General features: G+C 56.7%; 117 protein-coding genes and 4 tRNA genes (2 of these 121 cut by a window edge). 52 read left to right on the top strand and 69 right to left on the bottom strand.

All coding sequences use genetic code 11. From position 1 onward, the window contains the following. Positions 1–849, bottom strand: partial view of a M20/M25/M40 family metallo-hydrolase gene (locus tag A3L12_RS07170; RefSeq protein ID WP_088882984.1) — the 5' portion only. The gene continues 204 nt to the left of window position 1, outside the view; 849 of the gene's 1,053 nt are visible here — the first part of the coding sequence; the start codon lies at positions 847–849; the stop codon falls past the left edge of the window. Positions 850–982: 133 nt separating this feature from the next. On the opposite strand from A3L12_RS07170, the gene A3L12_RS07165 reads away from it, so the two are divergent. Further along, a complete protein-coding gene (locus tag A3L12_RS07165; RefSeq protein ID WP_335755174.1) occupies positions 983–1,627 on the top strand; it encodes an MBL fold metallo-hydrolase in 645 nt (214 codons plus the stop codon). Beyond that, the gene (locus A3L12_RS07160; protein ID WP_088882982.1) at positions 1,624–1,875 is read left to right on the top strand and encodes a DUF504 domain-containing protein; all 252 of its coding nucleotides are present in this window, start codon (positions 1,624–1,626) and stop codon (positions 1,873–1,875) included. The genes A3L12_RS07165 and A3L12_RS07160 overlap by 4 nt, the downstream gene beginning before the upstream one ends. Here the strand turns inward: A3L12_RS07160 and A3L12_RS07155 are convergent. Continuing rightward, a complete protein-coding gene (locus A3L12_RS07155) occupies positions 1,870–2,829 on the bottom strand; it encodes a DUF835 domain-containing protein (RefSeq protein WP_088882981.1) in 960 nt (319 codons plus the stop codon). The genes A3L12_RS07160 and A3L12_RS07155 overlap by 6 nt on opposite strands. 63 nt (positions 2,830–2,892) lie before the next feature. Here A3L12_RS07155 and A3L12_RS07150 point away from each other — a divergent pair, with 63 nt between their 5' ends. Continuing rightward, positions 2,893–3,657 carry a YchF/TatD family DNA exonuclease gene (locus A3L12_RS07150; protein WP_088882980.1) on the top strand — a complete coding sequence of 255 codons (765 nt, stop codon included), beginning with the start codon at positions 2,893–2,895 and terminating at the stop codon, positions 3,655–3,657. A 4-nt stretch (positions 3,658–3,661) separates the two neighbouring features. Then, complete coding sequence (locus A3L12_RS07145) at positions 3,662–3,961, top strand: DUF3216 domain-containing protein (protein WP_088882979.1); 300 nt, start codon at positions 3,662–3,664, stop codon at positions 3,959–3,961. Here the strand turns inward: A3L12_RS07145 and dapA are convergent, their stop codons facing one another. From dapA to A3L12_RS07090, 11 genes are all read right to left on the bottom strand, one after another. Further along, positions 3,962–4,843 carry a 4-hydroxy-tetrahydrodipicolinate synthase gene (dapA, locus tag A3L12_RS07140; protein ID WP_232462884.1) on the bottom strand — a complete coding sequence of 294 codons (882 nt, stop codon included), beginning with the start codon at positions 4,841–4,843 and terminating at the stop codon, positions 3,962–3,964. Between the two features lie 24 nt (positions 4,844–4,867). Further along, complete coding sequence (locus tag A3L12_RS07135; protein WP_088882977.1) at positions 4,868–6,415, bottom strand: dihydropteroate synthase-like protein; 1,548 nt, start codon at positions 6,413–6,415, stop codon at positions 4,868–4,870. 163 nt (positions 6,416–6,578) lie between these two features. After that, positions 6,579–8,372 carry a translation initiation factor IF-2 gene (infB, locus tag A3L12_RS07130; protein WP_088882976.1) on the bottom strand — a complete coding sequence of 598 codons (1,794 nt, stop codon included), beginning with the start codon at positions 8,370–8,372 and terminating at the stop codon, positions 6,579–6,581. A gap of 88 nt (positions 8,373–8,460) precedes the next feature. Beyond that, on the bottom strand, positions 8,461–8,973 hold the full coding sequence (gene ndk, locus A3L12_RS07125) for a nucleoside-diphosphate kinase (RefSeq protein ID WP_198300077.1): 513 nt from the start codon (positions 8,971–8,973) through the stop codon (positions 8,461–8,463). A gap of 106 nt (positions 8,974–9,079) precedes the next feature. Next, entirely contained in the window at positions 9,080–10,216 is a 1,137-nt protein-coding gene (locus A3L12_RS07120) for a hypothetical protein (protein ID WP_088882975.1), read from the bottom strand. A gap of 127 nt (positions 10,217–10,343) precedes the next feature. After that, the gene (locus tag A3L12_RS07115) at positions 10,344–10,547 is read right to left on the bottom strand and encodes a 50S ribosomal protein L24e (protein WP_088882974.1); all 204 of its coding nucleotides are present in this window, start codon (positions 10,545–10,547) and stop codon (positions 10,344–10,346) included. Positions 10,548–10,552: 5 nt separating this feature from the next. Further along, on the bottom strand, positions 10,553–10,765 hold the full coding sequence (locus A3L12_RS07110) for a 30S ribosomal protein S28e (protein WP_088882973.1): 213 nt from the start codon (positions 10,763–10,765) through the stop codon (positions 10,553–10,555). A gap of 77 nt (positions 10,766–10,842) precedes the next feature. Beyond that, positions 10,843–11,214 (bottom strand): 50S ribosomal protein L7Ae, encoded by a 372-nt coding sequence (rpl7ae, locus tag A3L12_RS07105; RefSeq protein WP_088882972.1) that lies wholly within the window; start codon positions 11,212–11,214, stop codon positions 10,843–10,845. A 108-nt stretch (positions 11,215–11,322) separates the two neighbouring features. Then, positions 11,323–11,937, bottom strand: a complete 615-nt coding sequence (locus A3L12_RS07100; protein ID WP_088882971.1) for an HVO_0476 family zinc finger protein — start codon at positions 11,935–11,937, stop codon at positions 11,323–11,325. A 51-nt stretch (positions 11,938–11,988) separates the two neighbouring features. Next, positions 11,989–12,948 carry a MarR family transcriptional regulator gene (locus A3L12_RS07095; protein WP_088882970.1) on the bottom strand — a complete coding sequence of 320 codons (960 nt, stop codon included), beginning with the start codon at positions 12,946–12,948 and terminating at the stop codon, positions 11,989–11,991. Beyond that, on the bottom strand, positions 12,900–14,786 hold the full coding sequence (locus A3L12_RS07090) for a phosphoadenosine phosphosulfate reductase family protein (protein ID WP_088882969.1): 1,887 nt from the start codon (positions 14,784–14,786) through the stop codon (positions 12,900–12,902). The genes A3L12_RS07095 and A3L12_RS07090 overlap by 49 nt, the downstream gene beginning before the upstream one ends. A gap of 554 nt (positions 14,787–15,340) precedes the next feature. On the opposite strand from A3L12_RS07090, the gene asnS reads away from it, so the two are divergent. Further along, complete coding sequence (gene asnS / locus A3L12_RS07085) at positions 15,341–16,633, top strand: asparagine--tRNA ligase (RefSeq protein ID WP_088882968.1); 1,293 nt, start codon at positions 15,341–15,343, stop codon at positions 16,631–16,633. Between the two features lie 43 nt (positions 16,634–16,676). On the opposite strand, the gene A3L12_RS07080 is transcribed toward asnS, so the two are convergent. The 6 genes from A3L12_RS07080 to A3L12_RS07055 form a co-directional block, all read right to left on the bottom strand. Continuing rightward, positions 16,677–16,753: transfer RNA gene (locus A3L12_RS07080), tRNA-Arg, on the bottom strand. A 64-nt stretch (positions 16,754–16,817) separates the two neighbouring features. Continuing rightward, positions 16,818–17,954 carry a thiamine ABC transporter substrate binding subunit gene (locus tag A3L12_RS07075; protein WP_088882967.1) on the bottom strand — a complete coding sequence of 379 codons (1,137 nt, stop codon included), beginning with the start codon at positions 17,952–17,954 and terminating at the stop codon, positions 16,818–16,820. Between the two features lie 112 nt (positions 17,955–18,066). Continuing rightward, positions 18,067–18,996 carry a calcium/sodium antiporter gene (locus A3L12_RS07070; RefSeq protein WP_088882966.1) on the bottom strand — a complete coding sequence of 310 codons (930 nt, stop codon included), beginning with the start codon at positions 18,994–18,996 and terminating at the stop codon, positions 18,067–18,069. A 41-nt stretch (positions 18,997–19,037) separates the two neighbouring features. Further along, complete coding sequence (locus A3L12_RS07065; protein ID WP_088882965.1) at positions 19,038–19,559, bottom strand: TIGR00288 family NYN domain-containing protein; 522 nt, start codon at positions 19,557–19,559, stop codon at positions 19,038–19,040. Next, positions 19,556–20,062 carry a TIGR00288 family NYN domain-containing protein gene (locus A3L12_RS07060; RefSeq protein ID WP_088882964.1) on the bottom strand — a complete coding sequence of 169 codons (507 nt, stop codon included), beginning with the start codon at positions 20,060–20,062 and terminating at the stop codon, positions 19,556–19,558. The genes A3L12_RS07065 and A3L12_RS07060 overlap by 4 nt, the downstream gene beginning before the upstream one ends. A gap of 58 nt (positions 20,063–20,120) precedes the next feature. Continuing rightward, entirely contained in the window at positions 20,121–22,562 is a 2,442-nt protein-coding gene (locus A3L12_RS07055; protein WP_088882963.1) for a tRNA(Met) cytidine acetyltransferase TmcA, read from the bottom strand. A 118-nt stretch (positions 22,563–22,680) separates the two neighbouring features. Here A3L12_RS07055 and A3L12_RS07050 point away from each other — a divergent pair, with 118 nt between their 5' ends. Together A3L12_RS07050 and A3L12_RS07045 are read left to right on the top strand one after the other, a co-directional pair. After that, the gene (locus tag A3L12_RS07050) at positions 22,681–24,576 is read left to right on the top strand and encodes a S9 family peptidase (RefSeq protein ID WP_088882962.1); all 1,896 of its coding nucleotides are present in this window, start codon (positions 22,681–22,683) and stop codon (positions 24,574–24,576) included. A gap of 55 nt (positions 24,577–24,631) precedes the next feature. Continuing rightward, positions 24,632–25,222, top strand: coding sequence for a molybdenum cofactor guanylyltransferase (locus A3L12_RS07045; RefSeq protein ID WP_088882961.1), 591 nt, complete (start codon positions 24,632–24,634; stop codon positions 25,220–25,222). 4 nt (positions 25,223–25,226) lie between these two features. Here A3L12_RS07045 and A3L12_RS07040 read toward each other — a convergent pair whose 3' ends face one another. Further along, the gene (locus A3L12_RS07040) at positions 25,227–25,739 is read right to left on the bottom strand and encodes a biotin transporter BioY (protein WP_088882960.1); all 513 of its coding nucleotides are present in this window, start codon (positions 25,737–25,739) and stop codon (positions 25,227–25,229) included. Positions 25,740–25,838: 99 nt separating this feature from the next. On the opposite strand from A3L12_RS07040, the gene A3L12_RS07035 reads away from it, so the two are divergent. Both A3L12_RS07035 and A3L12_RS07030 read left to right on the top strand, forming a co-directional pair. Next, the gene (locus A3L12_RS07035) at positions 25,839–26,630 is read left to right on the top strand and encodes an energy-coupling factor ABC transporter ATP-binding protein (RefSeq protein WP_088882959.1); all 792 of its coding nucleotides are present in this window, start codon (positions 25,839–25,841) and stop codon (positions 26,628–26,630) included. Next, positions 26,627–27,382 (top strand): energy-coupling factor transporter transmembrane protein EcfT, encoded by a 756-nt coding sequence (locus tag A3L12_RS07030; RefSeq protein ID WP_088882958.1) that lies wholly within the window; start codon positions 26,627–26,629, stop codon positions 27,380–27,382. The genes A3L12_RS07035 and A3L12_RS07030 overlap by 4 nt, the downstream gene beginning before the upstream one ends. Here A3L12_RS07030 and A3L12_RS07025 read toward each other — a convergent pair. Next, positions 27,379–28,014, bottom strand: coding sequence for a hypothetical protein (locus A3L12_RS07025; RefSeq protein WP_232462883.1), 636 nt, complete (start codon positions 28,012–28,014; stop codon positions 27,379–27,381). The genes A3L12_RS07030 and A3L12_RS07025 overlap by 4 nt on opposite strands. Positions 28,015–28,053: 39 nt before the next feature. Further along, entirely contained in the window at positions 28,054–28,434 is a 381-nt protein-coding gene (locus tag A3L12_RS07020; RefSeq protein WP_232462882.1) for a hypothetical protein, read from the bottom strand. A 91-nt stretch (positions 28,435–28,525) separates the two neighbouring features. On the opposite strand from A3L12_RS07020, the gene A3L12_RS07015 reads away from it, so the two are divergent. Further along, on the top strand, positions 28,526–29,323 hold the full coding sequence (locus A3L12_RS07015) for a DUF63 family protein (protein ID WP_088882956.1): 798 nt from the start codon (positions 28,526–28,528) through the stop codon (positions 29,321–29,323). A gap of 1 nt (position 29,324) precedes the next feature. Here the strand turns inward: A3L12_RS07015 and A3L12_RS07010 are convergent, their stop codons facing one another. The 3 genes from A3L12_RS07010 to A3L12_RS07000 are packed head-to-tail and all read right to left on the bottom strand — an operon-like array spanning position 29,325 to position 33,446. After that, positions 29,325–31,820, bottom strand: a complete 2,496-nt coding sequence (locus A3L12_RS07010) for a DEAD/DEAH box helicase (protein ID WP_088883246.1) — start codon at positions 31,818–31,820, stop codon at positions 29,325–29,327. A 2-nt stretch (positions 31,821–31,822) separates the two neighbouring features. Beyond that, on the bottom strand, positions 31,823–32,293 hold the full coding sequence (locus A3L12_RS07005) for an Lrp/AsnC family transcriptional regulator (protein ID WP_088882955.1): 471 nt from the start codon (positions 32,291–32,293) through the stop codon (positions 31,823–31,825). A 25-nt stretch (positions 32,294–32,318) separates the two neighbouring features. Further along, on the bottom strand, positions 32,319–33,446 hold the full coding sequence (locus A3L12_RS07000; protein ID WP_088882954.1) for a tyrosine--tRNA ligase: 1,128 nt from the start codon (positions 33,444–33,446) through the stop codon (positions 32,319–32,321). A 121-nt stretch (positions 33,447–33,567) separates the two neighbouring features. Between A3L12_RS07000 and A3L12_RS06995 the strand changes: the two genes are divergently transcribed. From A3L12_RS06995 to A3L12_RS06965, 7 genes are all read left to right on the top strand, one after another. Next, entirely contained in the window at positions 33,568–34,614 is a 1,047-nt protein-coding gene (locus A3L12_RS06995; protein WP_088882953.1) for a CGP-CTERM sorting domain-containing protein, read from the top strand. Positions 34,615–34,687: 73 nt separating this feature from the next. After that, on the top strand, positions 34,688–36,139 hold the full coding sequence (locus tag A3L12_RS06990; protein ID WP_088882952.1) for an ABC transporter substrate-binding protein: 1,452 nt from the start codon (positions 34,688–34,690) through the stop codon (positions 36,137–36,139). 143 nt (positions 36,140–36,282) lie between these two features. Further along, positions 36,283–38,121 (top strand): iron ABC transporter permease, encoded by a 1,839-nt coding sequence (locus A3L12_RS06985; RefSeq protein WP_088882951.1) that lies wholly within the window; start codon positions 36,283–36,285, stop codon positions 38,119–38,121. Between the two features lie 10 nt (positions 38,122–38,131). Next, positions 38,132–39,196 carry an ABC transporter ATP-binding protein gene (locus A3L12_RS06980; RefSeq protein ID WP_088882950.1) on the top strand — a complete coding sequence of 355 codons (1,065 nt, stop codon included), beginning with the start codon at positions 38,132–38,134 and terminating at the stop codon, positions 39,194–39,196. A 28-nt stretch (positions 39,197–39,224) separates the two neighbouring features. Further along, the gene (locus tag A3L12_RS06975; RefSeq protein WP_088882949.1) at positions 39,225–39,854 is read left to right on the top strand and encodes a DUF447 domain-containing protein; all 630 of its coding nucleotides are present in this window, start codon (positions 39,225–39,227) and stop codon (positions 39,852–39,854) included. 69 nt (positions 39,855–39,923) lie between these two features. Continuing rightward, entirely contained in the window at positions 39,924–40,547 is a 624-nt protein-coding gene (locus tag A3L12_RS06970; protein WP_088882948.1) for a hypothetical protein, read from the top strand. A 249-nt stretch (positions 40,548–40,796) separates the two neighbouring features. Next, on the top strand, positions 40,797–42,032 hold the full coding sequence (locus A3L12_RS06965; RefSeq protein WP_088882947.1) for a phosphoglycerate kinase: 1,236 nt from the start codon (positions 40,797–40,799) through the stop codon (positions 42,030–42,032). A gap of 43 nt (positions 42,033–42,075) precedes the next feature. Here the strand turns inward: A3L12_RS06965 and A3L12_RS06960 are convergent, their stop codons facing one another. Genes A3L12_RS06960 through A3L12_RS06950 form a run of 3 tightly spaced genes read right to left on the bottom strand, consistent with a single transcriptional unit; the run spans position 42,076 to position 44,264 of the window. Beyond that, positions 42,076–42,840, bottom strand: coding sequence for an ABC transporter permease (locus tag A3L12_RS06960; RefSeq protein WP_088882946.1), 765 nt, complete (start codon positions 42,838–42,840; stop codon positions 42,076–42,078). 4 nt (positions 42,841–42,844) lie between these two features. Beyond that, on the bottom strand, positions 42,845–43,813 hold the full coding sequence (locus tag A3L12_RS06955; RefSeq protein WP_088882945.1) for an ATP-binding cassette domain-containing protein: 969 nt from the start codon (positions 43,811–43,813) through the stop codon (positions 42,845–42,847). Between the two features lies 1 nt (position 43,814). Further along, positions 43,815–44,264 (bottom strand): PadR family transcriptional regulator, encoded by a 450-nt coding sequence (locus A3L12_RS06950; RefSeq protein WP_088882944.1) that lies wholly within the window; start codon positions 44,262–44,264, stop codon positions 43,815–43,817. Positions 44,265–44,335: 71 nt separating this feature from the next. Here A3L12_RS06950 and A3L12_RS06945 point away from each other — a divergent pair, with 71 nt between their 5' ends. The 4 genes from A3L12_RS06945 (at position 44,336) to A3L12_RS06930 (ending at position 47,730) form a co-directional block, all read left to right on the top strand. Then, on the top strand, positions 44,336–44,767 hold the full coding sequence (locus tag A3L12_RS06945) for an ATPase (protein ID WP_088882943.1): 432 nt from the start codon (positions 44,336–44,338) through the stop codon (positions 44,765–44,767). Then, the gene (gene nth, locus A3L12_RS06940; RefSeq protein ID WP_088882942.1) at positions 44,733–45,449 is read left to right on the top strand and encodes an endonuclease III; all 717 of its coding nucleotides are present in this window, start codon (positions 44,733–44,735) and stop codon (positions 45,447–45,449) included. The genes A3L12_RS06945 and nth overlap by 35 nt, the downstream gene beginning before the upstream one ends. A gap of 126 nt (positions 45,450–45,575) precedes the next feature. Beyond that, positions 45,576–46,991 carry an acetate--CoA ligase family protein gene (locus tag A3L12_RS06935; protein WP_088882941.1) on the top strand — a complete coding sequence of 472 codons (1,416 nt, stop codon included), beginning with the start codon at positions 45,576–45,578 and terminating at the stop codon, positions 46,989–46,991. Between the two features lie 22 nt (positions 46,992–47,013). Further along, the gene (locus A3L12_RS06930) at positions 47,014–47,730 is read left to right on the top strand and encodes an acetate--CoA ligase family protein (protein ID WP_088882940.1); all 717 of its coding nucleotides are present in this window, start codon (positions 47,014–47,016) and stop codon (positions 47,728–47,730) included. A 23-nt stretch (positions 47,731–47,753) separates the two neighbouring features. Here A3L12_RS06930 and A3L12_RS08320 read toward each other — a convergent pair whose 3' ends face one another. The 5 genes from A3L12_RS08320 to A3L12_RS06910 are packed head-to-tail and all read right to left on the bottom strand — an operon-like array spanning position 47,754 to position 50,137. Further along, positions 47,754–47,930 (bottom strand): hypothetical protein, encoded by a 177-nt coding sequence (locus A3L12_RS08320; RefSeq protein WP_157726713.1) that lies wholly within the window; start codon positions 47,928–47,930, stop codon positions 47,754–47,756. Then, the gene (locus A3L12_RS08315) at positions 47,906–48,061 is read right to left on the bottom strand and encodes a hypothetical protein (protein ID WP_157726712.1); all 156 of its coding nucleotides are present in this window, start codon (positions 48,059–48,061) and stop codon (positions 47,906–47,908) included. The genes A3L12_RS08320 and A3L12_RS08315 overlap by 25 nt, the downstream gene beginning before the upstream one ends. 53 nt (positions 48,062–48,114) lie before the next feature. Next, a complete protein-coding gene (locus tag A3L12_RS06920) occupies positions 48,115–48,666 on the bottom strand; it encodes a DUF998 domain-containing protein (RefSeq protein WP_088882939.1) in 552 nt (183 codons plus the stop codon). A gap of 9 nt (positions 48,667–48,675) precedes the next feature. Next, the gene (thiI, locus tag A3L12_RS06915) at positions 48,676–49,806 is read right to left on the bottom strand and encodes a tRNA uracil 4-sulfurtransferase ThiI (protein WP_088882938.1); all 1,131 of its coding nucleotides are present in this window, start codon (positions 49,804–49,806) and stop codon (positions 48,676–48,678) included. A gap of 4 nt (positions 49,807–49,810) precedes the next feature. Next, complete coding sequence (locus A3L12_RS06910) at positions 49,811–50,137, bottom strand: hypothetical protein (protein ID WP_088882937.1); 327 nt, start codon at positions 50,135–50,137, stop codon at positions 49,811–49,813. Between the two features lie 178 nt (positions 50,138–50,315). On the opposite strand from A3L12_RS06910, the gene A3L12_RS06905 reads away from it, so the two are divergent. Together A3L12_RS06905 and pfkC are read left to right on the top strand one after the other, a co-directional pair. Next, positions 50,316–51,029 carry an aspartate/glutamate racemase family protein gene (locus tag A3L12_RS06905; RefSeq protein WP_088882936.1) on the top strand — a complete coding sequence of 238 codons (714 nt, stop codon included), beginning with the start codon at positions 50,316–50,318 and terminating at the stop codon, positions 51,027–51,029. 65 nt (positions 51,030–51,094) lie between these two features. Further along, on the top strand, positions 51,095–52,474 hold the full coding sequence (gene pfkC, locus A3L12_RS06900) for an ADP-specific phosphofructokinase (protein ID WP_088882935.1): 1,380 nt from the start codon (positions 51,095–51,097) through the stop codon (positions 52,472–52,474). A gap of 2 nt (positions 52,475–52,476) precedes the next feature. On the opposite strand, the gene xerA is transcribed toward pfkC, so the two are convergent. The 4 genes from xerA to A3L12_RS06880 all read right to left on the bottom strand — a co-directional run bounded on the left by xerA (position 52,477) and on the right by A3L12_RS06880 (position 55,359). After that, the gene (gene xerA / locus A3L12_RS06895; RefSeq protein WP_088882934.1) at positions 52,477–53,319 is read right to left on the bottom strand and encodes a site-specific tyrosine recombinase/integron integrase; all 843 of its coding nucleotides are present in this window, start codon (positions 53,317–53,319) and stop codon (positions 52,477–52,479) included. A gap of 1 nt (position 53,320) precedes the next feature. Then, positions 53,321–54,199 carry a toprim domain-containing protein gene (locus A3L12_RS06890; protein WP_088882933.1) on the bottom strand — a complete coding sequence of 293 codons (879 nt, stop codon included), beginning with the start codon at positions 54,197–54,199 and terminating at the stop codon, positions 53,321–53,323. A gap of 41 nt (positions 54,200–54,240) precedes the next feature. Next, entirely contained in the window at positions 54,241–54,954 is a 714-nt protein-coding gene (gene sfsA / locus A3L12_RS06885; protein ID WP_088882932.1) for a DNA/RNA nuclease SfsA, read from the bottom strand. A gap of 135 nt (positions 54,955–55,089) precedes the next feature. Beyond that, positions 55,090–55,359: a hypothetical protein gene (locus A3L12_RS06880; protein WP_157726711.1), complete on the bottom strand. Its 270-nt coding sequence runs from the start codon at positions 55,357–55,359 to the stop codon at positions 55,090–55,092. A 97-nt stretch (positions 55,360–55,456) separates the two neighbouring features. Here A3L12_RS06880 and A3L12_RS06875 point away from each other — a divergent pair, with 97 nt between their 5' ends. After that, positions 55,457–56,503: a M42 family metallopeptidase gene (locus A3L12_RS06875; protein ID WP_088882930.1), complete on the top strand. Its 1,047-nt coding sequence runs from the start codon at positions 55,457–55,459 to the stop codon at positions 56,501–56,503. A gap of 41 nt (positions 56,504–56,544) precedes the next feature. Here A3L12_RS06875 and A3L12_RS06870 read toward each other — a convergent pair whose 3' ends face one another. Then, a complete protein-coding gene (locus A3L12_RS06870; protein WP_232462881.1) occupies positions 56,545–56,811 on the bottom strand; it encodes a hypothetical protein in 267 nt (88 codons plus the stop codon). Positions 56,812–56,851: 40 nt separating this feature from the next. Here A3L12_RS06870 and A3L12_RS06865 point away from each other — a divergent pair, with 40 nt between their 5' ends. Beyond that, positions 56,852–58,795 carry a helicase C-terminal domain-containing protein gene (locus A3L12_RS06865; RefSeq protein ID WP_088883244.1) on the top strand — a complete coding sequence of 648 codons (1,944 nt, stop codon included), beginning with the start codon at positions 56,852–56,854 and terminating at the stop codon, positions 58,793–58,795. Here the strand turns inward: A3L12_RS06865 and A3L12_RS06860 are convergent. Then, positions 58,774–58,879, bottom strand: a tRNA-Met gene (locus tag A3L12_RS06860). The two genes, A3L12_RS06865 and A3L12_RS06860, sit on opposite strands and share 22 nt — an antisense overlap. 91 nt (positions 58,880–58,970) lie before the next feature. On the opposite strand from A3L12_RS06860, the gene A3L12_RS06855 reads away from it, so the two are divergent. After that, a complete protein-coding gene (locus A3L12_RS06855; protein ID WP_157726710.1) occupies positions 58,971–60,056 on the top strand; it encodes a transglutaminase-like domain-containing protein in 1,086 nt (361 codons plus the stop codon). Here the strand turns inward: A3L12_RS06855 and A3L12_RS06850 are convergent. Together A3L12_RS06850 and A3L12_RS06845 are read right to left on the bottom strand one after the other, a co-directional pair. Further along, positions 60,031–61,197 carry a DEAD/DEAH box helicase gene (locus tag A3L12_RS06850; protein ID WP_088882928.1) on the bottom strand — a complete coding sequence of 389 codons (1,167 nt, stop codon included), beginning with the start codon at positions 61,195–61,197 and terminating at the stop codon, positions 60,031–60,033. The genes A3L12_RS06855 and A3L12_RS06850 overlap by 26 nt on opposite strands. Positions 61,198–61,266: 69 nt before the next feature. Then, positions 61,267–61,344 (bottom strand) — tRNA-Lys (locus A3L12_RS06845). 104 nt (positions 61,345–61,448) lie between these two features. On the opposite strand from A3L12_RS06845, the gene A3L12_RS06840 reads away from it, so the two are divergent. Further along, positions 61,449–62,195, top strand: a complete 747-nt coding sequence (locus tag A3L12_RS06840) for a DUF835 domain-containing protein (protein WP_157726709.1) — start codon at positions 61,449–61,451, stop codon at positions 62,193–62,195. Positions 62,196–62,262: 67 nt separating this feature from the next. Beyond that, positions 62,263–62,350, top strand: a tRNA-Leu gene (locus A3L12_RS06835). A gap of 5 nt (positions 62,351–62,355) precedes the next feature. On the opposite strand, the gene A3L12_RS06830 is transcribed toward A3L12_RS06835, so the two are convergent. From A3L12_RS06830 to A3L12_RS06820, 3 genes are read right to left on the bottom strand one after another with little or no spacing between them, the layout of a single operon-like run. Next, positions 62,356–62,964 (bottom strand): rhomboid family intramembrane serine protease, encoded by a 609-nt coding sequence (locus tag A3L12_RS06830; RefSeq protein ID WP_088882926.1) that lies wholly within the window; start codon positions 62,962–62,964, stop codon positions 62,356–62,358. Continuing rightward, a complete protein-coding gene (locus tag A3L12_RS06825; protein WP_088882925.1) occupies positions 62,961–63,719 on the bottom strand; it encodes a bifunctional fructose-bisphosphatase/inositol-phosphate phosphatase in 759 nt (252 codons plus the stop codon). The genes A3L12_RS06830 and A3L12_RS06825 overlap by 4 nt, the downstream gene beginning before the upstream one ends. 1 nt (position 63,720) lies before the next feature. After that, on the bottom strand, positions 63,721–64,533 hold the full coding sequence (locus tag A3L12_RS06820) for a DUF63 family protein (protein ID WP_088882924.1): 813 nt from the start codon (positions 64,531–64,533) through the stop codon (positions 63,721–63,723). Positions 64,534–64,614: 81 nt separating this feature from the next. Between A3L12_RS06820 and A3L12_RS06815 the strand changes: the two genes are divergently transcribed. The 3 genes from A3L12_RS06815 (at position 64,615) to A3L12_RS06805 (ending at position 66,668) form a co-directional block, all read left to right on the top strand. Continuing rightward, positions 64,615–65,646: an NAD(P)-dependent glycerol-1-phosphate dehydrogenase gene (locus A3L12_RS06815; RefSeq protein WP_198300076.1), complete on the top strand. Its 1,032-nt coding sequence runs from the start codon at positions 64,615–64,617 to the stop codon at positions 65,644–65,646. Positions 65,647–65,675: 29 nt separating this feature from the next. After that, on the top strand, positions 65,676–66,110 hold the full coding sequence (locus tag A3L12_RS06810) for a UPF0179 family protein (protein WP_088882922.1): 435 nt from the start codon (positions 65,676–65,678) through the stop codon (positions 66,108–66,110). A 69-nt stretch (positions 66,111–66,179) separates the two neighbouring features. Further along, the gene (locus A3L12_RS06805) at positions 66,180–66,668 is read left to right on the top strand and encodes a type II toxin-antitoxin system VapC family toxin (RefSeq protein WP_088882921.1); all 489 of its coding nucleotides are present in this window, start codon (positions 66,180–66,182) and stop codon (positions 66,666–66,668) included. Between the two features lie 205 nt (positions 66,669–66,873). Here A3L12_RS06805 and A3L12_RS06800 read toward each other — a convergent pair whose 3' ends face one another. From A3L12_RS06800 to A3L12_RS06785, 4 genes are read right to left on the bottom strand one after another with little or no spacing between them, the layout of a single operon-like run. Beyond that, complete coding sequence (locus A3L12_RS06800; RefSeq protein WP_088882920.1) at positions 66,874–67,272, bottom strand: hypothetical protein; 399 nt, start codon at positions 67,270–67,272, stop codon at positions 66,874–66,876. Further along, a complete protein-coding gene (locus A3L12_RS06795) occupies positions 67,269–67,607 on the bottom strand; it encodes a hypothetical protein (RefSeq protein ID WP_088882919.1) in 339 nt (112 codons plus the stop codon). Before A3L12_RS06795 ends, A3L12_RS06800 begins: the two co-directional genes overlap by 4 nt. Further along, on the bottom strand, positions 67,604–68,434 hold the full coding sequence (locus tag A3L12_RS06790) for a DNA-3-methyladenine glycosylase (RefSeq protein ID WP_088882918.1): 831 nt from the start codon (positions 68,432–68,434) through the stop codon (positions 67,604–67,606). Before A3L12_RS06790 ends, A3L12_RS06795 begins: the two co-directional genes overlap by 4 nt. Further along, complete coding sequence (locus A3L12_RS06785; RefSeq protein WP_088882917.1) at positions 68,416–68,715, bottom strand: hypothetical protein; 300 nt, start codon at positions 68,713–68,715, stop codon at positions 68,416–68,418. The genes A3L12_RS06790 and A3L12_RS06785 overlap by 19 nt, the downstream gene beginning before the upstream one ends. A gap of 78 nt (positions 68,716–68,793) precedes the next feature. Here A3L12_RS06785 and A3L12_RS06780 point away from each other — a divergent pair, with 78 nt between their 5' ends. The 5 genes from A3L12_RS06780 (at position 68,794) to A3L12_RS06760 (ending at position 73,959) form a co-directional block, all read left to right on the top strand. After that, a complete protein-coding gene (locus tag A3L12_RS06780; RefSeq protein WP_394335074.1) occupies positions 68,794–70,143 on the top strand; it encodes a nodulation protein NfeD in 1,350 nt (449 codons plus the stop codon). Then, positions 70,144–70,956 (top strand): slipin family protein, encoded by an 813-nt coding sequence (locus A3L12_RS06775; RefSeq protein ID WP_088882915.1) that lies wholly within the window; start codon positions 70,144–70,146, stop codon positions 70,954–70,956. Between the two features lie 173 nt (positions 70,957–71,129). Further along, complete coding sequence (minD, locus tag A3L12_RS06770; RefSeq protein WP_088882914.1) at positions 71,130–71,909, top strand: cell division ATPase MinD; 780 nt, start codon at positions 71,130–71,132, stop codon at positions 71,907–71,909. Beyond that, a complete protein-coding gene (locus A3L12_RS06765) occupies positions 71,909–72,157 on the top strand; it encodes a hypothetical protein (RefSeq protein WP_088882913.1) in 249 nt (82 codons plus the stop codon). Before minD (A3L12_RS06770) ends, A3L12_RS06765 begins: the two co-directional genes overlap by 1 nt. Before the next feature lie 290 nt (positions 72,158–72,447). Continuing rightward, positions 72,448–73,959, top strand: a complete 1,512-nt coding sequence (locus tag A3L12_RS06760; RefSeq protein ID WP_088882912.1) for an AMP phosphorylase — start codon at positions 72,448–72,450, stop codon at positions 73,957–73,959. Here the strand turns inward: A3L12_RS06760 and A3L12_RS06755 are convergent, their stop codons facing one another. Then, positions 73,960–74,346, bottom strand: a complete 387-nt coding sequence (locus A3L12_RS06755) for a DUF2095 family protein (RefSeq protein ID WP_088882911.1) — start codon at positions 74,344–74,346, stop codon at positions 73,960–73,962. Between the two features lie 59 nt (positions 74,347–74,405). Between A3L12_RS06755 and A3L12_RS06750 the strand changes: the two genes are divergently transcribed. Then, positions 74,406–74,855, top strand: coding sequence for a DUF123 domain-containing protein (locus A3L12_RS06750; RefSeq protein WP_088882910.1), 450 nt, complete (start codon positions 74,406–74,408; stop codon positions 74,853–74,855). Continuing rightward, the gene (locus tag A3L12_RS06745; protein ID WP_088882909.1) at positions 74,845–75,606 is read left to right on the top strand and encodes a geranylgeranylglyceryl/heptaprenylglyceryl phosphate synthase; all 762 of its coding nucleotides are present in this window, start codon (positions 74,845–74,847) and stop codon (positions 75,604–75,606) included. The genes A3L12_RS06750 and A3L12_RS06745 overlap by 11 nt, the downstream gene beginning before the upstream one ends. On the opposite strand, the gene A3L12_RS06740 is transcribed toward A3L12_RS06745, so the two are convergent. The 8 genes from A3L12_RS06740 to A3L12_RS06705 form a co-directional block, all read right to left on the bottom strand. Continuing rightward, positions 75,603–75,842: a hypothetical protein gene (locus tag A3L12_RS06740; RefSeq protein WP_088882908.1), complete on the bottom strand. Its 240-nt coding sequence runs from the start codon at positions 75,840–75,842 to the stop codon at positions 75,603–75,605. The genes A3L12_RS06745 and A3L12_RS06740 overlap by 4 nt on opposite strands. A gap of 86 nt (positions 75,843–75,928) precedes the next feature. Beyond that, complete coding sequence (locus A3L12_RS06735) at positions 75,929–78,274, bottom strand: DEAD/DEAH box helicase (protein WP_088882907.1); 2,346 nt, start codon at positions 78,272–78,274, stop codon at positions 75,929–75,931. A gap of 21 nt (positions 78,275–78,295) precedes the next feature. Continuing rightward, entirely contained in the window at positions 78,296–78,970 is a 675-nt protein-coding gene (locus A3L12_RS06730; protein WP_088882906.1) for a ScpA family protein, read from the bottom strand. Between the two features lie 13 nt (positions 78,971–78,983). Further along, complete coding sequence (gene smc / locus A3L12_RS06725) at positions 78,984–82,547, bottom strand: chromosome segregation protein SMC (protein ID WP_088882905.1); 3,564 nt, start codon at positions 82,545–82,547, stop codon at positions 78,984–78,986. Between the two features lie 50 nt (positions 82,548–82,597). Then, positions 82,598–83,020 (bottom strand): DUF835 domain-containing protein, encoded by a 423-nt coding sequence (locus A3L12_RS06720; protein ID WP_232462880.1) that lies wholly within the window; start codon positions 83,018–83,020, stop codon positions 82,598–82,600. Between the two features lie 144 nt (positions 83,021–83,164). Then, positions 83,165–83,566, bottom strand: a complete 402-nt coding sequence (gene mce, locus A3L12_RS06715; protein ID WP_088882904.1) for a methylmalonyl-CoA epimerase — start codon at positions 83,564–83,566, stop codon at positions 83,165–83,167. Then, on the bottom strand, positions 83,563–84,522 hold the full coding sequence (meaB, locus tag A3L12_RS06710) for a methylmalonyl Co-A mutase-associated GTPase MeaB (protein WP_088882903.1): 960 nt from the start codon (positions 84,520–84,522) through the stop codon (positions 83,563–83,565). The genes mce and meaB overlap by 4 nt, the downstream gene beginning before the upstream one ends. A gap of 38 nt (positions 84,523–84,560) precedes the next feature. Next, positions 84,561–84,989, bottom strand: coding sequence for a cobalamin B12-binding domain-containing protein (locus A3L12_RS06705; protein ID WP_088882902.1), 429 nt, complete (start codon positions 84,987–84,989; stop codon positions 84,561–84,563). Between the two features lie 118 nt (positions 84,990–85,107). On the opposite strand from A3L12_RS06705, the gene A3L12_RS06700 reads away from it, so the two are divergent. After that, complete coding sequence (locus A3L12_RS06700; protein WP_088882901.1) at positions 85,108–85,764, top strand: PHP domain-containing protein; 657 nt, start codon at positions 85,108–85,110, stop codon at positions 85,762–85,764. A 228-nt stretch (positions 85,765–85,992) separates the two neighbouring features. After that, complete coding sequence (locus A3L12_RS06695; RefSeq protein WP_088882900.1) at positions 85,993–86,415, top strand: hypothetical protein; 423 nt, start codon at positions 85,993–85,995, stop codon at positions 86,413–86,415. 201 nt (positions 86,416–86,616) lie between these two features. Here A3L12_RS06695 and A3L12_RS06690 read toward each other — a convergent pair whose 3' ends face one another. Both A3L12_RS06690 and A3L12_RS06685 read right to left on the bottom strand, forming a co-directional pair. Continuing rightward, complete coding sequence (locus A3L12_RS06690) at positions 86,617–87,174, bottom strand: Maf family nucleotide pyrophosphatase (protein WP_088882899.1); 558 nt, start codon at positions 87,172–87,174, stop codon at positions 86,617–86,619. Between the two features lie 64 nt (positions 87,175–87,238). Beyond that, a complete protein-coding gene (locus A3L12_RS06685; protein WP_088882898.1) occupies positions 87,239–89,047 on the bottom strand; it encodes a PINc/VapC family ATPase in 1,809 nt (602 codons plus the stop codon). A gap of 86 nt (positions 89,048–89,133) precedes the next feature. Between A3L12_RS06685 and minD (A3L12_RS06680) the strand changes: the two genes are divergently transcribed. From minD (A3L12_RS06680) to A3L12_RS06655, 6 genes are all read left to right on the top strand, one after another. After that, positions 89,134–89,871, top strand: coding sequence for a cell division ATPase MinD (minD, locus tag A3L12_RS06680; RefSeq protein WP_088882897.1), 738 nt, complete (start codon positions 89,134–89,136; stop codon positions 89,869–89,871). A gap of 125 nt (positions 89,872–89,996) precedes the next feature. Continuing rightward, on the top strand, positions 89,997–91,436 hold the full coding sequence (locus tag A3L12_RS06675) for an asparagine synthase-related protein (protein ID WP_088882896.1): 1,440 nt from the start codon (positions 89,997–89,999) through the stop codon (positions 91,434–91,436). A gap of 117 nt (positions 91,437–91,553) precedes the next feature. Beyond that, positions 91,554–92,735, top strand: coding sequence for a cell wall-binding repeat-containing protein (locus A3L12_RS06670; RefSeq protein WP_394335073.1), 1,182 nt, complete (start codon positions 91,554–91,556; stop codon positions 92,733–92,735). Positions 92,736–92,772: 37 nt separating this feature from the next. Then, a complete protein-coding gene (locus A3L12_RS06665) occupies positions 92,773–93,801 on the top strand; it encodes a glycosyltransferase family 4 protein (protein ID WP_088882894.1) in 1,029 nt (342 codons plus the stop codon). A 40-nt stretch (positions 93,802–93,841) separates the two neighbouring features. Beyond that, complete coding sequence (locus A3L12_RS06660; protein WP_088882893.1) at positions 93,842–94,849, top strand: L-threonylcarbamoyladenylate synthase; 1,008 nt, start codon at positions 93,842–93,844, stop codon at positions 94,847–94,849. A gap of 61 nt (positions 94,850–94,910) precedes the next feature. Continuing rightward, positions 94,911–96,098, top strand: a complete 1,188-nt coding sequence (locus A3L12_RS06655; protein ID WP_232462879.1) for a hypothetical protein — start codon at positions 94,911–94,913, stop codon at positions 96,096–96,098. Between the two features lie 13 nt (positions 96,099–96,111). Here the strand turns inward: A3L12_RS06655 and A3L12_RS06650 are convergent, their stop codons facing one another. Next, entirely contained in the window at positions 96,112–96,534 is a 423-nt protein-coding gene (locus tag A3L12_RS06650; RefSeq protein WP_088882892.1) for a hypothetical protein, read from the bottom strand. Positions 96,535–96,615: 81 nt separating this feature from the next. Here A3L12_RS06650 and A3L12_RS06645 point away from each other — a divergent pair, with 81 nt between their 5' ends. Beyond that, the gene (locus A3L12_RS06645; protein ID WP_088882891.1) at positions 96,616–97,317 is read left to right on the top strand and encodes a nucleotidyltransferase domain-containing protein; all 702 of its coding nucleotides are present in this window, start codon (positions 96,616–96,618) and stop codon (positions 97,315–97,317) included. Position 97,318: 1 nt separating this feature from the next. Here A3L12_RS06645 and serS read toward each other — a convergent pair whose 3' ends face one another. Together serS and glp are read right to left on the bottom strand one after the other, a co-directional pair. Further along, entirely contained in the window at positions 97,319–98,686 is a 1,368-nt protein-coding gene (gene serS, locus A3L12_RS06640; RefSeq protein WP_088882890.1) for a serine--tRNA ligase, read from the bottom strand. A 51-nt stretch (positions 98,687–98,737) separates the two neighbouring features. Further along, a complete protein-coding gene (gene glp, locus A3L12_RS06635; RefSeq protein WP_088882889.1) occupies positions 98,738–99,940 on the bottom strand; it encodes a gephyrin-like molybdotransferase Glp in 1,203 nt (400 codons plus the stop codon). A gap of 134 nt (positions 99,941–100,074) precedes the next feature. Between glp and A3L12_RS06630 the strand changes: the two genes are divergently transcribed. The 3 genes from A3L12_RS06630 to A3L12_RS06620 all read left to right on the top strand — a co-directional run bounded on the left by A3L12_RS06630 (position 100,075) and on the right by A3L12_RS06620 (position 103,736). Further along, a complete protein-coding gene (locus tag A3L12_RS06630) occupies positions 100,075–100,830 on the top strand; it encodes a hypothetical protein (protein WP_088882888.1) in 756 nt (251 codons plus the stop codon). 1 nt (position 100,831) lies between these two features. After that, the gene (locus A3L12_RS06625; RefSeq protein ID WP_088882887.1) at positions 100,832–103,336 is read left to right on the top strand and encodes a CDC48 family AAA ATPase; all 2,505 of its coding nucleotides are present in this window, start codon (positions 100,832–100,834) and stop codon (positions 103,334–103,336) included. Positions 103,337–103,409: 73 nt separating this feature from the next. Continuing rightward, on the top strand, positions 103,410–103,736 hold the full coding sequence (locus A3L12_RS06620) for a PRC-barrel domain-containing protein (protein ID WP_088882886.1): 327 nt from the start codon (positions 103,410–103,412) through the stop codon (positions 103,734–103,736). Between the two features lie 7 nt (positions 103,737–103,743). Here A3L12_RS06620 and A3L12_RS06615 read toward each other — a convergent pair whose 3' ends face one another. Together A3L12_RS06615 and acs are read right to left on the bottom strand one after the other, a co-directional pair. Continuing rightward, positions 103,744–104,451 carry a metallophosphoesterase gene (locus A3L12_RS06615; RefSeq protein WP_088882885.1) on the bottom strand — a complete coding sequence of 236 codons (708 nt, stop codon included), beginning with the start codon at positions 104,449–104,451 and terminating at the stop codon, positions 103,744–103,746. A 42-nt stretch (positions 104,452–104,493) separates the two neighbouring features. After that, the gene (gene acs, locus A3L12_RS06610; RefSeq protein ID WP_088882884.1) at positions 104,494–105,888 is read right to left on the bottom strand and encodes an acetate--CoA ligase alpha subunit; all 1,395 of its coding nucleotides are present in this window, start codon (positions 105,886–105,888) and stop codon (positions 104,494–104,496) included. Positions 105,889–106,073: 185 nt separating this feature from the next. On the opposite strand from acs, the gene fen reads away from it, so the two are divergent. Continuing rightward, on the top strand, positions 106,074–107,096 hold the full coding sequence (gene fen / locus A3L12_RS06605; protein ID WP_088882883.1) for a flap endonuclease-1: 1,023 nt from the start codon (positions 106,074–106,076) through the stop codon (positions 107,094–107,096). A gap of 4 nt (positions 107,097–107,100) precedes the next feature. Here fen and A3L12_RS06600 read toward each other — a convergent pair whose 3' ends face one another. The 5 genes from A3L12_RS06600 to A3L12_RS06580 form a co-directional block, all read right to left on the bottom strand. Continuing rightward, complete coding sequence (locus tag A3L12_RS06600; protein ID WP_088882882.1) at positions 107,101–108,000, bottom strand: transcription initiation factor IIB; 900 nt, start codon at positions 107,998–108,000, stop codon at positions 107,101–107,103. 47 nt (positions 108,001–108,047) lie between these two features. Then, complete coding sequence (locus A3L12_RS06595; protein WP_088882881.1) at positions 108,048–108,317, bottom strand: hypothetical protein; 270 nt, start codon at positions 108,315–108,317, stop codon at positions 108,048–108,050. Positions 108,318–108,327: 10 nt separating this feature from the next. Continuing rightward, on the bottom strand, positions 108,328–108,666 hold the full coding sequence (locus A3L12_RS06590) for a DNA-binding protein (RefSeq protein ID WP_088882880.1): 339 nt from the start codon (positions 108,664–108,666) through the stop codon (positions 108,328–108,330). 81 nt (positions 108,667–108,747) lie between these two features. Next, positions 108,748–109,200 carry a 30S ribosomal protein S19e gene (locus A3L12_RS06585; protein WP_088883241.1) on the bottom strand — a complete coding sequence of 151 codons (453 nt, stop codon included), beginning with the start codon at positions 109,198–109,200 and terminating at the stop codon, positions 108,748–108,750. Between the two features lie 2 nt (positions 109,201–109,202). Beyond that, positions 109,203–109,619 (bottom strand): YhbY family RNA-binding protein, encoded by a 417-nt coding sequence (locus tag A3L12_RS06580; RefSeq protein ID WP_088882879.1) that lies wholly within the window; start codon positions 109,617–109,619, stop codon positions 109,203–109,205. Between the two features lie 74 nt (positions 109,620–109,693). Between A3L12_RS06580 and A3L12_RS06575 the strand changes: the two genes are divergently transcribed. Beyond that, positions 109,694–110,186, top strand: partial view of an asparagine synthase-related protein gene (locus A3L12_RS06575; RefSeq protein ID WP_088882878.1) — the 5' portion only. It continues 125 nt past the right edge of the window; the window shows 493 of its 618 coding nt (coding positions 1–493); its start codon is at positions 109,694–109,696; its stop codon lies off the right edge, out of view.

Here is a 110,186-nt window from a genome sequence, read left to right as displayed (position 1 = left end):
CATCGCCTTCTTTGAGAGCTGAACGATCTCCTCCTCCGGATCGAGCTCGTAGCCGTCCCACACCTCCGTGTATTCGTACTTCAGGGTGTACTCATCCAGTATCGGATCGAGGAGATCGAGTACGTCCTCCACCTCCTGCTCGGGCAGAAGCCTTACCTCGAGACGGCCTTTGCAGAGGGCGGGAATCAGGTAAACGGGGTTCTCGCAGACGAGCTCCTGAATCCCCACGTGGGGATCGAAGTACTTGCCCTTGGCCCTGAAGGGTTCGAGGTTTTTAATCTTCTCCAGCATTCTGTAGGTTTCGTCTATTGCGTTAACACCGCTTTCGGGACAGGCCCCGTGGGCCTCCTTGCCATCCACCTCAAAGTTGGCCTCGATGTTGCCGGCGTGGGCGATGTGCACCTCAAGGTCCGTGGGTTCCAGAACCACCGCCATGCGGGGTTTGTAGCGCTCCATGAACAGCGCCGAACCCCGTCCGCCCAGCTCCTCGTCGCTAACGAAGACTATCCCGACGTTAAGGTCTTTACCCTCCATGCGGAGGCTCTCGAGCATGAGGAGTATCGCGGCCACCCCTCCCTTGATATCGCTCGCACCGGTGCCGTAGACGATGTTGCCCCTCACGAAGGGCTCCACCCTGACGGGGATGGTGTCGACGTGAACCTCGTAAAAGAGCTCCGCGTCGGGATTCACTACGAGGTCTATTATACTGCCGTCGCTCTCGATGTGAACGTCGTAGTCAAACCTGTTGAGGAACTCCATGATGTGGAGCATTATCCTGTCCTCTCTTCCCGAGGGGGAGGGAATCCTCAAAAGCTGAAGGAGTATGTCCTTCGCGTGTTCCGTCTTCAACCTACTCACCCACCGGAGTTCGGCAAACTCCTTATAAAGCCGCCGGACAATAACACACCGAAGGATTTCATACGGTGATCCTATGGAAGCCCCCGGGAAAGCGTTCCCCGTTGAGATTCCCCCGCATACGGTGATGATAAGGGGTTTAAGGCCGGACTCCAACGTTTACCTCGTGAGAGACGAGGGGGAGGCGCTGATAATCGACACCGGAACCGGCGTCAACTGGCACAGGTACGCAGGTATACTGGAGGGCTACCTGAGGAACGTGGAAAGGCTAACAGTCTTCAACACCCACGAGCACTTCGACCACACCGGCGGAAACCCCACCCTGAAGCGCTGGCTCGAGGGTAAAGGCATCGGGGTAACCTTCGCGGCCCACGAAAGCACTGCAAGGACCCTCGAGAGGGGGGACGATTACGTGATCCTCTCCTACGCCTACGGGAGGAGGTTCGAACCTCAGAAGGTTGACCTCCACCTGAAGGACGGAGAGAGCCTCCGGGTTGGCTCGCTGAAGCTTGAGGTGATCCACACGCCGGGCCACACGGCCGGAAGCGCCTGCCTCTACCTGAAAGGGGAAGTCAGGCTCATGTTCACGGGGGACACCATCTTCAGAGGAACCGCCGGCAGAACGGACCTCCCCACCGGGGATGAGGGGGAACTCAGGGAGAGCCTTGAACGGCTTAATGACTATGAAGTCGACTTCGGCCTGCCGGGCCACGGGTGGGTTATAGACGACTGGAGGGGGAACCTCGAGAGAATACTGGGGTGGCTCAGATGAGGAAGGGGTCGGTTAAGGAGGTGCTGGCCCGGATAAAGTACGATCCGCGGGAGAAGGAAAGTGATTACTACGTGGTAATCGAGCACCGTGGAGCCTACGGGAACGTCAAGAGGATCCCCGTGGAGACGATCGAGCTCGGTCACGGCTACTTCTTCGTTGGGGAAACCCAGATACCCTACCACCGCATCCTGATGGTCGTTAGGTCCGACGGGGAAGTGGTGTGGAGGACGAGGAAGCTGGGCTCATGAAATCCGCCGGAGCTCCGAGGTGATGAGCGCCCACTCCCTCCGCTCAAAGGCCTCCTCCAGGGCCGTGGCGATCAGGTAGCCCCTGTGGAGGATCGCGCAGTCCTTGAGATATATAACGAGGTCCATCGTATCCCTGAAGCCGAGCTCAGAAGCAACGTACCCGAGGTTCTGGATGAAAACCGCCCCTCCGCTTTCAGCAATGAACCTGCAGAGATCTTTTTTGAGCACCGGTAGCCCCTCGGGAGGCACGGCTCCGGGAGCTTTTATATTCGTCAACCAGAGAACGCGGACCTCGCTTCCCTTAAAGGGTTTCAGGAACCTTTCCGGATCCTCCCTTATCAGGGCGTAAAGCTTCACTCCAGCGCTTGCGAGATCGATGAGGAAGTACCTTGCCTTGGTTTCGTCCGTGAAGAGGTACCCACCCGGCTCGAGGCTGGAGGGCTGGATATTTTCCTCGCGGAGGGACAGCATGAGCTCGTACATCCTCCGTATCTCGCGGTAATGTTCCTCTTCCATGATCGCAAGGCTCAGCGCAAAGGCACGGGTTTCTTCATCCATGGATACCTCCGCGAGAAGCTCGTAGGTTTTCTTCGCAAACAGCTCACTCTCCATGCAGTACTCGAGGGCCGAGATGTAGTCCTCAACGGTCTCAAACTCCGGATAGAAGGGTTCAACCTCCACGGGGGGAGCGTCCACTTTCACGGGCTCTTCCGAGGGGTACAGCTTTTTGAACAGGTCGTAGAGCCAGTCGTGGTGGTTCTTACTCTCCTCGCTCATTTTTATGAACAGGGCCTTGATGCTGGCCTTTCTGGCTTTTTCGGCCAGTTTCCTGTAGTAATTAACCTCATCCCGCTCGTTGAAGATTGCGTAGCTCAGGAGCTCCTTTGGGGACCTGTCCCTGAGCTTCTCCACGATCTCCTCCATTATCTTCCTGAGATGGGCATCGGATTCCATTCGTATCAATTGAACTTCCCGCAAACCATAAAAAGCTTTTCTATCCGGGGAAAAGGGGGGAACATGATAGACGCCCACGCCCACTTCGAGCTTTACAGGAAGGATGCACCGCGCGTCATAGAGGAGTGCAGGGGAAAGGTTAAGGCGGTTGTTGATTCCATAACGGAGTACCGCAAGGCCCATGTCCACAGGAGCTGGGAACTCCTGAGGCCCTACTTCGGCTTCGTTATTCCGACCCTCGGCTACCATCCCAACGAGGCCCGGAGGGGTAACCTTGAAAAGGTGAAAAGGGTCGAGGAGTTCATACTCGAGCACAGGCATGAGATCGTCGCCATCGGGGAGGTGGGTCTCGATTACCACTACGCCCGGAGCGAAGGGGAGAGGGAGAAACAGAGGACGATCTTCCGGCGTTTTTTAGAGCTCGCGGTTGAACTCGGGATGCCCGTTGTCATACACGCGAGAGATGCTGAAAGGGAGGCCTTCGAACTCGTCCAGAGGGCCGGCGTCAGGGCCTACTTCCACTCCTTCACCGGAAGTCCCGAGCTGGCGAGGGAGATAGCCGGGAACGGACACCTCATCGGGATAAGCACGGGGATAGCCTTCATACCGGGGGTAAGGGAGGTTGTTGAAGCCCTCGAGGTCGAGAACATCACAACCGAGACGGATTCACCCTACATGAGCCCCGTGAGGGGAGAGCGGAACACCCCCTGCAACGTCCGGATGGTCGTCGATGCGGTGGCAAAGCTTAAAGGTCTCGACTTCGAGGAAGTTGCCGGAATAACGGAAAAGAACGCGATGGAGTTCTTTGGAGTGGATCTTAAGGGGTGATAGAATGGAACTCCCGGAGGTCGTGGAGGCCAGAAAGCTCCTCGAGGACCTGAAGGAAGGGAAGCTCATGGAGAGGCTCGACCACTTTGTGAGGCTCAACGAAGGCCTCGAAAGCAAAAAGGGGAAGGAGTTCGTAGAGGTTTCCCTGCTCGGGTTCCTCGAGGGCATGCTCCTCATCCTGAGATCGAGGTACCCCTCGGACGAAAGGGTGGGCCGGCTCTACGAGAAGATAAGCGAAAGAAGAAGGGAACTGGACGCGCTTTTCAGAAGGCCGAGGGTGCCCGTTCTGGACGATGAACCTTAATCAGAGAAGGTTGAGTTCGGCGAGGGTTCTCCTCACATCCTCGAGGGCATCCCCCTCCAGCGGAAGGGAGGGAAGCCTCGGCCTTCCCGCCCTCCAGCCCCTCAGTCCCATGGCTGCTTTTATGGCGCTTATCTGGTTGTACCTCTTCACGACGACCTCGTTAACGAGGTTCACCCTGAGCTGGAGTTCCCTCGCCCTTTCGTGGTTTCCCTTCCGGAAGGCCCCGTAGAGTTCCGCACAGAGTTCTGGCACGACGTTTGCAACGGCAACAACCGCCCCCTGAGCCCCAAGGAGCCACGACGGGTACATAACGTCGGCCGTTCCCGCCAGCACCCTGAATTCACCCCCTGAACGTCTCAGGAGCTCGGCTATCCTCCCCATGTTCGCACCGGAGTCCTTAATGCCCACCACGTTCGAATGCTCCTCCCTGAGCCTATCGATGACCTCCAGCGGAAGGTTGATCCCGGTGAACTTCGGGACGTTGTAGAGTATCAGGTCAACGTCAAGGGCTCCCGCCAGCGTTGAGTAATGGACGTAGAGCTCCTCCGGAGAAGGCCTGAAGTAGTAGGGCGGGCCGACGAGAATCGCATCCACGCCCATATCCGAGAGGGCCCTTCCGAGGCGTATCGTCTCCCTCGTGGAGTTTTCCGTTGCTCCGGCTATGACCGGAAGGTGCGTCCCGGAGAGAACGAGTTCCACGACCCTGAGCTTCTCCTCGAAGTTCAGGTAGGGAAACTCCCCGTTGCTACCCAGTGTCACGAGGCCGTTTAGGCCCGCCTCCTCGAAGATTTGGACGAGCTGAAGAAGTGCTTCCTCATCCAGATCCCCCTTTTCATCGAAAGGCGTAACGTGCGGAACGAAGATCCCCTCAAGCATAGGCATCGTGGGAGGTTACACCCGGAGGAGTTAAAGGTTACGGTGGGAGTAGAAATCCGGAAAGAGAGGACTTTCCTGAACGTAGCTCCTCCCGAGCTTCAGCGCCGTGTGGGCCCTCTCGAGCTCCCTACCGAGGTAGAAGGCATGCCTCGGGGAAAGAGGGAAGCGTTCGAGGATCGTGTCGATTATCCCGTTCGGATCGTCCCCGACTACGGTGAGAACTGCCCGGGTTCCCCTGTAGGCGTTGACCCATATCCTTCCCCCCTCGAGCCAGATCCGGAAGTAAAGGTTCTCGAGCTCCACGGGTTTCTCCCGGGCTTCTACCACTTCCCCGGCTTTCTCGAAGCGCCAGTGGGCGGTTCTCTTCTCCTTCAGGATAAGGAGATCGAAGCCCAGATCCTTGGGCATCTCGAAGAGGTTCATATCGATCGCCCGCCGGAGCTCCCTCACCGAACCCCGGGCCTTGGCGCTCACCTCCGTGGTAAGGAGAAGGTTTATCGAGAGCTCCCGGCCAATTCCCGCAAGGAGGGCGTTCATTCCGACGCTGTCGGCATCGTATAGCTCCACCACGTTCCCGACTCCAGCTAAGAGGACGTCCCCGGGATTCCTCTCGCGGTAGGTATGGAACGCAACTACGGAACGGGCCAGATGGGGAACGTGCTCGAGGATCAGGTCGGGGATGATCCTCCTATAGCCGAGGTCGAGGGCCATCTCCTTCAATCGCTCGAGGAATTCCACCCTCTCGGTGGGCTTTGAGGGGAAGTATCCCTCCTTCTGGTTCGTGGGGATGAGAACAACCGGTCTGTCCGTCACGAGCTCCTCAACGTTGCCCCCGTCGACGCTGAGGAAAAGATCGGCGTGATCGAGCGCAGCGGCTATCTCGGAGGTGTTGAGGGAGTCGAAGCTCAGGGGGACTTCAAAGCCCCTCTCCCGGAGGCTTTCCCTTATTTCAGGGATCAGCTCCACGAAATCGAGGTTCGTCTCCCCTGCGACCATCCCGATGTCGATCACGTCCGCTCCCTCGCGGAGGTAGTAAATGGCCCGCTCAACCGTCCTTTCGGGCCCGAGTTTCGGGGCGTCGACGACCTCGGCGAGTATCCTCACGGGAAAATCCCTTCCAGCTGGTAGATTGCCGATTAGAAGGTTCCACGGTTTTTTAAGGGCCTCCTCGATGTACCTCCTGTTCCGGGTCCTGTTCCTTATGTCTTCAACGCGCTTCAGGGAATCCATGGAGAAAAGATCGTCCGCCGGAACCTCCCTGCTGAGCTTGAACCCCTTCTTAAGGGCCCTCAGCGTCGCGGGAATGTCCATCGCGTTCCTCGGCCCCTTAAAAGTTGGTATCCCAAGTCCCTCCTCAATGACCCTGCTCGAGCCCCTCACAAGGCCCGGGATGAGGATGAGGTCGTAGTCCTCGCCTCTGACCCCGGCCCGTTTGAGGTGGCGAAGTATCAGCTCGGGGGTCAGGAACGCGGCAACGCTCACGGGTGCAACGAAGACGTCACAGCCCTCACCGTACTTTCTCACGAGGGGTTCCGCAAGCCTTCCCGTGACGAGGAGGATTCTTCGGGGTCGCTCCATGGGTGGAGATAACCGCGGGGGTATTTAGGCTTTTGGAAGGGGAGGAAGCTGCACTCCCCCAGCTGGCGACCCGTCCTCGAAGCCCGCCGGAGAAAGTTCCCTCGAGTACGTTCCCTGCAACTGATCAGAACGCGGTTAATCAATGGAAAGAAGGATAAAAACTTCAGATCGACTTCCAGAAGGGATCTCTCTGCGCCTTCACCTTTGCGGTCATCTTCAGGGCCTTCAAGTCCGTCTCGTCAAGCTCGTTCTTCAGCTCTCTGGCGAGGATAACAACGTCGTTCCTGTCCAGATCAACGTAGAGCGTCTCACCGGGGTGGATGTGCCTGCCGACCATCGCCCCCTCGATGGCCACGGCAACGGCGTCTCCCTTCTTCGCCTCCTGAACGAAATCGTTGCGGTTCTTTATGGACTTTATGACCCCAACCTTCTGGCCGTTCTGCTTAATGAGGCTAACCCCGGGTTTTATCCTGCCCTCGATCACCTCGACGCCGACTATCGCCGGGTGGCTCCGCCTGAAGACGTAGCGCTCGTCCGGGTAGAGCCGTATAACCCCGGGGAAGGTCACCCTGCTGAGGAGCTCGCGCTTTTTCCTCTCCTCCTCCGCCTTTATCCATTCCTCGTAGTCCTCTATCAGCCTGTAGATGATGTTGCCCGTGAAGAGGGGCACCCCCTTGGCCTTGGCAACCTCCATGGCGTCCTCGTTTACCTTCACGTTGAAGCCCATCACAACGCCGTACTTCGGTTCATCCTCGCGGACGCTCAGGGCCTCCATGACGTCCGTCTTGCTGATGTTGCCCACGTCGGCCTTTCTTATCGGAATCCTCTTCTCCTGAAGCTCCTTGCTCAGGGCCTCGAGACTTCCGAGGGTATCGGCCTTAACGATGACGCCGACCTTCCCCGTGTTCAGGACAACGCTCTCTATCTGCTCGAGGATCTCCTCCTTGGCCCTCTCAACTTCCTCCTCGTTTCTGGCCGCTATGACCGGCGAACCTGCGAGGGCTTCCTCAAGGCCCGGGGCGGCTATTTTGATACCCGCGGCCGCGACGACCTCCTCGACCTGCTCGAAGCGGAACCTTGGATCGCGTATCTCATCGAGGGGTCTGGGTTTTAAAAGGGCCCTGATCTTCGTGACTATGGCCCTATCCTTGCCCCCGACCACTATCGTGTCGTCCCTGCGGAGGGTTCCATCGTAGATTATAACGTCGATGGTCGTTCCGAGGCCCGTTTCCTCCCTGACTTCCAAAATGGTGCCCCTTGCCGGTCCCTCGACCTCTATCTTAAGCTTCTCCTCGAGGTACTTCTGGCTGAGTCCCGCTATCAGAACGAGGAGCTCCGGGATGCCTATGCCGTACTTGGCCGAGACCGGAACGATGGCGAGCTCCCTCGTGAAGTCCGCCACCCGGTCGAAGCGATTCGCCTGAAAACCCATCTCATAGAACTTCCCGATCAGCTCCCAGAGCTTGCTCTCGAGCTCCCCCTGAGCCCTCGGGTCCTGCCTCTTAACGTTCATCAGGAAGGGTTCGTCCTCGGCAACCTTCCAGCCCTTAATCCTGTCTATCTTGTTGGCCGCGACTATGAAGGGGGTCCTGTTCTTCCTGAGTATCTCTATGCTCTCTATCGTCTGGGGCTGGAAGCCCTCGTTTACGTCCACCACCAGAACAGCGAGGTCCGCCAGGCTACCTCCCCTCGCGCGAAGGCTTGTGAAGGCCTCGTGTCCGGGGGTGTCTATGAAAAGCAGGCCGGGGAGCCTTATCTCGCCCTTCCAGAGCCTGATAAGAGGACCCGCAAGTCCTTTGATAACCTCTATCGGGACTTCCGTGGCTCCAATGTGCTGGGTTATCCCTCCCGCCTCCTTGCCAGCGACGTTTGTTTTACGGATCCTGTCAAGCATCGTCGTCTTTCCGTGATCAACGTGCCCGAGAACCGCTATGATAGGCTGTCTTATCCTCTTCATCTACCTCACCATCTCTGAATCCGGCATGGCCTTTTAAAGGTTGGCGGGCAGGCCGGGAAAATTTCAGGAAGTAGAAGAAGGAAGACGCTTAAAGATCATCCATACCGTCCATGTACTCCTTTCCCTTCCGTGCGTGGGTGTGGTAAAACCAGTCCGCCGCCTTCCAGTACTCGAAGATCTCCTCCGGTTTGAAGTAGAGGGTTATCTCCCTCTCAGCACTCTCGGGGCTGTCCGAGGCGTGGATCACATTATAAATTGCATCCCCCACGTCAAGGCCGTAATCGCCCCTTATGCTTCCGGGTTCGGCGTCCTTCGGGTCGGTGGCACCGCACATCTTCCTGACAACGCTTACCGCATACCTGCCCTCGACGACCATTACAACGCTCGGGGCCTTGGTGATGTAATCCACAAGGCCCTCGAAGAAGGGCTTCCCCCTGTGCTCCTCGTAGTGCTTCTCGGCAAGCTCCCTGTCTATCCATATCATCTTCATCCCGACTATCTTAAGGCCGCGCTTTTCGAAGCGGCTTATGATTTCGCCCATCAGTCCCCTGACGACGGCATCGGGTTTGAGTATAACCAGCGTCCGTTCGATCTCTCTCATCGGCAACACCAAAAATAATTAGGAAAATTGGGTAAAAATGTTTTGCTCCAAGGCCCGGAGTGGGGAAGCTGATCACCGGATGGCCCAAAAACAGGAAATTAGGAATTCATCCAACCTTCACCCTCCAGATCAGCGCAGCCTCGCTTGTATGGCTCTTTATAAACCCCAATATCATGTCATATTCGAACTTCGCCTGTAGTTTGACTTTGATAACGCTGTGCCAGTTTCCATCATGGAGAACGGATTCTTTCACCACTCCCTCCGATGATGGCATGAATTCGATTGAATGACGAGAAGACTCCCCGTTGTGTACTATGTCAAAGTCCCACACCGCCAGGGGATCTATGGCATCGCCGTGGACTTCGTATCCTTCAGTTGCGAGAGGATACGAGACAGGCCCGATGGTAACCGTCACATATTCATAATTGTTTATCACTCCCACCGGCTTGACAACACCCAGTCTGCCGTTGAGCCCCGGTTCCACGCCCCAGTCGTGGATTATTTTGATATCGTCGGTGAGGTAGTACCCGTAGTTGCCTCCTATTGCTATACCGGGTGTAACGCGATAGGTTCCATGGCCGTTTTCATCCGTCGTGCACAGGAATCTTTCCTCAGCGGGAGGGTTGTCGTTCCACAAACCCCACATGTAGAACTGAGCGTAGAGTTTACCGTAGGGTGGATCGTCAAGTCTAAGCTCCAGTCTCCCAAAGTTATGCCAGTAGGGAGAGCTCTCGCCCGTATAGGTTCTAACGTTTCCGGAGCTATCCACGGTTTCAACTTTCCATCCCTCTGGAACCCCAACCTTCTCTTTGGGGACCTTATCCGGCATAAACTCTGGAGCCTTTTTGCCCCATTCGGCAAGTTCCTCCCGGACTTTCACCGGTTTAAGGACAACTCCCCTTCTGGAAGCAAGAACAAGAACATCGATCCTTCCATCTTTCGTCACCTTTATTCCGTAGCCATTCAGGAGAACGTCTTTTGGTAGTTCGGGAACCGCGTAGGCATGCCACTTAGCGTTCGGGGAGCTCTTCAAAAGGAACTCCTGAACGGTTTTCATGGTCTCTTCGATGTTCAGCGGGAGTCCGTTCGGGGTGGACAGGAGAAGGGCCGCGTAGTTCTCTCCCCGAAGCTTATGAACTTCAGGGGAAGTATATTGGATGTTACCTTCACTTGGATGGGCCGAAACAAAGAACACACTCCCGGCCAGAAGGGCAATCAGAAACCACACTACCTTCTGCCGCATTAGGAGCACCCCTCATTAAGGTAGTCAAAAGTATTAACGAACCAATACTATTTAAATTTTTCGTCTTTATGGATTGCGAAATACAAAATGGCCCAGTGAATCAAAAATTACTAAGAAAAGAAAGAAATCACTTTCTCTTGGCCCTCTGGAGCCTTGCCTCCTGGAAGGCCTTCGTCCACTTGAGCTTCCTCGGGTTCCTGCCCATGAAGTAGTACTTCTCGCACTTGCTGGAGCAGAAGAACAGGACTCTCCCGTCGGCTCTGACGTACATCTTGCCCGTTCCCGGTTCGAACTCCTTACCGCAGTAGGAGCAGACGTTCCATCTGGCCATCGCCCTTACCTCCTTGCCCTGATCTCCCTTGCCTCGCGCTCGGTCTCCCTGAGGATGACTATGTCACCGAGGCGAACCGGCCCCTTGACGTTCCTCCTTATAACGCGCCCCTTGTCGCGCCCTTCCAGAATCCTGACCTTAACCTGAGTAACGCCACCGGTGACGCCGGTTCTGGCGACTATTTCAATAACCTCTGCCGGGTATCCTTCGTCGCTCATTTCTCACACCTCTCAATCCAAAAATCTCCCGCACAGGATGAACTTAAACCTTTCCCCGAAAGGTTGGGAGAAGGAGCTCACTTCATGAGCTCCCTTACCTTCATGGCTATCTCCTCAACGAGCTCGCGACCCTTACCGGGCTCGAGGATGGCAACGCTCGCGGCTGGAACCTCGAGACCGGCAGCAGCGCCGAGCTCCTTCTTACTCGGGACGTAGATGTAGGGGATCTCCTTCTCCTCGCACAGCGGCGGGAGGTGGGCAACTATCTCCTCCGGGTCAACGTCCTCGGCTATTACCACGAGCCTGGCACGTCCCCTCTCAACGGCCTTGGTCGTCTCGTTGGTGCCCTTCCTTATCCTTCCGGTGTCGCGGGCGAGCTCCACAGCCTCCAGTGCCTTCTCAGCCAGTTCTCCCGGAACCTCAAACTTAACGTAACTTGGCTTGGCCATCTTCATCCCTCCGAAACGTCATCGTTCATCGAATTTTGCGTGCTGAGTTGGGGATAGTATTTAAAAGGATTTCGATGGGTGGCTCATCTCCGAAGGAATCAAGAGCCCTCAGGAGGATTCCTCCGAGTAACCCCTGTAGATCTCGAGAACCCTTCTGGCCCTCGCCCGGGGTATATGGTGGCCCATTATCGCAACCACCTCATCGGCCTTCGCCTTTCCGTGGTGGAGCATCTTTTTCTCCGTCTTTATCCTCTCGACCCTGAAAGTGTAGCCTCCCACCTCGAGGACTTCCCCGACGGCGAACTCCTCATCCCTTGGAACCTTGACCCTGAAGGCCTGCGTTAGCCCCCCGGGAAGGTAGATGGAGACCTTCACCACCTTGGGATAGGTGATGCTCTCGCCCCACAGGGTCATCACCTCTCCGGTTTTGGCCCTCTCCACCCATCTGTTGCCATCGAGTTCTATCCCCGTTATCCTGACTTCCTCCTCTTCGGTCTCCACCACGTCTCCAACCTTTATCTCCTCCCCCTCTGGCAGCTCCACGAAGGTTTTGAAGCTCCTCTCGTGCCTGCTCACGATAAGGGGCACCTTCAGGATCTTGGGAAGGGTTATAATCCAGACGTTGCCGCATTCGGTGCACCTGAGCGTTAGTTCTCTTCCCCTCTCCCTGATGATCTCAGCGTTGTCGCTACCACACTCCGGACACACGAAGTATTCCTCCATCCATCTCACCGGTGGAGGAAGGGGAAAGGACCTTATAAAGGTGCCCCCGGATCACTCCCTCAGGAAGACCCTGTAGGTTCTCCCCTCCTTGACCCGGTCTATGAGGCCCTTCTTCTCCATTTCGCGGAGAGTTATGCTGACTTTGGCCTTTGAAACCCCCAGCTTCTGGGCGAGCTCGCTCTGGAGAACCGGTCCTTCCCTCAAAATGGCGAGTATCCTCTCCTCGTCGCTTCTCAGGTGCTCGAGCTCATCCTCACGTTTCCGCGAAGCGTAAAGGGTGTAGGCGTAAAAGCCTCCCGCCCCTATCAGAAGACCCGAAAGGAAGAAAACCGCGTAGAGCCACGGTGAAGGCGGCTCCGGAACGGTTATCTTCCCGGAGAAACCCACCACGAAGTACAGCTCGTCCCCCGGATCGAGGTTGTTGCGTTTCCATTCGAGGAGGAGGCGATTGGCCGAGCTCTCAACCCTGTCGGGGGAGGGTATTATGGGCGAGAGCACGGCGTAACCCTCCGGGACGATCAGTTGCATGTGGAAAACCCCGATGGGCTGGCTGAACTTTATGTAGTAGGTGAACTGGCTTTTTTCACCCTCCCGGGTCAGCATGCCCATCGTAGTGAAGCTCAGGCGTATCCTCGCGTTCTGATCCGGTTTGAGGGCCGGAAAGGTAAGGTAAATCGCGCTGGTATCCCCGAGGACCTTTCTCACCGTAACGTTGATGCCCTCCACGGCCGTCCCGAGTTCAAGGACCGCGCTCGCGTTCTCCACGGGATAATCGGTGTAGATGACGTAGCGGGTGAGGTTCGTGTAGGGGGTCAGGTCTATCTCGATGGTTTCCCTGATGTTGTCCCCATCGAGAACCTCGAAGTAAACGGCGTAGGCGTTTATCCCGTAATCCTCCTGAGCCCCGGCCTGCGGAAGGAAGAGGAACGACAGGGCAAGGGAAAAAATCAGGGCTAACCCGATCAGAGCTGACTCCCTTCCTCGGGGTTTTTGATCTTGAGGAGAGGGCATACCTCCATACACTCCCGGCAGTGGGTGCACGAGTACCCATCCACGACGATCTTCCTGCTGTTCGGGTCGATGCTGAGCGCGTCCTCGGGACACCTGCCGACGCAGACGCCACAGCCAACGCATTCGTAGGCCCTCTTTACGAGGTGGTAGGCCGCGATGGCCTCCCGGTAATCGTCGGTGTAGGCCCCGTCCGGTCTAAACGTAACTCCACCGGTTCTTATGTAGCTTTCGCTTTCCTCGACCTCGCCGAGTATGGGGGCAACTTCCCTGATCCTCTTCAGGTTCACGACGGTGTTGAAACGAACCACAAACGTGTTATCCCTCTTTTCGATGGAATATCTCACAGGTTCCCATGAGCGCTTCTCAGGAATCTCAAGGCCGAGGTCTTTCGCTATGGCCTTTTCCCCCTTGCTCAGCTCCTTCCAGCGCCAGAAACCGTAGGTTATCCACTCCTCCGGCATTCCAAAGCGCTTCTGCCAGATTCTGAGGACCTTCTCCCATTTTTCCCACAGTTCAGGCTTCTCCTTCTTCAGGGTCTGAATTTCGGCCAGAGAAGAGCTCGGGCACAGGAAACAGCCGATTCTGTCGAGACGGTCCTCGTAAAGGGGGTTGTAAGGCAGGCCACGGCTGAAGATGTAGAGCCAGACCTCGAGGGCGCGCCAGTGGAATATCGGCGAAGCTCCCGTCTCGTTGGGCACCCACGGGTTCTTCCACACCCTCGGTTGCTTAAAGCGTTTTATGCTCTCGTACTTCCTCTGGCCGACGAACATGAGCACTCCCTCGGGGTAGTTCTCCTTTATGGCCAGCGTTATCGGTCCGAGCTTCGTTACCTTACAGCACCAGCGGTAGTCCCTGCCGGGAGGGGAGAAGACGTGGACGGCCCTCCAGAAGGCGTCGCCCGCGTCGGCGATCAAAAACCTAACGCCCTTCGGCTCGAGCTCTTCTCTAAGTTTCTCCACGTATTCAACCGTCTCGGGGAACTCTATGCCCGTGTTGTTGAAGAAGACGGTAAAGCCGTTGCCGAACTCCTCCAGCGCCAGACCGAGAACGGCCAGACTGTCCTTTCCCCCCGAGAAGGCGACCGCCACGGGCAGGCCCTTTCTCCGGGCCACCCTCCTCATGAACTCCCTTGCTTCCTTAACCTTTTTCTCAAGCTCGGTGGAGTTGGCCCGGAGAACGTCCTCCATCGTGGCCTTCCTTCCCTCGCGGTAGTTCACCTTCCTCTGCCGCCTCACCTTGACCCCCGTCCCGCGCTCCCCGCTCAAAAGTCCCGCGGAGTCCTTTTTGGCTATCCCCGTTGCAAGAACCTCGTTCTTCTCAGATAGGAGGATTACATCGTCGTTTCTCCGTATGCTCCGCTCGGCATCCACTACCCCGACCGGCAGAAGGTTGGAACCGTTGAGTATCGGCTCCACGGCGCCTTCATCAACCACAACCCACTTCTTCATGGATCTTCCGAAGCGTTTCCAGAGGGCGATGGCCCCTTCAACCTTAAGCCCGGGCTTCCACCTCAGCTCCCTCGGGTCAAAGCGGATCCAGCCGAATACGTAACCATCAAGGATTATCTCGTAGACATCGTCCTCCCCGGGTGTTTTGTTGAGGAGGACGACCTTTCCCTCGAACAGCTCGCCGGGATCAACTCCGTAGTGTTCCCTGAAGACGGAGCGTATGAACTCGATATCTTTCTTAAAGGCGAACCTCAGATCGCCCGGCGGGGTTACGTCGAGGCGGAACACGCTATCCTTACCGTGAAGGGCGCAGCTATCGCCGATGAGCGGAACGTTGCACTTCCCGCACCAGTTCAGGTAAGCCTTACCGAGGTAAACGGGTCTTCCCATACTTCTCCCACCGGGCCTAAAGGGGATGGGAGGTTTATAAAGGCGATTGCCGCCGACCCCCAGAAAATCCCGTGGGATGCGCCGGTGAACGTTCCGGCAGAAAAGGGGGTGTTACGAAGTATAGTGTTAACTACCTACATAGGTAGATACACCAATCGGTACATACGTTAATACATCCGCTCGTACACAGCGAGCCCATGCAACAGCATGATCAAGGGCAGATTCCAGACCCTTATTGCTCATAGGGGTATATAAACGTTACTATTTGTTAATTGTAGTAGCGTTTAACCTATCAGAATATGACTATAATGTAAATAATTGTTCCATTATTTAATATTTCTTCAGAGTCAAGGAAGATCATCCACGAGTTGGATTACCTCCAAGAGGCTCGAGGAGGGGCAAAGGATTTAAACCCCCACTTCAAAGGAAAACCATGCCCCTGATGATGGTCATAAAAGAGAGGAGCATGGCCTTCTCCCTGTGGGTGAATCGAGGCTTTTCTCGTTAATCGCTACCATTATAAAGGTCCCATTAGAGCCTCTGGAGGTGGTATGATGATCGATAAGGTTTACTGTGCCGATGTACGGCCGGATATGGAAGGAAAAAGGGTTAAACTCGCGGGATGGGTTTACAGAAAGAGGGAAGTTGGAAAGAAGGTGTTCATAGTCCTCCGTGACTCAAGCGGAGTGATTCAGACGGTCTTCAAGAAGGAAGCGAGTGAGGAAGCCTACGCCAAGGCAAAGAAAGTTGGTATAGAGTCGAGCGTTATCATCGAAGGGACCGTAAGGGCCGATCCTCGAGCTCCGGGAGGAGCGGAGGTTCATGCGGATCGCATGGAGATCATCCAGAACGTTGAGTTCTTCCCCATAACCAAGGACGCAAGCGAGGAGTTCCTGCTGGATGTGAGGCACCTTCACCTCCACTCCCCCAAGGTTGCCGACATCCTGAAGGTAAAGGGAACCATAATGCAGGCGGCGAGGGAGTGGCTCCTTCAGGATGGCTGGTACGAGGTCTTCCCGCCGATACTCGTGACGGGGGCCGTTGAAGGAGGAGCGACCCTCTTCAAGCTCAAATACTTCGACAGGACGGCCTATCTGAGCCAGTCCGCACAGCTCTATCTTGAGGCGGCCATCTTCGGCCTCGAAAAGGTGTGGAGCCTGACGCCGAGCTTCAGGGCCGAGAAGAGCAGGACGAGGAGGCACCTCACGGAGTTCTGGCACCTCGAGCTCGAGGCGGCGTGGATGGATCTGTGGGACATCATGAAGGTCGAGGAGGAGCTCGTAAGCCACATGGTCCAGCGCACGCTGGAGATCAGGAGGAAGGAGGTCGAGAGGTTTAGAAAGGATCTCACGACGCTTAAGAACACGGTCCCGCCCTTCCCAAGGATAAGCTACGACGAAGCGATAGATATCCTCCAGAGCAAGGGGGTTGAAATAGAGTGGGGCGAAGATATGGGGGCGGATGAGGAGAGGATTTTAACCGAGGAGTTCGAGAGCCCCTTCTTCGTTTACGGCTATCCAAAGCACATAAAGGCCTTCTACATGAAGGAGGATCCAGAGGATCCGAGGAAGGTCCTCGCAAGCGACATGCTGGCCCCCGAAGGATACGGCGAGGTCATAGGGGGTTCCCAGCGTGAGGACGACTACGACAAACTCGTGCAGCGCATCCTCGAGGAGGGCATGGATCCGGAGAACTACGGGTGGTACCTCGACCTGAGGAAGTACGGCTCGGTTCCCCACAGCGGCTTCGGTCTCGGTCTGGAACGTTTAGTGGCATGGTTCCTGAAGCTTGAGCACGTCCGCTGGGCGACGCTCTTCCCGAGAACACCGAGCAGGCTCTATCCCTGAACCCTTTTCATTTTCCCGGGAGTTCGGGAGAAAAGTTCGTTTCTGGCGGGCCCGGCGGGATTCGAACCCGCGACCTCCGGCTTAGAAGGCCGGCGCCCTGTCCTGCTAGGCTACGGGCCCTCGCTCCTTAGCTTCCGTGGGCGTCTTATAAAAGTTACGGTAAAGGAAAAACCAGAGGGGAAAATCACCGCCTCCTGAGGAGGGGCAGCAGGGCAAGACCGAGAATCAGGGCAGGACCGCAGATACCTTCCTTCTCACCGCTCGAGCCGGCTTCCCGTGTTCCGCTCCCGAGTATCTCCTCGGGGGATTTACCCTCCACCATTAGCTGGGTCCACTGTTCGAGCCACGTTCCGTAGTTCTTCTCGATCTCGTCGGAATCGAGGGTGACGGGTTTGCTAACCTTAACGGCGTACCCGAAGACCTCCGGGAGCTGGACGTTTTTGTTTACGGGGTACATCCACTGGTTGAGTGGGAGCTTCTCCTGAGCTTCCTCGCTTATCAGGAACTCGATGAACTTCCTCGCCAGTTCCGGATGTCTGGCCCCCTTAACCACGCCCGCCCCTTCGATCTGGAGGTAGTTGCCCTCCTCGAAGGCAACGGCCCCGACGTTGGTGTTGTTGTCGTAGTAAACCGTCGCTGCCGGGGAGGTAGCGTAGCTGAGGACGAGCGGGTATTCGCCCTTCGTGAAGGCCTCCCAGGCCTCGCTCCAGCCCTTGACTATCTGGACGTCGTTCTCCTTGAGCTTCTCCCAGTAGTTGAGCCAGTCGTCACCGTAGATGGCTATCGTCCAGAGGAGGAAGGCCATTCCCGGCGAGCTGGTCCTCGGGTCTTCGATGATGAGCTTGCCCTTCCACTCCGGTCTGGTGAGATCCTCGAGGCTCTTCGGCGGGTTCTGGACCATGTCCCTGCGGTAGTTCACGGCTATGTAACCGTAGTCGTAGGGGGTCAGGTGAAAGGTGGGGTCGAACTCCTCGATTATCCACCCGGGGATCACATCAACGTTGGCCGGTTTGTAGGGCTCGAGTACCCCCGCGTCTATCGCCTTGGCGAGGTAACTGTTGTCTATGCCAACTACCACGTCCGCCTGCGGGTTGTCCTTCTCGAGGATGAGCCTGTTGAGAACCTGTCCCGCGTCGCCAATCAGGACGAGGTTCACCTTAACGCCGTACTTCTCCTCGAAGAGCGGAACGATTTCCTTCATCCACCACTCTATGCTGTCGTAGGAGTAAACCGTCAGCGTTTCCTCGGCCTTAACCGGCCTCGTGCTGGCGATCGCCCCGAGGAGAAGGAAAGCTACCAACAGCGTGGCGATCTTTCGCATCCTCCCACCTCCATAAACCGATTTTCAACTTTCACAATTGGGTGATTGAAAGGATTAAAAAGGCTTGTGCCACAAAAATGGCCAACCCGGAGGTAAAATTCCCAGGGGGAGCTCACCCGGCGGGGTGCAGGTAGAGGTGGTAGACGAAGTAGGAATACAGCGCCAGAAAGATCCCGCCCGTGAGCCTGTCCACCCTGTGGGTGACGTAAAGGGCCGCCGTCAGGATGCCCATCACGAGGAGCGTGAGGGGGAGCGTGAAGGTGTAGATCATGAGATCAACCCGTATCGGGTTTATGAGGGAGGCTATGCCGAGAACCATGAGGATGTCGAGGATGTCCGCCCCTATTATGTTGCCAACGCTTATGTTCGGGAGGTTCTTAAGCGTTGCCGTGAGCGAGTTCGAAAGCTCCGGAAGGGACGTTCCGATGGAGACCATCGTGAGGGCTATGACCACCTCCGGAATCCCGAGGGCCCTTGCCACGGCGACGGCGCTATCAACCACGAGCTTCGCACCCACAACCACGAGAAGGCCGCTTCCGAAGAGTATGAGGACGTCCCTGCGCGGGTTTCCGCGTCCTTCGGCGGGAAGCTCCTCGAGGGTCATGTGCTTCCTGTAGAGGTAGTACAGGAAGAGGAAGTACAGCAGGATCAGGCTCGCTCCGTCGAGACGGCTTATGACACCGTCGTGCATAAGGGCCCCGGCGTAGGCGGTTACGGATATCATGAAGAGGGAATTTTCCCATGCGGTTTTCTCGACCCTGAGCGGGCGGATCAGGGAGGAGACGCCGAGGATGAGGGCTATGTTCGCCAGAGCACTTCCGATCCCGTTTCCAAGGGCCGTATCGGGCCTCCCCTGATAGGAGGATATCGCGGAAACCGTAACTTCGGGCAGGGTGGTGGCTATGCTCGCCAGAACAAGCGCTATGAGGAACTCGCTCACGCCGAAACCCTTCGCCACCCGCGAAGCGGCCTCCACAAAATAGTCACTCCCCTTTATGAGCAGGATCAGACCTACGATAAAGACCACTGTCTCAAGGATCATCATCCCTCACCGGGCGGGAATGGGGGGCGACCTTAAAAAGGTTATTCAGGCCTCTCTTCGCTCTTTCCCTCCATCCTGATGACGTAGTCTGCCGCGTTCTGGAGGGCCACGGAAAAGCCGGGGTTGATGCCAACAACCACGGTCTCCTTACCCCTGCGCTTGGCCTCGTTTATTATCGGGAGGAAATCGGCGTCCCGGGTTGCGATGGCTATGACATCGACGTCGGAGTTGTAGATGAGCTCCATGGCCTCTATGGCGATCCTCACGTCCGTATCTCCCGCCACTATTATAGGCTCAAGCCCCTGATTAACCACGGCCTCTATGAGGCCCTGAGAGGCGTACTGGTTGAGGACCACCTTTGCAACGCGGATCTTCCCTATCCTCCCGAGGGCCTGAAGGATGTCTTCGAGCTTTATCCCGAACTCCTTCCTCAGAATGTTGGGACCGTCTATGATCAGCCCGATGCTTTTCTCCTCAACCTTCTCCCCGGGTTTTTCCGGCACTCTGGCTTCCCGGGTTTCCTCCTCTCCACGCTTGAGGACCCTGAGAAGGCGTTCCTTCATTCCCCCTCACCCCTCAGGGTTATGACGTAGTCTGCCGCATGCTTTAGCGCCACGGAAAAGCCGGGTTCGATGCCAATAACCACGGTCTCCTTACCCTTCTCCTTCGCCTTGAGGATAACCGGAAGGAACTCGGCGTTTCTCGTTGCGATGGCTATGACGTCGATGTTGGGGTTGTATATCTCCCTCATGGCCTCGACGGCGAGTTTGACGCCTGTTTCCCCGGAAACGACGATAACATCGAAGCCCTGATTCGAAACCGCCTCTATGAGGCCCTGAGGGGCGTACTGGTTGAGGACCACCTTCGTAACGCGCAGGTCACCGAGGTCCTCGAGGGAGCGAACGATGTCTTCAAGCTTTATCCCGAACTCCTTCCTGAGAATGTTGGGACCGTCTATGAGCAGTGCTATCCTCTTCCCCCGGCTTATCTTCCGTCTCATTGTGCCTATGCTCCTTATACCATCCTTCGTTATCGATACTATCCTCTCCCACTTACTGCCCGCCATAGGCGTCACCGTTGAAAGTAAATCCAGCAGAAGTTGGTTGTTATCCTATAAAAAGGTATCATGACCGGGGAAGGATCCTCCGGTAGTAGTACCAGAGTCCCCTGATGATGTCCCTGACCTCGATCATCGTAAAGGTCTCCGTCCTGCCTATGAGTTCCGCGGTTTCCTTCCAGCCGTGGGCCTGAAGAACCCTGTAGATGAGGAGTTTTACCTGCCTGTCGTCGAGGTAGGGCTTCATCCAGCCGTCGAGGAAGTAGAGCTTAACTATCGGTTTTACCGCGTCAACGACCGTATCGTACGTCAGAACCCTGCCCGTGAAGGCGTCGAGACGCTTCCTCTGGACTTCCGTGAGGTACACCGGGTAATCCACGGCCTCGCCGAAGGGCGTTTCGAAGAGCCAGCGCGCTATCTCCGGCTCGAGCTCCCTGTGGGTGTCCCCCAGCCACTCCGTCAGCCTTATGCGGAACTCGTCGCTGGCCCTCTTTACAATCTCCTTGGCCCTCTCGCTTATGGGTTTCAGGACGATGGCCGTGAACTCACCGCTCACGGGGTTTCTGGCGGGGCTGAGATGAACCACTGCAAATCCATTTCTCACCCAGAAGCGGACCAGCTCCTCGCTCGCCCCGAAGCCCGAGCCTATCCAGTCGAGCCCCTTCTCCCTCGCCTCCTTCTCGAGAAGCTCGAGGGCCCTGCTCCCGAGTCCCATGTCCATAGCATCCGGGTGGGTGGCTATCCTGACCACCCGGTAGCCCTTCAGCCTCGCGAACTCTTTCGCAAGGTGATGCTTGACCATCATGTCCGGGATTATGTTCCCCCTTGGCTTGTAACCCTTCGCCATCTTCCCTATGACCTTCTTTGGAATGCCGCCCTCCATGGCTATCTGGATGGCCGTGACTATCTTGCCGTTCTTCAGACGGAGAACCCTCGCATCGTGGTGTGGAGCGTCCGCGAGCAGGGCAACGTCGCTCGGTCTGTTCCTGTAGTGGGCGAGGATGTAGACGCCAACGAAGTTCCTCAGATCCTCCCTCTCGTTCTCGAACCAGTCGTCCAGATCCGGCTTCTCAAGGTAAACCTCCATGTTCTTTATCAGCTCGTAATCCTCCTCCGTGAGTTCAACGGGCTCCGCGTCCAGCAGGAGGACGTCAAAGAGCCACCTCTCGATTGGATCGTTCCCGGCGTACCTGATGGGCTCTTCAAGGTGGAGCTCCCTGAACTCCCTGCGCTCGCGGGCCCTCTTCAGGAACTTGACCGAGAAACCCCTACCGGCACCCTCGTAGCCGTGCACTGTTGAGGAGTAAACCACCCTTGGCATGTTGAGGTACCTGTAGAGCAGTGGCACGTGAATCCCCGCGGCCTCGTCGATCACGTAGAGGTCGGCCTTTTCCCTATACCCCCCCGCGGGCGGGTGATAGCTGATGATCAGTCCTTCCGTCTGAAGCCCAACGATGAGGTCGTTTTCCTCAACGACGCGCGGCTCGAAACCGAGTCTTTCCAGTGCCTTCCTCGCGAAGCGGAACAGCGTTTGAACGTTCTCGGGTTCGGGGGCGGTGACGACTATCCTCGCGCGCTTTTTGATGCTCAGGCCAAAGCCCACCGCGGCCATGCCGAGGGAAGCGCTCTTGCCCCTTCCCCTGTCTGCCGTGAGAACTATCATGCCCTCCTCACGAACGAGTCCTTCGAAGGAGCCGATAGCATTAACCTGTCCCTCCGTGAGGGCCATCCCGTAGAGTTCCCGGGGAAAGAGCCTGCCCCTTGGAATCTTAACGCCCTTCCGGGCCCTTATCCTCGCCACCTTTTTCCCCCGCTTCGGCTTCTTCTTGAGCTTTCCGCCCTCGGTGATTATGTATATCCCCTCGTGCTCCACAAACTTCCGTATAAGGCGCCTGTTGAACCTCTTCTTAACGTCGTCTATGGTGTAGGGTGGGGTTACGAGGCTCTTGTGGAAACCCGTCCACATCTTCTTCCACTTCTTGAACGGATGGCCGAGGACGAATATCAGACCGCCACCGCGGACGGTTTCAATGATCCTGCCGAGGTCGTTGGGGGAGTGATCGTAGCTCATATCCAGAACGAGGATGTCGTAGGTTCTACCGAGGATGTCCCGGGTGTGCTTGAAGGTAACAGCCTTAACCTCGACCTTCGGGCCGGTTAGAACGTCGAAGTGCTTCCTGAAGGCATCGTAACGCTTCCGCCCGAAGGTCTCCTCGCCGAGGGCATCGGTCGCGTACAGAACGCTTATCCCTCCCTCATCCTCGCTCCTGAGCCTTTTCCTTACGAGTTCCTCGACGATCCCGCTCAAGAACCGGGAAGATGCCCCGGCAAGGATTCCCGCCAGCTCGGCCTTCCTCAGCGTGTCACCCTGAATCAGTATCATCCTTCTGTGGAACTTCTCAAGGGCCTGAGCGAGTGCCGTCTCGGTTAGCTTGAGAACGCCATCGTCAACCCCCTCGCCTCTGGCGTATTCCCTCACCCTCTCATCAAAGCGGACTTTAACGGCCATGGTCATCCCTCCCGGGTATGGAAGGGAGAGAAACTTAAAAAGGTTGGCCGGAATTTCTCGATAATCATCGAAACGCTAAGCTTTTATACGAAATGCACCAGATTCCTCCGGTGGTCGTATGGTAAAGGTTCTCACGGAGAAGGACCTCGGAAAGTTCAGACTCGTCGGAAACGTCGACGCCTCCGGAAGGAAGCTCGTCTTTCAGGTAACGGAGATAAGCGTTAAGGAAGACGACTACTTTTCAAGGCTCTACCTCTACAACGGGAGGAAAGTTAGACAGTTCACCTCCGGCAAAAAGGACTCCAACCCAAGGTTCTCGCCGGACGGGAAGCTCATAGCCTTTGCATCAAAGCGCGGGGAGAAGGAAGGGGCGGAACTTTACGTCATCCCGACCGGCGGGGGAGAGGCGAGGCTCCTCACCCGGTTCAGGTACGAGATCAGGAAGGTTCGTTTCACGGAAGATGGGAACGTGGCAGTGGTCACGCCCGTTGACGTTGAGAAAAAGCCGAGGGATGATGTCCACCGCATAAGGGAGATACCCTTCTGGTCCAACGGCGTCGGCTGGGTCTACGGCAGGAGGAATGCTGTTTATGTAGTTGACGTCGAAACCGGGAGGAAGAGGCGCCTGACTCCCAAGAACCTTGACGTGGGTCAGGTGAGGTTCCACGGGGGCAGGCTCTACTTCACGGCTCAGGAAGACCGCGAGAGGAAGCCGATGGTGAGCGATCTCTACGTCCTCAGGGGCAGGAAGGCGGAGAGGCTAACCCCGGGAAGGTGGGGGATCAGCGACTTCATACCTCTGGATGATGGGACCTTCATCCTGAAGGCCAACACGAGGGAGAGAGGGATTCCAACGAACACCCACATCTACCACTACAACCCCGAGACGGGTGAGATGAGGAAGCTAACCTCCCGGCTCGATCGTTCCGCCTACAACTCCCTCAACTGTGACGTTCGCGGAAGCCAGAGGGCCGAACTGGTCTTCAGGGACGGCTGGATCTACTACATAGCCACCGACGGGCCGAGGGCCAGCCTCTTCAGGGTCAACCTCGAGGGGAAGGTGGAGAGGGTTGTAGCTGGAGACAGGAGCATTGAGAGCTTTGCCATTGGTGACTACGTGGCCTTCACGGCTCAGGATGAGCTAAACCCGACGGAACTCTACGTTCTGCGGGACGGAAGGGAGAGGAGGATCACCCGCTTCAACGACTGGATCAAGGACTACAAACTCTCCAGACCCGAACACTTCAGGGTTAAGGCGAGCGATGGCGTTGAAATCGACGCGTGGGTGATGAAGCCGGTTAACTTCGAACCCGGGAAGAAGTACCCGGCGGTGCTCGAGATCCACGGCGGTCCGAAGACGGCCTACGGTCACTCCTTCATGCACGAGTTCCACGTCCTCACGGCCAAGGGGTTCGTGGTGGTGTTCTCCAATCCGCGCGGGAGCGACGGCTACGGCGAGGACTTCGCCGACATAAGGGGGCACTACGGCGAGAGGGATTATATGGACCTGATGGAAGTGATCGACGAAGCCCTGAGGAGGTTCGACTTCATCGACGGGGAAAGGATAGGCGTCACCGGGGGTTCCTACGGCGGGTTCATGACGAACTGGATAGTCGGACACACTGACCGCTTCAGGGCTGCGGTAACCCAGCGCTCCATATCCAGCTGGGTGAGTTTCTTCGGTACAACCGACATCGGCTACTACTTCGCTCCCGACCAGATCGGTGGCGACCCGTGGAGCAATCCCGACGGTTACTGGGAGAAGTCGCCCCTGAAGTACGCGCCCAACGTTAAGACACCTCTCCTCATAATCCACTCTATGGAGGACTACCGCTGCTGGCTGCCGGAGGCGCTGCAGTTCTACACGGCACTCAAATACCTCGGAAAGACCGTTGAACTGGCCCTCTTCCCGGGCGAGAACCACGACCTGAGCAGGGGAGGAAAGCCGAAACACAGGATCAGGAGGCTCGAGCTGATCACCGGGTGGATGGAGAGGTGGCTGGGAAATGAGTAAGCCCTTTTTCATTTTTTAAGGGGAAGGTATTTAAGCCCGGTCAGTATCATCTGCCATGCTCGGAGCGATAATGGCGTTCCCGGAGAGAAGGGTGGAAAACCACACCCTTCCCCTTGCGGGTCAGCCCTTGGTAAAGTTAACCGAGAGGAGGCTTTTCCTTAGCAAAAGGATCGACGATATCATCACGATCGTGAGGAAGGACCTTCTCAGGGCTTATTCCCTTCACGTCTCGAAGCCGGTACCCGTTTCGGCAGGGAGCGGGATGGAGGCCCTCCTCAAAGCCCTCCCGGACGAACCTTTCTTTCTGGCCGGCGGCAACATGCCGTTGATAATGCCCTTCCTCGTCAACTACATGGTGGGGGTCTTCTACGAGAACGAACCCGAGGCGTTGATACCCGTGTGGAAGGACGGAACGGAGGAGGTTACCCACGCGATCTACGAGCCCCTGAGTCTGAGGAACGCTATAGAGGCCGCCCTGTCGGAGGGGTACAGGAGCCTTTCAAGGATAGGAGAATTCCTCGATTACGAACCGCTCCCCATAGAAGAACTGGCCGGAAGGAACCCAAAGGTCACGCTGAGCTTTTTCAGGGTCAGGAGTCCCTTCGACGTTAAGTTCGCCGAGGAAACCCTCAGAAGGGAGAAATAGAGAATCAACCGGGGATTGACTTCACCCTCTCCGCCACAAGGACCGCCAGAGCGGCCTTTCCGAGGTCTATGGCCACGAAGGGCAGAACCCCGAGGAGAAAGGCCCCCTGAAAGTCGCCCCCAAGGAAGTAACCCAGCCTCAGCCAGCCGAGGAGGTAGATGATCCCGATGCCCGTGAGGGAGCCGGCTATCATCCCAGCCCTCCTTTCGAGTTTCTCCGTCATGTAGCCTGCAACGAACGCCGCCAGAGGGAACGCCACTATGTAACCCCCCGTTGGCCCGTAAAGGACCGCAAAGCCACCCTGAAAGCCGGCAAAGACGGGAATTCCAACGGCTCCCATGAAGACGTAAACCAGCTGACTGAGGAAGCCAAGCCTCGCGCCGAGGACGAGACCGCTCAGAAGGACGAAGAACACCTGAAACGTTACCGGAACGGTTCCTATTGGAACGCTGATCTGAGCCCCAACGGCAGTCAGGGCCGCAAAGAGGGCCGCAAACGCCACATCAGCCGCCTTCATTTGATCCCCCACGGGGGCACTCCACCGATTCTTAAAACGTTTTGGTTCCCCCGGCATCACCGGGAACTTTTTTAAACTGCCCCTCAGAAGTGAGTGGCGATGCTGAAGGCCGAGAACGTCTGGTACAGATACGAGAACGGAAGGGAAGCCCTCAGAGGCGTGGACTTTGAGATGGGCGAGGAGATAGTGGCTCTCGTGGGTAAAAACGGGAGCGGAAAGACCACGCTGGCGAAACACTTCAACGGCCTTCTGAAGCCCACGGAGGGAAGGGTGACGGTTGATGGAATGGACACGAGGGAGCACACCGTGGCCGAACTCTCGAGGGTGGTTGGCTACGTCTTCCAGAACCCGGAACACATGTTCTTCGAGGAGAACGTCTTCAGGGAAGTCGCCTTCGGACCGAGGAACCTCGGCCTGAGCGAGGAGGAGGTGGAGGATAGGGTGAGGTGGGCCCTGAAGGCCGTTAACCTCGAGGGCTACGAGGACAGGTCACCTTACTCCCTCAGCGGCGGGGAGAAACAGAGGCTCGCCATAGCGGCGGTGCTGGCCATGAAACCGAGGTATCTGATCCTCGACGAGCCCACGACGGGACTGGACGAGAGAAACGCCCGAAGTGTCAGGGAAACGATAGGGGAACTGAGGAAAGCCGGCCACGGGATACTCCTGATAACCCACGATATGGAACTCGTCCTCGAGCTTGCCGAGAGGGTGGTTCTTCTGCACGGCGGTAGGAAGCGCTTTGACGGATCTCCAGCCGGGTTCTTCTCCCTCGAGCTCCACGATTACGGACTTGAAAAGCCCGAACTCCTCAGGATAGCCGAAAAGCTCGGCCTCGGGTTCGTGAGGAGCACCTCCGACGTTATAAACGCCCTCGTGGGTGATGGGGGATGATGTACCTCTTCTACTCGGAGAGGGACTCGATACTGCACTCCCTCGACCCGAGGACGAAGATATTGATTAGCCTCGTCGGGATGGCCACGATAATGCTCTACAACGACCCGACCTTTCTTATCCCGGCCTTCTTCACCGTCCTGATCCTCGGAAAGGTCCTCGGGAAGGTGAGCGTGACGGAGATGCTCCGCCTCCTCAAGCCCCTCCTCCCGATAGTTATCATAACGATACTCCTGTGGCCGCTGGTTTACACCCCGAGGCTCCGCGGCCTTCTCCTTGGAATCTCCTTCTCCATGCGTCTCCTGACGTTTGCCCTCCTAACGTTCCTTCTCCTCGTGACCACGAGCCAGCGCGATCTTATTCTGGGCTTCGTAAAGCTCGGCATGCCCTACGAGTTCGGCCTGACCGTTTCGATATCCCTGCGCTACATCCCAACGCTCTACGCCCTCGCCGGCAACGTGATGGACGCCCAGAAGAGCCGCGGCTGGGAGGTGGAGAAGGGAAACCTGCTGACGAGGATCAGGAGGATGAGCGCCGTTTTGATACCCCTCCTCGTTGCATCCCTCAAAACCGCCCACGAGCTGAGCATAGCCCTCGAAAGCAGGGCCTTTGGAGCGAGCGGAAAGAGGACGTTCCTCCACGACATCGAGATGACAAAAAGGGACTACGCGGCCATAGGTATCGTTCTGGCGCTCTTTGCGGTGGCCCTCTACCTCCGCTACGGCCTTGGAATGGGGCACGTAAGCGTTTAGAGGAGGGGCTTTACCAGAGAATCCACCGGCAGGGAGTGGTCGCCGATAGCCGAGACCTCCTCCGGAGGCGCCCTGAGGAGCGTTGTGTTGAGACGGTAATGACCGCGGTAGGAACTAACCCTCAGAACCGCCAGAATCTCAAAGATCTCTGGAACGAGGAAGAAACGCCCGAACTCGCCCGGAAGGTCGAGCTCGTTGAGGGCCATGACCTCGTGTCCCAGAACGAGCATCAGTCCCTTCCCGTCGACGAGCCGCCTTATTTCAACGAGGGCCTCGGCGGAACGGTTCAGGAGCGTCGGGAAGAGCGAGACCACAACAAGGGAGCCGTCCTGAACGAGGTTAAGCGCCCCCACCAGCTCTTCTGAGGAGTAAACCTTTCCCATGTAGAGGTTTGATAGATCCGCGGTTAAGCGCTTCAGGAGGGGGATTGAAAGGGACACCCCGGGGCCGAGGTGATAAACCGGACCCCCTTCAAGGGCCTTCGCGACGAGGTGATAAAGGAAAACAACTCCCGCGAGCTTGTCCGTTGCCACGACTCCGGCCATGCTCCCCTCCCTCAAGGTAACCGGAAAACCTTCGAAGGGTTTAAGCTCCCTTACCTGAGCCTCGGCCGGTTTGAAGAACATGGCCATCAGGTCGACTGGAACATGGGGCTATTTATACCTTGCGTATCATCCCAGCGATCCGAGGGTAACGAAGCCGAGGATGACGGTGATGAGGACCACCAACCCCTCTATCACACCCGCCACCAGCCATGCCATAAAGGCCCGGAACCAGTCGGTGTTGAAAACGACCTTTATGACCCAGATGTAGGTTATCAGGGAAGCTATGACCCCGAGCGGCCGGAGGATAAACCCGACTATGATGAGGACGAGGAACGCGAGAAGACCACCGCCGAGTATCCCCACCATGGCCTTTCCGATTGAGGCATCACGGATCCCGATGAGCTTCGCCGCAGCCCAGAGGAAGAGAGCCGCCACGAAGAGGCCCAGAAATAGGACCATCAGGACCGCTCCACCAAAGACGTAGGGAATTCCGTACACTTCTATCACCCGGGGCACTTAGGGTTAAGGGCTTTATCACCCTTTCCCTCCCGTCCGAAAGGCCTTTAAACCGAGGATGAGAGGCACGGGGGGGAGGCTCATGACGGGTATCTGGCAATCTCTGTGGGAGTTCTTTAACGCGTACTTCTGGGAGCCGATGTTCACGAGGAGCGGCTACAACGCGATCAACACCCTTGTTTACGCGCTCCTTCTGGGACTCGGTGTGATATACTCATACAGGTATATAATAAAGCCCCTCGGGATAAAGGTGGACGGGAGGCTCTATCTGGCGGTTACCCCGATGGTCGTCTTCGGTGCCACGGTGAGGGCGCTGGTGGATGGAGGCGTTCTTCCGAAACACCCGCTCCTACTGACGCCGGGCGTGTTTTTCACGGCCTTCTTCCTCATCCTGCCGGCCATCGTGGCCGATGCGAGGCTTGGAACGTATCCGAAGATAACAACCGCCTGGGGCTCCCTTCTGGCCCTCTGGGCCCTTTACCTGCTGGTTACCAGCGCGAAGAACTGGGAACCTTACGGTCTCACCCTTTTGCACACGGCGGTTAGCTTCGTTGCAGTGCTCGCCTTCTACAGGTGGAGGCCCTTCGACAGACTCTACCTCTACCCCGTTCTGGCCCACTACTTCGACATAGCCTCGACCGTCGTGGCCATCCACTTCTACGGCTACCGTGAAGTCCACTGGCTGGAGAGCATGCTCGTGAACCGCTTCGGTGCCTACTTCTACTATCCGTGGATAACCATAATACTCGTGGTCGTCTACTACGGTCTAAAATACCTCGTGCCGGACGAGGAGGAGAGGAGGTACTGGTACCTCGCGGTTTACATCCTCGGCCTTGGACCGGCCATAAGGGATCCCGCCCAGATGATCCTCCAGCTCTGATTCACCTCCTTCTTCCCTCCTCGATCTCCCTCCTGAGGATTCTGGCTTCCTCCTCCGTTTTCCTAACGCGGAAGACCCTCGCTATCCTCCCGATGGCCTCGAGCTTCCTGACAATCCCGTCGAGCCACGTAAACACGTCCCCGGGGTAGACCGTCAGACCGTAAACCTTCCTGAAGTGCTCCGCTATCTGCGTCGGATGCCTGCCGTCCCTCCTGAGTTCGATTATCAGATCGCTCACCCTCTCCATGGCATACTCCGTGCAATCCTCCTCCGGGCACATGAAGAACTCCTGATAGATGGTGAAGAGCCTCTCGGCGGCGTTGGGGCTCAGCTCGGGGATGACCCTGTCCAGCTCCTCGAGGATTGAGGCGAAACCCGGGGAGAAGATTCTGGCGCTCAGCCTTCCCCTGATTGCCCCCTCGAGCTCCCTCTGGAGCCTTCCGCCCATGTAAAGGTTCTCAAAGGGAAATAACTTAACCGCCATCCAGCGGGCGGGCCTCTTCCCGAGGTTGTCCCTTATGAAGGCAGCTTCCTTCGGGAGCAGAAAACTCATACTAACGGCCCTTCCGTAGGGCGTAACTTCAACGAAGGGCCTTTTAAGACGAACGAAACCGAATTCCTGGAGCTTTTCAAGGACCTTTTCGGCGCTCTGGTTGGCGCCGAGGCACCTCCCCTGTACCTCCTCGATCACGTCCAGCCGGTTGAAGACGCAGGAATGTGCCAGAACGTTGTCCTGCTCGAGCTCGTCGCTCCACTCAACCTTCACGGGTTCCACCGGCTCGTTTAAGAGCCTGAAGGCGACCTCATCCTCGGAACCCTCCATCCCGGCGGAGTACTTCCTTCCGGGCTCGATGATGAGGTAGACCTTCCCCTTCTCGTGGTAAAGGGGTCTTCCGGCCCTGCCGAGCATCTGGTGGAACTCCCGGACGGTGAGCCACTTCCTCCCCATCGCGAGGCTCTCGAAGATAACCTGACTTGCCGGGAAGTCGACCCCGGCTCCAAGTGCGGCCGTGGTGACCACAACGTCCAGACGCTGGCTCAGGAACTCCATCTCGGTTAGCTTCCTCTGCCTGTAGGGAAGACCCGAGTGGTAGGGTTTGGCCTTCAGGCCCTTTGAAGTAAGGTAGGCGGAAAGCTCGTGGGTCCTCTTTCGGGAGAAGGTGAAGACTATCGTCTGCCCCTTGTAGCCCTGCGGGGATTTTCTCATCGCTTCCGCCCGGCAGAGGGCCGCTATGTGGCGCCATTTTTCTGACTCGTTCCTCGCCACGATGACGTGCCTCTCCAGATCGACCGGTCTCTCGTCGTAGAGCACCGGCTTCAGTTCAAGTTCCCTGGCCAGCTCCCCGGGGTTCCCGATGGTTGCGCTCAGACCTATGAACTGGGCCTTCGGGTAGAGCATCCTAAGGCGGGCTATGAGGCCGTCGAGCCTCGGACCGCGCTCCTCATCGTCTATCATGTGTATCTCGTCTATAACCACCGTCCCGACGTTTCCTATCTTCCTGCCGGCGCGGAGGAGGTAGTCTATCCCCTCGTAGGTTCCGACCACCACGTCGGCGTCTATACCCGTATCAACGACCACCGGCTCGTCCTTCGTTTTAATCCTGCTCATGCCCACCCGGATGGCCACCTTCAGCCCGAGCCGGGAATACCTCCGTCTGAAGTCCTCGTACTTCTGGTTGGCCAGGGCCACGAGGGGAACCAGGAACAGCAGTTTCTTCCCCTCCATTGCCCTCGGGATGCCCGCCAGCTCTCCGATAAGGGTTTTGCCGCTTGCAGTTGCTGAAACCACGAGGAGGCTCTCCCCATCGAGGAGGCCGTTTCTTACGGCCAGACTCTGAACCGGGAGGAGTTCGTCGATGCCCTCCTCCTTAAGAACCGATTTAAACTCCTCCGGAACCGGAAGTTCATCGAGTCGGATTCCCTCGACCTTAACGTGCCTGGCCTTCAGCTCGTCCCACCGCGTCACCTCCGGATGCTTCACGGGATCGAAGCGCGGGTCAAAGGCGTAGAGGACCTTGTCGAGATCGCGGAAACGTTTGAGGAGGTTCTTCGCCTGATCGAACATGGCCGTGCTCCTGAACCTGAAGCGGAGCTCCCTCTTCAGCTCGTCCTCGGCACAGCGCTCGCATATGTATTCATCCCGGTATTTGATCCTCTTACCCGGCGTCAGGACGGTTATTCTGCCTTCGAGGAGACAGAGGCGGCAGAGCTCGGCCCTCTCAACTTTCCCGTTCTGGAGTCTCTTCCTGAAGTAGTCTTCCCACTCTTCAGCCCCCACCAGAACGATCCTCGCCTCCCTGAGGAGTTTCTCAATCTCCTTGGGGTTCCTGTAGTTGCTCCCTTCGAGGACCTTGAAAAGCCTTCCATCGCGCATCAGGAGGCGGTACACCCTGTCGGCCTTAATGTTCTCCATCCCTGAGAGTTTGTGGGGCTCCTTCTCGATGAAAAAGGCTTCAAGCTCGTTCTTTTTTCTTCCCGGTCGAATCACGAAGAGCATCCTCACTCCCTTCCCCTGAAGGACACCCAGTTCTCCTTGAAGGTCTCCATGATGAGGCTTACCTCAACCCGCTCAAGGTTTTTACCGAAGAACCTCCTGAGCCTCCCGGCGAAGGCCTTTACCTCGTCGGTGTTATGAAAGCTCGCCCTTATCAGTATCTGCTCCCCGCCACTGCGTCTGTGGAGGCTCTGAACTTCCTCCAGCGCCGCAATCCGTCTGAGGATTGGATCGACGGTGTGATCGTCTATCGCCAGCTCGAGCTCGATGAAGACCTGAACGTACTCCTCAAGAAAGGCGGGATCGACGATGGCCGAGTAGCCCCTGATGGCCCTCAGTTTTTCCAGCTTTTCCATCCTGTTCTTAACGCTTGCCGGGGAGAGGCCTACCCGCCTTCCGAGCTCGGTCAGGGTTATACGACCCTCCCTCCGGAGTATCCTGAGTATCTCCCTGTCCTTCTCGTCCACCCCTGGCATGGGTTCCACCGGCCGGAGGAAAAAATCAGCGGGTTATCCTTACCTCCCGCATCAGTTCGAGCGGTTCGGGGTTCCTCTCAAAGTAGTCCCTCACGGGCCTGAGGAGGTCGATGAGGTACTCGGCCACGGCGTTCTTGAGGTCGAGGGGGTGGAGCCTGCCCTCCGCAAAGTCCCTTCTGAGCTCATCGAAAGTCGTGTAGGTAACGTCCCCACCGAACTTCGCGGGACGGTGGATCGTGAACTCGATCGGCTCCTCCCGGAAGATTATGTGCTCCGCCCAGTCGAGGACGGGGTTGTAGTTAACCTCTTTTGCCGGGCAAAAGGCCTTTCTGAGCTTTTCCCTGATCTCTTCGGGCGTATCGTGGATGAAAACGGCCGAATAGGGCTTGCTCTTGCTCATCTTCATCTGGGTCTTAAGCTCCTTGAACTTCTCCTCGCTCTCTATGGGCCAGACCGGAGGTTCCTGCAGGCCGAGCAGGAGGTGATGGTGAAGGGCAACGGGTTTGAGCTTCTCGCCCTTCCACTCGAGGGGGTGGTACCTGAGCTTCTGGGCCACCTCCAGAGCTATCACGTGGGCCTTCCTCTGGTCCATGCCGGCGTGGGCGATGGTGACGCCCTGATAGAATATGTCCGCCACCTGCATCGCGGGGTATATCAGCTTGGCGAAGTCTATGGCCTCGCCCATCTGACGGCCCATTATCGTTATGGAACGCATCATTCTGGCGAGGGTGACGTTCTTGGATATGTCTATGACGGTCTGCCAGTAGTCGCCCTTCTCGAGAATCTCGCTTGCGAGCACGAACTCCACCTTGTCCGGATCACCGCCCATTATCCTTATGCTCTGCTTCATGCCCTCCTTGAAGTAGGTGAGCGCCACCCTCTGGATAACCTCGAGGTCACCGCCGAGCTTGTCGTTTATCCAGCTGTGCCAGTCGGCGAGGAAAACCCTCGTTTTAATTCCAGCCTTCTGAAGGTCCGCTATCTTCGCCCCGGCCATGAGGCCGGTTCCAAGGTGGATGTAACCGCTTATCTCAAACCCTATGTAGTGCTGCATTGGAACGCCAGTCTCGAGCAGGTGCCTGAGGTTCTCCTCCGTCAGAAGCTCCTCCGTTGGCTTTCTCCTGATAAGCTCTATCCTTCCTTCAACGTCCATAACACCACCTGAAGCCTGAAGGACGGGAACCTTTAAGGACTTTGCGGAAGTTTTTCTAACCTGTTAAAGTTCGATTCATAAGATTTATAACCCCATGAAACGTTATTAACCCGGTGATACCATGCGAAAGGCTGCAATGATAGTGGCCGTGTTTGTGTTCTTTGGTGTTTTTGGCTTTGCCATGGCAAGCGCAACCACCATCGGTGTTGATCTCGCCCACGGCGAGAGCGATAAGGGACTGGCGGCCCTGACTGACAAAAACGGCACCGTTCTCGCGGAAGGAATGATAAAGACCCTCGGCGACTTCAACTGGGTCTACATCGGAGACCCGGCCGAGGCAGACACGCTCGGAATCGACAGCGTGGGGGAGAAGATAACCTACGATGCCATCAAGGACGTTGACTTCCTCATCCTCGGTCAGCCGAGTCAGGCCTTCGCCCAGGACGAGATTCAGGCCATCGTGAAGTGGTGGAGCGACGGTAACAGGATCCTCTGGGTTGCCGCCGATTCCGACTATGGAGACGGTGTGAACAGGATCGACTTCGCCGACGCTATTCTCGACAACATCGGGGCCAACCTCCGCGTTGATCAGGCTTCCGTTGAGGATGCCACCAGCAACGCCGGGGCCGGCTACCGTGTCGTGGGTCAGGTTAACCCCGACTCGAGCACCCCGGACAAGGACATGATAACCAAGGACCTTGCCAACGGGGGGAAGGTTCTCTTCCACGGCCCGGGCGTCGTGGCCTACGTCGATGACAGCGGCAACTGGAAGGCCCTCACTCCAAACGCCGGTATTGAAAACGTCTACGTGATCGTCACCAGCAGCAAGGACGGGCAGATCGTTGAGAACAACGACCCGGCGGCCAACGCCTACGAGGCCGGCAGCACCGGCGTGTTCCCGCTCATGGCCGTCCAGCTCTTCCCGGACAAGAAGAACGTCCTCATAGTCAGCGGTGAGACACCCTACGGTGGCTATGAGCCGATGTGGGCACCGGAATATCACGGCGTCAAGCTCGATGGCCCGCAGTTCGTCAGCAACTTCATTAAGTGGGCCACCTCGGTCCAGAGCACTCTGGGCCAGACGAAGAGCGAGAGCGGGGAAAGCACCTGTGGTCCCGCTGCCATTCTCGGCCTTGCACTGCTTCCACTCCTCAGGAGGAGGAAGTGACGCCTTCTCTTGCTTCCATTAATTTTTTATTGTGTTTTGAGAAGCCCCACCCGTTAAGGTTGAGGTGGTAAAAATGAAAAAGCTCGCTTCGGCGGTTGTGATAGCTCTTCTCGCACTCAGCATGGTTGCCAGTGGCTGCATAGGAGGTGAGAACACCTCGACGGCAACTTCCGGCGAGGGAATAACCCTCGTCATCGTTACGAGGCACGATGCCACCATCCAGTACATGACGAAGCAGATATTCCTCAAGAGCGACGTAGCCAAGGAGTACAACATAAAGGACCTCAAGTTCATCAAGGTTCCCGAAAGCCTCTGGCCGAGCTACATCGAGAAAGGCGCGGACGTCGGATGGGGCGGGGGGCCAACGCTCTTCGATGACCTCTACAGGGAAAACTACCTCGCCCCGATAACCGATGAGAAAATCCTGAACCTGCTCGGCAACCAGATACCAACCGAACTCGCGGGAATGTCCATGGTCAGAAAGGACGGGGACAAGGTCTACTGGATAGCGGCGGCGCTTTCCTCCTTTGGTTTCACCGTCAACAAGGCCCAGCTCAAAAAGTGGAACCTCGAGATGCCGGAGAAGTGGGAGGACGTTGCCAGCGAAAAATGGGCCATCGATCCGCCCCAGTACGGCATAGCGGATCCAACGAAGAGCACCTCCAACACGAGGATATACCAGATCATCCTTCAGGCCTTTGGATGGGAAGAGGGCTGGCGCGTGATGACCCTGATAGCCGCCAACTCCAAGGTTTACATGGCGAGTGATGCCGTTAGGGACGCCGTGATAAACGGCGAGATAGCAGCAGGAAACACGATAGACTTCTACGGCTACACGGCCATGCAGCAGAACCCCGACTGCCTTTACGTCGTCCCGAAGGGGGAGAGCATCATCAACGGTGACCCGATAGCGCTCCTCGCCAAGGCAGAGCATCCCGAGGCGGCGCAGGCCTTCATCTACTGGGTCCTGACGGAGGGGCAGGCCATCTGGATGAGCCCGGACATAAACAGGCTCCCCATCAACCCCCAGATATTCGACATGAAGGTGACCAAGACCTACGCCGATGTCATATTCAAGGGTCAGCACGAGGGCCAGACCTACGGTCAGGCGAGACCCGCTCTTAAGAAGGCCTACGAGGATGCCACGAGTGCCCAGGGAATACCCTTCGACGACAAGAGGGCCCTCGAGACCGTAAGTGCCCTCCAGTACTACTTCAAGGCCACGCTCGTCGATCCGAACCAGCAGCTCCACAGCGCGTGGGTGGCCATAGCCAAGGCGTACAGAGAAGGCAAGATAACCAAAGATCAGTTCGAAAGTCTCAAGAAGGAGCTCACCGATCCGATAGAGTTCAAGGACCCCGAGACTGGCAAGACGGTCACCTTCACGGAGGAATACGCCAAGAGCATCAACGACAGGATCGTAAAGGACAGGAACTTCCAGGACCAGCTCGTTCAGGCCTGGCGTCAGGCCGCCATGGACAAGTACAACAAAGTCCTTCAGGATCTCAAGGGGATAACCGGATGAGTTTAACATCTTTCTGAAAATTTCCTATTTTATCTTCCGAATTTCCATGTTTTTGAACGCAAGGAGCTTTTGGAAACGTTTAAATAGGCACCCCAGAACCATGCATGGAACAGGGATCTAAAGAGAGCGGAGGTTGAGAACCCATGAAGGTTAGCAAGTGGAGTGAGAGACTGTTCGGAACACCGATCTTCGATCCGGTCGTGGGCACCTCGTTTCTGCTGCCGCTCCTTTACCTGCTGACGTTCCTCGTGATACCTGTAATTGCCATGCTGGCGGTGGCCTTCGAGTACAACGGCAGCTTTTCCCTTCACTGGTTCAAGAGCATACTCACCTCGGAGTACTTCATCAGCCTTCACCCTCAGGGGACCTTCTCACAGCTGGTGGAGACCTCGAGTGAGAAGATATACTACGTTCAGGGCGTCGACTTTGGGGTTGTCCTGAACTCGATAATAGTATCCCTCAGCGTTATGCTCCTCACGACGATTCTGGGGACGGTCTTCGCCTTTGTGATGGCCCGCTACGACTTCCCCGGAAAGAACATCGTCAGGATCCTCCTTTTCGTTCCGCTTCTCGTCACGCCCTTCGTGAACGTCTTCGTTGTGAAGAAGATGTTCCTCCCGAACGGGCTCATCAACTGGATCTTCTACGACATCCTTCACCTCTTCCCCCACAGAATCGTTATTGACGGTCTCGTGGGCGTTATAGTCGGCCAGACGATGACCTACTACCCGATCGTCTACCTGAACGCCTACGCCAGCTTCATCAACATAGACCCGACGCTCGAGGAGCAGGCCGAGAACCTCGGGAGCGGGGGCCTACACCTCTTCAGGACGGTAACTTTTCCGCTGGCACTTCCGGGAATAGCTGCCGGAGCGACGCTGGTTGGTATATTCAGCCTCGAGGACCTCGCCGCACCCATAGTATTTCAGGGCAACCCCCTCGCCAGAAAGCTCATGTCCTTCCAGATATACAGCGCGTTTACGAGTGGATTCAACGTTGGAAGCCCGCAGCTGGCGGCACTCGCCCTGGTAATGCTCACCATAGCCCTTCTAATGTTCCTCGGCATCAGGAAGTACGTAAGCATGAAGGAGTACTCCATGATAAGCAAGGGTGGAAGGTGGAAGCCCCGTGTGGCCAAGCCCAGGGGCTGGCAGGCGGCCCTCATATACCTCGTGGTCATTCCCATGCTCCTCATATCCATATTCCCGCAGGTTGGTGTCGTCCTCCTCGCCTTCAGCAGGAGCTGGGCGGGAACGTGGCCCACCGGGTTCACCACGGCCCACATAAAGAGCATCGTAACCCAGCCGGACATCGAGAGGGTCATCATCAACAGCGTTACCTATTCAACAATAGCCATAGTCGTCATCATCCTCCTCTCACTCACGGCCTCCTACGCCTCCAGCAGGTTCAAAAAGAGCAAGCTCGGGCCCACTCTGGACAGCCTGGCCACCATACCCATAGCCGTTCCCGGAATAGTCATAGCCATGAGCTACTTCTTCTTCTTCGCGAAGGTCTTCCCGGACACGCCCCTCGACCCAACGAACCTCCTCGGCTTCAATCCAGCTATGGTGCTCGTGCTGGCCTACTCCATAAGGCGTCTGCCCTTCGCGGCCCGCTCCATATCGGCCGGAATCCAGCAGGTCCACGTGTCGCTTGAGGAGGCGGCACTGAACCTCGGGGCGAGCAGGTGGAAGGCCCTCACGGGCATACTCATACCCCTGATACTCCTCAACCTGCTCGGAGGTGCAATGCTCAGCTTCGTCTACTGCATGAGCGAGACGAGTGTGGGCATCACCCTCGGTTCCATCAACCCCGACTACTACCCGATAACGGCCAGAATGGTCGAGCTGATGACGAGTGCTGTAGGGAGTGCCAACCTCGCCGCGGCGCTGGGAGTCTTCCTGATGACGGTGCAGATCATAGCCATCGTTCTGGCGAACGTGATAACCAAACAGAGGTACTCCTTCATAGGTCTCACGTGAGGTGGTCTGGATGGTTGAAGTCAAACTTGAAAACGTCGTCAAGACCTTCGGGGAAACCGTCGCCCTCAAGGGGATAAACCTCCATATAAAGGAGGGAGAGCTCTTCACCCTGCTCGGGCCGAGCGGCTGTGGAAAATCCACCACCCTCAGGATAATCGCGGGTCTCGACTTCCCGGACAGCGGGAGGGTATACTTCGGTGACGACGAGGTCACATACCTACCCTCGAGCAAGCGCGGGGCGGTGCTCGTCTTCCAGAACTACGCCCTCTGGCCGCACATGACCGTCTTCGACAACGTCGCCTACGGCCTCAAAATCAGGAAGCTCCCCAAAGAGGATATAAAGAAGAGGGTCGAATGGGCCCTCGATCTCATCAGGCTCAGGGGTCTCGAGGACCGCTACCCGACCCAGCTGTCCGGGGGCCAGCAGCAGCGCGTTGCCATAGCCAGAGCCCTCGTTGTTGAGCCGAGGGTCCTCCTCCTCGACGAGCCGCTGAGCAACCTCGATGCCAAACTCCGCCTCGAGATGCGTTCCGAGATAAGGAGAATCCAGCGCGAGCTCGGAATCACGGTAATCTACGTGACCCACGACCAGGAGGAGGCCATGGCCATAAGCGACAGGATAGCCGTTATGAACGTCGGGACCGTCGAGCAGGTCGGAACACCGAAGGAGATCTACGAGAGTCCGAAAACAGAGTTCGTCGCCAGTTTCATGGGCAAAACCAACGTCATTCCAGCAAAGGTCGTGGAGAGGAACGGCGAGCTCGTATCGGTTGAGTTCGAGGGTATGAAACTGGACGGCCTGAGGTACAGCGGGGAGAGCAACGACGTGGTGGTCGTCATCAGGCCTGAAAGAATAAGGCTCAAGCCCTCCGAGAACGCGATTTCGCTCCAGGGAACGGTGGACCTCGTTGAGTACTACGGCTTCTTCATCGAGGTGGTCGGCCTGTTCGGGGACACGAGGATCATAGCCAGAACCATCAACGACAGGGAAGTTGCGGGCCTGAAGCCCACAAAGCCGGTGACCTTCTACGTGGACAGGGACGATGTCATCGTCCTTCCGAGGGGGAGGCTTTGATTTTCCTTTACGTTTCCCCGGTGGTCGGATGCTGGAGTTCTTCAACGAGGGTCAGGTTTACGAGGTTATCCTCGTTACGCGCTCAAACGCCACCCCTGTAGGCGTTGTACGGAGGGGCAGGAAGTTCTTCTTCAGGCTCTTCGGGGGAAAGAGCGCCGAAGAACTCAGGGAATGGCCTCAGGCTACAATCCAGATAACCGGTGACGTGGAACTCCTCGTAAAACTGGCCCTAAACATGGACGTCGCCCTCGAGTTCGAAGGGCGCGAAGGATACCGCTGGATCAGGAACCTTCCCGGTTTCTACGGGAGGGTTGAGGTTGAGGAGGAAGAGCACGAGGACGAGCTGGGGAAGGCGAGGACGCTCCTCTGCTTCATGGAACCCCTCGGCTACATCCCCGGAAAGCCCGCACCAAGGCCCCTGAGCCGGGCGGATTTTCACCTGCTTGAGATGGCGATTCACCTCACGAGGCTTCCAGTGGCCCTTAGAAATGGAAGAGGGGACGTTGCAAAGGACCTCTACGAGGGGGTGATGTTGAACTACAGGGCCTACAAACGCTTCGGTGGGAGCTCGGCTATTGCCCGGAGAATGGCTCAGGAGGCCGAAAAGATGTTCAGGGACTCTGGAAGGTTCCCGAAGAGGGAAACCAGCGACCCATGAGTCCATTGTGGGCCCTTCCCTTGACGTTTAGCCATGGAAGAGTTTTTAAACCGTATCCGCAAGCCCCCCATGGTGATGGAGGTGAAGTTCAAGGGCAAAGCCTTCGGCAACTTCGTGAGGATTGAATTCGAGATCCTCACCCTCGGCGAGCTTAAGATAACGGACCTGCGAGACTTTGACGTTGATTCCATCAAGCTGGAGCTCAGGCCAACCTCCTCCGGGATAAAGGTCATCGGTATATGGGAAGGTAAAATCGAGGAGGCCGGGGAGGGAATAAAGAAGGCCCTCCTGGAGAGCTACAAACTTCGTGAGAGGATCCTCAACGGCATAAGGAGCAAAACCGAAGCCATAAGGAGCACCATGCACCAGCTCGGCTTTAAGGAGGAGGTTGAGGGCTACGGAAACGTCCTCAGGTTCACCAAAAAACTGGGGGCCTACAACGTGATGGTCGTGGTCTCAACCACGGACGATGTGGTGCGCGTTGAGGTTTACGGCAACGACGGAAAGATCATAAGCCCCGAGCTGGAGAGCATCTTCGAGGACGTTGAGATCGAGGAGCTCGAGGTTTACGACTTCGAGGACACCAAGGAGGAAAGGCTCGTCATCAACCTTGAGATACCGAAGAACGACGATAAGCCGGGTAACAAGATAGTGGAAGCCATAAAAATGATAGAAAACATGCTCATGGCCTGATCATTTGTATTTTCCCTCGAGCTGGAGCCCCTTGAGTCTGGCCAAGTTCGACCACGTTCTCGAGCAAAACATCATCCGATGCGAGCGTTAACATGTCCCTGTTCCATGGCATGTTCCTCACCACTTACACCGCCACTGTGACGTATCCGGCATCGTTTTATAAATCTCTTTCCCCTGAGTTTGTATTACCACCTTCGGTGTCAAAGCAGGTTTTTAACGGTTGGAATTTAACACGGAAGTGGTGATGGGATGTTCAGGCTCACGGACTTCAACTACCACAACAGAACGGTGTTTCTGAGGGTTGACCTTAACTCGCCCGTGAGGAACGGGAGGATAACGGACGATGCCCGGTTCAGGGCCGTTCTTCCCACTCTGGAGTACCTTCTGGAGCATGGGGCAAGGGTCGTCGTGGGAACCCACCAGGGCAGGCCCTACGGGGGCGACTACAACACCACGGAAGAGCACGCCCGGATCCTGAGCAACCTTCTGGGAACGGAAGTCGAATACGTGGAGGACATCTTCGGGAGGTACGCCCGCGAGAGGATAAGGCTCCTCAAGCCGGGAGAGGTCCTCATGCTGGAGAACCTCCGGTTTTCCGCCGAGGAGGTTGAATACAGATCCCTTGAGGAGTGTGAGGGGACTTTTTTCGTAAGGAAACTGGCACCCCTCATAGATTACGTCGTGAACGACTCCTTTGCGACATCCCACAGAAGCCAGCCATCACTGGTTGGCTTTGCGAGGTTAAAGCCCATGATAATGGGCCTCCTCATGGAGAGGGAAATCAACGCCCTCACCCATGCATATGATGCCAGTGAAAAACCCCGCGTTTACGTCCTCGGTGGATCGAAGGTAAGGGATTCGCTCCGGGTTGCGGAAAACGTCCTTAAAAACGACAGGGCCGATCTCATACTGACCGGCGGCCTCGTGGGACAGGTGTTCACCCTCGCCAAGGGCTTTAACCTCGGCGACACGAACCTCGAGTTCCTCGAAAAAAGGGGCCTTCTGGAGTCCGTGGATCGGGCCGAGAGGATACTCGATGAGTTCTATCCCTACGTGAGAACCCCCGTGGACTTTGCCATCGATTACAAAGGAAAGCGCGTCGAGGTTGACCTTCTGAGCGACGAGAAGTGGCTGTTCGACGACCATCCAATACTCGACATCGGTTCGAGGACGGTGGAGAAGTACGGAGAGATTCTAAGGAAGGCCGGCGTAATAGTGGCCAACGGGCCGATGGGAGTCTTTGAGATGAGGGAGTTCGCCGCGGGAACCGTGGGTGTCTTCAGGGGGATAGGGGAAAGCCGGGCCTTCAGCGTTGTGGGAGGGGGACACTCGGTGGCGAGCATCAGGGAGAACAGCATAACGGGAATAGACCACGTCTCAACGGGCGGCGGCGCGATGTTAAGCTTCTTCGCCGGGGAAAAACTTCCGGTTCTCGAGGCGTTGAGGATAAGCTACGAACGTTTTAAGGATAAAGTCGAGCCATAAGATGGTCAAAAGATGGGGGCCCAAAAATACATCAAAAACCCCTTCAGTCTATCGTCGCCTTTCTGAAGCTCATGGCGGCAATTCCGGTGAAGAGCACCGCTAAGAGCAGGAGCACCGCCCAGTCGGTGACGATTCCAAAGGCCGGCTCCACCCCCGCTAGGTAGTAGCGGGAACCGTCCACCGCGTACGTTAGCGGGTTTATCTCCGCAAGCCACTGCATCCAGCCGGGCATGGAGTCTATCGGATAGAACGCCCCGCTGAGGAAGGTTAGCGGAAGCATCAGCATGGTAACCACCATCTGGAAAGCCTCCATGCTCGTCATACTGAGGGCTATGGCGACGCCCATGCCCGCTATGGCAACGCCGACGAGAAAGCTCATCCCGAGCGTCGGAAGGACCCCACTCACCCTGAGATCGGCCAGAAGGAAGCTCAGGAGCAGGAGTATCACGCCCTGTATCATGGCCACTATGGATCCCCCCGTGATCCTGCCGACTATGGCCTCGGTTCTGCTCGCCGGTGCGACGAGGATCTCCTTGAGGAAGCCGAACTGCTTGTCCCAGATGAGCGTTATACCCTGCATGAAGCTCATGTTGAAAACCGTCATGGTCACCACACCGGGCACGAGGTAGGTGAGGTAATCCACGCCGCCGAAGATGTTCTTCGCGTAGGGGTTGTTGAACACCCCTGCCCAGCCCTTACCGAAGAAGATCAGCCATATGAGGGGGAAGATCAGGCTCCCAAAAACCCGTGCACGGGAGCGCAAAAAGCGCTTCAGCTCGCGGTATATCATGGTTAGAAAGACCTGCATGTTATCACCTCCTCCAGAGGGGTCCCCTCTTTCCGCCGTTTTCCTCCCTTATCTCCCTGCCCGTCAGGTGGATGAACACGTCGTTGAGGGTCGGCCTGTGGTAGCTTGCCTCCAGTATCTTAACCCCGGTTTCTCCAGCGAGCTCGAAGATAGCCGGCAGGGCCTCGAGGGCGTTCTCCACGTCTATCCTGACCCTCCCGTCCGGAAGAAGCTTGCAACCCTTGATGAAATCCGCCTTTAGGCATTTAAGCTCCTCAGCGGGGCTCTGTAGCCTAAGGTAAATCACGTCCTTTCCGACGAGCTTCTTCAGTTCCTCCGACGTCCCCTCGGCTATTATCCTGCCGTGGTCCATTATGGCTATCCTGTCCGCGAGTTGCTCCGCCTCGTCCATGTAGTGGGTGGTCAGGAATATCGTCATGTTGTGCTCCTCCTTCATGGTCCTTACGTACTCCCATATGTGGGCCCTCGTCTGGGGATCGAGGCCTATCGTCGGCTCGTCGAGGAAGAGCACCTCGGGTTCGTGAATCAGGGAACGGGCTATCTCAAGTCTCCTCCGCATCCCGCCGGAGAAGAACTTAACGGGCCTGTCGCGAAAATCCCAGAGCTCGACGAACTTCAAAAGGTTCTCTATTTTCTCCCTCAGCTCCTTCCCGCGGAGCCCGTATATCCTCCCGTGGATCACCATGTTCTCGTAGGCGGTGAGTTCCCTGTCAACGCTCGGGTCCTGAAAAACTATGCCTATCTTCCGCCTGACCTCCATGGGCTCTTTAACGACGTCGTGACCGACCACGCTGGCCCTCCCGGAGGTGGGTTTGAGAAGGGTGGTCAGCACGTGGACGGTCGTGGTCTTCCCGGCCCCGTTCGGCCCGAGAAAGGCGAATATCTCGCCCCTTTTCACACTGAAGGATACACCTTTAACGGCCTCAAAGTCGCCGTACTTCTTGACGAGGTTCTCGACCTCTATCGCCTTCATATCACTCACCCCCCAGAAGGATCAGCCTCAGTTCCCGGGCGCATTCCGTCAGAAGATCCCTGACCCGGGCCTTCTGCTCCTCCGTTAGCCCATCAATGGACTCAAAGAGCTCCTTAAACGCCAGTTTGAGCTCGTTTCCCCCGAGGTCGAGGAAGGTCCTGTAGGCGCGCATCCTTCTACGGACTTCCTCAAGCTCCCCCGAGTGCTCCCTGAGGTATTCCTTCCCCTTCTCCGTGATCAGGTACAGTTTCTTCTCCCTCTTTCCCGTACCCACGACCTCTATCAGACCCTTCCTGCGCAGTGAGTTGATGATGGGATAGATCGTTCCGGCGCTGGGCTTTACCCCGTACCTCTCCTCCAGCTCGGACATTATCCCATAGCCATGCTTCGGCTCGTGGAGAAGATCCAGCACGAGCACCTTCATGTAGTTCTTGAAGCTGGGATGCTCCATAACTCTCACCGATATATCGTTCGATATGTTATCCTTATAAGCTTTTCCGTGGAGCTTCCACGGGTGATGGAATGAGGGTCGTTCTAAAACCCCTCTTCGAGGCCGAACTCCCCGCTGACTTCCTGGACGTCCTGAGGGAAAAGCTCGCCGGGAGAGAGCTCAGAACGGGTGAAGAGGTGGAGGTGGAACTCCTCGGAAAGTCCCTCCGCTTCAGGGTCCTTCTGGCGGAGCCCTCCCCGGTGAGTGTAAAACGAAACACGAGGATAGAGCTTTCAAGTGGTTCCGTTGACGTGGTCGACTTTCAGTTCGACGAACCCATCGATGACGTCCTAACCTTCGAGGGAGGCTTCGTCGTCCTGCTCGGGAGGAAGGTTCTGATATTGAACCAGAACGGGCAAAAGATTTATAGCGACGAGTTCGAGGACCTGAATGGAGTTAGGGTTTCCGGAAGAACAGTGGTGATAATCCATGGCAGAAAAAAGCTCAGGCTCGTTAGATCTTGAGGGTTTCACCTTTGAGGAGAGCTGGGAAGAGAAGAGAAGACGCGCCGGGAAGATAGTTGACGTTCTGATGAAAACCTACCCGAGGGAGAACCTCCTCATAGGGGATCCCTACAGGGCGCTGGTGCACTGCATAATATCCCAGAGGATGAGGGATGAGGTGACTTACAGGGTCTGGCGGGAGCTTTTCGAGAGGTACGGGGACCTGAGGAGAATAGCCGACACGCCGGTCGAGGAGATGAGGGAGTTCCTCAGGAAGCGCGGGGTTGGACTCTGGAAGACCAAGGGGGAATGGATAGTCAGGGCTTCGAGGATAATCCTCGAGGACTACGGCGGAAAGGTTCCCGACGACATAAACGAGCTCATGAAACTCCCGGGCATAGGCAGGAAGTGCGCCAACATAGTTCTGGCCTACGGCTTCGGAAGGCAGGCCATCCCCGTTGACACCCACGTGAACAGGATAAGCAAGCGCCTTGGACTGGCCCCACCGAAGGTGGGCCCCGAGAAGGTGGAGGAGTACCTGAAGCGGCTCATTCCTCAGGACAGGTGGATATACGTGAACCACGCGATGGTGGACCACGGAAAGACCGTATGCAGGCCCTTAAACCCAAAGTGCGACTCCTGTCCGCTCAGACAGCTCTGTCCCTACGCAATGGGTCTCATCAGGAGGGAGGACATCAGGTAGTGCCTGCAAATTTTGAATCGCGAATGAACATTTCAGTTCATCGCAACTCAGGTTTTACAAAACGCAACTTTTTTATACATCCGGGGCGAGTTTCTCCCGGAAGCGGTTTCTTGAGGAGGGATAAGAATGGGGGAAAGCGTAATAGAGGAGATGAAACCCTTCTTCGAGCCGAAGGCCGTCGCCATCATCGGTGCAACGGACAAGAGGGGCAAGGTGGGTAACGTTATCTTTGAAAACTTCAGGAGGAACAAAGAAAGGGGAATTTTCAGGGGCAACGTCTACCCGGTTAACCCGAAACTCGACGAGATAGAAGGCTACAGGGTTTACCACAGCGTTAAGGACCTCCCCGATGACACCGATCTGGCGGTCATAGCGATCCCCGCGCGCTTCGTGCCCCCCACCATGAGGGAGATAGCCGAAAAGGGAATAAAATCCGTCGTGATCATCACGGGGGGCTTCGGCGAACTCGGTGAGGAAGGCAAGAGAATGGAGCGCGAGATACTCGAGGTAGCCCGCGAGAACGGGATAAGGGTAATAGGTCCCAACTGCGTGGGCGTTTACGTTCCAGATACCGGGGTTGACACCGTCTTCCTCCCGGAGGAGAAGATGGACAGACCAAAGAGCGGGCCCATAGCTTTTGTGAGCCAGAGCGGTGCCTTCGCGGCGGCGATGCTCGACTGGGCCGCCATGGCGGGCGTAGGCATAGGGAAGATGGTAAGCTACGGCAACAAGCTTGACGTGGACGATGCCGACCTGATGGAATACTTCCTCCACGACGATACCATAAAAGTCGTCACCTTCTACATAGAGGGCGTCAAAGACGGGCGGAAGTTCATCGATTCGGCGAGGAAGATAACGAGGGTCAAGCCCGTGATAGCCCTGAAGAGCGGGAGGAGTGAGTACGGTGCCAGAGCGGCCTCAAGTCACACCGGTTCGCTCGCCGGGGCCGACACGATTTACGATGCCGTCTTCAAGCAGACGGGAATAATCCGCGCCGAGGACTTCGAGCACATGTTCGATCTTGCCAAGGCCTTCGCGGCACTGGGGCACAAGCTCCCGAAGGGTGACAAGGTGGGCATAATCACCGACGGCGGTGGCGCAGGGGTTATGGCGAGCGATGCGGTCGCAAAATTCGGGTTAAAGATGGCCGAGCTCAGCGAGGACACCCTCAGGTTCCTGAAGGATAACTTCCCGCCGCACGCCGTTGCAGGGAACCCGACGGACGTGGTGGGAGATACCGACGCGGAGCGCTACAGGATAGCCATCGAGGGCTTTGTGAAAGATCCGAACGTCGATGCGATAGTCGTTATAGTCCTCTTCCAGGTCCCGCTCCTCGACGAGGAGAAGATAATAGACATCCTCGCGGAGTACCAGAAGAAGAGCGACAAACCCATAGTCGCGGTGGCGATGGGCGGTAAGAAGACGAACCACTACGCCGGAATGCTCGAGGAGAGGGGAGTTCCCGTTTACCCAACCCCGGAGAGGGGTGTCCGCGCTCTGGCCGGTCTCGTGGGTTACGCCCGCTATTTGAAGAAGGCCTGATCGGCCTTTTGGTGGTGGTATCATGAAGGAGGAAGCCCTAAAAGTTATAAACGAAGTCCTGTCCTCGGGCAGGACGGCCCTCGTTGAATACGAGGCAAAGCAGGTGCTCAAGGCCTACGGCCTTCCCGTTCCGGAAGAAAAGCTCGCCAGAAACCTCGATGAGGCACTCCGCTACGCGGAGGAGATAGGCTATCCGGTGGCCATGAAACTCATGTCACCCCAGATCCTCCACAAGAGCGATGCTAAGGTCGTCATTCTTAACGTAAAAAGCCCTGAAGAGCTCAGGGAGAAGTGGGAGGTCATCCACGAAAACGCGCGCAACTACAGGCCCGATGCGGAGATACTGGGGGTTCTCATAGCCCCCATGCTCAGGGTCGGGAGAGAGGTGATAATCGGCGTCACCGAAGACCCGCAGTTCGGCCACGCCATAATGTTCGGCCTCGGTGGGATCTTCGTCGAGATACTCAAGGACGTCACCTTCCGCATAGTGCCCATAACCGAACGCGACGCCCGGAAGATGATCAGGGAGATAAAGGCCTACCCGATCCTCGCGGGAGCGCGCGGTGAGGAGCCCGCCGATACAGACGCGATAGTGGACCTCCTCCTTAAGGTCAGCGAGCTCGTCAACGACCTCCGCGATTACATCAGGGAGATGGACCTGAACCCGGTCTTCGTCTACGAGAAGGGCAGGGGTGCGGTTGTGGTTGATGCAAGGATAATCCTGAAGGCACCCCGCTGATCCTTCTTTTTTCCCGACTCCGGCTATTCCTCCACCTTCGTCCCCCCTTTGTAGCTCAGGATGTCGTGGATTATGAGGAGGTTGATCAGAACCTCAAAGAGGAGGGACACCTCGCCGGCCATCAGGAACAGGAGGGCGAAGAAAAACGTAACCCCCGAGTAGACAAGGGCAACCCTCACGGCCGTCCGGTTCCAGCCCACACACCGTAGGCCAGTCCAGCGTTCAGCAGGGCAAAGGCCAGGTAAACCCCGGAGGGAATGGAGCAGGCGTAGTAAAGGAAAAAGAGGCCACTGAGAAGGAGCAAGGAGGAAGCTATCTTCGGGCCGCCCATTGAACCACCGGGTTCCCCTCGGGGACCGGCTATTTAAACCCATCGTCGGGAGACTACTTGAAGACTCCAAGCTCCAGCAGGCCGAGATAGAGGAACCACGAGAGTATCGTAAATGCCCCCACGAGCTCCGGAATGGCCAGACCTTTGAAGACCCGTGCCCTCACGAGGTAGACCATGAGGAGGAAGGTAACCCCGGCCAGAACCGACCAGAGGTAGCCCGTCGAAAGCCCTTTCCTGCCGAGCTTCAGGCCGATTATGAACACGTCCGACAGGGCAAGGACGTAGAAGAGCACCGCCGACGGTCCGTGGGGTGCGTACTCCTCCGGGAAAAGCCCCACGAGAAAGAGGAACACCATGGCGAGGGGCATTAAATAGCTCAAACCGTTCCTGAAGGCACCGAATGAAGCCACGAATCCCAGAAGGGCGAGGATCATCAGAAAACCGTTGAAGTAGTAATTGACGGGGTTCCTTATCGACCCCATGTCACTCAGGGCGTTCTCAGTCAGGGAAAACCACGGGTTCAGGCTCACCACCAGAAGGAGGCCAAGGACGAAGATCAGGGGAAATGAAACGCTCAAATAGGCGGATAGTCTTGTTAAATCCATGGAACCACCTCACTTCGGTTCTTTTCCGAATATCTCCCGGTAGAGCTTCCTGAACTCCTCCCACGAGCCCCTTATGATCGGATGCGCCGGTATGAAGGAGCACTCATCCTCCGGGAGGATTGAAAGTTCGAAGGTGCCTATCCTCCTGGCTATGTCCACTATCTCCTCCTTGTCCAGCCCCACGAGCGGTCTGTAAATCGGCAGATCCGTGGCCTGACTGACGATGTACATGTTATCGAGGGTCTGGGAGGCAACCTGACCGAGGGAATCGCCCATCACTATCCCCTTTGCCCCGAACTTCCGGGCTATTTCTCCGGCGTGCTTTACCATCATGTACTTGCAGAAAACGCAGGTGTACTTCTCCCTCTTCAGCTCCCTGAGCTTTTGTAAGACCTTCTCCCGTTCTCCGGGCTTAACAACTATCAGGTCCGCCTTTCCGCCGTAGTGATACCTCTTCAACCGGTTCCAGATTTTCCTGACCTTATCGAGGGTTTTCTCTCCCATATAGATGTGAACGGGGATTATCTCGACACCGCGCTTCATCATCAGGAAGGCCGCAACGGGAGAATCTATGCCGCCGCTCAGGAGGGCTACGACCTTTCCCTGGGTTCCCACGGGAAGGCCACCCCATGCCCGGACCTTATCGACGAAGACGTAGGCCCTGCCCTCCATTATCTCAACGCCCACCTCGATGTCGTAATCCCTGAGGTCGACCTCGCTCTCTTCGTTCTCGAGGATGTACTCCCCGACCTTCGCCTGAATCTCCGGGCTCTTCATCGGGAACTCCTTGGTTATCCTCTTCACGGTAACCCTGAACCGGGGTTTTTTGAGGTTCATCTCGCGCTTCTTCCTTCTGAAGAGCTTTAGAGCGGTTCTGTTTATCTTCTCGAGGGTGGCATCGATCTCCATCGCGGGCGACAGGGAGACTATTCCGAAAACCCTTGTGAGGGTTTCCACGGCCTTCTCCGCCCCGTTCATCCTCACAAGGACCCTCCCGTGCTTCGCCGTAACCTCCTTGAACTCCATCCCTTCGCTTACCAGCGCCTCACGGATGTTGTTTATGAGGATGTTCTCGAACCATCTCCTCGTCCGCCTCGACTTCGTTCCTATCTCGCCGTACCTCACAACCACAACGTTCATACCATCACCCCCCCACGCGCGGGAACTTCAGGACGATCTCCACGTACTTCTGTATGACGACGTAGAGGATCGTGGATATAATGTAGGACGACAGGAGTATGAGCTCGTTCATCTCGAAGATGTGGGATGCTATGGCCTTCGCCCTCGGCGTTGCATCCAGTATGGCACGCATGTATTTCCTCTTGAGCCAGCGGTTTACCTCCAGAGCAGGGAGGAGAAGGAGGAGACCGGCAAGGCCCCATATTTTTCCAAGGGCCAGCATAAGGAAGAGGGTCGATGCAAAGATAACCCACCCTCCGATGACGCCAAGGAACACCACGAACTCTATCATCCTCCCACATCCTGATTTTTAGATCAACCGGGCGATTCCCCCTAAGGAAGTACCTCACTGAGGTTCTCAACGATATGACCTCTTAAACCCCACCTGAAGGACTTCTCCGAGGGTATTAATTAAGCTTTTCGAAACTAAAGGTTTAAGAGAACCGGGACCAACTAAGGGTGGTGACAACATGTACGGGTGGAGGGGCAGACTTGGGCTTATAGTCCCATCGTCCAACACGACGATGGAAATGGAGCTGCATTCGGTACTTCCGGAGGGTGTATCACTGCACACGGCGAGGGTTCCCCTCGGCAGCGTGACCGAGGAGGAGCTCGTGAAGATGAACTCCTTCGGGGTTGAGGCGGCCAGACTCCTGAGGGACGCGGGCGTTGAGCTCATACTCTACGGCTGCACGAGTGGATCCTTCATCGGCGGGAAGGATTACGAGAAGGAGCTCGAGAACAGGATAGAGGAGGAGGTAAAGGTTCCCGTAGTGAGCACGAGCACGGCGGTCGTTGAGGCGCTCAAGATGCTCGACGCGAGGGACGTACTCGTCATAACCCCCTACACCGACGAGATAAACAGGCGTGAGAAGGAGTTCCTCGAGGCGAACGAGTTCAACGTGCTCGACATCAGGGGCCTTGGGATTGAGGACAACTCCCGGATCGGAAGGCTCGAACCCCACGAGGCGTATCGTCTCTCAAAGGCGAGCTTCATGGACGAGGCGGAGGCGATATTCATCAGCTGCACCAACCTCAGGACCTTTGAGATAATCGAACCCCTCGAGGAGGACCTCGGCGTTCCGGTTGTGACGAGCAATCAGGCGTCCCTCTGGCTCGCCCTGAGGGAAATGGACATTATGGAACGGATTCCAGAGCTTGGGAGGCTCTTCACGGAGTTCTGAAACGTCCGAAATACTTTTAAGAGCCCTCCCATATTTTCAGGCGTTAGTCACCCGGGGTGGTATAAATGGGGCTCATCGATGATATCCAGAAGCTTTCCTTGTACACCGCCTACAACACGAACGTGGACGCTATAACCTTCCTGAAAGGGGAGATCGTGCAGGGGCTTATAGACGAGTTCGGGGCCGATGCCGTGAGAAAGAGGATCGAGGATTACCCGCGGGAGATAAACGAGCCCCTGGACTTCGTAGCGAGACTTGTTCATGCCCTCAAAACGGGCAAGCCCATGGCGGTGCCACTGGTCAACGAGGAACTCCACGAATGGTTCGATTCCCACTTCAGATACGACGTCGAGAGAATGGGCGGTCAGGCGGGGATCATAGCCAATCTGCTGGCCAACCTGAACCTCAACAGGGTGGTGGTTTACACTCCCCACCTCGCGAAGAAGCAGGCCGAGATGTTCGTGGACAGACCCAACCTCCTCTATCCCGTCGTTGAGGACGGAAGGTTAGCGTTCAAACACCCCCGCAGGGCCTACCGTGAGGGCGATCCCGTAAAGGTGAACCGCATCTTCGAGTTCCGCGCCGGAACGACCTTTAGACTCGGGAACGAAAGGATAGAGGTTCCATTTTCCGGAAGGTTCATCGTCTCCTCGAGGTTCGAGAGCATAAGGATATACACCGATCCGGAGCTTAAGCCCTTCCTGCCCGAGATAGGCCTTCAGGTCGACGGGGCAATCCTATCGGGCTATCAGGGAATAAAGCTTCGCTATTCGGACGGTAAGGACGCCAACCACTACCTCCGGGAGGCCAAGAGGGACATACTCCTCCTCAAGCGGGAGAAGGACGTCAAGGTCCATCTGGAGTTCGCCTCGATACAGAACCGCGAGCTGAGGAAGAAGGTGATCTACAACCTGTTTCCCCTCGTGGACAGCGTCGGCATGGACGAGGCCGAGATAGCCCACGTCCTCAACGCCCTCGGCTACTCAAAGCTCGCGGATAGGATATTCACCTACAACCACATACAGGACACCATCCTCGGCGGGAAGATCCTCGTGGACGAGATGAACCTCGAGGTGCTCCAGATACACACGATCTACTACATAGCCTACATAACCCACTCCGACAACCCGCTGAGCGAGGCGGAACTGAGGAGCAGCCTCGAGCTCGCAACGACACTCGCGGCTTCAAGGGCATCCCTCGGGGAAATAAACTCCCCGGAGGACATAAAAGCGGGCATGAAGGTTCCCTATAACGAGCACGGCGAGTTCGTGAAGCTCCGCTTCGAGGAGGCAAAGAGGAAGCTCAGAACCAGAGAGTACAAGGTTGTGATAATCCCCACGAGGCTCGTCAAAAATCCCGTCTCCACCGTCGGCCTCGGGGATACGATCTCGGCCGGAGCGTTCACGAGCTACCTCGCGATGCTGAGAAAGAAGAACGCCCTTTGATTCTACTTCATTAATTCCTCCATCAGTCCGGCCTTCTCCTGCGCCCTCTTGAGGTGTTCAACGGTTACCCGGGTATACACCTGAGTCGTCGAGAGGTTCGAGTGGCCGAGGAACTCCTGAATGACCCTGATGTCAACTCCGTTCTCGAGCATGTGGGTGGCGAAGCTGTGGCGGAGCATGTGGGGGGTCACCCTTACCCCAGCTCTCTCACCGTACTTCCGGAGGAGGTACCAGACTGTCTTCGGCGAGATCCCGTCCTTTCTCCTCCGTCTGTCCTCAACTATGAGGTACTCGCTTGAATCGTCCCTCGTCCCAAGGTAGGACTTTATGGCCTCCATCAGAACCTCCGAAACCGGAACGACCCTGTCCTTCGCCCCCTTACCGCCGCGCACGACTATGAGCGAGCGCTCGAAATCAACGTCCGACCTCTTGAGGTTGCAGAGCTCGCTAACCCTCAACCCTGCGCCGTAGAGGAGGAGGAATATAAGCCTGTCGCGTTTCTTCGTTTCGGGTATCACTGAGAGGAGCTTCTTCGTCTCCTTTTTCGTGAGGGCCTTCGGCAGGCTTTTGGGGGCCTTTGGAGGTTTGAGCTTCTCCGCCTCGTCATCGTAGCCCTCAAAACGGAAGTAGGAACGCAACGCCTGAACCACCAGATTGAGGCTCCTGTTGGAGTAGCCCTTCTTCCTCAGGCTTGCCAGAAAGCGAAGGGCGGAGCGGGCGCTGGTTCCCCCGCCCCACTCGAGGTAGCGCCTCACGTAGTAGGAGTACATCCTGACCGTGTTCGGGCTCTTTCCCGCGAGGTCCAGGTAGGTCTCGTACTCCTCAAGGGTCTCCCGAAGGTTCATATCACTGCCCCTCTGCTTCCCTCGGCTTCATAGGCTCCTCAGGGGACCCTTCAGAGTTTTGAGGTTCTTCAACCGGCCCTTCCGCAATCTCCGGGAGCTCCTCCGGTGGTTCAGAAGGTTCTTTTATGCTTATGCTGAGGTAAACCGTCCTGAGGAGCTCGTCCACGAGGGCCCTCTCCTCCGCAAAGATGTAACCCTGTCCAACTACCACCCTTCCGGCCAGCCCGAGCTTCTCAACGGCCCTCCCGATGTAGGCCTCATCGGGGACGGGCTCCGCCGGGAAGAGTGATTTCCATGCTTCCTCGATGGGGTAGACCTTTCTGGAGTTCTCAAGGATCGTCCTGAGCTCCTCGTTGTTCTTCCTAAGCCTCTCGTTTTCCTCTTTGATCTCCCCGTAGGCCCTTAGGGCAGAGTCGTACTCCTCCCTGAGCTTCCTGTACTCCTCGGTCAGGTTATCGTAGCGCCCCTTGAGGTCGAGGAGCTGGTTCCTCAGGCTCATGTACTCGGGTAGCACCTGAAGGCTCTTCAGGCCCGCCCTTACGAGGGCGTTCTTCAGCTCCTTCCTGACGAGCTCCACATCAATGTGCTCCAGATCATGGCCGAGGGGGAGCTTCATCCTCTCAACGTGGCCCACCATCTCACCGAGCTCGTTGAACAGCCTTTCGGCGAGTTCCCGTCCAACCCTATCGGCGTCGGTGGCTATTATGAGCAGATCCGCCCCCGCGGCGGCGCCCTTCGCTATCTCGATGTTCGTCGTAGGGATTATGGCCGAAATCGTTACGTTGTACTCGCTCCCAAGGGCCATGCCCCTGAGGGCCTTGCTTACCACCTCAACGTCGCTCGCACCTTCAACAAGTATCCTGACGTCAACTATGGTCATTTCCATCACCCGGGTACTTCGTCAGAACTATGGAGAAGTCCTTAAAAATCCTCCCCAACGTCAACCTTAAGATCGGGCCTCTCGAGGACCACCCTCCCGTCCGGGAGCAGGTGCATGCCCAGAGCCCTTATCTCAACGCCCCTTTCCCGGGCTTCCCTCAAAAGCCGGGCTATCTCGGGATCGCCTCTTTCGTAGGGCCTGAACTTCTCAACGCCGGGGAGGGCACCCACGAAAAATATCATGGTCCTTTTCCCCTCCTTCGAGAGTTCCATGAGTTCTTTGATGTGCTTCCTCCCCCTGACGCTCGGACAATCTGGATACATGGCGTATTCTCCCCTATCCCCTCCCCGCAGAACGGCGCTCTTCATCTCGGCGTATATCTCCCCGGAAGGGCATTCGAAGAGGTAGTCGAGCCTCGATCTTCCCACGGTAATTTCCTTCCGCTTTATCCTGCAGTTCTCAAGCCACGGGATGAGATTGAGCTCGAGGGCCCTCTCAAAGGCTTTAGCCTGAGTTCGCGTGTCTATTATAGCCCCCTTTCCTCCAGAGTCCTCGAAGGCGACGAGAACGAAGTCCGTCTTTCCGCCGCTCTTGGGGGTGCAAAAGGCCTTCCTTCCGGGGATCATGAACTCATCCAGTCTACCGGTGTTCGTAACGAGGGCCCTTCTGGGATCGCCGTTCACATCCACGAGGGCCACGAAGCGGTTGAGCCTCTTCAGAAAGGTGCACTCGATTACCGGAAGCTTCAGTAGCATGGAACAATTTAAACCCTACAGATTAAAAAGGTTTGCCGGGTTGGCATGGGGCATTCAACCATGTTTCTGGTTTAACCATGTTTCTGGTTTGCTGGACAGGGGCTTTGGCCTTTTTCTGACCGTTCTGACCCTGCCCTACTCACCCCCCAGCAGGCTGAAGGCAAAAATTCCTCCAATCAAAACGCCTAATATGAGGGAGAAGCCAAGCATCAGCCCGATCCTCAAACTTTTTCCTCCAGATTTTTGTAGAGCTCCGATATAGGGAATGAGCACTATAACGTTCAAAAATATAAGTGTCCATTTCTGTGGAAAGAGGTCCATTATTTCCTTTGCGATGAAAGAGTATGCAAAGCCAAAAGAAAACAGCCAGATGTATGGATTATATTTGCCCCCCATGTTCGTCACCATCTTTAATTTGAGGAAACGTAATTTAAGCTTTTTTAGCGGGACACCTAAAACCTTAAATATCCATTAAGATGAACATCTAAAAGAGGTGATCGAGATGGTGGACTATGAGCTTCTCAAAAAGATAGTCGAAGCACCGGGTGTTTCGGGCTACGAGTTCCTCGGAGTCAGGGACGTGGTCATAGAAGCCTTCAAGCCCTACGTGGACGAAATAAAGGTGGACAAACTCGGCAACGTCATAGCCCACAGGAAGGGCAACGGTCCGAAGGTAATGCTCGCCGCCCACATGGACCAGATAGGACTCATGGTAACCCACATAGAGAAGAGCGGATTTTTAAGGGTTGCACCCGTCGGAGGAGTGGATCCAAGGACTTTGATAGCCCAGCGCTTCAAGGTCTGGATCGATAAGGACAAGTTCATCTACGGTGTTGGCGGTTCGGTTCCGCCCCACATCCAGAAGCCCGAGGACAGAAAAAAGGCCCCGACGTGGGATCAGGTCTTCATCGACGTTGGAGCCGAGAGCAGGGAAGAGGCCGAGGAGATGGGCGTTAAGATCGGCACGATAATAACCTGGGACGGTCGCCTGGAGAGGCTCGGAAAGCACCGTCTGGTCAGCATAGCCTTCGACGACAGGATAGCCGTTTACACCCTCGTGAAGGCCGCTCAGGAGCTCGAGGAGAGCGACGCGGATATCTACTTCGTGGCAACGGTTCAGGAGGAGGTTGGACTCAGAGGTGCCAGGACGAGTGCCTTTGGGATTGATCCGGATTACGGCTTTGCAATTGACGTTACAATAGCGGCAGACGTTCCCGGAACACCGGAGCACAAGCAGGTAACCCAGCTGGGAAAGGGAACCGCGATAAAGATAATGGACCGCTCCGTCATATGCCACCCGACCATCGTCCGCTGGATGGAAGAACTGGCCAAAAAGCATGAAATCCCGTACCAGTGGGACATCCTCCTCGGAGGAGGAACGGACGCCGGAGCCATACACCTGAACAAGACCGGCGTTCCGACAGGAGCGGTAAGCGTTCCCGCTCGCTACATCCACTCGAACACGGAAGTCGTTGACGAAAGGGACGTCGATGCCAGCGTAAAGCTTATGGTAAAGGTCCTCGAGGAGATACCCGGGCTCGAGCTCTGATTTTACTCCCTTCTACCCATTTAAACCCGGGGATTAGGGTATCAGGGTTCTCGAGGGCTGGCATCCTCCGGGGCGACCTCCGGGGGGGATTCCCTCTTTTCGAGCTTCATCCATTCGTACCAGAAGAACAGCACACCGGAAACCACCCCCAGAACGACAAAAGGCCATTTCGAAGGCAGGGGCAACCCGCGGTGCCAGTTGTAGAGCAGGAAGTTCTGATAGAAGAACAGGTAGGCGAGCCAGCCCACTATGACCGCTTCCACCGAGTACTCGATGAGTTTCTGCTCCCTTTCCTCCACGCCCTTCACCTGAGGAAAGGTTAAAAGCGGGCCGTTAAAACTCTTTCCCATGGAAGAACTTCAGAGCTACTTTCCATACGCCACCCTGAGGCCCAATCAGAGGGAGTTCATAAGGATCGTCTCCGAAGCCGTAGAAAAGGGCGAGAACGCCATAATAGAGGCCCCCACGGGTTTTGGAAAGACCGTGAGCGTTCTGGCCGGCGTTCTTCCCCACGTCAGGGAGAGGGGCTATAAAGTCCTCTATCTGGCGAGAACCCACAAGCAGATGGACAGGGTCATCGAAGAGCTGAAGGCCATAAACGGCAAAACACCGGTCTCAGGGGTTGAACTGCGGAGCAGAAAGGACCTCTGCCTCCACACCTACCTGACTCAGTTCACGAGCGACGCTTATACTGCAATGGTGGTCTGCAGGAACCTTAAGAAGCTCGGAAAATGCGAGTTCTACGAGAACGAGAAGAAGAAAAAGAACGAATTCGAGGAGCTGGTGAGGTTCTTCCTGAGCGAGCCTGCCCATCCCGCGGAGATACTGAGCTACGCCGAGACGCTGGAACTCTGCCCCTACGACGTGACCAAAAGGGTGGCCGAGAGGGCCGATGTAATAGTGGCCAGCTACCTTTACCTCCTCAACCCGACGATAAGGGAGAACTTCATAGGCTCCCTCGACGTTGACTACTCCGATCTGGTGGTCGTCTTCGATGAGGCCCACAACCTTCCCGACCAGGCCATCTCGGCCCTGAGCGACAGTATAAGCATTTACACGGTGAACAGGGCGATAAAGGAGGCCGACGAGTACAACGAGCACGAGATAGCGAACTTCCTGAGCATATTCGGGCGGGGACTGGAGATACTCCACGAAGAAAAGCTCAGGGACAGGGAGATCAGGGAAACCCCCATCCAGCCGGAGCTCATATTCTCCCACGTTGTCGACATCCTGAACCTGAACGCCCGGAGACTGGTCAGGATACTGAACGACATGGTCTCCGTTGGTGACGCCATAAGGGAGGACAGGATAGGGAAGGGCAGGCCACCGCGCTCCTACATAGGCAGAATCGGGGAGTTTCTCCTGCTGTGGCTCTCCCTCACCGGAAGGGACGACTACCTCTTCCTCATGAGCCGGGAACGGAACTTAAGCCTTGAGCTCGTGGCTCTGGATCCCGCAAAGGCCCTCGGCTTCCTGAGGAACGTTCACAGTGCCCTTTTCATCTCCGGAACGCTCACCCCGATGGAAGCGTTCAGGGACGTTATGGGCATCGAGAGGGTCAGGATGAAGAAGTTCCCGAGGATGGTGAAGAGGGAAAACGCGCAGGTTCTCGTGGCAAAGGACGTTTCCACGAGGGGCGACGAGCGCTCGCCGAAGGTTTACAGGCGCATGACAGAGTACATCGTCGAGGCCGCTAAGATCATCCCAAAGAACGTTGGGGTTTTTACCGCATCCTATGAGGTTCTTCAGGGATTGCTCTCCGCAAACCTCGCCCTTCGCCTTGAGGAAACAGGAAAGGCGGTTTTCATAGAGAGACAGGGAGTTTCTTCCAGAGAGAACGACGCCATGGTGGCGAGCTTCAAGGCCCACGCCCGGGGCAACGGGGCCGTTCTCCTCGGCGTCATGGGGGGAAGGAACAGCGAAGGGCAGGACTACAGCGGCGACGAAATGAACGGGGTCGTTCTCGTCGGGATACCCTACTCGAGGCCAACCCCGAGGGTTCAGGCTCAGATAAGGTACTTCGAGAGGAAGTTTCCGGGCAAGGGGCGCTATTACGGCTACTACCTGCCTGCCCACAGAAGGCTCGTTCAGGCGGCCGGAAGGGTGCACCGCTCGGCCGAGGAGAGGGGCTCGATAATAGTGCTGGACTACAGGCTCCTCTGGAGGTCGATAAGGAAGGACCTGCCCGACTGGATGCGGGAGGGGATCAAACCCGTGGATCTCGGGAGAATGAGGCTCCACCTGAAGAGGTTCTGGAAGGTAGAAGTCGATGGTGCCGGGGCGGGGCTTTGAACCCCGGACCTCTCGGTTTCTCAGGCTTCCCCGAAGGAAGCGCCCTATGAGCCGAGCGCTCTGACCAGGCTAAGCTACCCCGGCACTGTCCGAGCGCCCGGCTTATACCTTCAGGGGGGCATTTTTAAACCTTTCGATGAGGAGAACTTATAAGGAGCACGCCCCATCCCTTCCCATGATGAAGTTCTCCCTGACGATCGCCCTCGCCCTCATGGTGATCACGGCGGGCTGTATCTCCTTCCCTCCCGGCAGCTCAACGACAATGCCAAAGGCCCCGGGGCCGGCCAACGAGGGTTTCTCCCTTCCCGATCGGAATGGAACCTTCAACTGCTCCGGGATCCTGTGGCGCTACGTCCTGAGGGAGGCTCTTGGGTGCATGCTCAACGAAGAGGAGCTCAATGCCCTCTCCCCTCTGGCGGAACGGCTGAGGGGTGAGAACCTAACCCGGAGCGTATGGAACGTCCTCAGGTGGGAGGGGGAAGAACTGAGCTACGACTATGAAAAGGCCAGAGAACCCTCCGTGAGGATAGTAACCCATCCCGATGGACATCAGGAGGTCATTGAGGGACGGAACAACACCATCCAGACGCCCTACGAAACGATAAAGAGGAAAAAGGGGGTATGTGCGGACTACACCGTCCTAACGGTCGCGCTGCTTCTGGCGATGAACCACTCCCCGGTCTACGCCATGGAGATGAACCTCACGGGGGAGGGCCACGCGGCGGCACTGGTGAGGATTGGGGGATGGTACTTCTTCCTCGACCAGCACCTGCCACCCATGGACCCCGCTTCCTACTACCGCCACTGGAAAAGGGAGGGAAGGGATGTACTCAACGCAACGCTCTACGAGGTCACCATCCGAGGAAACAAAGCGGATGTGAGGGTCCTCGGGACCGTCTCCAAAGGGTGGTTCCTCGGGCAGGATTATACAGTGACCGATGCCGACGTCAGGGGTCTGGCCCTCTCGATGATGAGCCTTCTCCGGGATAGATACAACCTGAAAGCGGACGGGTCCCTGCGGGAAGCGGGTGGAGGTTTTCCAGAGGGCTACGGAAAGATCCGGAGGTGGGAGGTCACTTACTACGCTCTGGCGGATGCCTACCATCCCCTGTTCCGTGATGGATACTCTGAGTGGCTGGTTTCCAGAATGCTCTCGAATGGAGAGCTCGAGGAAGAGATCGAGAAAAGCGATGCGGTCTGGATAGACGCAAGAAAGGAAGGCGAGGACCTGATCCTCACCATCTACCTCGGTAGTTCTTAGGACGGCGGTAGTTGCGCCCTCTGTAGTCCGAAAGCTCCTCGCTGAGCTCCGACCTCTTCACCTCAACGCCGGCCCTCCGGGCGAAGTAGTCCAGCCTGTCCCTCTCGCCGGGGACCACGAAGGTTACCGCCTTTCCGCGCCTGCCCATCCTTCCGGTCCTGCCTATCCTGTGGACGTAATCCTCGGGCGTCATTGGCAGGGAGTAGTTCACGACGTGGGTTATATTCCGAACGTCCCATCCCCTCGCTGCCACGTCCGTCGCCACGAGGATCCTCGTCTTCCGGTTTTTAAAGCGCCTGAAGGTTCTCTCGCGTGCGGCCTGACTCATGTCGCCGTTTAAAGCCTCGGCCGGGTAGCCGGCCCTCCTGAGCCTCTCGCTCAGCTCGCGGGTCTCCCTCTTGGTGGCGCAGAAGACGATACCGTAGAAGTTATCGTCGAGCACCTTCCTCAGCACGTTGAACTTTCTTCCCGGAAGAACCTCGACGTACTCCTGATCCACCATCTCGGGAACGAGGCTGTCACTGCTGACGCTTATCACCTCGTGGTTGGTCATGTAGCGTCTCGCGAGCCTTTTAATGGCAGCCGGCATCGTGGCGGAGAACATCAGCACCCTCTTCTGTCTGGGGGTCTCCCTGAAAATCGCCTCTATATCATCGATAAAGCCCATGTCGAGCATCCTGTCCGCTTCGTCGAGGATGAAGAACCTCACGGACCCGAGATCGAGGGTTCCGCGCCTTATGTGGTCGAGAATCCTCCCGGGGGTTCCCACCACGACGTGGGTTCCCCTCTCAAGCGCCCTGATCTGGGGTCCTATCGGCTGGCCCCCGTAGACGGCGTAAACGTAAACCCTCTTCCTCCCGCGGAGGCTCCTGATCTCGTCCGCCACCTGAAGGGCGAGCTCCCTCGTGGGGGTGAGCACTATGGCCTGAACTGCAAGCAGTTCAGGATCGACGGCCTCGAGTATCGGCAGGGCGAAGGCGGCGGTCTTTCCGGTCCCGGTCTGGGACTGGCCGATTATATCCTTTTCACCCGATATAAGGCGCGGGATTACCTCCCTCTGAATGTCCGTTGGGGTTTCAAAACCCTTTTCCCTGACGGCCACCAGCGTGGCCTCGGATAAACCCAAGCTTTCAAAACTCATCTTTACAGCTCCTTAATATGCTCAAACGCACTCCTCCTCAAACGGAACGCGTTGAGAAGAAACGCGATCTGGCGGGCCGGGGGGGATTCGAACCCCCGACCACGGGATTAAGAGTCCCGCGCTCTAACCATGCTGAGCTACCGGCCCTCAACCCAAAGCCATAGAGGGGAAGTTGGCTTATAAGTTTTTTGGTCAGGAAGATCGTGAGTTTGAGATAAAGATTTAAAGGTTCAAAGCGTATGAACGTTACGATGATAACGTACGAAGGTATCAAGCTCGCGGCCGAGTTGGTTGCATTCGCTTCCATCACCGCGGTAGTTTACCTTATATTCCCCCTTAGAAAGGTAATAAAAGAAGTTTTAGGGGGTTCTACAGTAAGGATGGTTTACGTCGGTGTGATCGTTTTCTGGTCAGGGTATCTGGTAAACGTACTCAACGACGTCTTCCCTCTGGAGTTCATGAAGGTACTGGACGACGTTATAGTGGCCATAGGCATGGTGATAATAACCGTATCGATGGTGGGGATTAAAAAGGAGATAACGGCCCACGTGAAACCCGAGGTCGTTCTCAATGGAACTTCGGGGGTGGAGACCGGGGCTTATTTGATCAAACCCCTGCCCCTCCAGCGTATTCTTGGACTTATACCCGGAAAGAGGGTGCTTGCCATAACGAGGGACCCCCAGCCCTACGAGGAGGCCGGTGTTCCCCACATCTGGTTAACGAACATGGACCACCCGCGGGCGATCTCCCCAACGAGTCTCGCCCCCCTGCTGCACGCCGTAAAAAACAGCGCTGATGACAACACCTTTGTCATTCTGGATGGTTTACACTATCTCATCGTCCAGAACGGCTTTGAATCAACCCTCAAATTCCTGCTGTCCTTAAAGGATATCCTCCTTCAAAAGGGAGCAGGTATAATGCTCATCGTTGATCCCGGGACACTGGAGAAGAGGCAGCTCGCGATTCTCGAAAGGGAATTCAAATGGATGCCGGAATGAGGCTGCCTGCCATAAGGGGGTTACCACAAAATTTATAAAGGGCTCCAGAGCGTTATAATCTGGCAACGCGGGGGTTGCCGAGCCTGGTCAAAGGCGCAGGATTGAGGGTCCTGTCCCGTAGGGGTTCCGGGGTTCAAATCCCCGCCCCCGCACCAGCCAATCACCATCCGTAAATCCGCTCCATCAGGTGCCTTCTTATCCTCCTTCCGTAGTAGTGGCCTATTCCCATTCCCACGAGCAACCCTCCGAGGTGGGCGTAGGCGTTGACGCCCGGCAGGATGCTGTTTATGATGAAGAGCATGAGGGCGTTTAACAGCGCCCCCTGAACGTTCCCGCCCACAACACCGGTTATGAGTATCAGCGCCCCCGCTATCCCGAAGAGGGCCCCGCTCGCCCCCGCACTGACCGCGTAGGGGGGAAGCATTAAAAGGCTTAGCAGGTTCCCACCGAGGCCCGAGACGAGGTAAACCATCGCCAGCCTCCCCGGTCCGAGGATCCCCTCGAGCTGTCGCCCTATCACCAGCAGGAAGTACATGTTGAAGGCTATGTGGAGCATTCCAACATGCACGAACATCGAAGTCAGAGGCTGCCACCACCAGCCGTAATGCAGGACGGCGTAGTTCCACTGGCCGAGCCTTTCAAGGACCCCGCGGCTTATGAAGAGGGGGTTACCGCTGAGAACGGATTCCAGAACGTAGAAGCCGACGTTCATCAGGAAGAGCGTGAAGGTCGCCTTTCCATAGCGGTGGAAGTAACGCTCAAGGCTCATCGCAGCTCCTCCAGAACCTTATCGAGAAGAAGGCGGTCGTTGACGGCTATAACGTTCGTCTTGCTCGATGCGTCGAGCCTCAGCCTCAGCTCCCTTCCCCGCTCGTCCGTCACGATAGCCCCCGCTTCTCTGGCGATTAGAACCCCGGCCGCCACGTCGGTCGTTCTGACGTAGTTCCTCACGTCGAGCACCCCGTCAAGGGCCCCTCTGGCAAGGTAGGCCAGCTCGAGGGCTATTGTACCGAGGACGCGGACCCTCTTAACCTTCCCTATCAGCCCGGTACCCCTGCCCCGTGTGTAGAAGCTCAGGGCTTCCCTCCCGGGTTCCGGTTTCTTCACCCTTATCGGCCGCCCGTTCATGAAGGCACCGTTACCGGGGATCCCCTCGTAGAAGTTCTTCGTCACAAACTCGTATATCGCACCGTAGACGGGTTTTTTACCCCTGAATACGGCAAAGCTAAAGGAGAACAGCGGTATTCCTGAGACAAAATTGTAGGAACCGTCCACCGGGTCAACGACGGCCGTGTAATCGCTCCCGCTGTCGATCAGGCCCCTCTCCTCGCTGACGATGTTGATTCCGAGGGGCCGAAGTTCACTTAGGATAACGTCCTCCGCCACTTTATCGACGTACTTGGTCACGTCGCCACTGACGTTCTTCCCGAGGTTCTCACCGGCCCTCGGGGTGCCGAAGAGGGGCATTATCTCCCTCTCAACCTTTCCGGCTATTTCAAGTGCGATCTCGTTCCAACGGATCATCTCAACCACCCATCAGCATTATGAGCAGGTTCCTCGTGCCCGGCCCGAAGCCGAGTATAAAGACCGTGAGCTTCACGAAGTTTATGAGGTCCCGGTCTTCCTCCTCCATCCACCCATCGAGCACCCAGACTATGGGAAGCAGCACGAGGAACTTCTCCACATACATAACCGCCGGCGTTCCCGAGAGGTTGATGAGCCACCTCGCCAGGACGTGCTGCTCCCAGAAGCCGAAGAACTGGAGCCCGACGAAGGTCGTCGTGGCATCGTAGAAGTGGGTGTAGAAAAGCAGGGAGTTGTCCTTAACCACTGGAAGAAACTTCGAGGTGAGCCATACGAAAGCTTCGGCTATCAGGAGGGCGGGGATGAAGTATTCGAGAGGTTTAAGGTTCAGGTTAACCCTCTCATGGTTTATGAGCAGGATGAAGAGCAGTCCCCCGACCAGAACCCAGCCGAAATCCCGGTAGATCGGGTAAAGCCTCTCCTCCGGGCCGAGGTGTATCCAGACGGCGTAGAGGGAAGCTATGGCAAAGGCCGCTATGACAAAGTACGCCCCGGGGCTGACCGTTAGGTATGTGCGCGGAAGGATCCCGGTATCGGTCATGCTCCTCATGAGCGGGCCGAGGATTACGTAGGGCATAAGGGCCCTGAAAAAGCGGTCGTCGACCCTTATCCCCATGCGCTTGAGCATTTTGTAAAGCAGTATAACCGCCACACCAAGGATGAGAGCGTAAACGAGGGTATTCACCGGATTGTAACCCTGATTTTCCGTTATCGGCCTGACGAAGTAGTCCTGAAAGAACTCGTGAAGCCCCATTACACCACCGTGAAGGGTTCTTCCGATAGTCTTAAAGCTTTTCCCACCCTAAAGGAAGGGGTGGTGAGAGAAGTGCATCTGATGCAACTCCCGCGGGAGGTTTTGCTTGGCGAGGATCTCAAAGGAGAGGTCGTTAACGTTGCAAAGAGGCTCGGACTGGGAGAGAGAGTTTTAGTGCTCTACGGACCGAGGACCCGGGAGATAGCGGGGAAGGAAGTCGAGAAAAACCTGAAGGAGGCCTTCGATGTTGATGCCCTCGTCGTAAGGGAAGCCACCCTCGGAGAGGTCGAGAGAACCCTGCAGGAGACGAAAAACAACGACATCAACTGGATTATAGCCGTCGGCGGCGGGAGCATAATAGACGTCGCCAAGCTCGCCTCGTTTAAGGCCGGCGTTCCCTTCATCAGCTTTCCCACGACAGCCTCTCACGACGGCATAGCAAGTGCGAACGCGTCCATCAAGGGCCTCAACTCCAAGACCTCGGTAAAAGCCGTGCCGCCGGTGGCGGTGATAGCGGACGTCAGGGTGATAAAAACCGCTCCCTACCGCTATCTGGCCGCTGGCGTTGGGGATATGATAAGCAATCTAACGGCCGTAAAGGACTGGCAGCTGGCCCACAGACTGAAGGGCGAGTACTACAGTGAGTACGCCGCTTCCCTGAGCCTGATGAGCGCCAAGATGGTTATAAAGAACGCGGACATAATAAGGCTTGGCAAAGAGGAGAGCGTGAGGAAGGTCGTGAAAGGCCTGATCTCGAGCGGTGTGGCCATGAGCATAGCCGGTTCCTCGAGACCCGCCAGCGGTGCGGAGCACCTCTTCAGCCACGCACTCGACGTTATAGCCCCCAAACCCGCCCTGCACGGTGAGCAGGTCGGCGTCGGCACGATAATAATGGCCTACCTTCACGGCCTCAACTGGGAGGAGATCAGGGAAACCTTAAAGAAGGTGGGGGCGCCAACCAACGCATACGAGCTGGGCATCGATCCAGAGATAATCATCGAGGCCCTGACGATGGCTCACACGATAAGGCCCGAGAGGTATACCATCCTCGGAAGGGACGGTCTAACGAGGGAAGCCGCTGAAAAGGCCGCTAAAATCACTGGAGTCATCTGAAGATCACCCGTTCACGTGGAGGTGTCTAAATGGCGATAATCACGCTGGTTGGAGAAAAACTCGCGAAACCCGGAATGGAGTTCATATACTACGGCCCGGCAGAGCCGTGCAAGACGTGCAAACTGGCAGGGGTCTGCGTCGGAAACCTCGAACCCGGCAGGAGGTACAAGATACTCCGGGTAAGGAGCATGCCCTCCCACCACTGCCCGCTGCACGAGGGCAAGGCCCGGGTTGTTGAGGTGGTCGAACCGAGCATCGAGGTTGCCGTAGAGCCGAGGCTCGCGATACCCGGCTCGGTGATAAGGCTGCGCTTCGAGGAGTGCAACGACGAAGAAAAGGCCGACGTCTTCAGGCCGGAGGGCCTCTTCGAGGGCGACAGCGTTAAGATAATTGAGGTAACCGGAGAGGTCGAGTGCAACGGTAGAACCTACAGGATCGTCAAGGTCATGCGCAAGAAGGATTAACGTTTCCTTTTTCCCATCCCTTTCCGGGGTTTACGGAAAACTAAAAAAGGTCCCTTCAGACTTCTTCCCATGACCGTCTACGTTATCGACGCTGCAATGTTCATTCAGGGAGTTGACGTGGAGGGCTTTACAACCCCAAAGGTCGTTGAGGAGGTTAAGGATCCGGAGTCGAGGCTCCTCCTTGAAGGCCTCATGAACGCGGGCAAGGTGATCGTAAGGGTCCCATCCAGGGAAAGCGTGAGGATGGTCGAGGAGGCCGCCAGAAGGACGGGAGAGCTGGAGGAGCTCAGCGAGGCCGATCTTGAGGTTCTGGCTCTGGCTTATGAGCTCGGGGCCGTTCTCCTCACGGACGACTACAACCTTCAGAACGTGGCGAAAACCCTTGGGATAACCTTCAAAACCCTCAAAAGGGGAATAAAAAGGGTAATCCGCTGGAACTACGTCTGCACGGGCTGTGGAAAGCGGTTTGAGAAGATGCCACCGGAGGGGGTGTGTCCCGACTGCGGGAGTCCGGTTAGGCTCATACCGAGGAAAAGGAAGGGAAAAGGCAGAAGCTGATCCCGGAGAAAGGGGTTGATCTTCCGAAACATCCACAGCATCCTCGAAGAGCAACCGGCATCGAGACGTCCCGGACGGGCTCGGCGCTCATAGGGTACGTCATAGCCCCGCTCAGCCCGTCTTGGAATCGTCACAGCCCGTCCGGAACGGCGTCAGGAGGGGTTTTCGTCACAGCTCGGTGCAATTCGCTATCATCATCCGCAGTCTAACCTTTGAGGTAGTAGGATATAAGCCTTCTCAATCTGACGTTTCGCTCCGGTTTCATTCCAAGGAACCTTCTCAGCTGGGCGTTCTCGGCCAGCAGGCCTGAAAGTTCGATAGCAAGGAGCCTGTTATCCTCGCTCAGACCGTAGGCCCTGAAGCGCAGTGGAGCGTACTCCTTCTCGAGCCTCCACGTCCTCTCCTCGAGCTCCCCCACCCTTCTCTCGAGCTCCTTTAGAACACCTCTGGGCCTTTTAAACTCCCCCCTCAGGGCCATCTCCACGATCCTCTGGGGAGGGACACCGTAGAGCCTCCCGAGGCGTTCTATGGCAGCAACCGTTTCCTCGCTTAACTCCACCTCGATCTTTCCAAGGCCCCTTTCGGGTTTAACGATGAGCCTCATCTTCCCTCACGAACCGGGCGTTCTTCGAGTTCCTTTCTCTTTGCTTCAACCTTCTTCCTCAGGTCGGCGTTCTCAAGCGCGAGCCTCTCACGCTCCGCCATCATGAACTCCTTATCCGCTAAGGCCTTTCTGTAGAACTCCCTCAGCTCCTCGACCTCCTTCAGCATGGTCTCGAGCTTCTCCTCCAGTTTGCCCTTTCTCTCGAGCAACTCCTCCTCGCGCTCGGCCATGAGCGTTTCCTCAACCCTCTTAAGGTTATCGCGCAGGATTTCCTCGACGTTCTTCCCTTTAAGGGCCCTGAACCTCTCCCTATCGAGGGTCACGACATGGGTCATCTCTTCCTCCGCTCCGCTTCAGTCTTTCTGTCGTAACAGCTGATGTAGAACGCCAGAAGCCCCTTCCACTTTCCGTAGGGCTCGAGGGTCTCCCGAACTTCCCGGGCGGTTACCTCCTTAAGCGGTCTCCCGAGGATCTTCGAGATCCCCCTCCTGAGGCCGAGATCCGAAGCCGGATAGACGTTCTTTCTAAGACCGTAGGCGAGAAAGAGCTCGGCGCTCCACCGCCCTATTCCCCTGAACTTCGTGAGATAATCGATGGCGTCCTCCACCTTCCATTCCCAGAGCTCGAGGTCGAGCTTTCCCTCGAGGTAGAGCCCCGTCAGGGACTTTATGTAAAAGCCCCTGTAGCCGAGTTTGGTTTCCTTAAGCTCGGCCGTGCTCAGACCGGCCACCTCTCCCGGGGATGGGAAGGCGTGCAGGTCCCCGAAGGACCTTCCGGCGAGCCTTACAAGGCTGGCGATCGTCCTCTGGGCGAACTCAAAGCTCACCTGCTGCTGGGCTATCGTCTCCACCAGGGCCTGATAGGGGGTCGGGGAGGCAGAAGCCACGAGACCCCGGAACTCCCCGGCGAGGAAGGCAAAGGGAGAATCGGCTATCTCACCGTAGAAGGAGTCCAGATCCGTGTCCAGTCCGAGGACGAACTCAAGCTTTTCTCTGGCGTTTTTTCGTTCCCTCCTCGAGAGGGAATCGGAAAGCAGAAAGTTCTCCCCGTCGTAGCCGGCCACACCGCTCTCGAGGGCCATGTAAAATACCCCATCTTCGAACTTCCAGGTTCCGTTGCGGATCATCTCGCGGGTGGTTTTGCTCAGGTCGATCCCAGCCATCGGTCAAGCGTAACGGGCTTCGCCCTTATATCCTTTAGGGTGGAGACGTAGAGCTTCCTCCCATCGACGGAGCGTTTTATTCTGATCCTTCCCCTTTCCTCGAGGAGGCGCATGGCCTCCTTCACGTCCTTTTCTCCGATGTTAAAGCCCTCTCTCAGGAATTTCCAGTAGGGTTCGTGGGTGGAATACCGGGCCGCTACCCTTACGAGCTCCCATGCCCGCTCAACCTTCCCATCGCCCTTTGAAAGCCGGTAGAGCCTGACGAGGGTTGTAAGCCCCATGTAAGAGACCTGGTCCGGGACCTATAAATCACTTTCGGAGAACAGACAGATATTTAAACCCTTCTGTAGTAGTGTATCATGGCGGTACCCATGGGACACAGGGTTGCATTGATGGTTCTACTCGTGCTCGCACTGGTCCTCCCGGGAGTCCATGCGAACGAGGGAGCTGTCTACGTGGCAAGGGTCGACGGGATGATAACGGGATACACGGTCGACCAGTTCGACCGGTACATAGGTGAGGCTGAGAGGAACGATGCTCAAGCGATAATAATCGAGCTCAACACCCCCGGAGGACGCGCCGACGCCATGCAGTCCATCGTTACGAGGATCCAGAACGCAGGGGTTCCGGTTATAATCTACGTCCATCCGAGGGGTGCCATGGCAGCTTCGGCCGGGACCTACATAGCCCTCTCGTCGCACCTCATAGCCATGAGCCCCGGCACGGTTATAGGCGCCTGCAGGCCGATACTCGGCTACGGCCAGAACGGGAGCATAGTTGAGGCGCCGCCGAAGATAACCAACTTCTACACGACGTACCTCAAGGAACTCGCGAGGACGAGCGGAAGGAACGTAACCCTTGCGGAGGAGTTCATAACGAAGGACAGGAGCGTAACGGCCGAAGAGGCGCTGAAGTACGGCGTCGCCGAGATAATAGCCGAAGACGTTGACGAGCTCCTCCAGAAGGCCGACGGGATGAAAACCCGGGTCCCCGTGGCGGGAAAGGGGAACGTGACCCTGCACCTTAAGGACGCCCGGCTCGTCTACATCGAACCCTCCTTTAAGGACACCGTCGTTAACTACATCACGGACCCAACCATAGCCTACGTTCTGCTGAACATCGGCATCCTGGGAATTATACTGGGCTTCCTGACTCCGGGATGGCACGTTCCGGAGACCGTGGGTGCCATAATGCTCGTCCTCGGCATCATAGGGCTCGGGTACTTCGGCTACAGCAGTGCCGCCCTGTTGCTCATAGCGCTGGCCATGATATTCTTCGTGGCCGAGGCCCTGACCCCGACTTTCGGCCTCTTTACAACGGCGGGCGTTGTAACGCTCATACTGGGTGGCATCATGCTCTTCGGCGGAGGCGGGAGTCCCTATCTGGTAAGGAGCGAGACCTACTCACTCCTAAGGGTGACCATCGTAACCATCGCGATCCTTATAGGGCTGTTCTTCCTCTTCGGGGTGGCGGCGGTTGTCAGGGCGCGGAGGAGCAGACCAAAGACCGGAAAGGAGGAACTCGTGGGGGAAACCGGAAGGGTTGTTCAGGACATCGACCCGGAGGGGTTCGTTAAGGTACACGGGGAACTCTGGAAGGCCGAAAGCCGGGATGGGGGCAGGATACCCGTGGGGGAGAAGGTCAGGATCGTTGAAATAAGGGGGCTTAAACTCATCGTGGAAAAAACCGGAGAAAGGAGGGAGGAATGAATGGCCTCTCTGTTTACGAACACTGTTTTGGGCATAGTTCTGCTTTTCGTTTTGGTGGTGCTGGCAACGGCAATAAAGATAGTGAAGGAGTACGAGAGGGCGGTGATATTCCGCCTCGGAAGGGTAGTGGGAGCAAGAGGCCCGGGATTGTTCTTCATAATCCCGATATTCGAGAAGGCAGTCATAGTTGACCTCCGCACGAAGGTTCTCGACGTGCCGGTTCAGGAGACCATAACCAAGGACAACGTTCCCGTCAAGGTTAACGCGGTGGTGTACTTTAGGGTTATAGATCCAGTGAAGGCGGTGACGCAGGTGGCCAACTACGTCGTCGCCACCAGCCAGATAGCTCAGACGACCCTCAGGAGCGTCATTGGACAGGCGCACCTCGACGAGCTCCTCAGCGAGCGTGACAAGCTCAACATGGAGCTCCAGAAGATCATAGACGAGGCGACCGATCCATGGGGTATCAAGGTCTCGACCGTGGAGATAAAGGACGTCGAACTGCCGAGCGGTATGCAGAAGGCCATGGCGAGACAGGCGGAGGCGGAGCGCGAGAGGCGTGCGAGGATAACCCTTGCGGAAGCTGAAAGACAGGCTGCAGAAAAGCTCCGCGACGCGGCGGAGATAGTTTCTCAGCACCCGATGGCACTCCAGCTCAGAACCCTCCAGACGATAAGCGACGTCGCGAGTGACAAGAGCAACATTATAGTCCTGACGCTGCCGATGGAGATGCTGAAGCTCTTCAGGAGCCTTTCCGACACCGCCGACGCCGTCAAAGCAAAGCTCGAAGAAGAAGCCAGAAAGGAAGAATAAAAGGCCCGGGTGGAGTGATTACCCCCACACTTTTCTTTTTCAGGGATCCAGACCGCAAAAGATAAAAACAGTATCAGCGTAAACTACACGTATAAATTTACTACGGCATAAAATCGAAAACTCAAGGGAGAGCCTCGTTCAAAGACACCAGCTCTGATCCGGAGGTGTTCACTTTGGAGGGTCGTTCGATTGTTTTTGCATCTGGAAAAGGCGGAACGGGTAAAACAACCACCGTTGCAAATCTGGGTGTTGCACTGGCTCAATTTGGAAAGGATGTCATCCTGCTCGACGCGGATATAACCATGGCAAACCTCAGCCTTATTCTGGGCATGGAGGACATTCCAATAACGCTCCACGACGTTCTGGCAGGGGAGGCCCAGCTCAAGGATGCCATCTACGAAGGCCCTGCGGGGGTTAAGGTAATACCCGGTGGACTGAGCCTTGAAAAGGTCAAGAAGGCCAAGCCGGAGAGGCTCAGGCAGCTGATCAGGGAGATAGGACAGATGGCGGACTTCGTTCTCATCGACGCCCCGGCCGGCCTTGAGATGACGTCCGTCACGGCACTCCTCATAGGCAAGGAACTCATAATCGTCACAAACCCCGAGATATCCGCCATAACGGATTCCCTCAAGACCAAACTGATAGCCGAGAAGCTCGGGACCCTGCCCCTTGGGGCGGTTCTCAACAGGGTGACCAACGAGAAGACGGAGCTCAGCCAGGAGGAGATAGAGGCCATCCTCGAGGTCCCGGTTCTAACCATGATACCCGAGGATCCCGAGGTCAAGCGCGCGAGCGCTTACGGTGTACCCCTCGTGGTCAAGAACCCAACCAGTCCCGCTGCCATAGCCATCAAACAGCTCGCGGCCAAGCTCGCCGGTATCAAGTGGCAGGCACCTGAACCAGAGAGTCCAATAAAGAGGGTATTCAGGGCCCTGTTCGGGGGGAGGAGGTAATGGAAGAGGCACTACTCTATGGGATCCTGGTCATCCTCATCGTGCTCAACATAGTCCTTCTCATGCTTTACTACTCAGCCAAGAACAGCCCCTACTACGTTGTCTACGATGAAGAAACCAAGAACGCCCTTAAAAGGCGCGTCACCAACCTCAAGGAAGACCTTGAAAGCGAGCTCGTTGACTTCGACGTTGAGGAATGGGAGAGAACCCTCGAGGAATCCATAGACGAAGAGGTCAAAAACCTTTGAACTTTTTGGATCCCCTTTTAATTCTCCTGTTGTTGAAGGTTTCTACGGCGTTTTAATCCCAAGGGGGTTATGAAACCCTCAGGGTTTTAACCACCGTTTCACTGAGCACGAAGATCCCGCACGAGCTTAGGAGCCGTTTTGAGCCATGAACCGGCTGTCAGCGGCTGATTTTTACATTTTTCTGCAAAGTTGTGTTAAAAGTTACGCCGTCTTTAACAGTCATCCCACCAAAAGGCTTATTGGTGCTCACATCAATAGGTTGTAAGTCCACATCAAGCGGAGGGATCAAGGTGAAGGCGAAGGTCAGGTTACTCAACGTTTACAGTGGCAGATATTCGGTCTTCATCAACGAGGAGGAAGCCAGAAAAGCCAGGCTCCATCCGGACGACCTCGTAAGGATCGAAACCGGAAAAAAGATGGTTTACGGCAGTGTTGTCATCAGCAACCTTGTTGAAAGCAACGAGGTGGGTTTAAGCAGGGACATACTCCAGTTCCACAGCTTCTCCGAGGGGGAGATCGTCAACGTGGCACCGGGCGGCACTCCCGAGAGCGTTAGGTACATCAAGAAGAAGATGGAAGGAAAAAAGCTCAGGAAGGTTGAGATAGAGGCGATAATCAAGGACATAGTTGACCGGAAGCTCCGGGACATAGAGATAAGCTCCTTCGTCACCTCGCTGGAGATAAACGGCCTCGATATGGACGAAACGGCAGCCCTGACCCTTGCCATGGCCGAGACCGGCGACATGCTTGACATAGACAGGAAGCCGATAATGGATGTTCACAGCATCGGAGGCGTTCCCGGGAACAAGACCAACATCCTCGTCGTTCCCATAGTGGCCGCCGCGGGGTTGACGATACCCAAAACCAGCTCGAGGGCAATAACCAGCGCCGCGGGGACCGCGGACGTTGTGGAGGTTTTCGCCGAGGTTAGCTTTTCCCTGGACGAGATAAAGCGCATAGTGGAGAAGATAGGGGCCTGTCTCGTATGGGGCGGTGCCCTCAACCTTGCACCGGCTGACGACATAACCATCAGAGCGGAACGAGCCCTTAGCATCGACCCCACGGGGCTGATGCTCGCCAGCATAATGTCAAAGAAGTACGCCATGGGGAGCCAGTACGTTCTGATAGACATCCCGACGGGCAGGGGCGTCAAGGTGGAAACTCTGGAGGAGGCAAGGGGCCTTTCCAAGGACTTCATAGAACTTGGGAAGCGGCTCGGCCAGTACGTGGAGGTGGCCATAACCTACGGAGGGCAACCCATAGGCCACACCGTAGGTCCCGCGCTGGAAGCCAGAGAGGCCCTTCAAGCACTCATGACCGGCGAGGGGCCCGGAAGCCTGATAGAGAAGGCCCTCGGTCTGGCAGGTATCCTGCTCGAGATGGGCGGTGTTGCACCGGCCGGAATGGGTAAAAGCACTGCCAGAGAGATCCTTAAAAGCGGAAAAGCGTGGGAGAAGATGAAGGAAATAATAGCGGAGCAGGGCGGGAACCCGGAGATAAAACCGGAGGAGATACCCGTCGGAAGTAACACGTACACCTTCACGGCACCCACCAGCGGCTACGTAACGGCCATGGACAACAGAGCTATAACAGGAATAGCCCGGGCTGCCGGGGCGCCGGAGGACAAGGGCGCCGGAATAGAGCTCTACGTCAAGGTCGGGGAGAAGGTCAGAGAGGGGGACCCCCTCTTCAAGATATACGCCGAGAGCGAGGCAAGGCTCGATCAGGCCATAGTTTTCGCGAGGAGAACCGAACCGATAAGGATAGAGGGGATGGTCCTCCAGAGGATAGGCAACATCTGATCAATGCCTCCTTCCATGCCTCTCGTACCATCCCCATTCCTTCTTTGGTCCGAAGGCCCTCACGCCCTTCCGGACGAGGGTCAGCCGGAGATCCTTCGCCATCTCGTGGGTTATCTCACCCCTATCCTCCATCCAGTTGATTATCTCCATCGCCTCATCGTCCGTTTCGCATCTTCTCAGGAAATCTATGACCGTCGGCCTGTAACCTGAAAAGTCCACCGGTTCCTCCCCGGAGGTTTCATCTTCCCCGGTTCTGTAGGCTTCTATCTCAAGGCCTTCGTCCTCAAGCTCCCTCGCCAGGGCCGGAAAACGTTCCTCAAACTCATCCCTCTCGTACTCCTGCCATGCGAAATCATCCACGGGGCGCTTCTTTTTCCTTTCGTCCATCGTCCACACCAGCGGGACTTCGTTAATAGGTTTATAAACCCTGAGTGAGAGCCCCTCCCATGAGGGGTTCCTACTTTCTCGTAATACGCCTGCCCGCGGAGACGGAGGTGAGGACCAGGGGCAGGAGGTTTCGCCTGAAAGCCGGCTACTACGTTTACGTCGGTTCCGCCATGAACTCCCTCGAGAAGCGGGTTGCAAGACACTTCAGAAGGAACAAAAAACTCCACTGGCACATAGATTTCCTCCTCAGGAAGGCCCAGCTTCTCAGGGCCTACATGATACCGAGCGACGTTAAACTCGAGGAGAGGCTTTCCCTGGAGGTCTCGAGGTTCGGCGAACCGGTGAACGGCTTTGGTGCGGGAGACGTCGGCGTGAAGAGCAACCTCTACAGGTTCAAGGCGGAGCCCGACGCCTTTTTAACCGGCATACTCGAGGGGTTTAACCTTGAGTGGGTAAGGGTTAAAAGCGAGGAGGAAGCTATAAATCCCGGTGGGAAAGATGAAGCTTGAACTGGGAAGGGTGGAATCCTACATCCACGAGAAGCTTGAAAGGGAGAAGCTCCACTTCGTTCTCATCGATCCCGATGACGTTACCCCGGCTCTGGCCGGGAAGCTGGCCGGGATGAGCGAGGAAGCGGGTGTGGATGCCATAATGATAGGCGGTTCCACGGGGGCCGAGGGCGAGGTTCTGGACGGCGTCGTTAGGGCCATAAAGGAATCCTCAAGCCTTCCAACGATACTCTTTCCCGGCTCCCACGGTGGAATAAGCAAACACGCCGATGCCATATTCTTCATGAGCCTCCTCAACTCAACCAACCCCTTCTTCATAACGGGCTCTCAGGCACTGGGCGCTTTCACGGTCAGGCGCTACGGCATAGAACCCATACCCATGGCCTACCTCGTGGTTGAACCCGGCGAAACCGTGGGCTGGGTCGGTGACGCCAAGCCCATACCAAGGCACAAGCCCAAGATAGCCGCGGCCTACGCCCTCGCGGGCCAGTACCTCGGAATGCGCCTCGTCTATTTAGAAGCTGGAAGCGGGGCCGGAGAGCCGGTTCCTCCGGAGATGATCTCCCTCGTGAGAAAGGTCATAGACGTGCCCCTGATAGTCGGGGGTGGGGTAAGAACCGGGGAGCAGGCGAGGAGAGCGGTCAAGGCCGGAGCGGACGTTATCGTTACGGGGACGGCGATCGAGAAGGCCGGCTCCATCGAGAGGGCCAGAGAAAAGCTGGAAGAGCTCAACAGGGGGATAAAGGGTTAAACCTCCGAGAGGACCCTCAGGGTCACCCTACCGTTTTTGATTACCTTACTGAGCTCTGATAGGAGCCTCGAGGTGTCCTCTTCAAGGACCTCCATCCTTATCTCGCTGAGGCCCTCGGCGGTCGGAGGAAAGAAGTGGAGGTCCCTTATCCTGCCCCTGACCTTCTCATAGATACGGCTTAATACCTGCCCTCTGTTCTCATAGGGCAACTTAATGTCGAGTTCAACGATTTGCATACCTATCACCACTCTATTCTATGAAAAAAGACTTATATAACCTTTTTCATGAGCGCGGATTATTGGACTCAACACCCCATATTCCCTCAGGTAATATCCCCTTGGTCACCCTCCTCAACGTAGGGGGCGGTTATGACCCTTCTTATCTCCCTCGCCTTCTTGGGACCGATGCCCTCGACCTCTCTGAGCTCCTCCTCCGTTGCGGTGAAGATTCTCTCCACGTTCCCGAAGTGCCTGAGGAGTCTTCTGGCGAGCGTGGCCGAGACGCTGGGAAGCCCCTCGACTATAAGCCTCTGCCTCTCGGCGAGACTGAGGGTCTTCTTCTCACTCCTGAGTCTGACCTCCCTCTTCCTCTCCTCCTGCTCGCGCCTTGCTATGAGGTATACGAACTGGGCGGTTTCCTCCACCCCAGAGGAGAAGAGCAGCGGAACGCCCCAGTCGATGGCCAGAGCGGCCATGGCGCCCCTGATGGCGTTGGGGTGGACGTTTCTTACGCCGTAGAGCTCTCCTTCCACGATTATCAGGGGCTTTTCGTAGGCCCTTTTTAGCCTTTCAACCTGCTCGAAGAGCCTGCCGTCGATGATGGACTGTATGAAGTCGCCGGCACCCTTCCTCTCTATCCCGACGTCCTCGCTGACAACATAATCCGCAACGTCGAGGGTCCTGACCACCACCTCCGCCCCGAGTTCCCTCAGGTGCTTTGGCACGCCGCTCCTTAGCTCACGGCTGTCAACGTAGATCAGGATCTTCCCGGGTTTCTTCACGAAAAGGGCTTTTTCCGGTTCTTCGTCAGATTTTTCGGGCGAATCGGGTTTTTCCTCAGTTTCCTCCCCGGTTTTCCCCTTCAAGGTGAGGAACTCATCAAGCGGGGTTATCCTTCCCCTTTGGGACATCCCGACGGCCTCCATCTTTTCCGTTTTATGGGCCTTCTCAAGCTCCTTCGCGAGCTTTCTTATCGCCTCGAACATTCCCCTCTCCTTCCTCCGGGAGCTCCAGTAGTAGGCCTCATCCCTCGTTCCCTTCGCCATCAGCACGACCACCCTGCCGGGCCTGTGCCTGCCCGTCCTCCCGCGCCTCTGTATGCTCCTTATGGCCGAAGGTACGGGTTCGTAGAAGACGACGAGATCGACCTCCGGAACGTCGAGCCCCTCCTCGCCAACGCTGGTGGCCACGAGAACGTTGAACTCCCCGCGGGAAAAACGCTCCAGAGTCTCTTTCTGCTGTCTCTGGGTCATTCCCTTATCCTCCTTCCTGCTCGCCTGCCCTATGAAGCGTTCGACGCTTATTCCCTCCCCGCGAAGAAGCTCAACGATCTTCATACCCGTATCGCGGTAGTTGGTGAAGACGATTATTCTGGAGCCGGGCTTCTCCTCAAGCTGGCCCCTGACGAGCTCCCTGAGTTTCTCCATCTTGGGATGGTCCAGCCCGAGTTCCTTAGCTCTTATGAGAAGGTACACCACCTTCCTCATGCGGGGGTCTTCCATGAGCTCCCTGTTCGACTTCGTCCTTTTGTCCTCTCTGAGCTTTCGGATGTAGGCCCTCAGGGCCGTCAGTCCCTGCGTCTCGAGGAGCTCTATGGCGTGCTGAAGCTTCACCGCTTTGGCCTGATAGAGCCTCAGCTTCCCCATCGAGTAGTTGCCCTCCGCAATCTCCCGGCTTATCTTCGAACCCGCCTGAAGTACCTCCCTCTTTGAGATATCCGGCGAGTAGGTTGACACGAGGTTGAACTTTGCGAGGGGTTTGAGGCTCTCCTTCAGCATCTCCCTCAGGAGAGAGCGAACCTCCCTGTAGATACCGGGAAGTTCCACCTTCACCCACTCGAGGGCTATCCTTTGAACGTAGGGTTTCACGTCCGGCGACCTCTCGGTTCTCACCTCGATCCTCTCTATCCCGAGGTTCTTGATTATCTCGCGTATCCGCTCCTCGTCGCTTCCGGGGGAAGCGGTGAGGCCGAGCACGAGGGGATTCGCGGCGGTTTTCAGGTACTCCCTGCCTATGAAAACGTAGGAATAGTTCCCCACGGCCCTGTGGGCCTCATCGAAAACCAGCAGAACAACGTCTTCGAGGGAGATGCCCCCCCTCAAGATATCGTTCTCAACCGTCTGGGGCGTGGCCGTTATGACGGTGCTCTTCCTCCACAGTTCGGCCCTCCTTTCGGGCGGGAGCTCTCCGGTGAGCACGTTTATCCTCTCCGGCGGAAGGTCGAAGAACCGCCTGAAGCTCTCCGCGTGCTGCAGGGCGAGGGGTTTCGTGGGGGCGAGCATCAGGACCTTTCCGCCGTACTTCGAGAGGCGGTAGTCGGCTATCATCATGGCCACGAGCGTTTTACCCAGACCCGTCGGCAGGACCACCAGGCAGTTTGTCTCCTTGCACCGGGTGTAAATAACTTCCTGATAAACGCGTGGCTCGATCAGATCGCGGCGAAGGTACATGGTCCACTCCCCTGTTCCGGGCTATTCCGCCTTAACCGAAGGATCGAGGGGGACTATGAGTATGTCACCGAAGGGCTCCTCCTGAATCAGGTCAACCCTGCCCATGTTCGAGAGGAACAGCAGATAGAGGAAGGTTCTGGCCACGACCTTTGGCTTTGGATCGAATACGAGGTCCCAGAAACTTATGGCCTTCCCGCTTTCCCTGTACATCTCCAGTACTAAGTTATGGAGTCTGTAAACGTGCTTCTCTATGTCAACGCGGAAGTCCTCGACGACGAAAACCTGCTCCTCTATCTCGACCCTCTTCTTCCTCCGGGGCTTCCTCTTTTCCGCATCCTCGAGGGCGTCCATCAGGGCATCCAAAAGGTCGTCGAAGGTGTAGTGGCGTTTCACCCTCCTGAGTGGGGGAGCTAAAGGCTCCACCTCGATCCTAAGCCTCTCCTCCCCATCGTCCTCTTCTTCCCCCTCCAGGTCGTCCTGGAGCAGGGCTTCACTCTTCATCCTGACGAGGATGGAAGCGGCCAAAATGGCCCTCGCCGAGACCCTGAGGTCGAGTTCCTTCATCTCCCTTAGCCTCTCGAGGTACTTCTCGGTCAGATCAACTATGTCTATGTTCCACGGGTCCACCCTGCCCATCTTAACCAGCTGAAGGAGGATGTCAACGGGCGTTACGCCCTCCTCACTGCGCGATTCCATCGGGCTCACCCTCTCAGCCACTTACATGGCCGAACATCTCGTTATGCTCGGCCTCACTCCTCTTCCGTGCCTCCTCGAGGATCTCCATCGCCTTCTCAAGGCTCAGGGAAACAACCCTGGAGACGCCATTCCTCATGCTGACCCCGATTATCTTATCCGCGTTGGCCATCATAACGTCCCTCAGGGTTATCACGATGAACTGGCTCTCCCGGGATGCCTCCTTTATCAGGTCGGCGACGCGCTTGACGTTGGCATCGTCGAGATGGGCATCTATCTCGTCGAAGAGGTAGAAGGGGGCCGGTTTGTAGTGCTGTATGGCGAAGACGAAGGCGAGGGCCGTTAGGGCCTTCTCACCTCCGCTCATGGCCTCTATCCTCTTGACGTCCTTGCCGGCCGGCTTGGCCTCGATGTCAAGTCCTCCCGAGAAGGGATCCTCAGGGTTCTCGAGGATGAGCCGGGCACTTCCTCCCGGGGAGAGCTTCGAAAAGAGCTCCGAGAAGTTCCGGGCTATCTCCCTGAGCGTCTGCATGAAAACGTTCCTCTTCTGTCCCTCTATCTCCTCGATGAACTCCTCTATGCTCTCCTTCTCCGCGAGAACCTGTTCCCTCCTGCTCTTTAGCTCGAGGTACCTTCTCTCAACGACCTCGAAGTCCTCTATGGCCTTCATGTTAACGGGCTCAAGGGAACGTATCTCCTCTTCCATCTCCTCTATCTCCTTCCTCAGAGAATCGAGGTCCAGCGGAATCTCCCTGATGCTCTTTATTACCCCGGCATCGTGGTGCTTCAGCTCTTCCTCACGCTCCTTCAGGGTGGCCTCGTACTGGACGAGCTTTATCCTGAGGGTGTTGGCCTCGATACGCAGCTCCTGAACCCTCGAGCTCAGCTCCTCCTTCTCAGAGCGAAGGTTCGTTATCTCCTCCCTGATCCTCTCCCGTCTCTCGCGGAGCTCCTTCAACTCCTCCTTAACGCTCCTCTCGGCTTTCCTCAATTCCTCCAGCCGTTCTTTGAACCCCTCAATGGCCTTCTCGTTCTCAGCTATATTGGCCCTGAGGGCGTTTATCCTGTTCACCAGCCCGGCTATCTCCTCCTCCAGATCGGCCTTCCTTGGAAGCAGTTCCTCGTTGATCCTCGCATCGAGGCCCTCGAGCTTGCTCTCCACCTTGCTGAGTTCCTCCCTGAGCCTGCCTATCTCCGCATCCATCTCCCGTATCTTCCTGTTAAGCTCCCTCGCCTCGGGGTTCTCGAGGGCTTTCCTGAGCTTGTCCCTCTTCTTCTCAAGCCTCTCTATCCTCCCACGGAGCTTCGCCATATCCCCTCTGGCCTCGTGGATCTTTCCTTTCAGCAGTTCAACGGCCTTCTCGCCCTCCTCTATGCTCTCCTTCAGGGACCTATCCTCGGCGAGAAGACGTTCGATCTCCTTTTGAACAACCTGAAGGTCCTTGCTCAGCTCGCTTTTCTTCATGCGAAGGTTGAAGAGCTCGTTTCTGAGCCCGTTGATCTCCACCCTGAGGGAGTTAACCGCGGATTCCAGCGCCTCCTTCTCGGCCTCCAGCGCCTTAACGCTCTTCCTTATCTCCTCAACGTTAACACCGAGCCTTCCCCTCGGCCTGTAGTGGCCGCCCGTTATGGCCCCGCTCCTCTCGAGGAGCTCACCGTCCAGAGTTACCATACGAACCTTCCCTATTCCGACGGTCCTCGCCTCCTCCATGTCCCTGACGATCAACGTATCCCCGAGGGCGTATTCAACGGCCTTCTTAAAGTGCGGATCGTACTCCACGACTTCCATGGCCGGAATCCCGAGGGGAGGTTTCTCACGCATCGAGCGGGGCTTTATCCTGTTGAGGGGAAGGAAGGTCAGCCTCCCGAGCTTCTTCTCCTTCAGTAACCTGATGGCCCTCTCGGCTACCCTGTCGTCCTCCACCACGACGTTGCCGTAGTTCCCGCCAAGGGCAACCTCAACGGCCAGTGCGTAGTTCTCGTCCACCCGTATCAGTTCCCCGAGGGCCCCGTAGAGACCGGGTATGTTCTCCCCCCTGAGGAACTCAAGGGCCCTGTTGCGAAGGGTCTCTCCCCGGGCCTCGGCTTTTATCAGCTCCTCACGGGCCTTTGAAAGCTTTTCTTCAACGTTCCTGAGGGTTTTGGATTTCTCCTCGAGCTCCTTCTCGGCCTTCCTCAGTCTCTCCTCCATTCTCAGGATCTTACCATCCACATCCCCGAGCTCGGAGCGTCTGGCCTCAAGGGTTTTTCTGGTCTCATCTATTCTGGACTTCAGTGCGATTCTCTTCGCTTTATCGCTCGAGATCTTACCCTCAAGGCGCTCTATCTCCTCGTTGAACTTTTTTATATCGCTCTCCCTCATGTAGAGCTCCTTCCTGCTCTCTTCGAGCTCGCTGACGACCCTGTCGAACTCCTCCCTCGCCACCGCAAAGTTCCTGTCTATCTCGCCGAGCCTGACGACCAGATCGTTTCTCGCCACTTCCTTCTCCTTTATCTCCACCCTGAGCTTTTCGCGTCTCTTGTTCCATCGTTTGATCGCGTTCCTGTCCCTCTCAATCTCCTCCGAAACCTTCTTCAGCTCCTCCCTGATCTTTTCGAGTCTCTCCTGAGCTTCCTTTATCCCGTTACGGGCCAGTTCGATCCTCTTTTCGGCCACCTCGATGTTCGACTGAACCTCGCTTATCTCCCTCGTAACCTCAAGGATGCCGTCCTCGCCCTTCTCCTCGAGCTCCTTCTCGATGGCCCTGAGTTCCTCTTCTCTGGCCACTATCTCCCCGGCCAGTTCCCTGAGACGTTCGGTTGCGCCCCCTATCTCCTCCTCTATCTCCTCATCACGGGTCCTGCTCTCCTCGATCAGGGACTTCAGCTTCTTTATTTCGCCGAGGAGAAGGGTAACCCGGGCTTTCTCAACGCGCTCCTTAAGGTCGAGGTATCTGAGGGCATCGTTGCGCTCCTTTTCGAGTTTATCCAGCTGGGATTTGACCTCCCTGATGAGAAGGTCAACCCGGGCAAGGTTTTCCTCCGCCTGCTTCAGCTCGTTGAGGGCCTTCTCCTTCTTAGCATCGTACTCGGCTATTCCCGAGATCTCGTCTATGATCATCCTCCTCTCGGTGGGGCTCATCTTGATGAATTTGGTTATGTCCCCCTGAAGGACGAGGTTGTAACCTTCAGGAGAGATCATTGCCGCACTGAGCAGGTCGAGTATGTTGCTCCTGCTCGTCCTCTTGCCGTTGAGCCAGTAGTTGCTCCTTCCGTCGGGGTAAACGCGGCGCTTTACGACAACCTCATCCTCATCGAGGGGGAAGCCGCGGTCCTCGTTGTTGAAGTGCATGGCTACCTCCGCGTACTTTGCCGGTGCCTCCGTCTTCGTGCCCGCAAATATCAGGTCGCTTATCCTGCTCGCACGCATGGCCTTCGCCGACAAACCGCCGAGAACGAAGAGGACGGCATCACCAATGTTGCTCTTCCCGGAACCGTTGGCACCCACTATGGCCGTGAAACCCCGTGAGAGGGGAACTACGACCTTCCGATTACCGTAAGATTTGAAACCCTTCATTTCAATCTTCTCGATATAGGGCATGTCCCACACCTAAACATGAGAAAGGTAACTCAGTTATATAACTTTACCCGTTAGATTATCCTGCGGAGAAGGTTAAGGGTCCTATCATCGATCCCGTCGCTCACGGTAACGAAGAAGTTCGAGCCCTTCAGGAGGGCCATGTCCCTCAACTTGGCAACAAAACGGAGCGTCGATTCGAGGCCGTTCTCAAGGATGAGGTATTCCAAGGCGTCTAAAATCACATCGGCCGGCCCTTCATTGAGCCGGTCCCAGATGATCTGCTCCACGACGTGAAGTTTGCCCGGTGGAACGGCATCGGGATGGGAGACCCGGGTTACCCACACGACGCGAACGTTGTCCCGGTTAAACTTCGAAGGATGCCTCCGGGTCACGAGGATCTTCTCCCTGTGGGGGTTCCTCTTAACGAGCCCATCGAGCTGGTGATAGTCAACGATCCGGGGGTTCTCCCGCCGGGATGACATTCCGAGCACCATAGACCATCACTTCACTGTCCCGTCATGATATGTAACATTTCGGTCTATACATCAGGCTAATCCACCCCAATCTATATAAGTATTACGGTATGTTTGCGGAAAATCTGATCACGAAGAGAAAAGGAAAAATACCCGGGCAGAACTTCATTCCTCCCTTTCGCAGAGTTCGAGGAGAACTCCGGTGACCGACTTCGGGTGGACGAATGCTATCTTTGCTCCGCCGGCCCCCACGCGCGGTTTCTCGTCTATGAGGCGGTAGCCGGCCTCCTTAAGCTTCCTGAGGTGCTCCTCGATGTTATCGACGCCAAGGGCTATGTGGTGTATGCCCTCGCCCCTCTTCGCTATGAACTTCGAGATGGGCGAGTCCTCCGAGGTTCCCTCGAGGAGCTCTATCCTGCTCTCCCCGACGTGTATCACCGCCGTTCTGACCTTCTGATCCGGCACCTCTTCAATCTCCTCCACCTTGAGACCGAGGCCCTCCCAGACCCTGATGGCCTCTTCAAGGTTCTTAACGGCTATACCAACGTGGTCTATCCTTCCTATCATGCCTTCACCCCCAGAGTTTTTTCAAGGACTACGTCCGCGGCAGAATACGGGTCAACCTCCCGCCTGACGATTCTATCTATGAGTTCCGCCAGCTCACCCTCGTTGAGCCTTTCGCCTATCATCCGGGCTATCCTGCCCGAAATTATCGTCCTGACCTCCTCCTCGGCCCGGAACTTCCTCTTCCGTTCTATCTCGCCGCTCCGCTCAAGGAAATCGCGGTGCTCCAGTACCGTTCTCCAAAGCTCCCTGATGCCCTTCATGGTCGTCGCCACGGTCTCGACCACGGGCGGCCTCCACCCACGCTTCTCCCAGCGTTCCTTCTCAAGGTCGAGCATGAGGTTCAGCTCGAAGTAGGTGGCATCGGCCCCCTCCCTGTCGGCCTTGTTGATCACGAACACGTCGGCTATCTCCATGAGGCCGGCCTTTATCGCCTGCACATCATCCCCGAGTCCGGGGACGGTAACGAGAAGCACCGTGTCGGCGGTTTTAACGATGTCCACCTCAACCTGCCCGACTCCAACCGTCTCAACGAAGATGACGTCGCAGCCGTAGGCATCGAGCACCTTTATGGCATCGTTCGTGGCCTTGGCGAGACCGCCGAGGGAACCGCGGGTGGCCATGCTCCTTATGAAGACCCCGGGATCGGTTGAATGCCTCTGCATCCTTATCCTGTCGCCGAGGAGCGCACCGCCGGTGAAGGGCGACGTCGGGTCTATGGCTATCACTCCCACGACCTTACCCTCTTCCCGGGCCACCTTTATGAGCTTGTCGAGGAGCGTCGATTTACCGGCTCCCGGTGGCCCGGTTACGCCGATCACGTAGGCCTTCCCCGTGTAGGGGTAGATAAGACCCACTATCTCCCGGGCCTTCTCCTCGTCGTTCTCAACGAGGGTTATGAGCCTTGCAGCGGCCCTTCTGTCGCCGGAAAGCATGCGTTCCACGAGTTCTTTTATCATGTCCATCACTTGGATGAATTATCCAGAAAAGTTATAAATCATGCGGAGAACTTCTTCAGCTTTGGAACGTTCTCATCTATGAAGGCTATGATTTCGGATATCGGACTTCCCGGGCCGAAAACCTTTGCAACGCCCATCTCCTCGAGCTTCTCCGCATCGTCGGGCGGTATTATCCCCCCCGCTATGACGAGAACGTCCTCGTTGGGCTTCAAACCGCGCTCCTCAAGAAGCCTCAGGATCTTCGGAATCAGGACCATGTGGGCCCCCGAAAGGATGCTTATCCCGAGAACGTCAACGTCCTCCTGAACGACGCTCTCAACTATCTGCTCGGGCGTCTGTCTTATGCCGGTGTAGATAACCTCAAACCCCGCGTCACGAAGGGCCCTTGCAATGACCTTCGCTCCCCTGTCGTGACCGTCCAGACCGGGCTTTGCAACGAGAACCCTAACCCTTGAGCGCTCGACCATTTCCATCACCGATGACCCTTCCCCGCCATCTTATTTAAATGTTGTCAAAGTTCAAGGCAGGGCTTTACCTTGGATATTTTGTCCAGAAGGTTTTTTAAGACCCGGGAGAAGGGTTATTATGCTCGAGTTTCCCCACGATGTGCACACGCACTCGACCCACTCGGATGGGGCCGGATCGGTAGGGGAGAACGTTGCAACCGCCGAACTCAGGGGGCTGAAACTCCTCGGGATAAGCGACCACATCCATTACCTTGAAGGGAAGGCCTTCAACCGCTACCTTGGGGAGATCCGCCGCTGGAAGGAGGAGAGCGGGGTAACGCTTCTGGCCGGAATCGAGGCCAACGTAACCCGGAACGGCGTTGACATAACGCAGGAGATGGCCAGAAGGCTGGACTACGTGATAGCCAGCGTTCATCTGTGGCTGAACGACCCGATGGAATACGTCGAGCTCGTGAAGATGGCCATCTTAGATGAGAACGTTGACATCATCGGGCACTTCGGGGCGAGTTTTTCAAGGATAGGCTACCCCGACCGGGAGAGCCTGATGGAGCTCGTGAAACTGGCCGGAGAAAGGGGAAAGGCCTTCGAGATAAACTCCAGCTACCGCGCCCCGGAGGCGGAGTTCGTAAGGGAGTGCGTGAGGCAGGGGGTTAAGCTGACCTTCGCGAGCGACGCCCACAGCCCCCGGGAAGTCGGGCGGGTTTCTTGGAGCGAGAAGGTATTCAGGAGGGCCGGGGGAAAGAAGGAGGACCTGCTCTTCGAGGAGTTCCTTTAAGCTTATCTTTCAATCCTCCCTGAGTCCCGCCGGATGGGGGGATGTTCCATCCCCCACTCCCCCCTTAAAGTTCTCCCCTTCTCTTAGGAGTCTTATTGGAACTGAACAGGGCTCTTGTGGCAGAGACCATAGAGGAGCTCTTTCAATTCTCCTGGAGTCTTATTGGAAGGGGGGATGTTTCATCCCCCACTCCCCCCTTAAAGTCCTCGCGTTCTCCGGGGAGTCTTATTGGAACAGACCAAAAACACCATAAGATACGCAGAAGTGACGTCCTTTCAATTCTCCTGGAGTCTTATTGGAACCCAAAACCCGGACTTTTGGTTCTCTCCTATAACCGAACTTTCAATTCTCCTGGAGTCTTATTGGAACGTGGTGGGAGCTGGAGCAGTGGGGGAGGTCTTAAGCATACTTTCAATTCTCCTGGAGTCTTATTGGAACGGTGATCGTGATGTTCGGATTCGGAAAGAGAAAGAAAACTTTCAATTCTCCTGGAGTCTTATTGGAACTCAGGAAGCCAAGGAAGTTATGCAACAGTTCGATAACTTTCAATTCTCTTGGAGTCTTATTGGAACCGGGGAGCACTGGGTCTTAAAGAGTTCTAACGCAAAATTCCTTTCAATTCTCTTGGAGTCTTATTGGAACGTTCCATAACCGGCGATGAGCTCTTCGTCTGGGCCTACTTTCAATTCTCTTGGAGTCTTATTGGAACCCATCCTCACCCGGGGGTAGGATTTGCGTCTTGCCACCTTTCAATTCTCTTGGAGTCTTATTGGAAGGGGGGATGGAACATCCCCCACTCCCCCCTTAAAGTCCTTCCGTTCTCTTAGGAGTCTTATTGGAACTCGGGGAAGCTCATCCCCGAAGAACGTTGAACCCGAGGTCCCGCAGCTTCCACACGACTTCAACCGGCAGACCAACGACGTTGTAATAGTCCCCCCTGATCCACTCGACGAAGAGCGCCGCCCTGCCCTGTATCGCGTAGGCCCCGGCCTTGTCCATGGGTTCGCCGGTTTCAACGTAGGCCCTTATCAGCCCGTCGTCGAGCTCCCGGAACTTCACTTCCGTCACAACGCTCCCGCAGATCTCCCCGCCGGGGTGGACTATGCAGTAGCCGGTTATAACCCGATGGACCTTTCCGCTCAGGAGTTTGAGGATCTCGAAGGCCTCCTCCCTGCTCCGGGGCTTTCCAAGGATCCTTCCGTTCAGGCTGACCACCGTGTCCGCCCCGATGACGGTTCCGCCCGTGCGGGAATGAACGTCCCTTGCCTTCCTCCGGGCCAGCTCCACGGCGAACTCCTCGGGGTCCTCGATGGAGCACTCCTCTTCCACTTCACTCGGAACGACCACGAACTCCACGAAACGGGCGAGTATCTCCCTCCTCCTCGGTGACGATGAGGCAAGAACCAGCATGATCTCCCCTCTGTGGAGGGGTTAAAAAGGTTGCCGGCCACGGAGCGGAAAGGGAATAAAGGGCTCAGGGCGCGGCCCAGATGGGTATCCCAGCATCGAGGAGCCTCTTCAGCTCCCTGCCGATGGGCGTTTTCTTGTTCACCTTAACGAGCCCCTTCCTGCTCGGCGTTGCCGTGAAGACGTACTCCTCACCGCCGTAGAACTTCAGAGGGGTTCTGGCGTACTCATCCGGAACCCTGAGAACTATCTTTTTCTTCTTCTCCTCGGCCTCGACCGGTATCTTCGTCCCGGGTTCAGCCGTTTCCCTCTCGGAGAAGCTTTTGACGTCTATGCTTATTCCGACCCTCTTCTCCAGATCGGCTATCCTCTTACCCTTCTTGCCGATTATCGCCGGGATGTCGAACTCGTCCGCGTAAACGATGGCCCTGTGCGGGCTGACTATCTCGACCTCTGTGCGAACGTCCGGAAGGAACTTCTTTATCTCCTGCTTCAGCCTTCTCTCGGCGAGTTTTAGAGCCGGGGCTTTTTGACCTTTCTTCACGGGGACAACGCTTACCTCCTCACCGTAGGTGTAGATCTCGTACTCCAGCTCGCCGGTCTCGAAGTCCCTCACCTCTATCACCGGTCTGGCGAGGTCCTCCTCCCGCATGCCGCTCGGCACCTTGACGAGATACTCGAGGGTCAGGACCTTGGCGACTTTTCCCGCTTTGATGAAGATGACGGTATCGACTATCTGGGGTATCATTCCCAGCTCGACCCTGCCGATGAAGCGCTGAACGGCATCTATGGGCCTCGTGGCGTGCACAACTCCGACCATCCCAACCCCGGCGAGGCGTAGATCCGCGTATATCCTGAAGTCCTCGGTCTTCCTCATCTCGTCGAATATGGTGTAGTCCGGCCTGACGAGAAGGAGAACATCGCCGGTCTTCTCCATCCTCCCGCCGAGGGCCGTGTACTGGGTTATCTCATCGCCGACCTGCAGGTCACGGGGCTTTTCCATGGTCTTCACTATCCTGCCCATACCGGCGTACCATTCCGCCAGGGCCTGTGCGAACGTCGTCTTGCCCTCCCCGGGGGCACCGGCTATCAGGATGCCTTCCGCACTCTCCTCCAGCCGTTTAAGAAGCTTCTCGCTGAGCTGGTAGTCCTCAATGCTGAGCTTCTTAACGGGCCTGACCGCGGTTATCTCTATCCCATCGGCGAAGGGGGGTCTCGCTATGACCGTTCTATAGCTCTCCAGCTGGACGACCGTGACGCCGGGCTCGTCGAGTTCTATGAAGCCTCTGGGATCGCGCCTCGCCCTCTCGACTATGTCGTCCGCCATATCCTCCAGTGCCTCCTCCGTAAGAACCTCGTCCCTTACGGGAACGAGCCTCCATTCGCCGGGTCTTCCCTTCTTTGCAAGGGGCCTCAATCCGGCCTTCAGGTGAACGCTCATCGTGTTCTCGTCGAAGAAGTCCTCAAGGCGGTGCTTGAGCTCCTTTCTGGCCTCAAGGTATATCACGTCTATGCCCTTTGCGATCGCTATATCGCGCTGAACCCTATCGCCGGTTATCAGGGTGGCGCCCAGCTCACCCGCCAGATCCCTCACCATGCTGTCTATCTCACCGGCCTTGGCCCTTTTTATCTGCCAGAGCTCGGGCCTCTCCCCTTTGAACTCGAGGATTATCCTTCCTTCATCCGCCATCTCCCGGAGTCTTTTCAGCTCCTCAAGCCCGACGTGGCCTATGGCCTTGCCCTCGTTGGCCTGATGCTCTATCTCGGCAACAACCGCCTCGGGTACGATGAGCCTGACTTCCCCCTCAGTGCCCTCGAGGAACTGGGTGAGCCTGCCGTCAACTATCACGCTCGTATCCGCAACGAACACCTTCACCTCTCTCACCTCAAAATTCTCCATGGTTCTGAGGAATTAGGCTAAAGGTTCATAAAGGTTTAGCCGGAAAAGGGATGGGTGGAAGAATGGGCAGACTGATTTCAGTGGCCTCCGGTAAGGGCGGGACGGGGAAGACCACGACGACGGCCAATCTCTCGATAGCCCTCGGGAAGATGGGTTACAGCGTCTGTGCTGTGGATGCCGACCTCACGATGGCCAACCTCAGCCTCGTTATGGGAATAGACGACGCCGACGTTACCATCCACGACGTTCTGGCCGGTAGAAACACCATAGATGAGGCCATCTACTCCACAGCCTACGAGAACGTCAGCCTCGTGCCTGCAGCTGTAGACTGGGAGCACGTGTTAATCGCCGATCCCCGAAAGCTCCCCGAAACGATACGCAAGCTGAAGGGGCGCTTTGACTTCGTGATTATAGATTGCCCCGCGGGGCTTCAGCTGGACGCCATGAACGCCATGATGAGCGGGGAAGAGGTTCTCCTCGTAACGAACCCGGAGATCTCGTGTATCACCGATACCATGAAGGTTGGAATAGTCCTGAAAAAGGCAGGTTTAACTGTTCTGGGTTTCATTCTCAACCGATGGGGTGCAACCGAGAGGGACGTGCCACCCGAGGTTGCGGAAGAGGTTATGGAGGTGCCGTTGCTGGTGGTTGTCCCGGAGGACCCGGCGGTGAGGGAGGCCACCCTCGAAGGGACCCCCGTGGTTGAGTACAAGCCGGACTCCGAGGGAGCAAAGGCCTTCATGGAGCTCGCCGACAGGATATCCAGAATAGCCGGTTTGAAGGCAAGGGTGAGGGGGTAACGGTTCACTTTTCCGGGCATTTTCAGGGCGGTTTTTCAATATCCGTGGAGGAGCTGTGAAAACGTTTTCAGTGGATAATGGGGAAGCCTTTTGACGGAACCCGGTCAATCAGCCACGGTGGGAGCATGTGCCTTATAGCCGGGGGTATGGGTGAGAACCTGAGGGAAAGGTTCATCACGATGATACTGAGGGGCAAACACCGGGGAAAGGACTCCTTCGGCGTGTGGACGGATGAGGGAACCCTAAAATCCGACGACTTCTCGCGGGTTTACGAGATCCCCGACGGCAGAATCGGTCTGCTCCAGACCCGGCTGGCGATGACCGGTTCCAAGAACTACAGCCAGCCCTTCTTCAACGATCTCGTTATGGTTCACAACGGGGAGATATACAACCATTACCACCTCAGAAGCTACCTTTCTGACAGGGGCGTGGAATTCGAGACCGACGTTGACAGCGAGGTCATCCTGCGACTTCTGGAGCACCTTCTCGACAAAGGGCTCGATATGTGGGAGGCCGTTGGGAAGGCGATGAGAAGCCTCGAAGGGGACTACGCCGTGGCCTTCAGCGATGGGAGAAGGATTTACCTCTTCAGGGATCCCGTGGGAGTGAGACCGCTCTACTACTCGCCACGGGGATTCTTTGCATCGGAAAAGAAAGTTCTCTGGGCCATAGGTGAGGAGGCCATCCCCGTGCAACCCGGCGAGATGGTTGTACTGGCCGAAGGGAGGGTCCTGAAGAAAAGGCTCCTCACCATCACGGAGCTGAGGGCAAACCTGAAGCCGGAGTCGGCTGAGAAGGCCCTTAAGAACCTTTTGAACCACTCGGTCAGGGTCAGGGTGGGTAAAAAAACGGGTGTCCTTTTCTCGGGGGGTCTGGACAGCTCCATCGTGGCCCTGCTGGCCTCCCGCCACTCCGAAGTTGTGCTGTACACCGCGGGGGCGGAGGGAAGTCCCGATCTGGAATGGGCAAGAAAGGCCAGCGAACTTCTCGGAATACCCCTGAGGGAGCGCGTTTTTGACATTGAAGACGTTCGCGATGCGGTAAGGAAGGTTACGTTCGCCATAGAGGAGCCCGATCCCGTCAACCTTTCCATAGGTATCCCGATCTATTTTGCCACCCGTCTCGCGGGGGAGGAAGGATGTAAGGTTCTCCTGACGGGTCAGGGAGCGGACGAGCTCTTCGGGGGCTACGCAAAGTACGTTGAAAACCCCGGGTTGATGGAGAGGGACCTGCTCGAGCTCGGCGAAAGGAACCTCGCGAGGGACGACAAGATAGCCATGCTCAATTCCGTCGAGGGCAGGGTGCCCTTCCTCGACCCCTCGGTGGTTTCAGTCGCCCTCGGAATCCCGGCGGACTTAAAGATCCAGAGGGGCACCAGAAAGGCCATTCTGAGGAAGGTGGCCCTTGAACTCGGCCTGCCGAAGGAGATAGCGGAGCGCGAGAAGAAGGCCGCCCAGTACGGAAGTCATTCCCAAAAACTCCTCGGAAAGCTGGCGAAGAGCGAGGGACTCAAGCCGGGCGAGTACGCCATGAAAGTATTCAACGAGGTTTTTAAACGCGGGTAAACGGTTTTGAACGTCCGTTAATATTTACGGACGGAGGAGGCCTTCCCCTCCCCCCGGACCAAAAGGAGGCAAACGATTGCGTGAAAAACGCTTAAATAAGGCCTCTTCAAGGTAGAAATGGTGAGAAGAGTGGTATGGAAGAAGGGCCTTGCCATCGTAATCTGCCTCATGTTCGCCTTCATCATTCCCCATGGGCAAGCAGCCAGCGAACGTCTAACGATCCTCGTTAGCGACAACGAGGCCGACGAAACCTTAGCCTACAGCATAGCGGACCTCCTCGGGGCGACCGTCATCGTGAGCCCGTGGGGAAGTTACGATCCGAACGCCACTGCAAGGATCATCGCCCACGCTCCCGACGAGGTCATAATAATCGGCGGGCCCGTCGCGGTTCCCGAAGAATACGCAAGGGATCTGGAGGACTTCGAGATACCCTACGAGCGCTGGTACGGTGAGACGAGATACGAGACGAATCTTGAGGTCATAAAAGCCCTCGTGGAGAAGTTCCCGGAGGTGTCCGGGGAGATAAGAACGGCCGTAGTGGTAAACGGACGTGACGTCCTCGCGATAAGGGCCTACCGCAGGGCCCTGAAAACCTCTGGAAAGCCCATAATCGTCCTCACAGACCGGAAAAAGGAGAACGTGACGGTAGCGGCACTCGAGAGGCTGAAAAGCGTGAGCGAGGTTAAGTACTTCCAGAGCAGTTTCGGGGGAAGATCAGCCTTCTCCCCGAAGGGGAAGGAACTGTCCCTCTGGATCAGAGCCCACCTCCAGGCCCGCGAGGAGAACGTCTCCGTCTCCCCCGCCGGGGAGGAGGTTTACTCCCTCCTGATCGAGGTTCAGAACAGAACGGACAGGGCCGAGAGACTCCTTGACGGACTTCAGATCCCGGGCGCGAGGGTAAGGCTCGAGAGGGCAAGGGAGAGCCTTGAGGAGGCATGGGATGCCTACCGGTCCGGAGATTACCTCAGAGCCTACGAACTGGCCCTGATGGCCGGTTCCAGTGCGGACTTCGTCGTATCAAGGGCCTACAGCGAGATGAAGACCGTCCATCAGGGATCCCTGAAGGCACTTCTGGAGCTTAAGATAAACCGTCTGGAGGCCATGGTGGCCGTTTTAAAGGAAAAGGGCTACGACGTGAGCGGGCTGGAGTACCTCCTCAGCAGGGCCAGAGCGGCACTGGAGAGGGGAGATTACTCGGTTCTCATCAACGACATAATGCCCGAGATAAGGAGGGAGATGGCGGAGCTAACGAGGGGAGGAAAGCACGGCAGAGGGGGAAGACCGACCCCGGGACCATAAGCCTTTTTAGATCCCCCTCCAATTTCCCCCGGTTGAAATGAGGATTCTAATGATAGGACACTATCCGCCACACGGCGGTGGGATTGCGAACCATCTCGACGGCCTCGTTGGGGAGCTGAGGAAGAGGCATGAGGTTCACGTTCTAACCTACGGGCCGGTAAGGCCGAGGGAATTCGAGAGGGACCTCGTGCACCCGGTCCGTGTTCCCCCCGTTTACGGCCTGAGGGGGACGGGCTTCGCCTTTCTTGGATCCCGGAAGGCTGTGAAACTCCACGAGAGGATTAACTTCGACCTGATCCACGCCCACTTCGTTGGGACGACGAGCTTTGCCGGGGTTCTTGCCAAGGAGAAAACCGGTCTGCCACTCGTTGTAACCGCCCACGGCAGCGATCTGGAACACACGGCGGAACTGGCACTGGGCAGGTTCTACGTGAAGAAGAGCCTTCTCGAGGCGGACGGGGTTATAGCCGTCAGCCACTGGCTGGCGAAGAGGGCCCTCTCACTGGGAGCACGGTCGGTCAGGGTAATACCCAACGGCCTCAGGCCACTCGAGGGCGGGAACTCGAGGAGGGAGTACATCACCTACATCGGGGCGCTCAGGGAATACAAGAGCCCGGAAACCTTCGTGGAGCTGGCGCGTCATTTTCCCGGAAACAGGTTCCTCGTCGTTGGGGAGGGCCCGCTGATGGACCGACTGCGGTCGATGGCGCCGGCCAACGTTGAGTTCACCGGCTACAGGCACGACGTTGGGGCTATACTCTCCCGGAGCAGGCTCCTGATTCTGCCGTCAAAGAGGGAAGGCTTCGGCATGGTCATCCTGGAAGCGAACTCCCTTGGGGTTCCGGTAATAGGGAGGCGCGTAAGTGCCATACCCGAGCTGATAAGGGAGAACAAGAACGGGTTAACCTTTGAGAACTTCGAAGATCTCCTGCGGGCCGTTGAGGAGCTCCTCGAACCAAAGAGGAACGCAAAGGCTGGTAGGCTCGGCGAGAGGATAGCCTCGGCCTATTCATGGAAGAACACGGCGAGGGCGGTGGAAGAGGTTTACTCCTCGGTTCTGGGATAGTTTTTTAACGGCGTTTTAGCCTCCTATTCCGGTGGGGAGAATGACGGTCGTAATCAACATGCGAGATGGCCCGGATGAGGGGAAGATAAGGATAGCCGCGAGGTTCATACTGGAGGGGAAGCTCGTCGCCTTTCCAACCGAAACGGTTTACGGTCTCGGTGCCGATGCCCTGAGGGAGGATGCCGTAAGGAGGATCTTCGAGGTAAAGGGCAGGCCTCCGGACAATCCGCTGATAGTCCACGTGGCGAGCTTTGATGACCTCAAGAAGGTCGCCCGCGATATACCACCGGAGGCGAAGCTCCTCGCCCGCAGGTTCTGGCCCGGGCCCCTGACCCTCGTTCTACCTGCAAGGGACGAGGTCCCCAGAGTTACCACGGGCGGCCTCGACACCGTCGCCGTGAGGATGCCCGCCCATCCAATAGCCCTCGCCCTGATAAAGGCAAGCACCCCCCTGGCGGCCCCCTCGGCGAACGTGAGCGGGAGGCCGAGCCCGACGCTGGCGGAACACGTTGCGGATGACTTTTACGGGAGGATAGAGTGCATAATAGACGGCGGAGAGACCCCCATCGGAGTTGAGTCAACCGTCATCGATCTCAGCTCGGAGGAACCCACGGTGCTCAGGCCCGGTGGTCTGCCGATAGAGGAGATAGAACGGGTTCTGGGAAAACTCGAGGTTCAGGTAAAGGCCAAGGGAGTGGCCCGTTCCCCGGGGATGAAGTACCGCCACTACTCCCCCAACGCCCGGGTTGTGGTTGTAGAGGGCAAAGGCGAGAGGGTCAGGGAGAAGATAAGGGAGCTCATCGAGGAGTACCGTTCCAGAGGGCTGAAGGTCGGGGTCATGGCGAGGTATAGATACGATGCCGATGGGTTCTTCAACCCCGGCAGAACCACCGAGGAGGTTGCAAGGAACCTGTTCAGAGGGCTCAGGGAACTGGATAAACTCGGCGTGGACGTTATAATCGCCGAGGGAGTTGAGGAGAAGGGCCTCGGCGTGGCGGTGATGAACAGACTCAGGAAAGCCGCGGGTGGAAGGATCATCAGGGTTTAGACAACACTTAAATATCTTTGATCCCAACTCCCCACGGGCGGAGGGTGTGAAATCATGAGGGGTGAGCGGTTTGTCCGTTGACTTTGAACTTATGGAACCGGAAGAGCTCGAAGAACTCGCCGTCAAAAGGATCAACGAGGGGAAGCTTAAGGAGGGACTTAAGTTAACCCTTCGTGCCGCGAGGGGTTACGAGAGGGGAGGTAAAATAAAGGAAGCCGCGAGGCTCTACAGGTACCTCGGATACCTCGTTCTTGAAAAGACGGGGGACCTTGGAAAGGCCCGTCCACCGATTCTGAAGAGCGCCTACCTCTACATAGACCTCATAGATGCCGAGGTTTCAAAGCCCGAGGTTGACGTTGACGTCCTCGATGAGTACTGCTCGAACGTTCTCGAGGCATTCGCCACCCTCAACGACCGGAAAAACCTCATGAAGTACGCCGGTGAATTCGCCAAGATCTACGAAGACCTTGGAAACACCTACGAGGACAGAGATGACGTTACAATGGCCATAAGGACCTACGAGTCCGCTCACCGTTACTATTCGCTGATGGACGACGGGGAATCCTATAAAAGATTAAACGAGAAGCTCATAAGCCTTTACGGACAGCTCGCCGAGTCGAGACTGGAGAACGGGGACGTTGAAGGGGCCGCCGAGGCCTTTTACAGGCTCGCGGGATATATCCTTTCGATATTCGGCTACGACATACACTTCATGGAGATGATGGACACCGCGGCCAAGAACTTTGAAAAGGCCAGCAAGCTGTCCTACTCCAACGGGGATCTGGACGGCACCACCACGAACCTGTTGAAGGCCCAGTACGCCTACCTGCTGGCCAAAAACCCCAACAGGGCCAAGCTGATTGGCATAAACAACGCGAGGATACTCCATCAGGTCGTGAGCTCCTACTTGGCCAAGAGCGATAACGAGAAAGCGGCGGAGAAGCTCATGGAGCTAACGGAATCACTAATAGGCATCGGAAAACTGAAGGAGGCCATAGAAACCTACAGAAGCGTCCTGGAAACAGAGAGCGATCTTAAGTTCCGCGTTCGGGTTCGCCTTGCGGTTCTCAAGCACCACGCCGCCACGGAGGGCTCGGAGGAACTCCTCGGGGACATAGCGACCCTCGAGTACCACCTCAACAGGGGGACCCACACGAAGGCATTCGAGCTGGCGGAAAAGGTCATGCTCAGGGAGGGCCTTGGAGAGGTCCTGAGGATGATCCACAGGGCCGAGGGGATATACGAATAGAATAAGGGAAAGCTTACTGTTCCCTGACTTCCACCCTTGGAATCGGCACGTGGTAGGGCAGGCGCATCTCCTTGGCCATTATCATGAGTACCGGGGAGACCTCCTTGGTTATGAAGTTGACGACCTCAGCGAAGGTCGATGAGTCCATCTTCTTCTCCTTCTCCCAGAGGTCGAGGATCTCGTCCACCATCTCCTTCCGCGGAGGAAGGTACAGGAGAACCCCCTCGATCGCACCCCCGGCGATCTTTGGGTTATAGTCGATCTCATATCGGAATATCATCTCCACCCCGTTCGTCTTCCCCGTGGGCGTGCGTATCTCCCCGAGGCGCATCTCCTTCACCTGCGGGGAAAGCTTTACCTCTATCCTGCCTGAGGGAACGTTCAGGGTAACCTTCTCGAGCTTTATCTTCGTCAGGTTGAATCCAACTACCGGCATTTTTCTCACCACCAGCGACTGGTCGGGACGGTATAAAACGCTATCGGTAAGCCTTTAAACGTTCCGGTGGAGATGAGCAGGATGCCGAGGGAAAAGGTCGTGAACATCTGGGACGAGAGGGAGGTCATTTATTCGCCGGAGAGATGGCGTTATTTGAGGGAAAAACGGGAGAAGGCTCGGAGGATAATGGAGAGACTGCGCGACTTCGATCCCCAGATCTACGGCAGCGTCGCGAGGGGCGATGTGAGGAGGGACAGTGACATAGACATCTTCATACCCTACCGGACGCCGGGATACCTGATCGAGCTCGCGCTGGAGGGGCTCGTGGGAAGGAGGAGGATAGTCATGGCGACGCCGTGGCATCTCATCAAGGGAGTGATAGAGGTGGACGGGGAAACCACCGTAACCTTTCCCCTGATAGATCCGACCGACAGGGAACTGGAGTTCTACAGGTGGGGCGGGTCGATAGACCTCGAGGGCCTAAAGGCCGGCAAACGGGCCCCGGGTGTCAACAAGAGGCTGATCCTCATAATCCCGACGGAAAGGGGGCACGTCGAGAGGGAGGTCGTCGGACGGGAGAGCGAGGTGGCGAGGACGCTGGGGGTGAGCGTGGACATCGTCACGGAGCGCGTTCACATCCTGAGGAGGAGGGACAGCATCGGGAGAACCGGCATCTACATCAACGAGGAAGTCCCGGACTGGATGGGGTTCGAGGAAGCCCTTAAGCTCATAGCCGACAGAGACCCCAACGTAAGGAGAAAGATCAGGGAGAGGGGAGAGTAGCTCACTCCCCGCAGCAGCGCTCCTTCATGCCGGCGGGCAGGATCTCCCTGAAGCCCGTGTACTTCCACAGGGCCTTCGGGAGCTTTACGATGCCCTCCTCCGTCTGGAAGTTCTCGAGTATGGCCACGATGGCCCTTGAAGTCGCTATGGCCGTCGAGTTGAGCGTGTGGACGAACCGGGGCTTCTCGTCTGTTCTATCGCGGTAACGGATGTTTAAACGTCTCGCCTGCCACTCCGTGCAGTTGCTCGCGGAGACAACCTCCCTGAACCTGCCCTGACCGGCCATCCACGCCTCTATATCGTACTTTTTGGCCGCAACGTAGCCGAGATCTCCGGTGCAGATGTTGACGACCCTGTAGGGGATCTCAAGCTCCCGGAATATCTCCTCGGCGTTGGCTATGATCTTCTCGTGCCATTCCCAGCTCTCCTCCGGTCTGGCGTAAACGAACTGTTCGACCTTGTGGAACTGGTGAACGCGGAAGATCCCCTTCGTGTCCTTTCCAGCGGTTCCGGCCTCCTTTCTGAAGCACGGGCTTACTCCGGCGTAGAGCAGGGGCAGTTCGTTTCCATCCAGTATCTCGTTGGCGTGCATTCCCGCGAGGGGGTGCTCGGCCGTCGGGATGAGGTAGAGGTCTTCACCCTCGACCTTATAGATAACGTCCTCAAAGTCCTCGAAGCTCGTGACGCCTTCCTCAACGAACCTGCGCACCATGTAAGGCGGCGTTACGGGGGTGAAGCCCTTCTCGATGAGTTTGTCCAGAGCGAAGCGAATCAGGGCCAGATCGAGGATGACCAGCTCGTTCATGAGGTAGTAGAAGCGTGAACCGCTCACCTTGGCGGCCCTCTCGAGATCGGCCCCCCTGAGGATCTCAAGCATGTCAACGTGGAGCCTCGGCCTCCAGTTCAACACCTCGTACTCCATCCTCCCAAGGCTCTGCTCCCTAAAGCTCTCGAGGAAGCCCTCCCAGACCCTTGCCTTACCCCAGAACCTTACGGGAACGTTCTCGGTATCGTCCCTGCCAACGGGAACGCTCTCATGGGTCAGGTTCGGCAGGCGCCACAGGTAGTAGTCTATCCTCGCCCTCAGCTCCTCCACTTCCCTCTCGAGTTCCCGTATGCTATCAACGATCTCGGCGCTCCTCCTGAGGAGGTCATCCGCCGGCTCCCCTGACTTCTTTCGCTTCCCTATCTCCACCGCCAGCCTGTTGCGCTCCTTCCTGAGCTGGTTGATCTTCCTGAGGTTCTCACGCCACTTCCTGTCGAGCTCCCGGATCTCGTCTATCCACTTGAGCTTCTCGATTTCCCCGCGCTTCAGGAGGTCGGCCTTTACAACGTCCGGATTTTCACGGATGAGCCTTATATCCAGCACCATCAACACCCGAAAAGGAATTTACGGAAGTTTAAAAAAGGTTTGGGAGGCTCACCCGAAGAAGGTCACCTCAACGGTTTCACCCGCCTCGAGTATCTCAACGTTCTCCGGAACTTCAATGAAGCCGTCCGCGTCCACGAAACTCGTCACCGCCCCGCTCCCCTTGAGGATCGGAACGGCCTTCTCACCCTCTATCCTGACGGGAAGGAACTGACGCCTGCCCTTCACCGAAAAGACCTTGTGGGCAAGCTTTTTCTTCACCTTCCTGACCTCATCCTCTCTTCCGAGGAGCCTCCTGAGAAGGGGCGCTACAAGAAGGGTGAAGTTCGTGAGACAGCTGGTCGGGTAGCCGGGGAGACCGAAGACGGGCTTTCCCTTTACGAGGCCTATTATCGTGGGTTTGCCCGGCTGAATGGCTATGCCGTGGACCATCACCTCGCCGAGCTCCTCGATCAGGGAAGCGGTCAGGTCCCTTATTCCTCCGCTCGCACCTCCGCTCAGGATGACCATATCGCAGCACTCGACGGCCCTCTCTATCATGGACCTCAGGCTATCCCGCTCGTCCTTTGCTATTCCGATGAAAACCGCTTCCCCGCCGAGTTCCCTCACGGCATCGGTCACGGCCCTTCCGTCTATGTCGTATATCTTTCCCGGCTTCAGTTCCTCGCCGGGGAGGATCACCTCGTTTCCGGTGCCTATCACGGCCACCTTCGGTTTTCTGAACACGGGAACCTCGGCCATTCCCACGGCAGATAGAAGTGAGGTATCCTTGAAGGTGAGCCTCGTCCCGCGTTTCAGAAGGAGCTTACCCTTGGGAATGTCCGCCCCAGCCTTCATGACGTTGAGGTCCGGATAGGCTGGCCTGTAGATGACGACTTCATCGCCGTCCCTGTCTACTTCTTCGAACTGCACCACCGCATCGGCACCCCCGGGCAGGGGTGCTCCAGTGGAGATGTAAACGCTCTCGCCGGGTTTGAGCTCCAGAGAAGGCTCATCCCCCGCGTTGACTTCCCCAACGACCCTCAACCTGACGGGCTCGGTCTCGCTCGCCATGAACGTATCCTCCGCCCTTACGGCGTAGCCGTCCACGGTCGCCCTGTCAAAGGGGGGAACGTCTATCGGGGACACCAGATCGCGGGCCAGTACCCTTCCAAGGGCCTCGCTCAGGGGAACGCTTTCGATCTCCGGTTTCAGGGGAAGGGAATCCACCACGTTGAGAGCTTTTTCCAGAGGGACCACCTTCAGGAAGGCCATTCCACCACCCGGGATGGATCAGACGCCGCTCTATAAATGGGTTACGCAAGCGGGGGTGTTTAACCCCTCCGGAGGCCGGAATTTCATCGGAAAGGTTGGAAAGATTTTTAATCGTCAACAACCTACCGGGAACCATGAGGGTGGCGATAGTAACGGGCGACGCCCGGGTGTACTACACCGCAACGAAGGTCCTGAAGGAGTACCGCATACCCTTTCACAGCCTCAGGATGGGTGAGAGGATACCCCCCGACGTTGAGGTTGTCCTGACCGGCGAGGAGGAGATCGAGAGGGTTGATTTTCCCTTCAAGATCGCGGTGAGGGACGGGAGTTTTATAAACGAACTGCTGGCGGGACTCGCGGGTATCGGGAGGTTCAGGAGGGTTTACGTGGCCATCGACCCCGGGGAAAGGCCCGGCCTGAGCGTGGTTGCCGACAACCGGGTGCTTGAGGTTCACCGCCTTAAGGGCCCGCGGGACGTTGGGATTATCCTCGAGTTGCTGGAGAAGTATCCCGGTGCCCGGATTAAAATCGGTAACGGCGCGAGAAGGCAGAGAACCCTCCTGCTGAAGGCCCTTGGGGACCTGCTGGGCTACGATTACCCCGTAACGGTCGTCGACGAGTCGGGAACCACACCCAAGGTGGGAGGAACCGAGGTGTCGAGGGTTCAGGATATAGTTGCCGCCATAAACATAGGCCTGAGGGCCGGAAAGGAGGTTCCCATAAGGGAGCTCATAGAGGTGAAAAACCCCACAAAACGCGAGATCGAACACATAAAAAGACGGAGCAGGGAGATAAGTGGGAACATAACCATATCCTCGGAGCTCGCACGCGAGGTGGCCCTGGGCAATCTGACCATAGAGGAGGCCATAAAAAAGCAGAGGGGTGAATGAGATGATCTTCGGTAAGGAAGGGGGCAGGAAGAAGGAGATAAAGCTGCGCGTTGCCGAGGCCCTGAAGAGGGACGTTGGAAGGGGGATAGTGAGGATAGACCGGAAGTATCAGAAACAGCTCGGCGTTGAGCCGGGGGACATAGTCTCGATCACCGGGGAGAGAACAACCGCAGCGATAGTGGCCAACGCCCATCCCGACGACAGGGGGCTTGACATCGTCAGGATGGACGGCTACATAAGGAGAAACGCCGGGGTAAGCATAGGGGACCACGTGACCGTGTCCAGAGCGGAGGTTCAGGAGGCGAGGAAGGTCGTTCTGGCCCCGGCCCAGAAGGGCGTCTTCATCCAGATACCCGGGGAAATCGTCAAGAGGAACCTGCTGGGCAGGCCCGTCACGAAGGGAGACCTGATAGTGGCGAGCAGCAGGGAAGAGAGCTACTACGGTGGCTCGCCCTTTGACGAGATCCTCAAGGGGCTCTTCGAGACGATGCCGATAGGCTTTGGGGAGATCAAGTTCACGGTCGTCAACACCGTTCCAAAGGGCATAGTCCAGATATCCTACGAAACCGAGGTGGAGGTTCTACCGCAGGCCGTCGAAGTCCGCGAGGAGGCCGTTCCGGAGGTCACCTACGAGGACATCGGCGGGCTGAGCGATGCGATTCAAAAGATCCGCGAGATGGTGGAGCTCCCGCTGAAGCATCCCGAACTCTTCGAGCGCCTCGGTATAGAGCCGCCGAAGGGAGTTCTCCTCTACGGCCCGCCCGGAACGGGTAAAACGCTTCTCGCGAAGGCCGTCGCCAACGAAGCCAACGCCCACTTCATAGCCATAAACGGACCCGAAATAATGAGCAAATTTTACGGGGAGAGTGAGGAAAAGTTAAGGGAAATATTCAAAGAAGCTCAGGAAAACGCTCCGAGCATAATCTTCATTGACGAGATCGACGCGATAGCCCCCAAGAGGGAGGAAGTCACGGGAGAAGTTGAAAAACGCGTGGTATCACAGTTATTAACCCTGATGGACGGTCTGAAGAGCCGCGGGAAAGTCATAGTCATAGCGGCAACCAACAGGCCCGACGCGATCGATCCAGCGTTGAGAAGACCCGGAAGGTTCGACAGAGAAATAGAGGTAGGAGTACCAGACAAACAAGGACGCAAAGAAATCCTCCAGATCCACACGAGGGGAATGCCCATCGAACCGGACTACGACAGGAACACCGTCATAAAGGTCCTTAAAGAGCTGGAGAAGAGGGGCGTGGACAGGGCCCTGATTGAGAGGCTCATCGAAAGGGTAAGGAAAGCGAGCGATGAGGAAATCAAAGAGATCCTGCGGAGTGAGAACGAGATCTACCCGGAGGTTAGGGCGAGGCTGATAGACCTTCTCCTCGAGGAGCTGGCGGAGATCACTTACGGCTTCGTCGGGGCGGATCTGGCGGCACTCGCAAGAGAAGCGGCAATGGTGGTCCTCAGAAGGCTCATCAAGGAGGGTAAGGTGAACCCGGAACAGGAGCGTATCCCGCCGGAGGTTCTTCAGGAGCTCAGGGTACGGAGGGAGGACTTCTACGAGGCCCTGAAGATGATCGAACCCTCTGCCCTCAGAGAAGTCCTCATAGAAGTACCAAACGTCCACTGGGACGACATCGGAGGACTCGAAGAAGCAAAACAAGAACTCCGCGAAGCAGTAGAATGGCCACTGAAGTATCCAAAGGCGTTCCAGAGACTCGGTATAGAGCCGCCGAAGGGGATACTCCTCTACGGTCCACCCGGGACAGGTAAGACTCTACTGGCCAAGGCTGTCGCTAACGAGAGCGAGGCGAACTTCATAGGAATTCGCGGTCCCGAAGTGCTGAGCAAGTGGGTCGGTGAGAGCGAGAAGCGCGTCAGGGAGATATTCAGGAAGGCGAGGCAGGCGGCTCCAACGGTGATCTTCATAGACGAGATCGACGCGATAGCTCCCGCGAGAGGGAGCGACGTGAACAGGGTTACGGACAGGCTCATCAACCAGCTCTTAACCGAGATGGACGGCATACAGGAGAACAGTGGGGTTGTGGTTATAGCTGCAACCAACAGGCCGGACATCCTCGATCCAGCTCTACTCAGGCCCGGAAGGTTTGACAGGCTCATACTCGTCCCGGCTCCCGATGAGAAGGCGAGACTGGAGATACTCAAGGTGCACACGAGGAACGTTCCATTGGCGGAGGAGGTTAGCCTCGAAGAGCTGGCAAGGAAAACCGAGGGCTACAGCGGGGCGGACATAGAAGCCCTCGTAAGAGAAGCCGCCCTAACGGCCATGCGCCGCATAATGAAGGAACTCCCGAGGGAATCCGTGGAGGAGGAGAGCGAGGAGTTCCTCGGAAGGCTCAGGGTGTCAAAAAGGGACTTTGAAGAAGCCCTCAAGAAGATCCGGCCCAGCATAACCCCCTACATGATGGACTACTACAGGAAGTTCGAGGAGAGCAGGAAGCCAAAGATCGAGAAGAGGGGAGGGGTTGATTACTACACCTTCTGACCCTTTTATTTTGGAAAAAGTTTTATACGTTGGTGTCCAAAGACCTACGCGATTAACCCAAGGGGTGGAAAAGATGGTCAGGATAATAGCCTCAAAGCTTAGAGATGTCGAGCTGATAACCGACACTGGAATAAGGCTCGGCTGGGTTTACGACCTCAGCTTCGATGAGGAAACGGGCGATATCCTCGTGATAGTGGCCGAACCCGATGAGGACCTCGATACCAGCGAGTTTGTGACGGATCACGAGGGCCTCCTGCTGATTCCGGTCAGCGCGGTTAAGAGCATCGGCGAGGTCATCATAATAGACTCGAACAAGCTCGCGGTTAAGTCCAAGCTCCGCAGGATCGGTCCGGTAAAGAAGAGACCCCCGGAAGAGGAACCCGAAAGTCCTGTGGAGTGATTTCCTTTTAATACCCCTCGTAGAGTCGCATGGCGAGGAACTTCGGGAGCCCGGCTTTTATTATCTTCCCGGCCGCTGAATCAACGTCGTATTCGACCCGGTGGAACTCTACGTTTTCGGGAGGTTCCTTTTTCGTGTTTATGATCGCATAGGCCGCCCTCCAGTCGCCGTCCCTCGGCTGACCGACGCTACCGGGGTTGATTATCCGGCGTTCGCCCATCCTTTTGAGCATGGGTACATGTGTGTGGCCAACGAGGAGGTCCTTCTGCCTGACGTAACCCAACACACTTTTGAACTCACCATCGGGGAGCCATGGAAAGAGGTACTCGTCGAGGGGGACCCTCGGAGACCCGTGGATGAGAAGGTAGTCCCTCCCTGTATCGTCGGTGAAGAGCTGCCTCACGGGGAGCCTCCTCAGGAACTCGAGGTTCTCAACACTCATCACCCGCTGGTGCCATCTGACCGATTCCCTCGCGTAGGGGTTGAAACCCCGGTCGAGGCCAAAGGCCACCGCGTTGTCGTGGTTGCCGCGCACGCAGAGAAAAGGCCTCTTTTCCATCTCCTCCCTCACGAACTCCACGACCTCGTTGGGTGAGGCACCGTAGCCCACGAGGTCACCCATGCAGAGAACGGCGTCGGCCCCACTCACGGCCTTCCAGACGGCCTCAAGGGCCTCGATACTGGAGTGAACGTCGGAGATGAGCGCTATTAACATGGCCGCTCCCGGGTTTTTTATAGAGAATTAAAAAAGAGAAGGTCACTCTCCCTTCTGCCGCGCCTTCCAGTTGCTCCACCTGTAGAGCGCCGCGAGGGACTTAATGGCCCTCTCAGGCTCCGGGTAGGCGGGTATGCCCTCCTCGTTCAGCATGTCTATGGCATCCTTGGCCTCTATTCCGCCGACGATGGCAACGACGAGGGGTTTCTTCCTTCCGCTCTCGTTGTACTCGCGGATGACTATCCTTGCAAGGTCCCTTGGGTCGAGCACGGCCGTCTGGCAGTAGAGGACCGCTACGGCGTGCATGTTCGGGTTTGCGAGGGCATCCCTAACGGCACCCTCGTAGGATTTGGCATCCGCCATACCCGTCAGGTCCACGGGGTTCTTGTAGGAACCGAAGGGGGGCATGTGATTGGCGAAGACCTTGAGGTCGTCAAGGTTGTCGTAGAGCTTGAGGTTCTCTTCTTCGGCAGCATCTGTGGCCATGACGCCTATTCCACCGCCGTTTGTGAGTATGACAACGTTTTCGCCCTCGGGCTCGGGGAGGTTGCTGAGGGTTCTCGCCCAGTCGAAGGCCTCGCCTATCGTCAGGGCCCTTAGAACGCCGCTCTGCTTGAAGACGGCCGAGTAAATGCTGTCGGCACCTGCGAGTGAACCCGTGTGAGATGCGGCGGCCTTGGCACCGCGCTCGCTCCTTCCAGCTTTTATGACGATGATCGGCTTCTCCGCGCTGACCTTTTTTGCGACTTCCATGAACTTCCTACCGTCCTTGACGCCCTCCATGTATATCAGAATGGCCTTGGTGTTCTCGTCCTCCCTGAAGAACTCGAGGAGGTCAGCATCGTCGATGTCGCTCTTGTTTCCTATGCTCACGACCGCCGAAAGGCCGACCTTCTCGAGTATGGTCCATCCCATGAGGGCTATTCCGAGGGCTCCGCTCTGGCTTATCAGGGCCAGACTCCCGGGCATAACGTCGGTCGGACCGAAGGTGGCGTTGAGCTTCTCCGGGGTGTAAACGACGCCGAAGATGTTCGGGCCGAGGATCCTCATGCCGTACTTCCTCGCGGTTTCGACGAGCTGCTCCTCAACCTTCTTGCCCTCCTCACCGAGCTCACCGAAACCCGAGCTTATTATCGGGAGGACCTTGACCCCCTTCTTCCCGGCCTCCTCAACAACCTGTGGAACGAACTTCGCGGGAACGACTATAACCGCCATGTCCACCTCATCGGGTATCTCGAGGAGGCTCCTGTAGGACTTGAACTTCCGGCCGTTTACCTCTATCTCAACGCCCTTTATGTTCACGGCGTATATTTTTCCCTCGTAGCCGTACTCCACGAGGTTCTTCATCACCGCGTGGCCTATCTTACCCGGCTTCTCAGAAGCACCAACCACGGCTATGCTCCTCGGTCTGAAAAGCGCCTTTACCTTTTCATCCATTTTCATCACCTCACACTCCAATGAGAGCCACGATTTTATGTTCATAAAACGGGTTATAACCTTTCTCTTCTCTTTTTGACGATGGAATGCTCGACGGACGTTAAAAGGGGGCCGAAACCGGAACTTAAGGCAGCGGCACGGGACAAAGGCTAAATACCTCCACCCCAACTTATCCCGGTGGTCTTATGGGCGTGCAGATAGGCGAGCTCGTGCCCCGGAGGGAGATAGAGCTGAAGAACCTTCACGGCAGGAAGGTTGCCGTGGACGCTTTCAACGCCATCTACCAGTTCCTCTCAACCATAAGACAGCGCGACGGAACCCCCCTGATGGATTCAAGGGGCAGGATAACCTCCCACCTCAGCGGGCTGTTCTACCGCAACATAAACCTCATGGAGGCGGGAATAAAGCCGGCCTACGTTTTCGACGGGGAACCCCCGGAGTTCAAAAGGAGGGAGATAGAGCGGAGACGGGAGGCCCGGAGGGAGGCCGAAGAAAAGTGGTACGAGGCCCTCGAGACCGGCAACCTTGAGGAGGCCAAGAAGTACGCGATGCGCTCCACGAGGGTAAACGAGACCCTCATAAACGACTCGAAAAGGCTTCTCGAGCTGATGGGAATCCCCGTGGTTCAGGCGCCGAGCGAGGGTGAGGCGCAGGCGGCCTACATGGCGGCCAGAGGGAGCGTTTACGCCTCGGCTTCTCAGGATTACGACTCGCTCCTCTTCGGGGCCCCGAAACTCGTTAGGAACGTAACGATAACGGGCCGGAGGAAACTCCCGGGAAAGAACGTCTACGTCGAGGTCAAACCCGAACTCATAGTACTGGAGGAGGTCCTCAGGGAGCTGGGGATAGACAGGGAAAAACTGATAGAGCTCGCTATTCTGGTGGGCACCGACTACAACCCGGGAGGGGTAAAGGGGATAGGACCGAAAAAGGCCCTCTCCATAGTCAAAAACAGCAGGGACCCGCTTGGGAAGTACCGGGACGGCGAGGTCGATCTCTACGCCATAAAGGAGTTCTTCCTGAATCCTCCCGTGACCGATGACTACGAACTCAGGTGGCGCGAACCCGATGAGGAGGGGATACTGAAGTTCCTCTGCGACGAGCACGACTTCAGCGAGGAAAGGGTAAAGAACGGCCTTGAGAGGCTCAAAAAGGCGGTAAAAGAGGGAAAGCAGGCAACACTCGAGGGCTGGTTCGGAAGGCGCTGACCTTTCAAATCGGGACCTTCAGGTTAAGCCTCTCCACGAGTTCCTTGTACCTGTTCCTGACGGTCACCTCGGTAACGCGCGCCACTTCCGCAACTTCCCTCTGGGTTCTTTTATCGTCCTCCATGAGGCCGGCGATGTAGAGGGCAGCGGCGACGAGGCCCGCGGGGCTCTTACCGCTTGTCAGTCCCTTTTCGTACGCCTCCTCCAGTATCTTAACCGCCCTTTTCCTGACCCTATCATTCAGCCCCAGCTCGTCGGCAAACTTATCAACGTAATCCGTGGGTTTAACGAAGAGTTTCTTCGGTGTAAGGTTGAGGTTTCTGGCGATGAAGCGGTAGCTTCTTCCTATCTCCTTTTTGTCGACGCGGGATATGTCTGCCACTTCATCGAGGGTTCTCGGAACCTTCAGGAGCCTGCACGCAGCGTAAACGCAGGCGGTGATGACGCTCTCGATCGAGCGTCCCCTTATAAGGCCCTTTTTCAGGGCCTCACGGTAGAGCCTCGCGGCCTCCTCCTCAACGTACCTCGGAAGCTTCAGCTGGCTGGCAACCCTGTCAAGCTCGCTCAGGGCGAAGGCAAGGTTACGCTCGGCGGCGTCGCTTATCCTCAGGCGGGACTGCCACCTTCTCATCCTGTAGATCTTCTCGCGCATCAGGCCGGAAACACGTCTGTCGATTCCGATGTCCGTTGAGAGGCCCTTGTCGTGAAGCAGAATGCTCTCGGGGGCACCAACACGGGCCCTCTTCTCCCTCTGGCCCGCATCGAAGGCACGCCACTCGGGACCCGTGTCCACGATGTTCTCCTCGATGACGTAACCGCAAACTTTACATACCCTCTCTCCCCTGCTCGGGTCGTAGATGAACTCCGTCGAACCACAAATCGGACACACCCTGCGTTTACCCACTCAGACACCCCCAGACGGGCGGCTATTTTATAAACCCCTTATAAACCTTAGCCTTTTTTCGCCACGTAGCGGAGCAACCAGGCGAGGTCCTCACGCTTGAAGGTTATCCTCTCCAGAACCCGGACGTCGGCATCCTCCTCAACAACGTTGGCGTAGACCCAGAGGAAGACGGGATCCTTCTCGGTTCCCACGTGGATGTTCCTGTAAAGGACGTCAACGGTCCCGTCCCCGTTGTTTTTAACCGAGACGGCCTTCCAAGTATCCAGACTAACCTCGCCTTTCCCGTGGAGTATCTTCACTATCTCCCGGGGGTCCATGGAGAATCCCTTACCACCTGATCCTGAAGTCGCGCCTCGTTCTGGCGTCGATCTGGGCGAGTATCCTCTTGAGCCTTGCATCATCGATGGGTTCCGTTATCTGGCCGGCCTGATAGAGCTGAACCAGAATCAGCTCGACCTGTCTGGCCAGTTCGGGGCGAACGAGTTTCACCCTTCCGAGCCTCTCTCTCGCCTCGGGAGTCAGGATCTTCCTCATTATCTCGTTGAGCTGGGCTTCGAGCTCCATCTCCTGCTTTACGGCCTCCTCCTGAGCCTTCTGCTGCTCGAGGTACCTCCTCTGGAGTTCCATAAGTTTGCGCTTCCTGATCTCGTTTATGTCCTCAACCATCCCCTCACCCCCATAACGGATGGGACGCCCTGATTAAAAAGGTATTGGCTTCAAAACGGACAAAACGAATGGAAAAGACACTCAGTACTTCCTGAGCTCCGGGATCTGCTCCTCGAGTTCCTTCTTGAGCTCCGTAGCCACTCTGTCGAGGAAGCTCCGTCCCTGCGGTGTAACGATCCTGCCCTCACCCGGGACCTTCTGAACGAAGCCCGCGGCCTCGAGCTGCTGAAGGGCCTTTCTTATAGCGCTCCCGCCGGCCTTGTAGAAGTGCTCCGGTGCATGACCGCGGTTCTTCCTGCCGCCGTACCAGGTCCTGAGGCGTTCTATACCCACCGGACCGTCAACGTAGACCTTCCTGAGGACGCTGGCAACCCTGTAGTACCACCAGTCCTCCTGCTCAGGAATGCGCTCCTTGTGCCTTCCGGTCTTGACGAAGGGGGCCCACTCGGGTGGTTTTATTGCCTCCACCTCTTTAAGAGCCTTCGCAACCCTCTCAACGAGCAAATCACCGGGAACGTCATAAACCGTCGCCACTTTCAATCCCTCCCCTTCTTGAATTTCCTCCTGAACTGAACGATGTCGAGCCTGACTTTCTTAACGGGCTTTTCCTCCCGTTTTTCCATCGAAAGCTCCTTTCTCTGAAGCTTCCTTAAATACTTTTCCCAACCTTCCCTCGGCCTGAACAATATAAACCTTTTGCCGCGGACGTCTATGAGCTCGCTGTCCGTTGCCCCGGCCACCTTTTCGGCGATTGACCTTCTGTCGAGACCTGTGGAGATGAGCGCTCCCTTGCGTATCTCAACCTTAAGAACACCATCCTTCTCGAGCTGGGTGTTTATCTCGGCTATGACTCCCTCATCAAGGCCTCTCCTGCCTATCCACGCCCTCGGCGGGATGTCGTAGTACCTCCCCCTGAGGGCCCTTCTCACCTTTCCAGACAAGCGTTTCTCCATCTCTCTCACCTTTAGCTCCCGCGTGGAGTAGTTTAAAAAGGTTGGCCTTTTAAAGGTGTTGGAGGGCAACGAAGATGAGGATACACCACCTCTATTCGGGCGGAAAGGACTCGAGCCTGAGCGCGTGGATACTGAGGAGGATTGGCTACGACGTGAAGCTCGTAACCGTGAGCTTCGGCACCCTCGATTCATGGCGCTTTGCGAGGGAAACCGCCGAAAGGCTCGGCTTCGAGCACAGCGTTCTCTACCTCCCCGGGGAGATCCTTGAGAGGGCCGTCAGGATCGCCGTGGAGGACGGTCATCCGAACAACGCCATCCAGTTCATCCACGAGAGGGCCCTCGAAGCTCTGGCCTCCCTGCCGGAGGTGGAGCGGGTGAGCGATGGAACGAGGAGGGACGACAGGGTCCCGTTCCTTGACCTACCGAAGGCCCGATCGCTGGAGGATCGTTTTGGCGTCGCCTACGTAAGGCCCCTCCTCGGCCTTGGATACAAAACGATAAGGGAGCTAACGGAGAGGCTGTTCGTAGTCGAGATCAGGGAGAGCGAGGAGCTGGAGAAATCCGACT

The sequence above is a fragment of the Thermococcus sp. P6 genome, from assembly GCF_002214525.1.
Taxonomy (GTDB): Archaea; Methanobacteriota_B; Thermococci; order Thermococcales; family Thermococcaceae; genus Thermococcus.
The sequence above is the reverse complement of the archived record's forward strand: the minus strand, read 5'-3'. Positions and strand labels throughout refer to the sequence as shown.

Excerpts from the sequence above, each read along its gene's own strand:
- A3L12_RS07165 (WP_335755174.1), top strand. The coding sequence starts at position 983 with ATGATAAGGGGTTTAAGGCCGGACTCCAACGTTTACCTCGTGAGAGAC.
- A3L12_RS07160 (WP_088882982.1), top strand. The coding sequence starts at position 1,624 with ATGAGGAAGGGGTCGGTTAAGGAGGTGCTGGCCCGGATAAAGTACGAT.
- A3L12_RS07155 (WP_088882981.1), bottom strand. The coding sequence starts at position 2,829 with ATGGAATCCGATGCCCATCTCAGGAAGATAATGGAGGAGATCGTGGAG.
- A3L12_RS07150 (WP_088882980.1), top strand. The coding sequence starts at position 2,893 with ATGATAGACGCCCACGCCCACTTCGAGCTTTACAGGAAGGATGCACCG.
- A3L12_RS07145 (WP_088882979.1), top strand. The coding sequence starts at position 3,662 with ATGGAACTCCCGGAGGTCGTGGAGGCCAGAAAGCTCCTCGAGGACCTG.
- dapA (WP_232462884.1), bottom strand. The coding sequence starts at position 4,843 with ATGCCTATGCTTGAGGGGATCTTCGTTCCGCACGTTACGCCTTTCGAT.
- A3L12_RS07135 (WP_088882977.1), bottom strand. The coding sequence starts at position 6,415 with ATGGAGCGACCCCGAAGAATCCTCCTCGTCACGGGAAGGCTTGCGGAA.
- infB (WP_088882976.1), bottom strand. The coding sequence starts at position 8,372 with ATGAAGAGGATAAGACAGCCTATCATAGCGGTTCTCGGGCACGTTGAT.
- ndk (WP_198300077.1), bottom strand. The coding sequence starts at position 8,973 with ATGAGAGAGATCGAACGGACGCTGGTTATACTCAAACCCGATGCCGTC.
- A3L12_RS07120 (WP_088882975.1), bottom strand. The coding sequence starts at position 10,216 with ATGCGGCAGAAGGTAGTGTGGTTTCTGATTGCCCTTCTGGCCGGGAGT.
- A3L12_RS07115 (WP_088882974.1), bottom strand. The coding sequence starts at position 10,547 with ATGGCCAGATGGAACGTCTGCTCCTACTGCGGTAAGGAGTTCGAACCG.
- A3L12_RS07110 (WP_088882973.1), bottom strand. The coding sequence starts at position 10,765 with ATGAGCGACGAAGGATACCCGGCAGAGGTTATTGAAATAGTCGCCAGA.
- rpl7ae (WP_088882972.1), bottom strand. The coding sequence starts at position 11,214 with ATGGCCAAGCCAAGTTACGTTAAGTTTGAGGTTCCGGGAGAACTGGCT.
- A3L12_RS07100 (WP_088882971.1), bottom strand. The coding sequence starts at position 11,937 with ATGGAGGAATACTTCGTGTGTCCGGAGTGTGGTAGCGACAACGCTGAG.
- A3L12_RS07095 (WP_088882970.1), bottom strand. The coding sequence starts at position 12,948 with ATGCCCTCTCCTCAAGATCAAAAACCCCGAGGAAGGGAGTCAGCTCTG.
- A3L12_RS07090 (WP_088882969.1), bottom strand. The coding sequence starts at position 14,786 with ATGGGAAGACCCGTTTACCTCGGTAAGGCTTACCTGAACTGGTGCGGG.
- asnS (WP_088882968.1), top strand. The coding sequence starts at position 15,341 with ATGATCGATAAGGTTTACTGTGCCGATGTACGGCCGGATATGGAAGGA.
- A3L12_RS07075 (WP_088882967.1), bottom strand. The coding sequence starts at position 17,954 with ATGCGAAAGATCGCCACGCTGTTGGTAGCTTTCCTTCTCCTCGGGGCG.
- A3L12_RS07070 (WP_088882966.1), bottom strand. The coding sequence starts at position 18,996 with ATGATCCTTGAGACAGTGGTCTTTATCGTAGGTCTGATCCTGCTCATA.
- A3L12_RS07065 (WP_088882965.1), bottom strand. The coding sequence starts at position 19,559 with ATGAAGGAACGCCTTCTCAGGGTCCTCAAGCGTGGAGAGGAGGAAACC.
- A3L12_RS07060 (WP_088882964.1), bottom strand. The coding sequence starts at position 20,062 with ATGGCGGGCAGTAAGTGGGAGAGGATAGTATCGATAACGAAGGATGGT.
- A3L12_RS07055 (WP_088882963.1), bottom strand. The coding sequence starts at position 22,562 with ATGGCCGTTAAAGTCCGCTTTGATGAGAGGGTGAGGGAATACGCCAGA.
- A3L12_RS07050 (WP_088882962.1), top strand. The coding sequence starts at position 22,681 with ATGGTAAAGGTTCTCACGGAGAAGGACCTCGGAAAGTTCAGACTCGTC.
- A3L12_RS07045 (WP_088882961.1), top strand. The coding sequence starts at position 24,632 with ATGCTCGGAGCGATAATGGCGTTCCCGGAGAGAAGGGTGGAAAACCAC.
- A3L12_RS07040 (WP_088882960.1), bottom strand. The coding sequence starts at position 25,739 with ATGAAGGCGGCTGATGTGGCGTTTGCGGCCCTCTTTGCGGCCCTGACT.
- A3L12_RS07035 (WP_088882959.1), top strand. The coding sequence starts at position 25,839 with ATGCTGAAGGCCGAGAACGTCTGGTACAGATACGAGAACGGAAGGGAA.
- A3L12_RS07030 (WP_088882958.1), top strand. The coding sequence starts at position 26,627 with ATGATGTACCTCTTCTACTCGGAGAGGGACTCGATACTGCACTCCCTC.
- A3L12_RS07025 (WP_232462883.1), bottom strand. The coding sequence starts at position 28,014 with ATGGCCATGTTCTTCAAACCGGCCGAGGCTCAGGTAAGGGAGCTTAAA.
- A3L12_RS07015 (WP_088882956.1), top strand. The coding sequence starts at position 28,526 with ATGACGGGTATCTGGCAATCTCTGTGGGAGTTCTTTAACGCGTACTTC.
- A3L12_RS07010 (WP_088883246.1), bottom strand. The coding sequence starts at position 31,820 with ATGCTCTTCGTGATTCGACCGGGAAGAAAAAAGAACGAGCTTGAAGCC.
- A3L12_RS07005 (WP_088882955.1), bottom strand. The coding sequence starts at position 32,293 with ATGCCAGGGGTGGACGAGAAGGACAGGGAGATACTCAGGATACTCCGG.
- A3L12_RS07000 (WP_088882954.1), bottom strand. The coding sequence starts at position 33,446 with ATGGACGTTGAAGGAAGGATAGAGCTTATCAGGAGAAAGCCAACGGAG.
- A3L12_RS06995 (WP_088882953.1), top strand. The coding sequence starts at position 33,568 with ATGCGAAAGGCTGCAATGATAGTGGCCGTGTTTGTGTTCTTTGGTGTT.
- A3L12_RS06990 (WP_088882952.1), top strand. The coding sequence starts at position 34,688 with ATGAAAAAGCTCGCTTCGGCGGTTGTGATAGCTCTTCTCGCACTCAGC.
- A3L12_RS06985 (WP_088882951.1), top strand. The coding sequence starts at position 36,283 with ATGAAGGTTAGCAAGTGGAGTGAGAGACTGTTCGGAACACCGATCTTC.
- A3L12_RS06980 (WP_088882950.1), top strand. The coding sequence starts at position 38,132 with ATGGTTGAAGTCAAACTTGAAAACGTCGTCAAGACCTTCGGGGAAACC.
- A3L12_RS06975 (WP_088882949.1), top strand. The coding sequence starts at position 39,225 with ATGCTGGAGTTCTTCAACGAGGGTCAGGTTTACGAGGTTATCCTCGTT.
- A3L12_RS06970 (WP_088882948.1), top strand. The coding sequence starts at position 39,924 with ATGGTGATGGAGGTGAAGTTCAAGGGCAAAGCCTTCGGCAACTTCGTG.
- A3L12_RS06965 (WP_088882947.1), top strand. The coding sequence starts at position 40,797 with ATGTTCAGGCTCACGGACTTCAACTACCACAACAGAACGGTGTTTCTG.
- A3L12_RS06960 (WP_088882946.1), bottom strand. The coding sequence starts at position 42,840 with ATGCAGGTCTTTCTAACCATGATATACCGCGAGCTGAAGCGCTTTTTG.
- A3L12_RS06955 (WP_088882945.1), bottom strand. The coding sequence starts at position 43,813 with ATGAAGGCGATAGAGGTCGAGAACCTCGTCAAGAAGTACGGCGACTTT.
- A3L12_RS06950 (WP_088882944.1), bottom strand. The coding sequence starts at position 44,264 with ATGGAGCATCCCAGCTTCAAGAACTACATGAAGGTGCTCGTGCTGGAT.
- A3L12_RS06945 (WP_088882943.1), top strand. The coding sequence starts at position 44,336 with ATGAGGGTCGTTCTAAAACCCCTCTTCGAGGCCGAACTCCCCGCTGAC.
- nth (WP_088882942.1), top strand. The coding sequence starts at position 44,733 with ATGGCAGAAAAAAGCTCAGGCTCGTTAGATCTTGAGGGTTTCACCTTT.
- A3L12_RS06935 (WP_088882941.1), top strand. The coding sequence starts at position 45,576 with ATGGGGGAAAGCGTAATAGAGGAGATGAAACCCTTCTTCGAGCCGAAG.
- A3L12_RS06930 (WP_088882940.1), top strand. The coding sequence starts at position 47,014 with ATGAAGGAGGAAGCCCTAAAAGTTATAAACGAAGTCCTGTCCTCGGGC.
- A3L12_RS08315 (WP_157726712.1), bottom strand. The coding sequence starts at position 48,061 with ATGGGCGGCCCGAAGATAGCTTCCTCCTTGCTCCTTCTCAGTGGCCTC.
- A3L12_RS06920 (WP_088882939.1), bottom strand. The coding sequence starts at position 48,666 with ATGGATTTAACAAGACTATCCGCCTATTTGAGCGTTTCATTTCCCCTG.
- thiI (WP_088882938.1), bottom strand. The coding sequence starts at position 49,806 with ATGAACGTTGTGGTTGTGAGGTACGGCGAGATAGGAACGAAGTCGAGG.
- A3L12_RS06910 (WP_088882937.1), bottom strand. The coding sequence starts at position 50,137 with ATGATAGAGTTCGTGGTGTTCCTTGGCGTCATCGGAGGGTGGGTTATC.
- A3L12_RS06905 (WP_088882936.1), top strand. The coding sequence starts at position 50,316 with ATGTACGGGTGGAGGGGCAGACTTGGGCTTATAGTCCCATCGTCCAAC.
- pfkC (WP_088882935.1), top strand. The coding sequence starts at position 51,095 with ATGGGGCTCATCGATGATATCCAGAAGCTTTCCTTGTACACCGCCTAC.
- xerA (WP_088882934.1), bottom strand. The coding sequence starts at position 53,319 with ATGAACCTTCGGGAGACCCTTGAGGAGTACGAGACCTACCTGGACCTC.
- A3L12_RS06890 (WP_088882933.1), bottom strand. The coding sequence starts at position 54,199 with ATGACCATAGTTGACGTCAGGATACTTGTTGAAGGTGCGAGCGACGTT.
- sfsA (WP_088882932.1), bottom strand. The coding sequence starts at position 54,954 with ATGCTACTGAAGCTTCCGGTAATCGAGTGCACCTTTCTGAAGAGGCTC.
- A3L12_RS06875 (WP_088882930.1), top strand. The coding sequence starts at position 55,457 with ATGGTGGACTATGAGCTTCTCAAAAAGATAGTCGAAGCACCGGGTGTT.
- A3L12_RS06865 (WP_088883244.1), top strand. The coding sequence starts at position 56,852 with ATGGAAGAACTTCAGAGCTACTTTCCATACGCCACCCTGAGGCCCAAT.
- A3L12_RS06855 (WP_157726710.1), top strand. The coding sequence starts at position 58,971 with ATGATGAAGTTCTCCCTGACGATCGCCCTCGCCCTCATGGTGATCACG.
- A3L12_RS06850 (WP_088882928.1), bottom strand. The coding sequence starts at position 61,197 with ATGAGTTTTGAAAGCTTGGGTTTATCCGAGGCCACGCTGGTGGCCGTC.
- A3L12_RS06840 (WP_157726709.1), top strand. The coding sequence starts at position 61,449 with ATGATAACGTACGAAGGTATCAAGCTCGCGGCCGAGTTGGTTGCATTC.
- A3L12_RS06830 (WP_088882926.1), bottom strand. The coding sequence starts at position 62,964 with ATGAGCCTTGAGCGTTACTTCCACCGCTATGGAAAGGCGACCTTCACG.
- A3L12_RS06825 (WP_088882925.1), bottom strand. The coding sequence starts at position 63,719 with ATGATCCGTTGGAACGAGATCGCACTTGAAATAGCCGGAAAGGTTGAG.
- A3L12_RS06820 (WP_088882924.1), bottom strand. The coding sequence starts at position 64,533 with ATGGGGCTTCACGAGTTCTTTCAGGACTACTTCGTCAGGCCGATAACG.
- A3L12_RS06815 (WP_198300076.1), top strand. The coding sequence starts at position 64,615 with ATGCAACTCCCGCGGGAGGTTTTGCTTGGCGAGGATCTCAAAGGAGAG.
- A3L12_RS06810 (WP_088882922.1), top strand. The coding sequence starts at position 65,676 with ATGGCGATAATCACGCTGGTTGGAGAAAAACTCGCGAAACCCGGAATG.
- A3L12_RS06805 (WP_088882921.1), top strand. The coding sequence starts at position 66,180 with ATGACCGTCTACGTTATCGACGCTGCAATGTTCATTCAGGGAGTTGAC.
- A3L12_RS06800 (WP_088882920.1), bottom strand. The coding sequence starts at position 67,272 with ATGAGGCTCATCGTTAAACCCGAAAGGGGCCTTGGAAAGATCGAGGTG.
- A3L12_RS06795 (WP_088882919.1), bottom strand. The coding sequence starts at position 67,607 with ATGACCCATGTCGTGACCCTCGATAGGGAGAGGTTCAGGGCCCTTAAA.
- A3L12_RS06790 (WP_088882918.1), bottom strand. The coding sequence starts at position 68,434 with ATGGCTGGGATCGACCTGAGCAAAACCACCCGCGAGATGATCCGCAAC.
- A3L12_RS06785 (WP_088882917.1), bottom strand. The coding sequence starts at position 68,715 with ATGGGGCTTACAACCCTCGTCAGGCTCTACCGGCTTTCAAAGGGCGAT.
- A3L12_RS06780 (WP_394335074.1), top strand. The coding sequence starts at position 68,794 with ATGGCGGTACCCATGGGACACAGGGTTGCATTGATGGTTCTACTCGTG.
- A3L12_RS06775 (WP_088882915.1), top strand. The coding sequence starts at position 70,144 with ATGGCCTCTCTGTTTACGAACACTGTTTTGGGCATAGTTCTGCTTTTC.
- A3L12_RS06765 (WP_088882913.1), top strand. The coding sequence starts at position 71,909 with ATGGAAGAGGCACTACTCTATGGGATCCTGGTCATCCTCATCGTGCTC.
- A3L12_RS06755 (WP_088882911.1), bottom strand. The coding sequence starts at position 74,346 with ATGGACGAAAGGAAAAAGAAGCGCCCCGTGGATGATTTCGCATGGCAG.
- A3L12_RS06750 (WP_088882910.1), top strand. The coding sequence starts at position 74,406 with ATGAGGGGTTCCTACTTTCTCGTAATACGCCTGCCCGCGGAGACGGAG.
- A3L12_RS06745 (WP_088882909.1), top strand. The coding sequence starts at position 74,845 with ATGAAGCTTGAACTGGGAAGGGTGGAATCCTACATCCACGAGAAGCTT.
- A3L12_RS06740 (WP_088882908.1), bottom strand. The coding sequence starts at position 75,842 with ATGCAAATCGTTGAACTCGACATTAAGTTGCCCTATGAGAACAGAGGG.
- A3L12_RS06735 (WP_088882907.1), bottom strand. The coding sequence starts at position 78,274 with ATGTACCTTCGCCGCGATCTGATCGAGCCACGCGTTTATCAGGAAGTT.
- A3L12_RS06730 (WP_088882906.1), bottom strand. The coding sequence starts at position 78,970 with ATGGAATCGCGCAGTGAGGAGGGCGTAACGCCCGTTGACATCCTCCTT.
- smc (WP_088882905.1), bottom strand. The coding sequence starts at position 82,547 with ATGCCCTATATCGAGAAGATTGAAATGAAGGGTTTCAAATCTTACGGT.
- A3L12_RS06720 (WP_232462880.1), bottom strand. The coding sequence starts at position 83,020 with ATGGTGCTCGGAATGTCATCCCGGCGGGAGAACCCCCGGATCGTTGAC.
- mce (WP_088882904.1), bottom strand. The coding sequence starts at position 83,566 with ATGATAGGAAGGATAGACCACGTTGGTATAGCCGTTAAGAACCTTGAA.
- meaB (WP_088882903.1), bottom strand. The coding sequence starts at position 84,522 with ATGATAAAAGAACTCGTGGAACGCATGCTTTCCGGCGACAGAAGGGCC.
- A3L12_RS06705 (WP_088882902.1), bottom strand. The coding sequence starts at position 84,989 with ATGGTCGAGCGCTCAAGGGTTAGGGTTCTCGTTGCAAAGCCCGGTCTG.
- A3L12_RS06700 (WP_088882901.1), top strand. The coding sequence starts at position 85,108 with ATGCTCGAGTTTCCCCACGATGTGCACACGCACTCGACCCACTCGGAT.
- A3L12_RS06690 (WP_088882899.1), bottom strand. The coding sequence starts at position 87,174 with ATGCTGGTTCTTGCCTCATCGTCACCGAGGAGGAGGGAGATACTCGCC.
- minD (WP_088882897.1), top strand. The coding sequence starts at position 89,134 with ATGGGCAGACTGATTTCAGTGGCCTCCGGTAAGGGCGGGACGGGGAAG.
- A3L12_RS06675 (WP_088882896.1), top strand. The coding sequence starts at position 89,997 with ATGTGCCTTATAGCCGGGGGTATGGGTGAGAACCTGAGGGAAAGGTTC.
- A3L12_RS06670 (WP_394335073.1), top strand. The coding sequence starts at position 91,554 with ATGGTGAGAAGAGTGGTATGGAAGAAGGGCCTTGCCATCGTAATCTGC.
- A3L12_RS06665 (WP_088882894.1), top strand. The coding sequence starts at position 92,773 with ATGAGGATTCTAATGATAGGACACTATCCGCCACACGGCGGTGGGATT.
- A3L12_RS06660 (WP_088882893.1), top strand. The coding sequence starts at position 93,842 with ATGACGGTCGTAATCAACATGCGAGATGGCCCGGATGAGGGGAAGATA.
- A3L12_RS06650 (WP_088882892.1), bottom strand. The coding sequence starts at position 96,534 with ATGCCGGTAGTTGGATTCAACCTGACGAAGATAAAGCTCGAGAAGGTT.
- A3L12_RS06645 (WP_088882891.1), top strand. The coding sequence starts at position 96,616 with ATGCCGAGGGAAAAGGTCGTGAACATCTGGGACGAGAGGGAGGTCATT.
- glp (WP_088882889.1), bottom strand. The coding sequence starts at position 99,940 with ATGGCCTTCCTGAAGGTGGTCCCTCTGGAAAAAGCTCTCAACGTGGTG.
- A3L12_RS06630 (WP_088882888.1), top strand. The coding sequence starts at position 100,075 with ATGAGGGTGGCGATAGTAACGGGCGACGCCCGGGTGTACTACACCGCA.
- A3L12_RS06625 (WP_088882887.1), top strand. The coding sequence starts at position 100,832 with ATGATCTTCGGTAAGGAAGGGGGCAGGAAGAAGGAGATAAAGCTGCGC.
- A3L12_RS06620 (WP_088882886.1), top strand. The coding sequence starts at position 103,410 with ATGGTCAGGATAATAGCCTCAAAGCTTAGAGATGTCGAGCTGATAACC.
- A3L12_RS06615 (WP_088882885.1), bottom strand. The coding sequence starts at position 104,451 with ATGTTAATAGCGCTCATCTCCGACGTTCACTCCAGTATCGAGGCCCTT.
- acs (WP_088882884.1), bottom strand. The coding sequence starts at position 105,888 with ATGGATGAAAAGGTAAAGGCGCTTTTCAGACCGAGGAGCATAGCCGTG.
- fen (WP_088882883.1), top strand. The coding sequence starts at position 106,074 with ATGGGCGTGCAGATAGGCGAGCTCGTGCCCCGGAGGGAGATAGAGCTG.
- A3L12_RS06595 (WP_088882881.1), bottom strand. The coding sequence starts at position 108,317 with ATGGACCCCCGGGAGATAGTGAAGATACTCCACGGGAAAGGCGAGGTT.
- A3L12_RS06590 (WP_088882880.1), bottom strand. The coding sequence starts at position 108,666 with ATGGTTGAGGACATAAACGAGATCAGGAAGCGCAAACTTATGGAACTC.
- A3L12_RS06580 (WP_088882879.1), bottom strand. The coding sequence starts at position 109,619 with ATGGAGAAACGCTTGTCTGGAAAGGTGAGAAGGGCCCTCAGGGGGAGG.